Annotated in this window: 73 protein-coding genes and 2 pseudogenes; 43 read left to right on the top strand and 32 right to left on the bottom strand. The window is 63.2% G+C overall.

Features of this window, described 5'->3' with window-relative positions; all coding sequences use genetic code 11:
• Nucleotides 1–126 precede the first annotated feature (126 nt).
• The 5 genes and pseudogenes from EA472_RS17030 to EA472_RS17010 form a co-directional block, all read left to right on the top strand.
• Nucleotides 127–825, top strand: a pseudogene (locus EA472_RS17030) (IS5 family transposase); the annotation flags it as partial.
• A 195-nt stretch (nucleotides 826–1,020) separates the two neighbouring features.
• On the top strand, nucleotides 1,021–1,560 hold the full coding sequence (locus tag EA472_RS17025) for a hypothetical protein (protein WP_124192710.1): 540 nt from the start codon (nucleotides 1,021–1,023) through the stop codon (nucleotides 1,558–1,560).
• A 560-nt stretch (nucleotides 1,561–2,120) separates the two neighbouring features.
• Nucleotides 2,121–2,474 carry a 4a-hydroxytetrahydrobiopterin dehydratase gene (locus tag EA472_RS17020; RefSeq protein WP_124192709.1) on the top strand — a complete coding sequence of 118 codons (354 nt, stop codon included), beginning with the start codon at nucleotides 2,121–2,123 and terminating at the stop codon, nucleotides 2,472–2,474.
• 527 nt (nucleotides 2,475–3,001) lie between these two features.
• Nucleotides 3,002–3,811: a succinylglutamate desuccinylase/aspartoacylase domain-containing protein gene (locus tag EA472_RS17015; RefSeq protein WP_243637886.1), complete on the top strand. Its 810-nt coding sequence runs from the start codon at nucleotides 3,002–3,004 to the stop codon at nucleotides 3,809–3,811.
• Nucleotides 3,812–3,848: 37 nt separating this feature from the next.
• Nucleotides 3,849–4,922: a glutamate-cysteine ligase family protein gene (locus tag EA472_RS17010; protein ID WP_124192715.1), complete on the top strand. Its 1,074-nt coding sequence runs from the start codon at nucleotides 3,849–3,851 to the stop codon at nucleotides 4,920–4,922.
• Nucleotides 4,923–4,967: 45 nt separating this feature from the next.
• Here the strand turns inward: EA472_RS17010 and EA472_RS17005 are convergent.
• Nucleotides 4,968–6,291 (bottom strand): annotated as a pseudogene (locus EA472_RS17005) (RNA-guided endonuclease InsQ/TnpB family protein).
• A 460-nt stretch (nucleotides 6,292–6,751) separates the two neighbouring features.
• Between EA472_RS17005 and EA472_RS17000 the strand changes: the two are divergent.
• Complete coding sequence (locus EA472_RS17000; RefSeq protein WP_394341355.1) at nucleotides 6,752–7,366, top strand: ferritin-like domain-containing protein; 615 nt, start codon at nucleotides 6,752–6,754, stop codon at nucleotides 7,364–7,366.
• A gap of 309 nt (nucleotides 7,367–7,675) precedes the next feature.
• On the opposite strand, the gene EA472_RS16995 is transcribed toward EA472_RS17000, so the two are convergent.
• From EA472_RS16995 to EA472_RS16970, 6 genes are all read right to left on the bottom strand, one after another.
• Complete coding sequence (locus EA472_RS16995; RefSeq protein WP_124192706.1) at nucleotides 7,676–8,131, bottom strand: rhodanese-like domain-containing protein; 456 nt, start codon at nucleotides 8,129–8,131, stop codon at nucleotides 7,676–7,678.
• Entirely contained in the window at nucleotides 8,124–9,566 is a 1,443-nt protein-coding gene (locus tag EA472_RS16990) for an FAD-binding oxidoreductase (RefSeq protein WP_124192705.1), read from the bottom strand. The genes EA472_RS16995 and EA472_RS16990 overlap by 8 nt, the downstream gene beginning before the upstream one ends.
• 109 nt (nucleotides 9,567–9,675) lie before the next feature.
• Nucleotides 9,676–10,506: a helix-turn-helix transcriptional regulator gene (locus tag EA472_RS16985; protein WP_124192704.1), complete on the bottom strand. Its 831-nt coding sequence runs from the start codon at nucleotides 10,504–10,506 to the stop codon at nucleotides 9,676–9,678.
• A 342-nt stretch (nucleotides 10,507–10,848) separates the two neighbouring features.
• Entirely contained in the window at nucleotides 10,849–11,571 is a 723-nt protein-coding gene (locus EA472_RS16980) for a DUF7345 domain-containing protein (RefSeq protein ID WP_124192703.1), read from the bottom strand.
• Nucleotides 11,572–11,577: 6 nt separating this feature from the next.
• A complete protein-coding gene (locus EA472_RS16975) occupies nucleotides 11,578–12,297 on the bottom strand; it encodes a hypothetical protein (protein ID WP_124192702.1) in 720 nt (239 codons plus the stop codon).
• A gap of 138 nt (nucleotides 12,298–12,435) precedes the next feature.
• Nucleotides 12,436–13,476 carry a DUF7345 domain-containing protein gene (locus EA472_RS16970; protein ID WP_124192701.1) on the bottom strand — a complete coding sequence of 347 codons (1,041 nt, stop codon included), beginning with the start codon at nucleotides 13,474–13,476 and terminating at the stop codon, nucleotides 12,436–12,438.
• Nucleotides 13,477–13,991: 515 nt separating this feature from the next.
• On the opposite strand from EA472_RS16970, the gene EA472_RS16965 reads away from it, so the two are divergent.
• From EA472_RS16965 to EA472_RS16950, 4 genes are all read left to right on the top strand, one after another.
• Entirely contained in the window at nucleotides 13,992–14,384 is a 393-nt protein-coding gene (locus EA472_RS16965; protein WP_124192700.1) for a hypothetical protein, read from the top strand.
• A 53-nt stretch (nucleotides 14,385–14,437) separates the two neighbouring features.
• Entirely contained in the window at nucleotides 14,438–15,016 is a 579-nt protein-coding gene (locus tag EA472_RS16960; protein ID WP_124192699.1) for a DUF4382 domain-containing protein, read from the top strand.
• The gene (locus EA472_RS16955) at nucleotides 15,016–15,246 is read left to right on the top strand and encodes a hypothetical protein (protein ID WP_124192698.1); all 231 of its coding nucleotides are present in this window, start codon (nucleotides 15,016–15,018) and stop codon (nucleotides 15,244–15,246) included. The genes EA472_RS16960 and EA472_RS16955 overlap by 1 nt, the downstream gene beginning before the upstream one ends.
• Nucleotides 15,247–15,312: 66 nt before the next feature.
• Entirely contained in the window at nucleotides 15,313–15,972 is a 660-nt protein-coding gene (locus EA472_RS16950) for a DUF6517 family protein (RefSeq protein WP_165874933.1), read from the top strand.
• 174 nt (nucleotides 15,973–16,146) lie between these two features.
• Here the strand turns inward: EA472_RS16950 and arcS are convergent, their stop codons facing one another.
• Nucleotides 16,147–17,913: an archaeosine synthase subunit alpha gene (gene arcS / locus EA472_RS16945; protein WP_124192696.1), complete on the bottom strand. Its 1,767-nt coding sequence runs from the start codon at nucleotides 17,911–17,913 to the stop codon at nucleotides 16,147–16,149.
• A 122-nt stretch (nucleotides 17,914–18,035) separates the two neighbouring features.
• Here arcS and EA472_RS16940 point away from each other — a divergent pair, with 122 nt between their 5' ends.
• Nucleotides 18,036–18,953, top strand: coding sequence for a DMT family transporter (locus EA472_RS16940; RefSeq protein WP_124192695.1), 918 nt, complete (start codon nucleotides 18,036–18,038; stop codon nucleotides 18,951–18,953).
• A gap of 65 nt (nucleotides 18,954–19,018) precedes the next feature.
• Here the strand turns inward: EA472_RS16940 and EA472_RS16935 are convergent, their stop codons facing one another.
• Nucleotides 19,019–19,381: a TRAM domain-containing protein gene (locus tag EA472_RS16935; RefSeq protein ID WP_124192694.1), complete on the bottom strand. Its 363-nt coding sequence runs from the start codon at nucleotides 19,379–19,381 to the stop codon at nucleotides 19,019–19,021.
• A gap of 110 nt (nucleotides 19,382–19,491) precedes the next feature.
• Here EA472_RS16935 and EA472_RS16930 point away from each other — a divergent pair, with 110 nt between their 5' ends.
• Entirely contained in the window at nucleotides 19,492–19,797 is a 306-nt protein-coding gene (locus tag EA472_RS16930; RefSeq protein ID WP_207891176.1) for a HalOD1 output domain-containing protein, read from the top strand.
• Between the two features lie 127 nt (nucleotides 19,798–19,924).
• On the opposite strand, the gene tgtA is transcribed toward EA472_RS16930, so the two are convergent.
• On the bottom strand, nucleotides 19,925–21,400 hold the full coding sequence (tgtA, locus tag EA472_RS16925) for a tRNA guanosine(15) transglycosylase TgtA (RefSeq protein ID WP_124192693.1): 1,476 nt from the start codon (nucleotides 21,398–21,400) through the stop codon (nucleotides 19,925–19,927).
• Between the two features lie 252 nt (nucleotides 21,401–21,652).
• Here tgtA and EA472_RS22615 point away from each other — a divergent pair, with 252 nt between their 5' ends.
• Nucleotides 21,653–23,002, top strand: a complete 1,350-nt coding sequence (locus EA472_RS22615; RefSeq protein ID WP_165874932.1) for a hypothetical protein — start codon at nucleotides 21,653–21,655, stop codon at nucleotides 23,000–23,002.
• Between the two features lie 488 nt (nucleotides 23,003–23,490).
• The gene (locus tag EA472_RS16915) at nucleotides 23,491–24,846 is read left to right on the top strand and encodes a hypothetical protein (protein ID WP_124192692.1); all 1,356 of its coding nucleotides are present in this window, start codon (nucleotides 23,491–23,493) and stop codon (nucleotides 24,844–24,846) included.
• A gap of 265 nt (nucleotides 24,847–25,111) precedes the next feature.
• Here EA472_RS16915 and EA472_RS16910 read toward each other — a convergent pair whose 3' ends face one another.
• Entirely contained in the window at nucleotides 25,112–25,672 is a 561-nt protein-coding gene (locus tag EA472_RS16910) for an NUDIX hydrolase (RefSeq protein ID WP_124192691.1), read from the bottom strand.
• Between the two features lie 187 nt (nucleotides 25,673–25,859).
• On the opposite strand from EA472_RS16910, the gene EA472_RS16905 reads away from it, so the two are divergent.
• The gene (locus EA472_RS16905; protein WP_124192690.1) at nucleotides 25,860–26,135 is read left to right on the top strand and encodes a PadR family transcriptional regulator; all 276 of its coding nucleotides are present in this window, start codon (nucleotides 25,860–25,862) and stop codon (nucleotides 26,133–26,135) included.
• 34 nt (nucleotides 26,136–26,169) lie between these two features.
• Here the strand turns inward: EA472_RS16905 and EA472_RS23435 are convergent, their stop codons facing one another.
• The 3 genes from EA472_RS23435 to EA472_RS16890 all read right to left on the bottom strand — a co-directional run bounded on the left by EA472_RS23435 (nucleotide 26,170) and on the right by EA472_RS16890 (nucleotide 28,024).
• Nucleotides 26,170–26,397, bottom strand: coding sequence for a DUF4397 domain-containing protein (locus EA472_RS23435; protein ID WP_394341354.1), 228 nt, complete (start codon nucleotides 26,395–26,397; stop codon nucleotides 26,170–26,172).
• 452 nt (nucleotides 26,398–26,849) lie between these two features.
• Nucleotides 26,850–27,572 (bottom strand): hypothetical protein, encoded by a 723-nt coding sequence (locus tag EA472_RS16895; RefSeq protein ID WP_124192688.1) that lies wholly within the window; start codon nucleotides 27,570–27,572, stop codon nucleotides 26,850–26,852.
• 230 nt (nucleotides 27,573–27,802) lie between these two features.
• A complete protein-coding gene (locus EA472_RS16890) occupies nucleotides 27,803–28,024 on the bottom strand; it encodes a hypothetical protein (protein ID WP_124192687.1) in 222 nt (73 codons plus the stop codon).
• Between the two features lie 174 nt (nucleotides 28,025–28,198).
• Between EA472_RS16890 and EA472_RS16885 the strand changes: the two genes are divergently transcribed.
• The 7 genes from EA472_RS16885 to EA472_RS16855 all read left to right on the top strand — a co-directional run bounded on the left by EA472_RS16885 (nucleotide 28,199) and on the right by EA472_RS16855 (nucleotide 31,642).
• Nucleotides 28,199–28,549, top strand: coding sequence for a hypothetical protein (locus EA472_RS16885; RefSeq protein WP_124192686.1), 351 nt, complete (start codon nucleotides 28,199–28,201; stop codon nucleotides 28,547–28,549).
• 43 nt (nucleotides 28,550–28,592) lie between these two features.
• Nucleotides 28,593–28,871, top strand: coding sequence for a ubiquitin-like small modifier protein 1 (locus tag EA472_RS16880; protein WP_124192685.1), 279 nt, complete (start codon nucleotides 28,593–28,595; stop codon nucleotides 28,869–28,871).
• A 530-nt stretch (nucleotides 28,872–29,401) separates the two neighbouring features.
• Nucleotides 29,402–30,082 (top strand): AzlC family ABC transporter permease, encoded by a 681-nt coding sequence (locus EA472_RS16875; RefSeq protein WP_243637887.1) that lies wholly within the window; start codon nucleotides 29,402–29,404, stop codon nucleotides 30,080–30,082.
• On the top strand, nucleotides 30,075–30,395 hold the full coding sequence (locus EA472_RS16870) for an AzlD family protein (RefSeq protein ID WP_124192684.1): 321 nt from the start codon (nucleotides 30,075–30,077) through the stop codon (nucleotides 30,393–30,395). The genes EA472_RS16875 and EA472_RS16870 overlap by 8 nt, the downstream gene beginning before the upstream one ends.
• Before the next feature lie 40 nt (nucleotides 30,396–30,435).
• Nucleotides 30,436–30,702 carry a hypothetical protein gene (locus EA472_RS16865; protein WP_124192683.1) on the top strand — a complete coding sequence of 89 codons (267 nt, stop codon included), beginning with the start codon at nucleotides 30,436–30,438 and terminating at the stop codon, nucleotides 30,700–30,702.
• Entirely contained in the window at nucleotides 30,703–31,062 is a 360-nt protein-coding gene (locus EA472_RS16860; protein ID WP_124192682.1) for a hypothetical protein, read from the top strand.
• Between the two features lie 127 nt (nucleotides 31,063–31,189).
• Nucleotides 31,190–31,642 (top strand): pyridoxamine 5'-phosphate oxidase family protein, encoded by a 453-nt coding sequence (locus EA472_RS16855; RefSeq protein WP_124192681.1) that lies wholly within the window; start codon nucleotides 31,190–31,192, stop codon nucleotides 31,640–31,642.
• 56 nt (nucleotides 31,643–31,698) lie between these two features.
• Here the strand turns inward: EA472_RS16855 and EA472_RS16850 are convergent, their stop codons facing one another.
• Together EA472_RS16850 and EA472_RS16845 are read right to left on the bottom strand one after the other, a co-directional pair.
• Entirely contained in the window at nucleotides 31,699–31,848 is a 150-nt protein-coding gene (locus EA472_RS16850) for a DUF7560 family zinc ribbon protein (protein WP_124192680.1), read from the bottom strand.
• Nucleotides 31,849–31,975: 127 nt separating this feature from the next.
• Nucleotides 31,976–32,638 (bottom strand): helix-turn-helix domain-containing protein, encoded by a 663-nt coding sequence (locus EA472_RS16845; protein WP_124192679.1) that lies wholly within the window; start codon nucleotides 32,636–32,638, stop codon nucleotides 31,976–31,978.
• A 196-nt stretch (nucleotides 32,639–32,834) separates the two neighbouring features.
• On the opposite strand from EA472_RS16845, the gene EA472_RS16840 reads away from it, so the two are divergent.
• Nucleotides 32,835–33,224: a winged helix-turn-helix domain-containing protein gene (locus tag EA472_RS16840; protein ID WP_124192678.1), complete on the top strand. Its 390-nt coding sequence runs from the start codon at nucleotides 32,835–32,837 to the stop codon at nucleotides 33,222–33,224.
• 92 nt (nucleotides 33,225–33,316) lie between these two features.
• On the opposite strand, the gene EA472_RS16835 is transcribed toward EA472_RS16840, so the two are convergent.
• From EA472_RS16835 to EA472_RS16820, 4 genes are all read right to left on the bottom strand, one after another.
• Nucleotides 33,317–33,961 carry a metal-dependent hydrolase gene (locus tag EA472_RS16835; protein ID WP_243637882.1) on the bottom strand — a complete coding sequence of 215 codons (645 nt, stop codon included), beginning with the start codon at nucleotides 33,959–33,961 and terminating at the stop codon, nucleotides 33,317–33,319.
• A 349-nt stretch (nucleotides 33,962–34,310) separates the two neighbouring features.
• Complete coding sequence (locus tag EA472_RS16830) at nucleotides 34,311–36,236, bottom strand: aldehyde ferredoxin oxidoreductase family protein (protein ID WP_124192677.1); 1,926 nt, start codon at nucleotides 36,234–36,236, stop codon at nucleotides 34,311–34,313.
• Between the two features lie 327 nt (nucleotides 36,237–36,563).
• On the bottom strand, nucleotides 36,564–36,752 hold the full coding sequence (locus EA472_RS16825; RefSeq protein WP_124192676.1) for a DUF1328 family protein: 189 nt from the start codon (nucleotides 36,750–36,752) through the stop codon (nucleotides 36,564–36,566).
• A gap of 185 nt (nucleotides 36,753–36,937) precedes the next feature.
• A complete protein-coding gene (locus tag EA472_RS16820; protein ID WP_124192675.1) occupies nucleotides 36,938–38,800 on the bottom strand; it encodes a bacterio-opsin activator domain-containing protein in 1,863 nt (620 codons plus the stop codon).
• Nucleotides 38,801–39,003: 203 nt separating this feature from the next.
• Between EA472_RS16820 and EA472_RS16815 the strand changes: the two genes are divergently transcribed.
• A complete protein-coding gene (locus EA472_RS16815; RefSeq protein WP_124192674.1) occupies nucleotides 39,004–39,192 on the top strand; it encodes an HVO_0649 family zinc finger protein in 189 nt (62 codons plus the stop codon).
• Nucleotides 39,193–39,227: 35 nt separating this feature from the next.
• Here the strand turns inward: EA472_RS16815 and aroC are convergent, their stop codons facing one another.
• The 3 genes from aroC to EA472_RS16800 form a co-directional block, all read right to left on the bottom strand.
• Nucleotides 39,228–40,382, bottom strand: coding sequence for a chorismate synthase (gene aroC, locus EA472_RS16810; protein WP_124192673.1), 1,155 nt, complete (start codon nucleotides 40,380–40,382; stop codon nucleotides 39,228–39,230).
• Between the two features lie 95 nt (nucleotides 40,383–40,477).
• Nucleotides 40,478–41,176, bottom strand: a complete 699-nt coding sequence (locus EA472_RS16805) for a cytochrome c biogenesis CcdA family protein (protein WP_124192672.1) — start codon at nucleotides 41,174–41,176, stop codon at nucleotides 40,478–40,480.
• 1 nt (nucleotide 41,177) lies between these two features.
• Nucleotides 41,178–41,723: a TlpA family protein disulfide reductase gene (locus EA472_RS16800; RefSeq protein ID WP_124192671.1), complete on the bottom strand. Its 546-nt coding sequence runs from the start codon at nucleotides 41,721–41,723 to the stop codon at nucleotides 41,178–41,180.
• A 185-nt stretch (nucleotides 41,724–41,908) separates the two neighbouring features.
• Here EA472_RS16800 and EA472_RS16795 point away from each other — a divergent pair, with 185 nt between their 5' ends.
• The 4 genes from EA472_RS16795 (at nucleotide 41,909) to EA472_RS16780 (ending at nucleotide 46,161) form a co-directional block, all read left to right on the top strand.
• A complete protein-coding gene (locus tag EA472_RS16795) occupies nucleotides 41,909–42,979 on the top strand; it encodes a glucose 1-dehydrogenase (protein WP_124192670.1) in 1,071 nt (356 codons plus the stop codon).
• Between the two features lie 130 nt (nucleotides 42,980–43,109).
• Entirely contained in the window at nucleotides 43,110–44,348 is a 1,239-nt protein-coding gene (locus tag EA472_RS16790; RefSeq protein WP_124192669.1) for a mandelate racemase/muconate lactonizing enzyme family protein, read from the top strand.
• A gap of 290 nt (nucleotides 44,349–44,638) precedes the next feature.
• Nucleotides 44,639–45,292, top strand: a complete 654-nt coding sequence (locus EA472_RS16785; RefSeq protein WP_124192668.1) for a bifunctional 4-hydroxy-2-oxoglutarate aldolase/2-dehydro-3-deoxy-phosphogluconate aldolase — start codon at nucleotides 44,639–44,641, stop codon at nucleotides 45,290–45,292.
• Between the two features lie 137 nt (nucleotides 45,293–45,429).
• On the top strand, nucleotides 45,430–46,161 hold the full coding sequence (locus tag EA472_RS16780; RefSeq protein WP_124192667.1) for a GNAT family N-acetyltransferase: 732 nt from the start codon (nucleotides 45,430–45,432) through the stop codon (nucleotides 46,159–46,161).
• A 214-nt stretch (nucleotides 46,162–46,375) separates the two neighbouring features.
• Here the strand turns inward: EA472_RS16780 and EA472_RS16775 are convergent, their stop codons facing one another.
• Complete coding sequence (locus tag EA472_RS16775) at nucleotides 46,376–47,146, bottom strand: sensor domain-containing protein (RefSeq protein ID WP_124192666.1); 771 nt, start codon at nucleotides 47,144–47,146, stop codon at nucleotides 46,376–46,378.
• A 195-nt stretch (nucleotides 47,147–47,341) separates the two neighbouring features.
• On the opposite strand from EA472_RS16775, the gene EA472_RS16770 reads away from it, so the two are divergent.
• The 4 genes from EA472_RS16770 (at nucleotide 47,342) to EA472_RS16755 (ending at nucleotide 49,065) form a co-directional block, all read left to right on the top strand.
• Nucleotides 47,342–47,683 (top strand): helix-turn-helix domain-containing protein, encoded by a 342-nt coding sequence (locus EA472_RS16770; protein WP_124192665.1) that lies wholly within the window; start codon nucleotides 47,342–47,344, stop codon nucleotides 47,681–47,683.
• Nucleotides 47,680–48,051 carry a hypothetical protein gene (locus tag EA472_RS16765; RefSeq protein ID WP_243637881.1) on the top strand — a complete coding sequence of 124 codons (372 nt, stop codon included), beginning with the start codon at nucleotides 47,680–47,682 and terminating at the stop codon, nucleotides 48,049–48,051. The genes EA472_RS16770 and EA472_RS16765 overlap by 4 nt, the downstream gene beginning before the upstream one ends.
• Nucleotides 48,038–48,322 (top strand): DUF7521 family protein, encoded by a 285-nt coding sequence (locus EA472_RS16760; protein WP_124192664.1) that lies wholly within the window; start codon nucleotides 48,038–48,040, stop codon nucleotides 48,320–48,322. The genes EA472_RS16765 and EA472_RS16760 overlap by 14 nt, the downstream gene beginning before the upstream one ends.
• 80 nt (nucleotides 48,323–48,402) lie before the next feature.
• Nucleotides 48,403–49,065, top strand: coding sequence for a sensor domain-containing protein (locus tag EA472_RS16755; RefSeq protein ID WP_124192663.1), 663 nt, complete (start codon nucleotides 48,403–48,405; stop codon nucleotides 49,063–49,065).
• 192 nt (nucleotides 49,066–49,257) lie between these two features.
• Here the strand turns inward: EA472_RS16755 and EA472_RS16750 are convergent, their stop codons facing one another.
• On the bottom strand, nucleotides 49,258–50,088 hold the full coding sequence (locus EA472_RS16750) for a DUF4097 family beta strand repeat-containing protein (protein ID WP_124192662.1): 831 nt from the start codon (nucleotides 50,086–50,088) through the stop codon (nucleotides 49,258–49,260).
• 160 nt (nucleotides 50,089–50,248) lie between these two features.
• Nucleotides 50,249–51,541 (bottom strand): 3-phosphoshikimate 1-carboxyvinyltransferase, encoded by a 1,293-nt coding sequence (gene aroA / locus EA472_RS16745; RefSeq protein WP_124192661.1) that lies wholly within the window; start codon nucleotides 51,539–51,541, stop codon nucleotides 50,249–50,251.
• A 208-nt stretch (nucleotides 51,542–51,749) separates the two neighbouring features.
• On the opposite strand from aroA, the gene EA472_RS16740 reads away from it, so the two are divergent.
• On the top strand, nucleotides 51,750–52,937 hold the full coding sequence (locus EA472_RS16740; protein ID WP_124192660.1) for a M24 family metallopeptidase: 1,188 nt from the start codon (nucleotides 51,750–51,752) through the stop codon (nucleotides 52,935–52,937).
• A 151-nt stretch (nucleotides 52,938–53,088) separates the two neighbouring features.
• Here the strand turns inward: EA472_RS16740 and carB are convergent, their stop codons facing one another.
• Complete coding sequence (carB, locus tag EA472_RS16735; protein ID WP_124192659.1) at nucleotides 53,089–56,313, bottom strand: carbamoyl-phosphate synthase large subunit; 3,225 nt, start codon at nucleotides 56,311–56,313, stop codon at nucleotides 53,089–53,091.
• 216 nt (nucleotides 56,314–56,529) lie between these two features.
• On the opposite strand from carB, the gene EA472_RS16730 reads away from it, so the two are divergent.
• The 4 genes from EA472_RS16730 (at nucleotide 56,530) to EA472_RS16715 (ending at nucleotide 62,690) form a co-directional block, all read left to right on the top strand.
• Nucleotides 56,530–59,334, top strand: coding sequence for a hybrid sensor histidine kinase/response regulator (locus tag EA472_RS16730; RefSeq protein ID WP_124192658.1), 2,805 nt, complete (start codon nucleotides 56,530–56,532; stop codon nucleotides 59,332–59,334).
• Between the two features lie 127 nt (nucleotides 59,335–59,461).
• Nucleotides 59,462–60,571, top strand: coding sequence for an OBG GTPase family GTP-binding protein (locus tag EA472_RS16725; RefSeq protein WP_124192657.1), 1,110 nt, complete (start codon nucleotides 59,462–59,464; stop codon nucleotides 60,569–60,571).
• Between the two features lie 164 nt (nucleotides 60,572–60,735).
• Nucleotides 60,736–61,764: an LLM class flavin-dependent oxidoreductase gene (locus tag EA472_RS16720; RefSeq protein WP_124192656.1), complete on the top strand. Its 1,029-nt coding sequence runs from the start codon at nucleotides 60,736–60,738 to the stop codon at nucleotides 61,762–61,764.
• A 128-nt stretch (nucleotides 61,765–61,892) separates the two neighbouring features.
• A complete protein-coding gene (locus EA472_RS16715; RefSeq protein WP_124192655.1) occupies nucleotides 61,893–62,690 on the top strand; it encodes a VOC family protein in 798 nt (265 codons plus the stop codon).
• 130 nt (nucleotides 62,691–62,820) lie between these two features.
• Here the strand turns inward: EA472_RS16715 and EA472_RS16710 are convergent, their stop codons facing one another.
• The 3 genes from EA472_RS16710 to EA472_RS16700 form a co-directional block, all read right to left on the bottom strand.
• The gene (locus EA472_RS16710; RefSeq protein ID WP_124192654.1) at nucleotides 62,821–64,035 is read right to left on the bottom strand and encodes an MFS transporter; all 1,215 of its coding nucleotides are present in this window, start codon (nucleotides 64,033–64,035) and stop codon (nucleotides 62,821–62,823) included.
• Between the two features lie 130 nt (nucleotides 64,036–64,165).
• Nucleotides 64,166–66,925 carry an efflux RND transporter permease subunit gene (locus EA472_RS16705; RefSeq protein ID WP_124192653.1) on the bottom strand — a complete coding sequence of 920 codons (2,760 nt, stop codon included), beginning with the start codon at nucleotides 66,923–66,925 and terminating at the stop codon, nucleotides 64,166–64,168.
• A 9-nt stretch (nucleotides 66,926–66,934) separates the two neighbouring features.
• Nucleotides 66,935–68,536 (bottom strand): COG1361 S-layer family protein, encoded by a 1,602-nt coding sequence (locus EA472_RS16700; protein WP_124192652.1) that lies wholly within the window; start codon nucleotides 68,534–68,536, stop codon nucleotides 66,935–66,937.
• Nucleotides 68,537–68,830: 294 nt separating this feature from the next.
• Between EA472_RS16700 and EA472_RS16695 the strand changes: the two genes are divergently transcribed.
• The 5 genes from EA472_RS16695 (at nucleotide 68,831) to EA472_RS16675 (ending at nucleotide 80,205) form a co-directional block, all read left to right on the top strand.
• Entirely contained in the window at nucleotides 68,831–69,433 is a 603-nt protein-coding gene (locus EA472_RS16695; protein ID WP_124192651.1) for a TetR/AcrR family transcriptional regulator, read from the top strand.
• 458 nt (nucleotides 69,434–69,891) lie between these two features.
• Complete coding sequence (locus EA472_RS16690) at nucleotides 69,892–72,468, top strand: BGTF surface domain-containing protein (protein ID WP_124192650.1); 2,577 nt, start codon at nucleotides 69,892–69,894, stop codon at nucleotides 72,466–72,468.
• An 893-nt stretch (nucleotides 72,469–73,361) separates the two neighbouring features.
• A complete protein-coding gene (locus tag EA472_RS16685) occupies nucleotides 73,362–75,956 on the top strand; it encodes a BGTF surface domain-containing protein (protein WP_124192649.1) in 2,595 nt (864 codons plus the stop codon).
• An 842-nt stretch (nucleotides 75,957–76,798) separates the two neighbouring features.
• Nucleotides 76,799–79,390 (top strand): BGTF surface domain-containing protein, encoded by a 2,592-nt coding sequence (locus EA472_RS16680; protein WP_124192648.1) that lies wholly within the window; start codon nucleotides 76,799–76,801, stop codon nucleotides 79,388–79,390.
• A 602-nt stretch (nucleotides 79,391–79,992) separates the two neighbouring features.
• Nucleotides 79,993–80,205, top strand: coding sequence for a hypothetical protein (locus tag EA472_RS16675; protein WP_124192647.1), 213 nt, complete (start codon nucleotides 79,993–79,995; stop codon nucleotides 80,203–80,205).
• 173 nt (nucleotides 80,206–80,378) lie between these two features.
• On the opposite strand, the gene EA472_RS16670 is transcribed toward EA472_RS16675, so the two are convergent.
• Nucleotides 80,379–81,701, bottom strand: coding sequence for an FAD-dependent oxidoreductase (locus EA472_RS16670; RefSeq protein WP_124192646.1), 1,323 nt, complete (start codon nucleotides 81,699–81,701; stop codon nucleotides 80,379–80,381).
• 160 nt (nucleotides 81,702–81,861) lie between these two features.
• Between EA472_RS16670 and EA472_RS16665 the strand changes: the two genes are divergently transcribed.
• A complete protein-coding gene (locus tag EA472_RS16665) occupies nucleotides 81,862–82,149 on the top strand; it encodes a DUF357 domain-containing protein (protein ID WP_124192645.1) in 288 nt (95 codons plus the stop codon).
• A gap of 178 nt (nucleotides 82,150–82,327) precedes the next feature.
• Here EA472_RS16665 and EA472_RS16660 read toward each other — a convergent pair.
• The coding region (locus EA472_RS16660; protein ID WP_207891174.1) for a transposase at nucleotides 82,328–82,527 on the bottom strand (200 nt) is incomplete at its 5' end.

Genomic DNA, 82,527 nt, shown 5'->3' with positions numbered 1-82,527 from the left:
CCGACGCATAATCCGAGATGAGGAGGCTTCGTTGTGCACACTCGTCGCCTCCTCATTCCTCTCGAAAAGATGCCTCGATAAGCCGCCGCTGTCACGTGGTTTCTCGCTTAGCTAAAGACGGATAGTCTGCGGATTTACCTCGATACGTCCTACCGAATGACGATTGACTTACTCAAGGAGATGCCACAAATAACCGGGGAGATTGGCCTCAGCGCGGCCGATCTCCCCTCACCATCCACGTTGTGTAAGGCGTTCGACCGGATCAGTATGAGCGTGTGTCGAGTGTTGCTGCGCCAGTCGGCGCAGCTACACGATCCATCCGAACACGCTGCTATCGACGCAACATTCTACGAACGTGATCGTGCAAGCCGCCACTACTGCCACCGAACGAATTACCGGGTTCAAACGCTCAAAGTCACAAAACTCGTCGATACAGCAACGCAAGCTGTGCTCGATCTTCACTGCTCGACGACGCTAGAAGGTAGTGACGCGGATCTCTGTGAGCAGATCGCCCGCCGGAACGCGGGCGATCTGCGGTCTTTAGCCGCTGATAAGGGCTATGACAAGCAACAACTCCGCGACCGACTCCGTGACCTCGACATTCGACCACTGATCAAACACCGGATCTTCGCGCCGTACGATCACGCACACAACGCCCGCATTGACGAAGATCGGTACGCACAGCGGTCAATGACCGAAACCGTCAACTCCGCCGTCAAGCGCTCGCTCGGCTACGCCGTGCGAGCGCGTAGCTGGTATCGAGAGTTCCGTGAAATTGCTCTGATGTGTGTCGTCTACAACATCAAACGTGCCGTCAAACAATGAAATCCACCGCCTTACAGCGATTCAACAGAGCCGCGTGATCTGAACGAGACTGGTCAAATTCACGCTTATGCCGGTCCAAAACCGGAGCACACCACCGCTACTGCCAATGACCTTGACGAGAACCAGCTCGAGCAATTAATCGACTACTATGCTGATCCTCAACAAGTCCAAGCACAACAGGACGAGGCTTCGCCAATGGATGTCATCCCGGGAGTCTCAGCTGAGATCGGGGGTGACAAGATCGGCGAATCTGATGTCATCGACGCGCCAGAGCACGGTATTTATCTTGCGGTTGATTCACCGGGACTTCCATATAATCCTGGAATTGAGTTAGTTGTCGACCTCATCTGTACGCTGATAGATGAATTCCGTGGAGCAGGTTCGAGTGGGGCTGTTCAGCCGGCGGCACTTCCTGTTGCGAAAATCGCTGCTGCACTTAAAGCACTGGCGGCGGCCTACAGCTGTTCTCTTATCTTCGAACCGCTCGCCTATGCGATCCTTGATGGCGATGCTACGATGGTATTCCACGACGAGGATTGGTTCTACTGGCAAGATCGAGAGCGTGTTCCTGCAATCATGAATGCAACCGAAAACGACTATCTCACTGCTGATCCGTGGGACGAAATCGCGACCGGCTTGTTGATCGCCCCTGCTAATATGTATCGCTTGCTTGAGTATGGAGAAACGACAGTCCCTGGACCCTACTTCTGGGGCGACATCACTGAGCCAAGTTAATCTCGTACTGGCTCAGACCCGCAGCATTTATTATTCCCTGCTCCAATATTGTAATTATCTGCATATGGTAACCAACAGATCGTTCGAAGTCCCTAAGTTGAGCCTCTCGTTTGTCCTTGGCATCGTGTTACTTTCCACGATATACTTCGGATGGAAACTGCTACTATCTGTGGATTTCGGCTCTCCCAAATTCGTCTTCGCGTTCCTCACCGGGACCGGTTTGTTAGGGGTTTATATCTCTCTCTGGCGACCACACCGTGTCGGTATCGTTGTTATCCCCGCTCACCTCGGGATTTTGTTTGGGTACTTTGGCGTCGTTGAATGGGGGTACCGAACGCTGCCAGAACTGGGTGTAGTGGTGGCTTCCTGGGGGGTATTAGTTGCCCTTACCTTACTTAACGCCAATCACTTTAACCAATGTGATTACGGCCACTGAACCTCTTTGATTGGGAAATCAACGCGGTCGAAAACCCGCCGTGAGCGTTTGCCGGTTCGGTCCCCGCCGCTCGAGCGCGGATCGACCGAGAACATGTATAGGGAGCGAAGACGTAGGAGGAACGATGTCTCATTCACTCGCGGATCAGGAGTGTGAAGCGTGCACGTCCGAGGACGAGCCGCTCGCGGAAGCGGAATTCGAAACGCACCTCGAGGAACTCGAGGGCGACGTCTGGACTGTCGTGGACGAGCACCACCTCGAAGGAACGTATCCGTTCGAGGACTTCCGCGACGCGCTGGAGTTTACGTACGAAGTCGGTGAACTCGCCGAAGACGAGTGGCACCATCCGGATATCCATCTCCAGTGGGGCGAAGTAACGATCGAGATGTGGACGCACAAGATCGACGGCCTCCACAAGGCTGATTTCGTCATGGCAGCGCGAATGGACCGAATCCACGAGGAGTATGCACCCGAGTGAGGCGGTCGGAACTCGTATTCGGCACGCCCTTTCCGATGCGATCGATGCCTGACACGGTCTGTGGGACCGAGGTACCGATGCACCCGTCGGACGGTCTCACGGTTGCACCGGTAATCACGTACAGCAGCCCGTGTGATAGACGTCGCCTCGCTCGGTTTGCAGCTACACTGTCCGAGAACCGAGGAAGACCGAACGGTAATCTGCGATCGGTTTGTGCCACGGGACAATCCTCGACACCCCCGAGTACCACCTAACATCGCGTTCTGCGTACAGAGGATCTAGGTAGTACTCCCGCTCCATTTATTTTCCGACATAGAAAACGTATGGGACCCAGCGACCGTATGAAATCGTAGGGAGATACGTCTGGGCGAAAGGTGATGGAACAGTTTCGAAGAAATACACTTTTCGTCAGATATTAACTTTGGTGAATATCATTAGAGTGGCTTGAGAGACAGAACTTTAAGGATATCGGAATGTGTCCCACCAATAGAGGTAAGAACTTGAAAAGTGGAATTACCCCACCCGACGTGACCATTCGAGGGTCGAGAGAGCCCGAGGTTGTGGTCGTCGGTGGCGTCCACGGCGACGAAACGGGCGGTGTCCGTGCGATACGCCGTTTGCGGGAGGCAGACCTCGATCTACATCGGGGCGTTGCGTTCGTCATCGCCAACCCGGACGCAGTCGACGCAGGGAAACGGTATCTCGACTCGGATCTCAATCGCGTATTTCCCGGCAACCCAGCCGGGGATCGCGAAGAGCAACTCGCCGCTCAGATCTGTGAGTTGATTCAGGACCGTACGACGCTCTCACTGCACGGTACCCGCTCTCAGCCCACACCGTTTGCGCTCATCCACCGATCACAGCCCCCTCAGCTCGATCTTGCGGCGCGGATGCCCGTGCCACACGTCGTCGACCACTGGGGAGTAAACGAGGGAGCGATCACTTCCTGCGGACTCTCCGTCGAGATCGAGGTCGGCCCCCAGGGGACAGAGGAAGCGGCTGTGGCTGCCGAAAACCAAGCCTATGCGTTCCTCAAGCTAGTGGATGCGCTCCCTGGTGACGCGCCCGCTGCAGACCCGGATTTCTTCCATATGGCCGACCCTATTCGAAAGCCTCCCGGGATATCCTACGAGGTTCACGTCGAAAATTTCGAATCGGTTCCAGCGGGAACGGCCTATGCCAGCGTCGATGGGCAAGAACTGATCGCAGATGACCCGTTCCACCCGATCTTGATGTCGGCTGATGGGTACTCGGACATCTTTGGCTACGGGGGAACCAAAATAGCGGAATCACTCGAAAGCGCACAACAGACCTTGCTTAAAACGGAACGAGGATAGGAACACCATGAGTCACAGCGAGGAAGATGATAAATCAATGCAAAAGAGCATCGAAGTCGAATACTGGGTCGTCGATCAGGACGGCGCGCTCACGAACCCAGGGTCACTCACGGAGTATTCGGAGTTCGTTGAAGAGGAGTTCGTCTATCCGCTACTCGAACTGAAAACTCCACCATGTGAGACGTATTCGGCTCTCAGATCGACGTTCGTCGAGCAACTAGCCGATCTGCTCTCCAAAGCCGACGAACTCGGAAAGGTACTTGTCCCGCTCGGAACTCCAATCAACAGTGAATCAATTGAGCTACGGACCACCGACCGGAGTCGGATACAAAAGCACGTGCTCGGCGACAACTTTGCCTACGCGAAGTATTGTGCCGGAACCCACCTCCATTTCGAGAAGCGAAACGTCACAGATCAACTTAACGTACTTACCAGCCTCGATCCAGCATTGGCACTGCTAAATTCGTCGCCGTACTTTCGGGGAGACCGAGTTGCGAACGGTGCCCGTGCCTATATTTACCGGAAGAAATGCTACGAATACTTCCCTCTACACGGTCAGCTCTGGGATTACGTCAACACCGTCGGACAGTGGGAGAGACAACTCGATCGGCTCTTTGACTCGTTCAAAGAAGCGTCCATGAAAGAAGGCGTCAGCGAAAACGATATTGAGGCCAGTTTCTCCCCACAAGATATTGTTTGGACGCCAGTTCGATTACGCGGCGAGATGCCAACTGTCGAGTGGCGAGCACCCGACACATCACTTCCAAGCCAGATCCTACGCGTAGCCGAGGAGATCGGTGCCATAATGGAGCAGCTCCATCACACAGAAGTTCGTATCGAAGGCGACACCGGTAACGTGACGGATGAGAGAATCACGATCCCTGAGTTCGATACTGTCCTTACCTACGTCGAGGAAGCGATACACGACGGGACGGAGTCCGCAGAGCTGTCTGCCTACCTTGAGCGAATGGGATTCGACGTTCAGGCGTACGAGCCACTCACACAGAAAATCGACGGACGTGATTACGTCAGTCTGGATGAAGCCCGTAAAATTCGTCTTCAGTACGGGGAACGACTGAAACGAGATGTGGACGAGCTAACGCAAAGTTGACATCCTCCCCGCGCTAAAGCGCGAGGATTCCCGAGCGTTGGGATATTACGGTTCGCAACCCATCTGTTCGCTCGGTGCGAAACGCCCCGAGGTTTGATTGAACAGGTAGGCCACTGGCCGTGCCAAACGACCGTTACTCATATCCCCCGACGGGGGACTCTGAGTTATCTTTCTGCGAATGTTCACCGCGCCATTCACGTCCGCGTTCATCGTCGCCCCGCACGACTCACAGACGTACAACCCACGCTCCACACGATTCGCGTCACGCTTCCGTCCACAGCACGAACACGTCTTGCTCGTGTCCCGTTCGCTCGTGCGGTCAACGAGAATACCGTGTTCCTTCGCCTTGTATTCAAGCAATCGAGTGAAGCGGTCGAACTCCCAGCCGTGGAGTTTCTTGTTGCCATGCTTACCCCAGTTTCGAGACTCACCGTTCTCGTCCTCTCGAATCTTGCTCAAGTCGCCTATGGAGATATGTCCGACCTCGTGGTCGATGCATTGTTCAACGATGTGTTTGGCGAGTGCGTGTAAGAAGTGGTCTTTCCGCCGAGAAAACTTCTGACGAGCGCGGAGCGCACGTCGTGACGGGCCGTTTTCGCCTTCGGTGTCGTACTCGTCGCGGATGAAGTAGTGTTTGTCTTGCTTCAGCACGTTCCCCGGATACAATTCAGCCACACCGTTATCGTAGGCGATGACGAGGTAGTTCTTGATTCCGAGGTCGATACCAGCCGTTCCGTCGCCGGGTGCGTCCTCGACAGGAATTTCGACGTTGCAGACGAGGTGGAGTTCCTACTCGTCGCCGTTCCACACGGCTCGTACCTGCTGGATGTTCTCCACGATCACGTCCGGTCGCGTTTCGTACTCACAGAGGATGAAATCTGAGCGGTGGCTCTTGAGGTTAAATCCCTTGCTCAGGCGGAGTTTGTTGTGCTTGGAGTCGTGTTTGATGCCGTTCTGCTTCCACGTCACGGTGGAGCGTGGATGCTTGTCGCCTCGCTTCCGATAGCCGGGTGGATTCGCGTCGGTGTCGCCGTTCTTGCGCTTTTTGAACCAACCGTTGAACGACTCAGCAAGCTCTTCGAGAACTCGCTGTGCTCAATGAGCGAAGCTCATTGGCATCACGAGACGGCTTCGCCGTCTCGAACGAACTTGACTGAGACTGTAGGTCACTGTACCGTTCGTGGTCTTTTAGCTCACGCTTGAGGTCGGCTTCGGACGGAATTTCGCCGGTTTCGTCCCATTCTTGTTGGGTGTGGTAGCGGGCGACGTTCCACAGTTTGGATGCTGAGTACCCGCAGTTATCGAGGTCGTCACTCACTTGGGTGTGGTTGACGATTTTCGCTCGATAGGTGCGGGTCGTCTCCAGCATCGGACTGTGTTGATAAGGACTTATAGAATGTTTCGTATTAAAGATAGTTGTTGGGCGTGGTATATCCAGTAATGCAGTCGTCGGTTGAAAGCGTCATCCCGTGACGGCGCGTATCCCCACCCTGAAGGGTGAGGTTTTGCGCCTGTTCATCTCATAATTAACAACGCCAAAGGTCCTCGATTCCAACTCATTATACATGTCCTACGGCAAGGTTTTGTAAAATCTCTGAGTGTATTTTATACTACTGGACCTGGGGCATGAAGGCGTCGAGCGCCAATATGACCAACATATGGCGCTCGATGATGTATAACGGAGCAGAAATCATATGAAAGATGAAAAAATAAACGCCGATTCGGCAGTCGACCATAGTGTGCAGAGGCGGAAAGACGGAAAAGCGTCACGACGACGCGTTCTCGCGGCGTCCGCGATACTCGGCGCGGGTGCAGCCGGTGTCGCACCGATGGCCTCGGCTGGTGACGACAAAGACGACCACAAGGAAGCGCCGAAAGACGACGAACAGATGGTTGACGAACCACCCGAAGCAGTGCCCGACGAGTTCGAAAACGACATCGAGATCCTCAACTTCGCTCGAACGCTCGAGTTCCTCGAGGCCGAGTTCTACAGGGAGGGACTCGAGAACATCGACGACGCAGCCCTCCGCCAGCAGGTCGCGGAGTTGGGCGTGATGGAGGATCGCGTTCTCCAGCGACTGCGGACCGTTCGAGACCACGAAATTACGCACGCGGAAGTGCTCGGTCAAACGGTCGAGATGCTCGGCGGCGAACCGGTCCCGAGCCCGCAGTTCGACTTCGGGACGGCCGTCCAGCAACCCGACGAGTTCATCGCGACCGGTGCGATGCTCGAGGATATCGGCGTCTCCGCGTACGCCGGTGCAGCGCCCTCCATCGAGAACGTCGATCTCGTGCCGCCTGCGCTCAGTATCCACAGTGTCGAAGCGCGACACGCCTCGTTGCTGCGAGAACTCAACGGCGAGATTGGCTTTCCGGTGGCGTTCGATCAGCCGCGGTCTCGCTCGGAGGTTCTGGAACTTGCGAGCGGATTCATCGTCGAATAGAATCCAATTAAATTATTATACATATTTCAATCGCTCTTCTGTTGCACATTGTTGATGGAGTGCAGTCTTGCGATTTTCCGTGAGTACTTTGAACTGAGATGCCGTCTACGAGTAGTTCTACACGTTAGTCTCGTTCAAACGAACAAGGAACCGAACGGTATCAACAATCACCTACAGAAGAGCGTTCGAACATTTCCGCTGTACCGTCTCCATCCGAGTAGAATTCGTGAAGATCGAAGATATCGATGGAGTCGTGCGAAATCCGTTCGAGGGTGAGTCGCTCCGTCTCGATGCGTTCAGGAACATCGGCTACCACCAGCGATCGTCGATTACGTGCATCGGCCCTCCAGCGTCCTTCCACGCTGAAATCCCACAATCGAGGTGCCCGACGCGGTCGTACCCTAGTTCACGCGCCCGTTGGGCAGCGAATGCCGACTGCGCACCACTCGTACAGTAGAAGATGATCTCGGTCGCGTCGTCGAGGTCACTCACGTACCGTGGATTATCGGGAACCAGATGTGCCTCCAGCCGTCCCCTGGACGTGTGGATGGCTCCGGAGACTATCCCTTCAGGTAGCTCGACAGCGTCGCGGACATCGATGAAGACGATCCCCGTTTCGCCGGTCAGATCCATCGCTTCTGCTGGCGTATACACGCTGACGGCAGCTTCGGCCGCGCGAACTAACTCGTCGTATCTGGTCTGGATAGCGTTCTCGTGCCGGGCCGGCTGTGTCTGGGGCGACCGGTGGTTATCGGTCTCACTCATCGCCTGCTCCTCCGTCAGTCCGCGCCGATTCTGACGGCCTGACGCCGTGATTGCGGCTGAACACGTTCGTCGGGTCGTATCTGTCCTTCAATTCGACTAATCGGTCGGCCGTCTCGTCGCGTCGCGGTGACCGCTCGGGCTCGATGTCGTCCGTCTCACCCAATCCAGGGAAGTTTCGATAGCTTTCACCCGGGGAGTGGACGTCCATGTCCCGCTGGAAGGACCGCGCCCAGTCGAGGACCGCCTCGTCAGCCTCGGGGTCGTCCCACTTGCAGTCGATGGCGAGAAGGTACGGATGCTCTCGGCCGCTGAATGCCGTGGCGTGTTCCGGAACGTCGGCGATTGCCCCACCGAGGTTCCACACGTAGTAGAGTATCCGGGGGTCCGGCCGCGACGGCTCACGCTCGACGATCTTCGTGATGGTCTCGTCGTCCAGCGAATCGAGGTAGATCGACCCCTGGTAGTACCGGTGCTCTCCGGCCGGGAAGAACGGATCGAAGCCCTGCTGGAGGTCGAGGTATCGCGTCCGACCGCTGAAGTCGAGCAGCGGCGAGCCGAACTCCCGAAGCGGTCGGAGGCGGTTCTCACCCTCCTCGGGGTCGCCACAGTAGACGGCGGTGATGATAGCGACGGGGTCATCGTGATGCTCCTCCGGGAAGTGGGGGTCCTCCGGTATGCCCCAGATGATCGCTTCGCCGCTGACTTCTGGTGGCGCGGTCTCGACGAAGTCACGCCAGACTTCGAACGCTGCCGTCGCGTCCTCGATGGGGTGCCACGTCTCCACCGTGGCCAGCTCGATCCCGATCGGGTGTGCCTCGAACTCGAAGGCAGTCACGATGCCGAAGGTACCGCCGCCTCCGCGGACTGCCCAGAAGAGATCCGAATGTTCGTCTTCGCTGGCGGCCAGATAACGTCCGTCGGCGGTGATCAGATCGACCGAGACGAGGTTGTCGCAGGTCAGCCCGTACTGTCGCCGGAGGTGACCGTACCCGCCACCGAGAGTGAGGCCCGCGACACCAGTGTGGGACACGACCCCACCCGGCACTGCGAGTCCGAACGCCTGCGTCGCATGATCAACGTCTCGCCAGGTGGCACCGCCGCCGACGCGAACGCGCCGGGCGTCGGGATCGACGTCCATCCAGTTTATCGGAGAGAGATCGATGACGATCCCGTCGTCGCAGGTCCCGAGGCCTGCGGCGTTATGACCGCCGCCGCGGACGGCGACGAGCAGGTCCCGGTCGCGGGCGAACTCGACCGCACTGATGACGTCAGCGACGTCCTGGCATCGTGCGACCAGATCAGGACGTTTGTCGATCATGCCGTTCCAGACGGCGCGAGCGTCGTCGTAGCCGGAATCCTCGGGGCGGATCAGGTCTCCGAGAAATCCCGATTCGAATTCATCGATGTGGTTTTCATTTTCTGTTTCAGATTCCATACGACACGGTCCGACCGCAAAATCGTTATAGATTCCCACTGAAGGATCTTCGTCGTACAAAATCTTTCACGGCGTGAAAAACTGATCGGTCAGCCCACGGTGATTCGGCCTATTCGAGCAATCTCAGTGAACCACGTTCGTACGCGTCCCTAAGCGGCTGAGCTTCTGCACGGAACTGCCCATAGTACGACTCCGCCCACGTTCGCATGTCGCTACTGGTCGTCTCGACGAGCGCCTGCAATCCTCCCTTCTCGTGATCGTAACAACAGATGGTTACGCAATCGTCGAAGAGAGAGATTTCGTACCGATCTTCCATCGGCAGATTCTCGTGCAGCAAGACGGTGTAGCCGTCGCTGTCGGCTGCCTCCATGATTGTTTCCGTGTCTCCCCACGACAGGAGTTCATCGAACACTTCGGGTGGATAGATGTACTCACAGTGGAACTCATCATGCTGGTCGAGGAATCGATCAAATGAGGTTTCCAGCGTCCGTAACCCCAACATTGCCACGCCAACACCTCGCCATGTAGATGTCTCCGTGATCAACTCGATACGACGTTTAGTGGATTTATCGGGGTGGCCGGCATTCGGGTGAGTGACCGTTACATCCGTAAACAAATCGACGCTGAACCCATCTAATTCATGTGGCAACCACTGCCAGACGTCACGAAGTTGGTGCTCGATCGTCATCGCGTCCACAAACTCCCCTAGCCGTTCGGCAACGAACTCGCCCAGACCGGTCAGCTGGTATCTCCGGCTCTCCCGTTCGATCCAGTTGCGATTCTCGAAGTCGGTGAGAATCCGGCTCATGGTTGGCGACGAAGCCCCGGTTGTGGATCGCAATGCGTCACGGTCACTCGAACCTCTGGCCAGTGTGTTTAGCACGGCGACCCGGTGGTCCGACGTGACGAGAAATTCGAGGTCGTCGGGTGTCCCATCCATAGTCTTGGTATGTGTTGGCACACAAAAATCGTTTAGGTGGGAACCGCTACGACTAGCCCTCCTGTGCAACATGATCCCAGTATCGAACTATTCGATCGGTGCTGTTGTGAGATGTGTCCACCCGATGTATCCAAATTCTATAGACATCAGCCCTGACGACACATGAATCTAAATTGAACTAGAGACCCCGAAACATTCGCGCCTTCGATCTATCACCGAATATCTATCTTGAGTTATGAATGTCAAAGTTGTTGAACGGAATTTCGAATCTCAGAAGAGGTGCCCCAAATCCTCGCAAAGATGCCTCACTGAGCGAAAAAGACAGATCTTCGTCGATTCGATCTAATGGAGTCGCCGCGACGCTATTCCAAGGCCAGCAACTAACGCAACTAATGCAACACCGATTCCGAATCCAGGTACCCCATCGGCTGTCTCTTCTTCATCTTCGGAATCTGTTTCCGCCACAGTGTCACTCTCAGCGTCTTCCAGTGAGATCACCAATTCGAACCCATCTAGGTCTGTATCCGGATCCCAAGAGACTTGGGTACTATCCTTTTCGTCCGGGTCGTGACTGGTAGATTCGATGGTCGCATCATCCGGTCCAGTAATAACCAACTGTCTGTCCAGTTCGAAACCGCTCACAAACGGCTCAGTCAGAACGAGCATCTCACCATCACCCTCTGCTAACCCGCTCCAGGTAACCACCACCGTCACTACACCGTATCCGTCTTCACTTCGGATCTCAATCGATGCGTCATCGATCACGGCTTCTCCATCGTGACCGCTGTTTTCAGCCACGGATTCCATCCGCTCTGTGAACCGGTCACGGAGATCATCCTGTGCTTCTTCGTCTTCCGCTAACAACTCGAACGAGGTCTGTTCGTCTTCGTCACCCAGATCATAGATACTGACCAACGACACGGTCGCATCGCCATCCGAAGTCATTTCTACCTGGACCTTTGGTTCGTCTGCATCCTCGACACTAGTCGCTCCGACAACCGGCGAAACAAATACACTTCCAACAAGCACTACCGCAACTACGGCAACTAGAAATCGATTATACATTATTAATTACTGACCTTGGTCTGCACTGTTGTTTCCGGCTCCACGATCTTCATCGTCATCGTCGCTTGCGTCAGTTGCGTCATCGCCAGGGATTTCATCGGGTGCGCCTGGCTCGAAGTCACCAGCAACTCCGTTACCGACGTTCTCACCAGCGATGGACTGAGCAAGCTCAGTCGTTTCAGGTCCGCCAAGCTCGTTCGCCTGTTCTTGGAGTTCCTGGATCGCCTCTACATTGATACCGCGCTCTTCTAACACATCTTCAGGCAACTCGCCAGCAGTCTCTCCTGCCTGTTCGGCAGCTCGTTCTGTATTAGCGTTCTCGGCAGTGACCTTCGCTATCTCCGCACGATACTCACCCTCGCTAATCTCACCGTTCTCACGGGCTTTCTCTACTTCTTCAAATTCGGCTTCGTGTTCGTCCAGCCGTTCCTCGATTTCGTCAAGCCTGTCACCGACGATGTCGGCTTTGGCCTCATCTGACTGCGCGTTCGCTATTTTGATTCCGAACGTACGATCGGACACTTCACCATCGATTTCAGCGTCTTGAACGCCTACGACGCCGGTCAACTGCTCCCCTGGTTTGACCGTGTTGTTCTCGATCCCGTCTGCATTATCATTCGAATTGTCATCACTGTCGTCTGCCAGGGCTGTGGCTGCCCCGAGTGGCACCGCTGCCAGTGCGGCAACGAGCACGATCGCCATGAGGATCGTTCCAAGTCGTTTCATTGCAATCGTTCCTATGGCCTGTCCACGGATATACACTGAAGTTGTTAGCTCCGGTTCAACGATGTTTTCCCGGGTTTTACGCCGTTTTCGATCCGACGCCGTCTATCGATTTCCCTAACTACAGTTATCTTGTTGACGTTATTCGTGGTGGCTTGCTTTCTCGGCCTCTTCCTCGGGAATTCGAAGCACATTTTCCCGGCCGATCCGGAACGATTCGAGCTCGCCTTCCTCACGGAGCTTACTCACTACCTTGCTCGTCTTCGCATCAGTCCATCCAAGCTCCTCGACCACTCGCTTTTGTTTCATTCGATCACCATTCTCTTCGACTAGTTGCATCACCTGCTCCTCATTGCTCAACAGCGACTCCTCGGGTTCCGGTGCTTCTGGTTCCGCAACTGGTTGCGGATCACTCCCCGCTAGTCCGTCGTCTGCGTCTCCCGTCCGGGTACGGAACCACCACACTGCAAGCCCTGTGATCACTCCGATAGCGCCTACCGATCCTGCGATGAGCGGCCAGCTAAGACCGGTTCCAGTGGTTGAAACGACGATGCGAGGTTCTCCAGAGACGAAATCAGTTTCCCCACCGTGCCAGATAACGGCTCGGTCACGCTGATCATCGGAATCTGGGGTTACGGATGTGAGATCGTACTCTTCAGGCCAACTAATCAGTAGCCGGGTTCCGTCATCAATATAGATGCCTTCGATTGCGTCTCCGGCCTGTAATTCGCCGCCCTCACTACTGGCAAATCCGTGCCATTGGAACGAGTATCGAACGACTCCATACTCGCGGCCAAACGACTGTCGTTCCGTGCTGACACTAAAACTGTCAGCCGTCATCTCCCTGTTTGTAGCGTCACTCGCGGTCGCAACGGTGCCATCGATCCGGTCAGCGAACTCTTGAGTGTACTCGTCTGGATCTTCCTCAATATCACGTTCTAGTGACTCGAAAGCGTCTGTACTGTCGTCATCATCGAGTTGGACCCAGAATTCGATCGTCCACTCAGCAGAACCATCGTCTTCGAGCGCAATATCCATTCGCACCTCATCAGCGTCGATCTCATCCGGCTCCATCGCTGGTGCCTCTGTTCCTTGTGGCGATCCGGCAGCCACTGAGGGAACAAGCCCGATGAGGAGACCTGTAGCGAAAAGGAAAACAAGCAAGCCGAAACGGACTTTCATGCCTGTTATTATTTCAGTTGCTCGCTTAAAACATATGAACTTCAAACGTTGAGGAGTCTTATACGCTAACAGCGTTCGGAGGACACTGATAGGGATTATCGTAGCCAACCGGTGCGTTCGAAACCCGTTCCTTTGACCGTGTCTTGCTTCTTCCAGGGAGAACTATGGACTCCTCCGATACTCCCTATGAATTATAGTAACAACTGCAACGGTTTGTACACTGATCGCCGATCAGTCTGGCGATCAGGTGTACAATGATTTGCAGTGGCTACTATAGACAGTGCACTTTTTCTTGAGTCTGCTTACCCTCGCCAATCGACTGGAATGCCATCCGTTCGTCCGCGGTGATCGAATCGGTAGTGAACGTATCTGGAACTTCGACCGAGTGATCCTGGGCCAGCACCACGTCGAAGGTCTCGAGCACTCCCAAACGGCGTTAAATGGAGGAAAACGCTGGAAACCAGGAGTCAACAACTGCGGTGTATATCATCGGTCTTGTCGTATGATCGGACGCAATGAACGCGAGACAACTGATCACGATTGCGGTTGTGGCACTGCTCATGATCGGTGGGGTGGCAGCGCTCGGGGCCGCCAGCCCAACCGATCAGGCGAACGACAATGCGTCGAATACGCATCACGAAAATGAGTCCGATATCGATGGCGGAACTGCTGACGCCGCCGAGGATCGTGCTGAAAACGCCGATGGCGTCGGGCCACACGACGGCCTGCCCGCGCAGGTTCCCGACCACGTGAGTGAGCTCCACGACCGAATTGGATCGTTCCTGGATGGTTCGGTTGATTCCCTCGGCCAGACGCTAAGTGACCTGTTAGGCGGTGGTGACAGTTCGGACACGAGTGACCGCAGCGAAAACGGTGACGAGAGTGGCGATGTAGAATCAGCCACGTAAGCGCCGAATACGAACACCCGATTGTGAATGACCAACGTAGACAATAACATCTCATGAAACAGAATACTACCTTTACGGACAGACGAACGTATCCGGCAACGACTGGCGCAGCAACAACCGGGCTGATCGGGTTCGCTGGTTGTCTCGCTTCCGGCGAAACGGGAACGCTTGCGACGCAGGTGACCGACCAACCAGGCGACATCGCGGACTTCGAGTCCTGTCCCGTTACCATCGTCGGGATGTGGCTCGGTCCCGAGGGCGCACAGGCAGGTGAAGAGGAAGACGAGGAACCCGCTGACCGCGAGTACGACGAGTCCCAACAGGCTGACCTCGTCGACCTACAGGGTGATGCTACCCAACGTGTCGACGAGCGCGAACTCGATGTGGTAAGCTACGAATTCCGACAACTGGATATAGACGACATCGACGCGACGCTCGAAGATGGTCCCGACGCGAACGTTGAGGTCCCGGGCCAGGCACCACTGACGTTCAACGAGCGCTTTGAGATCCGCGAGGATACCCGGACGGTGTTCACGGCGGACTTCACGCCGGTCCAGCGCGGGCAGGCAGATGGCTACGTTCTCCAGCCAGTACCCAAAGGCATCACCGTCGAATACGAGGAGGATGCGTGATGTACGGCGTTGCGGCCTCGATACCGTTGTTCGTCGGTCCAACCGTGTTCCTACTGGGGCTGTTGATCGCGCTCGTGGTCGCGGCTGCGATCGTCGGTCTGCTATTCAGCCTGTCGTGGCGGGTCATCGCAATCGGTGCCCTCGTACTGGGTATCCTCTGGCTGGTTGGCGTAATCGAGTTTACCTCGGGAGGCCCCAGCGCATCGGGGCTGTCGACGATGGGCCTGTAACGATTGTACCGTTCAGAAAGTATCTTCCAAAGCAATACGATACGTATGCAATCGAGACGAACCTTCTTGACACTCGGTGCGAGCACAGCGATAGCAACTACAGCTGGATGTACCGCGAGTATGCCGTTTGTCGGCGACGAGCCGATGGAGTTCGAAGCGGACCCGGCATCGATTCCGCAATCCGCTCTGGACGAGACGGGGTACGACGAGCACGCAATCGAGGACGTCTGGATCGAGCGGACGTTCGAAGCAGGCGGTCAAACGCAGGACGTCGTTGTCACGAATTGGCAGGCAGAGTACGACAAGACGATCGACCTGGGAAAACTGGGAGTACCGATCGACGAACGCCTTCGCGCAGCCGTTTGCACGGCACTCACGACCCCGAAAGTGAGCGTGCTCGACCGGACGTTCAACCCCGTCGGCGAGATGACGAGCGAGGAACTCGCGGAGATGGTACAGGATCGCTACGAGGGGATGGAGAACCTGGAACGGGTTGACGAGGACGTGGTCTCTATCACCGGTGAATCGACGACTGTTGGCGAATTCGAGGCAGAGGCTGACCTCGTCGGAGAAGGAGTCTCGATCGACCTCACGCTTCACATTGCAGAAGCGGTCGAATCCGGAGACGACCTCGTCGTCGGCGTCGGTGGGTATCCCACCGAATTGCGGAGCGGTGAACGACCGAATATCGTTTCCTTATTCGAAGCTATCGAGCATAACGGATAGGCTTACTAACTGAGATCTGCTACATTTGCGCCCTGTACTCGGCACGACACTACAAACGCCACTCGAACCCGATAGAAAACTCGGGTAAATAAGCGCGTGTAGTGCATACGTCGGACGGCAACTGCTACTATCGCTCGAGTCGAGCCCGGTGCTCCACACCGGCGACTCCCCGTTTCACTTCTCTTCGACGTGGCGAATCTCGCAGGCGATCCCGCGCGTGCTCTCTTCCATCTCGCGGCCGAACATCTCGGCACGACCCACGCCGAACGCCCGCGGCCCCTCGACGACGACCTCGTCCCCGACGCGGATCTCCTCGTCGGCGTCGACGACGCCCGGCGCGAGCACGCTGCCGTGGGGGACGAAGCCGTCGATCTCGACGCGCTTCGTCGGCGCGTCGCTGTCGACCCACCGCTTTGCGCCCTCGAGCGTAAACGAGAGCGTCCCGTACTGGGGGACCATCGTCGCCAGCTGGGTGTCCGCTTCGTTGCGCACCTGGATCTTCGGGTAGCGACTCGTCGTTCGAATGTCCTCGAAGAGGTCGTCGCCCGCACCGTCGCCGAGCAGGTAGTCCGCGATCGCCCGGACGGTGTTGTGCTCTCGCTCGCGCTTCGAGTACTTCAGCTCGCCCGACAGCGCGTCCGAGAGGTTCGAAAGCGACTCGTCGTCGGTCGGATGGCCGCCCTCCGGGACGGTGTAAGTAATCTCGAGACCGTCGCCCTCCCACTCGTCCTCGACGCGCGAGACGATGTCGCGGTAGCCCTCGTCGGGAACGTGGGCGACGATTTTCGGGTACTCGTTTCGCTCGAGGTAGCGCCGCAGCACCGCCGCGACGAACTCCTTCTCGTCTTCGGACCACCGCCCCGTAACGACGGTGTCGTAGTGCTGGGCCGGGTAGGTCGTCTCGAGTTCCTGGGGAACGACGCCGATCGGGCTCGTCATCGAGACGAGGTGGGCGCGCCACTGGATCGCGTCGTGGAACTGGCCGTGGCTCTGTGACTCGCTGTACGGTTTGGTCGCCGAACAGGGGACGAGCACCAGCGGATTCGCAAACCGGTTCCGGTAGCGCGTCGTCACCCGATCGGCGTAGCGCTGGATCTCGACCCGGTGGAGGGTGTCCTCGGTCGCCGCGTCGATCCGCGCGTCGCGCAGGATCGGCGTTCGCTCCTCGAGGTAGCCCCACTGCGAATCCAGTTCGCGTAGCGCCGCGGTGAGCCACTGATCGTGACGGGCCTGTCCTTCGAGATAGTCCCGGAGGCGGCCGTCGCGGATGCGCCGGCGAACGATGCCGAGTTCGGCTCGCAACGCGTTGACGTTGTGTTCGGCGCAGTCCTCGCGAGTGAACTCCTCTCGAGGCTGTTGGCACGCCGGACACGAACACGGCAGTTCCTCGAGGTCCTCGAGGAAGTAGGCCTCGTCAGTCGTCAGGTACCGACCTTCGGTTCCGTTCACGACGGCCGCCGTCTCGTCGAAACAGTCGACGCCGGCGTAGGCGAGAAGCGCGACGTTTCGCGGCGTTGCGACGCCGGAGAGGTAGATTGCCGTATCGGTCGCCACGGCCTCGCGAACGGCGACGACGGCCTCGACGAGCGCCGAGCCGTGGCCGAGGAACGACTGGGCGTCCGAGACGACGTAGGCGTCGACGTTCTGATCGGTCGCGCTCTCGCTCGAGACGACCGCCGCGCTCGGGTAGTCGACGTCGGGGTGGTCGACGGCGAACGACTCTTGGACCTCCGGCGCGGTGCCGCCGGGAAACGCCCGGTGGGGGAGGACGGTGAGCCGTGCGTCGTCGCCGTCGGGTACCTCGCGTTCGCCGGTCCAGAGCGAGCCCGCGTCCTCGAGTACGTCGTCGACGAGCGCGGGCGTCGTCAGCGGCGACTCGAGCCGGAGTTCGCCGAGACGAGCGGCTCCATCGCGCTCGTGGATCTCGAAGTGGTCGGTCATACCAGAACTGGGACGGGGAAGGCGAAAGAGACTGTCGGTGTCCGCCGCACCGTCGAGACTGAACCCGACACCGGCCAGCGTTATTTCAGAGACGTTATCCATCAGCGATCGAAAGTGGGTGTATGGTCGTCGAATTATCTGACTCTCTACTCGGTGTGGGACTCGCGATCGTCGGCGCGATCGCGTTCTCGGGCCAGTTTTTATTCGTCCGTCTCGGGACCGACGGTGGAGACGTCAGCGACGCGGTGTTGGTCGTTCTGTTCTGTAACATCGCGCTCGTCGCCCCACCCGTGCTGGTGTTGTATCCCGCGCCGTACGGGGAACTGTTCACTCCGACTTCGATCGCAGCCTTTGCGGGGGCCGGTCTCGTGGGAATGTTCGTCGCCCGCCTCCTGATGTTCAAGAGCATTCAGGAGATCGGTGCGAGCCTGACGTCTCCGGTGATCGCCTCGAACGTGCTGTTCGCGACGGTGTTCGCCATCGCGTTCCTCGACGAGCGACTCACCGGAGTCCACCTCGTGGGCATTCTGCTGATCGTCGCCGGACTGGCGGTCGTCTCCTGGGAGACGGCGGCGACGACCAGCCCCGGACAGTCGATCCGAGAGACGGGTGCGACGCTCGTATTGCCGCTGGCCGCCGCCGTCTGCATCGGGATGGAACCGATTTTCGTCTCGATCGGGCTGGCCGAGGGAACGGCGATCCTCCCCGGACTCACGATCATGGCGATCGCGGGCACGATCGGATTCGTCGGCTACCTCGCGATCACCGGATCGCTGCGTCCGTTTCCGATCAGGACCAGGGCGACGGCGTGGTACGTCGGCGCTGGCGTCTCCACGACGGCCGGCTTCCTCGCGTACTTCGCGGCGCTCGAGGTCGCGCCCGTCGTCATCGTGATGCCGCTGCTTCAGCTTACGCCCCTGATCGTCGCCGGCCTCTCGATGGTGTTTCTCCCCCAGCGATTGGAGCGAGTCACCTGGCGCGTCGGCGCGTCTGCGCTGATCGTCGTGATCGGAGCGACGCTCGTCTCGCTGTCGGGATGAACGCGACGAAACGAACCGGCGGGACCGATCAGAGTGGCGGTATCGACGTGACGGGAGACGACAGGCTACGACCGGCCGGCGTACGTCGCGGTCGCAGACGTGTACCCTCGGTTGAACGAGAGTACCTTGAACTCGATCACGTCGGTCGCCTCGAGGTCGTCGGGAACGTCTTCGACGAAGACGACGAACCCCTCGACCTTGCAGACGGCGTGGCGCTCGCCCGTGTGGTGGTCGCTAAACTCGTAGATCGCTGCCGCGTGTACGTCCCCGACGTCGACCGGCGGCTCGCGTTTCTGTGCGTTTCTGTGGCGCTGCCGGGATTCCGCCCGGTCCGACGACCGGCTCCCGCCGCTGGTCCGACGCCTCACCCACGACGCGAACGCGACGACGACGATCACGCCCAGCACGAGCGACGCTGCCCCGAGCATACTGAAACTGGACGGCGCTCACCTCTTTGGTGTTCTGATCCGACTCGGGCTCCGGCGAACCGGTGGGAACCGACAGCACCTTTTTACGCATCCGACGACTCCACTCGATCGTGAATCACGCCGTTACTGACCTCCGCGAAGGCGCTGACGACGTTAGCCTCGCCGTCGTCGACGCGGTTGCACGCCAGCGCGACGTCGATCCCGTCTCCCTCCCGCCGCTGTACGAGTGGATCGAGCCCGACGCGCTCGACGCGCTCTTGGCCGAGGACCAACGAACCGATCGGAACGTTCGACTCGAGTTCGAGTACGCCGGACACGTCGTCCTCGTCGAGCGCACCGACGAGCTGACCGTCGTCGTCGACGGGATGGCGACGCCCGCAGCGGACTCGTCCGGAAGTGCCGATCAGGCGGCGTAACCGATCCCGGTCGATTCGGACCCGGCGCCGGCCGACGATCCAGCGGTGTGCCGAGGTGGTCGTTCGTATCGCCTTCGGCGACCGTCTCAGCCGGTAGCGTCGAGACTAGCCGTCTGTAGTACCGAGACTAGCCGTCGTTCAGATCGGTTACGCGGACCCGCTCCGGAACTCGCTCGAGCGCCGTCGCGGGCCAGCTACGGTGACCGAGCGTGAACTCCGTCTTCGGGTTCGCCTCGACGAGCCGGCTGATCCCGTCGGCGGCGGCTTCGAGCGCCGCGCGATCCGTCCGATCCGGCACCTCCGCCGTCAGCGGGTAGCTCTTCGAGAGCGCCCGCGGGAAGGGGCCAAACGGCGGCTCGACGCGCCACGATTCGTCGAACTCGTCGGTTCGGGCCGATTCGCCCTCGGTGAGAAAGAGCGAGTCCGGAACCGACAGCCGCTCGAGGCGCCGGTGGTGACGCAGTACCTCGGGACGACGCGCGCTCTCGTGGGACGTGTAGAAGAACGCACCTTTGGAGACCGGATCCGACCGCTCGAGCTGTTCGGCGTGGTCGAGCAGCGCTCGGTAGCCGTCGAGCATCGCTGGATGCGCCCGAGCGCGCTGTTCGACCAGTTCGAGCAGGTCCCCCGACCGGACGGCCTGCTTGATCCGCCGAATCTCCGCGAAAGTGACGTGGAGGTTGTGGGCCGCGAGTTCCGTCTCGCGTCTGTCGTCGGGTAACGACCGCAGGTCGTCCGGCGAGTGCTCGGCGCAGACGGGACACGGACAGGGGAGGTACTCGAGGTCCTCGAGCTGTCGGGTGCCGCTGACGGTGAGGTACCGGTCGTCGCGGGCGTAGAGTGCGTACGCCGCGGAGTCGAACAGGTCACACCCCATCGCGACGCCGAGCGCGAACATCATCGGGTGGCCGGCGCCGAAGAGGTGGACGGGCGCGTCGGCACCCAGGCCGCGTTTTGCGGCGGCGACGACGTCGACCACGTCGTCGTAACGGTAGTCGTTCATCAGCGGCACCACCGCGCCGACGGGAAAGACGTCGAGGTCGGTCGCGTCGGCGTGGCGGCCGGCCGACTCGCGCAGGTCCGGGTAGGTCGATCCCTGGACGGGTGCGTTGACGAGCATGTCTCCCGTCTCGACGTCTTGCGCGGCTTCGAGTCGGCGCTGGGTCGTCTCGAGTTCGTCTTCGGCCCGCTCGCGCGAGACGTCGGGCGGCGTGGGAATGTCGACCGGCGTTCCGATGTCGGAGCCGATCGCGCGCTGGAACTCGAGGATCTCTTCGGTCGTGACGTCGATTTCGCCGTACTCGGCCAGCTGGAAGGAGCCGGAGTCGGTCATGATCGCGCCCGGGAACTCGAGCAACTCGTGGAGTCCGACCTCGAGCGCGCGCTCCCGGACGTCGTCGGTTCCGTAGATGATGTACGAGTTCGTGATGAGGATCTCGGCCCCGAACTCCTCGGCGAGGCGGCGGGGGCTGATCGTATCTAAATTCGGATTAATCACCGGCAGGAGCGCGGGCGTTTCGACGGTTACGCCGGCGCTCGGCACGGTGAGGCTCCCGATTCGTCCGCCCACGTCGGTGTCCCGGACTTCGAAGCACTCACGCATCGACCGTGTGTTGGCGGGCGCAGCGGTAAGGATTCCGTTCTCCGACAGAGACATCCGTGGCGGCGAACGCAAGCACAACGAGGACCCGCTTTCGGACGGCCGATCGATTTCGGCGAACGACAGTCTATCGGCGTCGAGGCCGGTGAAAAGTCGATTATGCCCGTCGGCAAAACGCTCAATTTTGGTTTTCGTTCGGATAATCTCGTAACAGTCGGCTCGTTTTAGCCCCGAAAAGCCTGTAGACCGGAGCGCATGGTTTCACGACCGCAGAAACTCGGTGTCGTGTTCGTTGCGTTGATGGTCGCACTCTCCGGAGGCCCTGCCTTCGCGGGTGCGCTGTCGACCGCGGACGACGCCGGAGACATGAGCGCAACACTCGAAGACGCACAGGTAGACACGCTAGAACTCGACGACGTCACCGTCGAGAACGCGACGATCGAGGAGCTGACCGTCGAGGACCTCGACGTGGATGAAGACGAACTCGAGGACGCCCTCGACGAGGACGACGATGCCGACGCGGACGACGCGGACGATAACGGCGTCACAGATGACGACGGACTCGACGACGAGGCCGACGACAACGGCGTCGACGACGCTGACGATGCGGCCGATAACGACGTCGACGCTGACGACGATACCGAAGACGACGAAGTGACCATCTCGGACATCGAGATCGAACAGCTCGAGCTCGAGGACGTCTCGATCGAAGACCTCGAGGTCGACGAAGACGACGAACTCGATGACGACGCGAACGGTCTGGATGACGACGCGAACGATAACGGCGTCGATGACGCCGACGACGGTCTCGACGACGCTGACGACGAGAACGGCCTCGACGACGATGAGGCCGACGACAACGGCGTCGACGACGCTGATGACGGGCTCGATCTGATCGACGAGGACGCTGACGAACTCACGATCGAGGAGCTCACGATCGAGGAGATGAACGTCGAGCAGCTGTCGATCGAGGAGCTAACCGTCGAGGACGACGAGGCTGACGACCTCGGCGAGGAAGATGACGACGCCGTCGACGACGCTGACGACGAGAACGGTCTCGACGATGCCGACGACGAGAACGGCCTCGACGATGCCGACGACGAGAACGGCGTCGATGAGGAGGATGACGACGTCGACGCCGCCGAGGAGATCGACGAACTCACCATCGAACAGTTCGACGTCGACGACGTCACCGTCGAATCGATGACCATCGAATCGCTCGAGGAAGATGACGACGCCGTCGACGACGCTGACGACGAGAACGGCCTCGACGATGCCGACGACGAGAACGGCCTCGACGACGATGAGGCCGACGACGAGAACGGCCTCGACGATGCCGACGACGAGAACGGTCTCGACGACGATGAGGCCGACGACGCTGACGATGACGTCGACGCAGACGACGGCGAAACCGTCTCCGAGGTCTCCGCCTCCTCGATCACGATCGGTGACGCGACGGCGGACTCCGTGACCCTCGGCGACGCCGACGACCTCGAGGACGTCGACGATGACGACGCGGACGAGGACGACGACTTCGACGACGACGCTGACGACGGCCTCGATGACACCGAAGACGATCAGCCATCGATTTCGGTCCTGGGCTGATCGACGCGAGGGCGAACGGTACTGACCGCGTTCCGAACGATCGCGGGCGATCTTTTTTCGACGCCGAACGAGTAGCCGTTGCACTCGCGGTGACGAACGGCGCTTTCGATCGACCGTCGTCGGAGCGCGACCGGCGCTCGTTGGATTCGGACCCACCGAGACGTCGGCCCGTCGAACTTCCCCACCCCTCGAGTTTGGACGGTCTTCCGTGGCAGATGGTCGTCGTTCGGAGACAGTCGTTTCCGCCGACGGGTTCGTCGGTAACGTTCCGTTCTCCGACATTCACAATAACGCGGTAGCGCGTGCAAGCCAAACCGAATTTCCCGTCGAATATCGTCCCGAGCTAGCCGATCGAGACACCCGTCGAAGCCAACGGAATGAACGACGGATTAGCGGTCGGCGAGCGAACACCAACTTCCGTTTTCGTCGAGATAATTTCGTAACAGTCGGTTCGTTTTAGCCCGCAAAGCGCCGTAGGGCGGAGCGCAATGGTTTCACGACCGCAGAAACTCGGTGTCGTGTTCGTTGCCCTGCTGGTCGCGATGTCGGGGGGTCCTGCCCTCGCCGGTGCGACGTCGGGCGCGGACGACGCCGGAGACGTGAGCGCAACACTCGAGAACGTACAGGTGGGCGAACTCGAACTCGACGACGTCACCGTCGAAAACGCGACGATCGAGGAGTTGAGCGTCGATTCGCTCGAGGCTGAGGAAGACGAACTCGAGGAGGAGCTCGAGGATGACGACGAGGCCGACGAAAATGACGACGTCGAAGCGCAAGAGGAAGACACTGGCGTCGCTGACAACGAGGAAGTCGAAGCCGATGACGATCCGAACGCGGAGGATGACGGCGCCGCTGCCCAGGACGACGAGAACGCACAGGATGACGAGGACGACCTCGCTCAGGCCGAGGACGTGACGATCTCGGACATCGAGATCGAACAGCTCGAACTCGAGGACGTCTCGATCGAGGACCTCGAGATCGACGAGGACGACGGCGACGAGATGGACGAGGAAGATGACGCCCTCGACGAGGAGATGGAAGATGATGACGAGATGGAAGATAACGGCGTCGACGACGATGAGGCCGACGAGAACGGTCTCGAAGACGATGAGGCCGACGAGAACGACGTTGGCGACGAGCAGGATCTGATCGACGAGGACGCTGACGAGCTCACGATCGAGGAGCTCACGATCGAGGAGATGAACGTCGAGCAGATGACCATCACCGAACTGACCGTCGAGGACGACGGCCTGATCGACCAGATCGGTGACTGGTTCGAGGGACTGTTCAACGATGACGACGAGGACGAGGCCGACGGCGAAGACGAGAACGACGCTGTCGACGACGACGGCATCGTCAACGATGAGAACGACGAGAACGACGAAGTGACCACCCAGGAGTTCGACGAACTCACCATCGAACAGTTCGACGTCGAGTCGGTCTCCATCGATTCGATGAGCATCGAGTCGCTCGAGGAGGCTGACGAGGAAGACGACGAAATGGACGACGACGAAAACGACGTGGCCGACGACGAGGACGAGGCTGACGACGGCATCGCCAACGACGAAGACGGCGAGGACGAGGCTGACGACGACGACGGCATCGTCAACGGAGAGGACGACGACGCTGACGACGAGAACGACGTCGCCGAGACCGAAACCGTCTCACAGGCATCCGCCACGTCGATGTCCATCGACAACGTGAACGCCGAAACCGTGACGATCGGCGACGCACAGGACCTCGAAGCACTCGACGAGGAGGACGACGAAAATGAGGTCGACGACGATGAGGCCGACGAGGACGCTGACGCCGACGAGCAGCCCTCGATCGCCGTCGCGAACTGATCGTCACCCACTCGCCACGGCTTCCGAGCCGTACCCGCAATCGGCAGTTCGACGTTCCTTTTTCACACGCCGGGCTCACGACTCCGATAGCGCCTCGACTCCTCGGTTCCGCTCGAGTCGGCGCTCGTGCGAACCGACACTCGAGGGATCCACTGCGAACCATCTCTTCGAGCGGCCGCGCGCTCACACGAATTGCTGTACCGGCGTACCGCTGCGACCGGGGACGGTTCGCTGTCCCGCCGTCGACGACGGACGACAGACCGTATCAGGGCGCGTCGCCGTCCGCGAACAGTCGGTAGTACGAGATCGCGAGCACCGTCCGTCCGTCGCGGATTTCGCCCGAACCGATCTGGTCGATCAGCGTCTCGAACTCCGTCGTGGTCACGCGAATGCTCTCGTCGTGATCGAGTTCCTGTTCGGCCGTCGGGCGACAGTCGTATGCCGCGAAGACGTGCAACACCGCGTCCGCGACGCCGTTCGCCGGTTCGACGGTCACCAGCGGCTCGAGCCGGTCGGCTTCGTGGCCGGTCTCTTCCCCGAGTTCGCGCCGGGCGGCTGCCTCGAGGTCGGCGTCGTGCGGTTCGGTGCCGCCGACCGGCAGTCCCCGGTTGATTCGGTCGACGGCCTGTCGCCACTCCTCGATGCAGACGACGTCGCCGCTGGGGGTAAACGGGAGGATGCAGACGCTCGCCGGCTCGGAGAGGTAATCGAATTCGGTTTCGGCTCCGTCGGGGAGCCGAACGGACTCGTTAACGACGTCGAAGCCGGGACAGGAGTACGCTACCCGCCGGTCGAGGGTTTCCCAGGCGAGCGGATCTGCGGTCATACGGCCCGGTACGGCTACGGTATCAAAAAGCCTCCCGTCATCGACGACTGTGCGACCGCCCCTCGTGAGAACTGCGGGAAGGCGGCGGTGTACGTTTCTACGTCGACCGTTATCGGATAGTTCGGACACGTACCTGCACTATAACAAAGCCACGAATCAATGAACGTCGGGACTCAGAGGATGATCCATGGATCAACTCACTGGGTTTCAGCGTGACTTGCTGTACGTCATCGCAGGAAAAGATCGTCCGTCCGGCCAGGAGATCCTCGACGACATCAATCGATACATCGATCAACCGGTCACTCACGGCCGGCTGTATCCGAACCTCGATACGCTCGTCGACAGGGAACTCGTGGAAAAAGGACAGCTCGACCGACGGACGAACTACTACGCCCTGACCCCGAAGGGCCAACGCGTTTTACAGCGCCGTCAGGAGTGGGTCGACCAGTACGTCGACGTCTAGCTCCTGACATCGCTCGAGGACCGACAGGCTGTTTCTATCCGGCACGTTCCGCCCGCAGGACTGACGAGGCCGGGGCCGCGCCGCGCTCGCCGATCGAGGTGACCGTGTACGCCGCCGACTCGACGGCGAGTTCCTCCTCGATGGCGGCGGTCTCCGGATCACCGGCGGCCGTCACCGTCACGGTGTGCGTTCCGGGTGCGAGTTCGAGATACGGCGAAACGTCTCCGAACGCGACGTCCTCGAGAACCGGCTGGCCATCCACGTAGACGTCGACAGCCGGTGCGTCCGGCGACGCGTGTGCGACCCGGACAGCTCTGCCGTCTCGTCGTCGACCGTAGCCTTCTCGCTTCGTTTGTCGTCGCGCTCGCGCCGGCGAGCACCGTTCCGGAGAACGAAGCGCTCGCACCGACGATACCGATCGCTTTGAGCGACTCGCGCCGCGTTGGTGTCATACTCCGTCAATTTTTGGGCCGCCGATCGAGGACAACCGATAGTCCGTTCCCAGTATCGTCCTCGCGGTTACGCGAAGCGGTCGTTCGTAACCGGTGCGTACCGCCTGGAAGGCACTGCGTACACGTCCGTTCACACCGCCTGAACCGCGTCGTCACACTTCGGTGGGACGAGTCGAAGTCTGGCAGTTTCGTACGGACTGCCGTCCGTCGTTGCCGATGTAATCGCGACCGTCCGGCGGTCCCACCGGTACGACAGACCGTCTCAGTCGAACGAAACCGTCGAGAGGTCGGCCTCGAGCTCCTCGACGTGGTCGTTGAACGCGTCGACGAAGGCGTCGACGTCGTCGACGAGCCGACGAACTTCGTCCGCGGCGGGCGGGCCGTACTGCGAGACGAGGTAGGTTCCGTCCGAGCCGCCGACCCGGAGGTACGAGGCGACGTCGCCGTCCCACTTCAGCTCCCAGCGCGTTCCGGAGATGGTCGCCGCGTACGTCCCGTACTCGCCGTCGTAGCGATAGAGTTCGCTCGCCATCGCGTTCGCGACCTCGCGAATCCGATCGACGATGCGATCGCGCTCGGCGACGAGTTCGGCCGTCGACGAGACCGGGGGAAACTCCGTCGATACGTCCGCGAACATCCCTTCGAAGGACGCGACGTACTCGTTGTACGCCGCGACGAACGCTCCGTAGTCGGCCATCGCCGACTCGAGCGCCGCCGGTTCGGGCGGCTGTTTGCTCGAGACGACGTAGGTCTCCGCGCCGGATCTCGGATCGAACCGGAGGTACTGGACGTCGCCCGCCTCGTACTTGAGCGTCCAGCGTCCAGCGTCCGTTTCGAACGTCTCCTGACCGTAATCCCCGCCCTGCAAGAGTGCGAGCTCCCGCGCGATTTCGCCCGCGTGCGTTCGAACGCGTCTCGCAACCTCGTCGCGCTGCTGTGCGATCTCCCCCAGCCCGTCGACCGGATCCTCGAGTTCGTCCGTCATCGTTCTCACTCGAGGGAGGAGGCGAAACCGAGTAACGGTTGCGTTCGCGGAGCGGTATCCGCGACTCGAGGGATGCCGACGACACGGCCGGCGGGTTCACCGGCTGAGATGGCTCCGCGTCGGATTCGCCGGACCGAGTGATCGCGGCGTCTGCGGCGAGCGTCGGCCGAAGGGCGAACGTACCCGTCGCTGGTTGGACGGATCACGCCACAATCCGTGGAGAACCAGGACTACGGCTCTTCTTCGTCGTTCATCTCCTGTCCGTTCCCCGTCCCCTCCTCGGCGTCGGGGTCGTCTTCGGGATCGTCGGGTTCTTCGACCGGGTCCTCTTCGGGGTCGGCACCGTTGTCATCTTCGCCGGGGCCGCCACAGCCGGCGACGAGCATCGTCGAGACGGTCGCTCCTGCCATTCCGAGCATTCGACGGCGCGTCTTGCGAGTGTTCCGATCCATACCCACGGTCCACCCTCGAGATGTATAAACCGAAAGCCGACATCTGCGTGGTAGCGGCCCGTGAAATCGACCGATTTCGGACGGTTCGACCGGACGAACGGTCACGTCGGAGCGACAGATCCGTCGCCACGTGCCACCAGAGGGTTCATATCGTCCCGGTCGATACGGGATCGTATGACGTTTACCGTGTCGCGCGACGGCCAAACGCTCGTGACGCTCCACGAGGGGACGGATACGACCGCTCGAGACGAGGCGACGGCCGAACTCGCGACCGTCCTCGAGTCGCTCGTCTCGGAAGGCGAGATTTCGGACTGGGCGATCGACGACGCCGACGTGTACGAACATCCGACGGCTCCGTTCGAGCCGTACACGATCGAAGTCGGATTCGCGGTGTCGGTCGTCGTCGACGTCGACGACGCCGACCGGGCGGCGGCGGTCGGAACGGACGCCATCGACGACGCACTCGCGAACGCCGGTGTCGACGGCGTAACGTACACCTCGCAACCGGCGACGTCGGCCGCCTGAGCGGGTCGCCCGGACTTATGGCGCTCCGCGACGATGCCGAGGTATGGAACTCGAGCTTCGGTTCTTCGCGACCTTTCGGGACGCAGTCGGGCAGAAAGAACGGACGCACGTCGTCGACGACGAAACGACTGTCGGCGACGTGCTCGCGACCCTCGAGCGCGAGTACGAGGGTCTCGACGGGCAGTTACTCGAGGACGGGGAACTTCGCGACCAGTTGAGCGTGTTGAAAAACGGTCGCGACGTGGTCCACGCGGACGGTGCCGAGACGATCCTCGACGACGGCGACGTGCTCTCGGTGTTTCCCCCCGTCGCCGGCGGCTGATACGGACCGTCGTCCATCGGTCCCGATGGATCCACACCCGTATCACGTTTGCACCGGTACGTCGGTACGATCGGATGAGTCGCCTCCGACAGTAGCCACCGAACGCCAGTACGCATTCGCCGCGCGACACCGGTGCGATCGGTGTGCAAACGGTTTCGGTTGATACTCTATTTGGCGGCGAGTGAGCGCTCGAAACCATCCTCGAGCGACGGTTTCCGGAAACGGCGACGATCGGAAACCGTCGCTCGAGACGTGCTCTTTTCGGGTACCGCTGCGGAGATCCGCCGTGTCGATCGGTCGCGTGCTACCGTTCGTCACTACGGCGCAACTTCGAGACCGATTTAGCCTTCGTCCGTCTGAAGGCCGCTGTGGTCGACGGAACCGAACGCGACGGCGAGCCCGACGCACGCGCCCGAACGATCGAGGATAGAGAGCCCGACGCTCGAGCGAGAGGCCGGAACCGAGACGCTCGCACTGCCGACGCGGATCGAAAGCGGCGCGTCGAGTCCGCCGGGACCGACCGCGAAGCGATCACGTTCGGTCGCGAGGGAATTCGCGTGGGGTTTCTCACGACCGTCCCGGTCGCGATCGGCGTCGGCGGCTACGGCGTCGCGTTCGGCGTCCTCGCAAATCGGGCCGGATTGAGCGTCGCGGAGGCCGCGCTGATGAGCGCCACCGTTCTCGCCGGCGCGTCGCAGATCGTCGCCGTCGAGCTGTGGACCGATCCGATTCCGGTCGCCGCGATCCTCGTCACGGTCTTCGCGATCAACCTCCGGTACTCGCTGATGGGGGCGGCGTTACAGCCCTGGTTCCGGCGGCTCACGCCGAAGCAGATCTACGGGAGCCTCTTTTTCATGGCCGACGAGAACTGGGCGCTGACGATGCGGGAGCTCACCTCCGGCAGCGGCCGGGGTGCGTTCCTGCTGGGGAGCGGCATCGCGATGTGGCTCTTCTGGGTAGGGTCGACGATCGTCGGCGCGATCGCCGGCGGCGTCGTCGGCGACCCGGCCCGCTACGGGTTCGACTTCGTCTTCGCGGCCGTCTTCGTCGCGCTCGCGGTCGAACTCTGGGAGGGACGGTCGTCGCTCGTCCCCTGGCTCGTGGCGCTGGCGGTCGCCGTCGTCGCGGCGGAACTGGTGGCGGGCCGGTGGTACATCCTGCTCGGCGGCGTCGCCGCCGCCGTCGTCGAGGTGATCCGATACGATGCGTGAACCGCTGTCGCTCGATCCGTTCGTCGTTGCCGTGATTCTGGCAATGGCCGCCGTGACGGTGGTCACGAAAGTCGGCGGCATCTGGCTCGTCCGTCACGTCGAGTTGAGCGAGCGCCTCGAGGCCGGCTTCTCGGTGCTACCGGGTGCGATCGTGATCGCCGTGCTGGGGCCCGAACTCGCGGCGGGCGGTCCGGCCGAGTGGGGTGCCGGCGCGGTCGTGCTGGTCGTGATGTGGCGAACCGAGAGCATCCTGCTGGCGTTGTGTGCCGGGGTGGCGGGCGTCGTACTCCTTCGGTCCATTCTGTCCGTCTGACCGGGCGCGCTTTTATCGGTCCAGCGCGCCAATCGGACGTATGGCAGCGACGGTACGAATCGAACGCTCCTTTCGGGGCATCTCCGAACGACTCGCGGTGCGGTACCTGACGAACCTGGGCGGCGAACGAACCGCCGAAGACGTCGTCGAGGGTGACGGCTGGTCGGCGAGCGTCGACTCCGAGCAGGTCGGCGTGGGCCCCACCCTCTCGCTGACCGAAGTGACCGTCGTCTTCGAGGGCGGCGAGGATCGCCTCGAGTCGCTCGTCGAGCAGTTCGCGCGAAAGGCGATGCGAGCGGGTGGCTAGATGGCCGACGATCCGATCGACGGACAGATACTCTTGCTCACCGCGGCGAAAGCGAGCGTGCCGCCCATCCGGCTGCCGGACCTCCTCGAGCGAGTGCAGGCGACGGCCGAATCCAACCGCGACCGATACCGTCAGGCGTACGAGCGAATTCACGACGACGAGGACCTCGAGGCGTTCCTGGTCGCGGACGACCAGTGGGACGAACTCGCAGCGGACGTGGGACTGTCCGATCGCGAACTGTCCGCGGTGCGTCGCGCCCACGAGGCGCAATTTCGCCGGATCGGACGTCGAACCGATCGGGAAACCGAGTTCGAACGCACCCTCGAGATTCGGAGCCCGCTGCTCGTCGGCCGCGACTGAGCCGGGCCGGTCGTCCAGACGACCGCCCGGTGGGAGAGGTCCGTCCGAAGCGGGCGGTAGCCGTCGGCGGCCGCGGGCGATGACAACTATAAAGAGACTGTTTCCCCTTCTCTGATCCACTGAGACGATGGCTATCAATCAGGAAGTCGAAATGACCGACGCGGAGATCGACGATTTCCTCGCTCGGCACGAGACGGGGGTGTTGTCGCTCGCGCGGGCGGACGTGCCGTACGCGATACCGATCTCGTACGGGTACGACGACGGCGAGCGGGAGATGTATCTGCGACTCGTCTCGACGGCCGAAAGCGAGAAACGCGATTTTCTCGACTCCCGACCGGACGCCCGTCTCGTCGTCTACGACGAAGCCGACTCCGTTTACCGAAGCGTGATCGCGACGGGGGCGCTCGAGAACATTCCGCCGTCGAAGCTCTCGCCCGACGAAATCGCACAGTACGGGCGAGCGAAGCGACCGCTGTTCGAAATCTGGGCGCAAGGGAAGGACGAACTCGACATCGAGCTGTACCGGCTCACGCCGGAGTCGATCGACGGTCGACGCACCGAAGTCGACCGGAGCGAGTGACGCGATTCTCACGGAAGAGTCCGCCGACCGACACCAACCTCTGTCGCTACGTCGACTCAGTTCGTCGACTGCTCCGGTGCGAACGCCGCCGACGTAACCGATGCACCACAGACCGGACAGCCGTGTGAAAGCATCGCTTCGCGCATCGTGTCGTTGATCTCGATCTCCTGCCCACACTCGGGGCACGTGAATTGGAATCTACTCATGTCGGTGGATCGCTCTCGTCTCGCGTGACGGGTTCCTGGATACTAGCTGTACGTCCACTATATATAGGGTTGCTGTTCGATTCCGGTTCGCAGTAGGTACCGAAGGGTTCTTGCGTTCGCATTCGTCTCACCCCTCGTCGTCCAGGATCGCGTCGAGCAGTTTCGACTGGGCCGCGGCGAGGTGCTCGGTGAAAGTCGTTCCCGTAATTCCCAGTTCGCTCGCGACCTCGCCGGCGTTGGCCTGCTTCGGATGCTCGAAGTACCCCATCCGGTGGGCCGTCTCGAGGACCTCCCGCTGGCGATCGGTCAGCGTACTTCGGTCGACGAAGACGAGATTTCCGTCCGTGTGTTCCTGCTCGGACTGGAGCAGGCGTTTGACGTCGAGGTTCGCGTACGCGTCCCTGAGTTCGCCGATGATCGCCTGGAGCCCCTCCATATCCGCAGCGTGAAACGTCAGGTACAGCGAGGTTCCCTGTGCGCGTACGTCGACGACGGGGCTATCGAACCGTTCGATCGTCTCGCAGGGGCAGCCGCGGCCGAGTTCGCGACTAAATCGATAGACCGAGCCGGACCCGTACGAGAAGACGGGTGAGAGGTCCACGTCGAGGTCGAACTCGTCGGGGTACTCGTCCGCCTCGAGGACGAACTCCTCGGTGACGCGTTCGCATTCGGTCGGATTGGTGCTCTTCGAGAGCGAGTGGATTCGACCGCCCGCCTCCTCGGCGACCCGGGTCACTACGCAGTCTGGCGGGTCGTCGATCTTGATCTCCGCACGGATCCCCGAAGGCATCGCCTAGACGATGGCGGCTACGGGCAGGTAAACCCTCCGTCCATCGTGCTCTGTCAGAACCCGAATCGCCCCGGTGCGTCGCGCTCGCGGTGGACAACGCGTCGACCGAGTCTCCAAACGCGACACCCCATATAAAGCACCCTGTATTTATTGGGACTCATTTGGAGGGCAACCGGGCGGTACTAGAGAGTGAACGATGTCCATTTCGAACCCCTCCGCGACGCGAGGATGGCCGGCCGAAGACCAACAGATCGATCCACAGGCGGTGCTCGGTGCGCTCGACGACGACGCCTGCCGCGCCATCCTCGAGGCGACGAGCGACGAGTCGCTGACGGCGACCGAACTCTCCGAACGGTGTGACATCCCGACCTCGACCGCCTACCGAAAAGTCGAGAAGCTGGCCGACGCGGACCTCGTCGACGAGCGGATACGCATCAACACGACGGGAAAGCACGCCACGGAGTACCGGAAGTGCTTCGACGACGTCGTCGTCTCCGTCGCGGACGAGGGCCGAATCGAGATCGAGATGACGAAACCCGATTCGACGTCTTCTGCGTCGTCTCACTCGGCTGTCGCGGACGACTGATACGGTTTGGCGGCCGTCAGTTTCGGTACCATCGCGACGGGACGCGAGTACGCCGGCACACGGTGACAGCGATCCGTACGATGGCGCGAGCGTTACCGTCCGCCGCCGCTGCGTTGCTCGCGGTCGTCGCTCGCGTCCGAAGTGCGGCCGGCCGGTGGCCGGCCGCCGACGAACTTCGCGCCGCCTTCGGCGATCCGTTCGAGGACCGTTGCGACCGGCTTTCGAAGCGTCGCGTACCCGATCGAGACGACGAGCAGCGCGACGACGACCGTGCGGATCGCGCCGTCGAAGACGAACAGGACGGGGACCGAGAGCACCGCCGCGAGCGCGAGATCGCCCGGCGATCCGTCGTAACCGATCAGCGGACGAGGCTCGAGCCAGCGGCCGTGGTAGTGGCTGTAGACCGCCCGGTTCGACTCGCCCTGCCAGGGCTTCAACTCGAGGCCGCCCCCGAACCAGTCGGCGACGGCGTGGAGCGCGGCGGTACAGACGAAGACGGCGAGGCCGACGGTCGCGACCGACGGTGCGACGAGCGCGAACAGCGTCGCCGGAACGGCAAGCGCCGAGTAGTAGACGGGAAAGTGAAGCGTCTTCCGGTGGGACGCGATCACGTCGAGATCCGGAACGAGGCCGCCGCCGATCGCGGCGACCGCTGCGACGCCCGCGAACGCCGGTTCGACGGTCGCCACGGCGGCCGCGAGTACGAGTCCCGAGAGAACGTGGGTCGTGGCCATCACGGTAGCGAAACGACGAACGGCGACCGCATATGTCCGTCGAAACCGCCCCCGATACGGTTTACTGTCCGTCAGTTCCGGCCCACCCGCGACACGGGCGGCGGGTGCACCGGGACATCGGGACAGTAATCCGTGCGAGGCCGACCGGACGCGCTCTTCGATCGCTGGTGATCGGTACGTCGCTCGAGCGAAACGCGGTGGACGGTTCTCGAGTTGATATTCCCACGCCCTAAGTGGGGTTTTGCGCTTGTTCGCCCCACAACGGCGGGGCTCGTCGACTCGCACGGAACGCTGTTACCGTGTCCCGACGGGATCGTAAACCGTTCGCGATCGAATCGGCGACGACTGAGTATCAGTCGTCTCCCGGGGCCGCCGCGCCGCCGTCGCTGCTGATGCCGGTACCGGGGCCGACCTCGATCTCGAGTTCCTCGAGTTTCTCCTCGGGGACGACGCCGTCGACCCAGCCGCGGTGGTCGTAGTACTCCTCTTTCATCTCCTCGAGTTCGCAGTACTCGCCCTCACTGGCTCCCTGGCCGGGGATGCCGTCTTCGAGGAAGCGCTCGGGCAGCGAGTCGTCGTCGCCGTCGAAGCCGGCGAGGTTGTTGTAGTACCGCTCTAAGTTGTAGATGCGCTCGCCCGCCTCGAGCAGGTCGTCTTCGGTCACGTCCAGGCCGGTCATGCCGTTGTACTGCAGGACGTACTCCTCGATCCCCTCGGCGAAGGCGTTGAACTTGCAGATGTCGAAGCTGTCGGAGATGGCGTGGAGGTCCTGGAAGGCCGCGGTCAGTTCGCCCTTGCCCTCCCACTCGTAGGGGTCGACCTTCTCGGGAATGCCGAGAATTTCGGCGGCCGGCGTGTATCCGCGCAGGTGGCACGCGCCGCGGTTCGAGGTGGCGTAGCCGATGCCCATCCCCTTCATACAGCGCGGATCGTACGCGGGGATCGTCTGGCCTTTCACCGCCAGCGAGTTCTCCTCGGCGTCCCGGCGCTCGGCGACGCGGCGTGCGCCCTCGGCCAGCAGGTCCGCGAGGTCGTCCTCGCGGCGGGCGATGCGTTCGATCATCTCGACCATCGTCTCCGAGTCGCCCCAGTCGAGTTCCCCGACGCCCTCGAGTTTGCCCTCCTCGGTCATCTCCATCGCCATCGCCATCATGTTGCCGACCTCGATGGTGTCGACGCCCATGTCGTTACAGCGGTCGATCATGAGCGCGACGTCGTCGCGGTCGGTGTGGCCGGAGTTCGGTCCGAGTGCGAACGCCGACTCGTACTCGTAGGACTCCGTCCGAACGTTCATCTCCTCGCCCTTGTGCATCGTCTGGACCTCGACTTCCTTCTTGCAGGCGACCGGACAGGAGTGACAGGTCGGCTCGTCGACGAGGATGTTCTCGCGGACGTTCTCACCGGAGACGCGCTCGGAGTCGACGTCCGCGCCCTCCGCCTCGCGCATGCTCCGGGTCGAGGTGTACTTCGCGTTGCGCGTCGGCAACCCGTCCATCTCCTCGGTGATGTTCATCAGGACGTTGGTGCCGAACTGCGAGAGCCCGCCCTCGTTGGGTGCGGTGACGTCGGACTCCTGAATCGCTCGCATCGCCTGCTGGTGACCTTCTTTGAACGTCTCCTGGTCCGCAGGCTGTGGCATCTTCGTGTTCGATTTGACGACGATGGCCTTGAGGTTCTTCGACCCCATGACACAGCCCGTACCGCCACGACCCGAGGCGCGGTCGTCCTCGTTGACGATGCAGGCGTACTTGACCCCGTTCTCGCCGCCGGGACCGATCGCCATCAGCGAGAGGTTCTTGCCGTAGGAACCGTCTACCTCCTGTTCGAGCCGATCGCGAGTCTCGTGGACGCCCGAACCCCACAGATGCGAGGCGTCGCGGAGTTCGACCTCGCCGTCCTCGACGTAGGCGTAGACCGGCTCGTCGGCTTCCCCCTCGAACAGCAGTCCGTCGAAGCCGGCCCACTTCAGGCGGGCGCCCGACCAGCCGCCGTGGTGACTGTCGGTGACGGTTCCGGTCAGCGGCGATTTAGTACAGACCGCGATCCGCCCGCTCATGGTGACTTGCGTGCCCGACAGCGGCCCGTTCACGAACGCGAGCAGGTTGTCCGGGCCCAGCGGATCGACGTCTGCACCCTGTTCGAACACGTACTTTACCCCGAGGCCGCGCGCACCGATGTACTTGCGGGCGTCCTCGTCGTCGATCGGCTCGAAGGCGACCGACTCCTCGGAGAGGTCGATGCGAGCGACCCTGTCTTGAAATCCGCCGAGTTCTGTCATGGTAATCCGCTACCGTTGGATTGTACGTCCATCGTGTTAGGCGTTCCCAATCAGACGTAACCGGATGTGGTTCCGTCACGCTCGGCAGTCTCGAGCGCTCGTCGAATCGTCGTCTCTCGATCGCGGCCGGGCGATGTCGATTGTGGGTCGGTGAAAATTACCGTCGAGGACTCAGTTGTTCGTTCGACGCGGTGGGACGAACCGCCGACGTTACGGTCGCGAACGGCGATCGACCTCGAGCTGCAAGTCCAGCTACCGGGCGACGACCGGAGCCGCCACCGATCGCGTCCGGTCGGCAGCGTCGATTTGCGGACGACGGGGCGGCCGCTACAGTAACAACGCCACGATCGCGAGAACGATGAAGATCAACACGAAGATCCGCGCGATCTCCATCGAAATCCCGGCGACGCCGCGTGCGCCGACGGCGGCGGCGATGATCGCGAGCACGAAAAAGACGATCGCCCAGTACAGGAATCCGCCGCCGCCGATCTGGATCGGAGTCGTGAACTCGAACATACCGGCGGCTACCACGACGGATCACATAAACGCCTGCGACCGTCGTACGCAGTTCGTGGCCATAATCACGGGCTACGTGTCACTCGGCTTTCCTCTCGCGGGCGACGCAGACGGACCGCCGGACGCAGGTACCGGTGAACCGCGACCGTCCCACGATTGCCGGTACGTCGCCACGACGGATCGTCTCACTCGTCGTCGAAGAACGCCCGGCACAGCTTCGCCTCCGCGGCTCGCAGGTGTTCGTGAAAGGTCGGACGCGAGACGTCGAGCGACTGGGCGAGTTCCTCGCCCGTGGCTGGACGGGGCCACTTGAAGTAGCCGCCGAGGTAGGCTCGCTGTAAGACGGCGAACTGGCGGTCGGTGAGTTCCGCCTCGAGTCGGGCTGCGAACTCCTGTTGCGTTCGCTCGTTCCGGTCGTGCTGGCGAAACGAGATGACGTCGGTGCGGTCGTATCGATTCTCGAGCGCTTCGACGATCGATCGAACGTTCGCCGATCGCGGGATTTCGAGCGTTATCCGGGCCGTTCCGCGGTCGCTTTCGACGGTTCGAACGCGAACGCCGCGGTCGGCGAACCAGGAGACGGGGTCCTCGTCGCCGAGCAGTTCGATCAGACAGGACTCCTCGCGTTCGACGACGACGCGACAGTCGACGCCGTCCAGTCGGTCGGCCGCCGCTTCGAGGGACTCGGCGTCCGTCCCGACGACGCTGTACAGCGACGCCGTTTCGTCGCCGGTCCGGTGGACGGAGCGGCGGTATTCGAGTCGACAGTCCGCCTCGAACGAGAGCGCGACGGGCGCGACCGTCCGATCGGAGAGTTCGATCTCGACGGCGACGACGGCGTCGGTCTCGAGCACTTTGCTCGTCTCGCGGGCGTTGATCCCGCTCGCGACTGCGCGCGCGAGCGACGAGAGGATGACCTCTTCGCGGTCGTCGACCGACCGATCGTCGTCGAGTTCGACCGTCATCACGCCGTACTCCACCCCGTTGAACGAGAGCGGAAACGCCGCGTTGGTTCGACCGTCGACGGGTTCGACGACGACCGAACCGTTCGCGAGCGCCTCGGTCGCCGGGTGGCCGTCCGCCGAGATGGGGGCCGAATCGGTGGCGACCGCGCTACCCGCGGCGGTCCGAACCGCGACCTGCCCCGTGGCGGGGTTGCGTTCGCCGATCCAGACGGCCTCGTACGTCGGTTCCTCGACGACGCGCTCACAGACCGCGTCTTCGAGTTCGCCTCGGCTGGTCGATCCGGTGACGGCCGTCGTGACGTCCTGGACGAGCCCTTCGACCCGCTCGAGGATGTACTCCAGTTCGTCGGTTCGACGCTCGAGCGCCAGTTCGGCCTCCTTTCGGGCCGTCACGTCGTTCTGAAAGCCGACGTAGTTCGTGACCTCGCCGCGTTCGTTTCGAACCGGCGCGATCGTCACCTCGTTCCAGAACGGGGTCCCGTCCTTGCGGTAGTTCGTCACCTCGACGGTGACGGGCCGTTCCTCGTCGACGGCGGCCCTCATCTCGGCGATCGCGTCCTCGTTCGACTCTTCACCCTGCAGGAACCGACAGTTCCGGCCGACGACGTCGTCGTACTCGTATCCCGTGACCCGTCGGAAAGCGTCGTTGACGTAGACGAGCGGGTTGTCCTCGCGATCCGGATCCGTGATCGCGATCCCGACCGGTGCCTCGTTGATCGCGCGCTCTTTTACCGCGCGGTCGTCGACCGACGGCGACTCGTGCGCTCGCGCTTCGAACGTGATCGTCGCCCCGTCGGGACCGCGGTGAACTCGCGCACTCCACTCGTCGCCCAGGTCGACCCGTCTCGCCGTCCCCACCGTCGTCTCGTCGACCGCAGGCTCGAGTCGCTCCCAGCCCTCGATCGGTTCCGTCTCCCACGGACGCTCTCCCGCGAGATCGAAGGCGTCCCTCGCCGCCTCGTTGGCGTACGTGACCGTCCCGTCGTCGACGCCGACGACCGGGTCGACGACGTTCTCGAGTGTCGCCGCTGCGGATCCGCCACCGTTCGGGTAGCCGTGTCCGCTTTCTCCGACGTCGTTCATATCCGTTCGTTCGTCGGGACGGTCAAAGAACCATTGCGTCCCGACGACGGCTCGTCCGGGCTGCTGTCAGACGGTCTGGCGCAACGAATTACCGTGTAATCGCGAACCGTCTGCGGCCCCTCCGGAACTGACGGACGGGATCCGTATCAGCCGACCGGCACGTACCCCTGAACGTTATTAACTGCCACGATCTATAATGATATATGTCGCCGCACAGCTCACCGTTCGAGCAGCTCCGAGAGAAGTTCGACAGCTCCGAACTCGAGTGTCGCCGGTGCGGATTCCGAGATTCCGACAGCGGCTGGCGCGTCACGACGTCGGGGAGTCGGGTTCGCTACCAGTTCGTCTGTTCGTCCTGTCACGCCGTCGAGACCAGGGAACTGCGTCTGTGACGATCGGCGTGCGCGAACGGCGAGTTCGTCGACGGCTACTCGTTTCTGGGGTTACTCGGGTGGTATTCGGTATCGTAGCGTCCCGGCTCGCCGTCGACCCGATCCGGGTTGATCCGACCCGAAAGAAGCATGAAGTCGACGAGCGTCAGCGCGAGCATCGCCTCGACGACGGGAACGCCACGCGGCGGCAACACCGGGTCGTGACGGCCGATTACCTGCGCGTCGTCGACGACCTCGCCGGTCTCCCAGTCGACGGTCTGCTGTTCTTTGGGGATCGACGTCGGCGCGTGTAGGGTCACTTCGCCGTAGATCGGCTCGCCGCTCGAGATGCCGCCCTGGATGCCGCCGTGGTCGTTCTCGACCGGCGTCGGGTCGTCGTCCTCGCCGAACTCCCAGTCGTCGTTTCGATCCTTGCCGGTCCACTCGCGGGCCTCGCGGCCGAGCCCGAACTCGAAGGCCGTCGCGGCCGGAATCGCCATCATCGCCTGGCCGAGTCGCGCCGACAGCGAGTCGAACCGCGGCGCGCCGAGTCCGGCCGGTACGCCCCGCGCCTGGAAGTAGACGCTGCCGCCGATCGAGTCCCCCTCGTCCTGGTAGCGTTCGATCAACTCCTGCATCTCGGCCGCGGTCTCGGGGTGGGCACAGCGGACGTCGTTCTCCTCGGAGTGCTCGAGCATCTCCTCGAAGCTCACGTCGGGGGCCGACACGTCGCCGATCTGGTTGACGTGGGCTTTGAGCTCGATTCCCTCGAGCGCGAGCAGCTTCTTCGCGATCGCGCCCGCGGCGACCCAGTTGACGGTTTCCCGGGCCGACGACCGGCCGCCGCCGCCCCAGTTTCGCGTCCCGAACTTCGCGGAGTACGTGAAGTCGCCGTGACTGGGACGCGGCGCGGTGATGAACGGCTCGTACTTGCCGGACCGGGCGTCTTTGTTCTGGATGACCATCCCGATCGGCGTCCCGGTCGTGTAGCCGTCCTGGACGCCGGAGTTGATCGTCACGTCGTCGGGTTCGCCGCGGCTGGTCGTGATCATCGACTGGCCCGGTTTTCGCCGGTCCAGGTCCTTCTGTACGTCCGATTCCGAGAGCTCGAGGCCGGCCGGACAGCCGGAGACGGTACAACCCATCGCCTTCCCGTGACTCTCGCCGAACGTGGTCACCTGGAACAGGCGACCGAACCGATTCCCGTTCATTATCCCTCCATCTGGGACGTGGACACTTAGCCCTGCAGGTTCGTCGCCGATCGACTCGTTCGCCCGGTGGACGCCGCGACGACTCGACGCATGGATCAGCCGATCCCGAGCTGTCCGAGTCCGCCGTACGGGAACAGAAAGAGGTACAGTTGGGCGACCCCGGCGACGACCAGCAACGCGCCGGCTGCGCGCTGGAGCAGCGGTCCGCGGGGCACGACGCGCCGGAGGATCGAGTCGCGGCCGACGGCCGTCACGAGCGTCACGACGACGAGCATCGCAGCCATCCCGCCGGCGTAGGTGGCCACCGTTACCAGCGCCGCCGCGGCTCCGACCGTCAGACTCGAGAGCACGACGGCGACGAACAGCGGGGCGGTACAGCCGGTGGAGGCAACGGCGTAAGCGACGCCGAAGCCGAAGTAGCCGCGGTAGCTCCGCTCGCGCTCCGGCAGCGCGATCGTGAACGTCCGCCCCTTCGCGACGCCGCCGAACGTGGCGATGCCGAGGACGATCAGGGCGAGACCGACGCCGGCACCCAGCAACACCAGCCGCTCGAGGTAGTGCGCGCCGACGCTGACCGCGATGCCGACCAGTCCGAGGTACACCGCGAACATTCCGAGGCTGGCGACGAGGCTCACGGTCGCCGCCTGTCCGAGCGTTCCGCGTCTGGTCGCACCGACGTCGTCTCCCAGGTAGTAGGCGACGTAGCCGGGCAGCATCGGGTACGCACAGGGGGCGAAGAACGTCATCGCTCCGGCGGTGAACGCGAACCAGAGGCGTAGTTCCGGAAGCACCATCTCACTCCGATTCGAGTTCCTCGTCGACGCGTGCGGTGATCTCGTCGGCGTCGGCGACGCCGCTCGTATCCCAGCGGACGTTCCCATCGGGGTCGACGAGCACGAGCGAGGGGTAGACGCTGACTCCGAACTCGGCGTGGACGTCGGCGTCGGGATCGATCGCGGCGGGCCAGTCGACCTCGTTGTCGTCCCAGTAGTCGGCGACGAGCTCCTCGTCGTCTTCCGGCGACACCGCCCGCATCGCCAGCGTCTCACGGTCGTACTCCTCGCGAACCTCGTGGAGGTACTCGAGCTGGGGCTCGCACGGACCACACCAGGTCGCAAAGAAGTACACCAGCGTCAGGTCGGCGTCGGCCACGAAGTCGATCGTTTCGCTTCCGTCGGCGACGCCGAGGCCCGGGTGTGCCAAATCGGCGGGGACGCTCGAGGGGACGTTGTTCCCCATCGAGCCGAGCGCGTTGGTCGCGATGCCGAGACAGCCTGACAGCGAGGTCGCCGCGGCGAGGGCGAGGACGCCGCGGCGCGTTACGTCGCGTTCGGGGACCATACGATTAGGTTATTGACATTAGTATTTGATACTTTCTTTCGCGTTCCTAGACGATCGTCGTCACGGCGCACCCGTCTCGCCGGACCGGCCGTTCGGAACGTCGGGTGGTACGCCGGTGAGCGAGAAGTTCAGTTATTTACTACAAATATGGTAAATCTTTAGTACGCCGCGCCGCTAGTCGGCGTATGAAAGCGATCGTCGTCGAACCGGGGACCGGAGAACCGGCTCTCGTGGACGTCCCCCGACCGGAGCCAACGCCGGGCGAAGCGCTCGTTCGCACGCTGCGCGTCGGCGTCGACGGAACGGACCACGAAGTCATCGCGGGCGCACACGGCGACGTACCGCCCGGCGACGACCGGCTCGTGCTCGGTCACGAGGCCGTCGGCGTCGTCGAGGACGCGAACGACACCGATCTGGTGGAGGGCCAGTACGTGGTTCCGACGGTGCGACGACCGCCGAACGGGACGTCGAACGAGTTCTTCGATCGCGCGGAACCCGACATGGCTCCGGCGGGCGAGTACGTCGAACGGGGAATCGCCGGCGCACACGGCTTCATGGCGGAGTACGTCACCAGTCCGGCGGAGTATCTGGTTCCCGTCCCCGACGCGCTCGCGCCGCTTGGCTTTCTCGTCGAACCGATCAGCGTCACCGAGAAGGCCGTCGAACACGCCGTCGCAGCCCGATCGGCGTTCGACTGGCGTCTCGAGTCGGCCCTCGTCCTCGGAAACGGCTCGCTGGGCCTGCTCACGCTCGCGATGTTCGCGGACGTCTACGACGTCGACCGGACGTACTGTCTCGGCCGTCGCGACCGTCCCGATCCCACGATCGATCTCATCGACGGACTCGGCGCGACGTACGTCGACTCCCGGGAGACTCCCGTCTCCGAGTTCGCCGACGTCCACGAACCGGTCGACCTGGTCTACGAGGCTACCGGCTACCCGAAACACGCCTTCGAGACGATCGACGCCCTCGCACCCAACGGCGTCGGCGTCCTGCTCGGCGTCCCCGAGCCCTGGGAGTTCGAGATCGACGGCGGCCGGCTCCACCGGGAGCTGGTGCTTCACAACAAGGCGCTCGTCGGCTCCGTCAACTCCCACCGCGGTCACTTCGAGTCCGCCGTCGACACGCTCGCCCAGCTCCCCGAGGAGTTCCTGGACGACCTCGTCACCGGCGTCTACGACCTCGAGAACTTCGAGGCGGCGTTCGAGACCGGCGACGACGTCGTGAAGACGGCCGTCGCGTTCGACAAAATCTGAGAGGTGCGTTGTACCGATGTACCGATGCAGCCACGATGCGCCCGTGGATGGTCCGGTGCCGATTCACGACACCCCCCGCGACGGGAGCGGGATGGCAACTATTACTAGCGTCGGTGTCTCCACCTAGGCCATGGGCGTCGATTACTCCACACTGCACGATCCAAACGCCGAGTACACGATGCGGGATCTCTCGGCGGAGACGATGAACGTCACGCGAGAGCGCGGCGGCGGACGGGACGTCGAGATCACCGACGTCCAGACGACGATGGTCGACGGCAACTTCCCGTGGACGCTCGTCCGCGTCTACACCGACGCCGGAATCGTCGGCACCGGCGAGGCCTACTGGGGCGCGGGCGCGCCCGAGCTCATCGAGCGGATGGGTCCCTTCCTCCGGGGCGAAAACCCGCTCGACATCGACCGGCTGACCGAGCACCTCACCCAGAAGATGTCCGGGGAGGGCTCCATCGGCGGCGTCACCGTCACGGCGATCTCCGGCATCGAGGTCGCGCTCCACGACCTCGCGGGCAAGATCCTCGACCTCCCCGCCTACCAGCTGCTCGGGGGCAAGTACCGCGACGAGGTGCGCGTCTACTGCGACTGTCACACCGAGGAGGAAGCCAACCCGATCGCCTGCGCCGAGGAGGCCGAACGCGTCGTCGAGGAGCTCGGCTACGACGCCCTCAAGTTCGACCTCGACGTCCCCTCGGGTCACGAGAAGGATCGCGCGAACCGCCACCTCCGCGAGCCGGAGATCGCCCACAAGGTAAGCATCGTCGAAGCCGTCACGGAGGCGGTCGGCTCCCGCGCGGACGTCGCCTTCGACTGTCACTGGACGTTCTCCGGCGGCAGCGCGAAACGCCTCGCCGCGGCGCTCGAGGAGTACGACGTCTGGTGGCTCGAGGACCCGGTCCCGCCGGAGAACCACGACGTGCAGCGGGCCGTCACCCAGTCGTCGAGTACGCCGATCGCGGCCGGCGAGAACGTCTATCGCAAGCACGGCCAGCGCCGACTCATCGAAGAGCAGGCCGTCGACATCATCGCACCCGACATGCCGAAGGTCGGCGGCATGCGCGAGACGGCGAAGATCGCGGACAAAGCCGACATGTACTACATGCCGGTGGCGATGCACAACGTCTCCTCTCCGGTGGCGACGATGGCGAGCGCCCACGTCGGTGCCGCGATCCCGAACTCGCTTGCCGTCGAGTACCACTCCTACGAACTCGGCTGGTGGGGGGACCTCGTCGAGGAGGACGTCATCGAGGACGGCTACATCGAAGTCCCCGAAGAACCGGGACTCGGCGTCACCCTCGACATGGACGCCGTCGCCGAACACATGATCGACGGCGAGGAGCTGTTCGACGAGGCGTAAACGTCGTCGAGCCAGCGAATCTTCGATTTGCGTCGTCGAGCTCGAAACCCCCCGATGTTCGTCGTTCGATCTGTGCGGCGCGACGTCGAACACGCCGAATTCGAATTGCGCGCTCGAGTTGGCTGCGGGTCATTTTTCGATAATGAGTAAATTTCTTGCGTGGGCGCGGCGAACGGACCGGTGATGACGCGTGCACACGCCACATCGCGACGGCCGGCCGCGGGCCGCCCGCTCGCGGTTCGACGGGATCGCCGGAACACGACGGAGACGGAAACGGAAGGGGGCGTCCGATGACCGACAGACGGGCGGTCGAGGACCGGATCGTCGAAAGCGGCGTCCTCGCTGTCCTGCGCGGAATCGACGAGGACTCGATCGTCCCCGTCGCGCGAGCGATGCACGAGGGCGGCGTCGGCGCGCTCGAGGTGACGGCCGACGACGTTCGCGCGGCGGAGAAGATCGCGGCCGTCGACCGCGAACTCGCGGGGACGGGGACGGTCGTCGGCGCTGGGACCGTCCTCGACGCCGCGTCCGCCGAGTCCGTGATCGACGCCGGCGCGTCGTTCGTCGTCTCGCCGCACGTCGACGTGGACGTGATCCGGACCTGCAACCGCCACGGCGTCTTCGTCGCGCCGGGCGTCGTGACCCCGACCGAGGCGGTCACCGCCATGGAAGCCGGCGCGGACGTCCTCAAGATGTTCCCCGCGAAGACCGTCGGCCCGTCGCACATCGGGGCACTTCGGGGCCCCCTCGGCGACGTCGACGTCATCCCGACCGGCGGCGTCTCGCGCGACAACGTCGCGGATTACTTCGACGCCGGGGCGCTCGCCGTCGGCGCGGGTAGCGCGCTCGTCGATTACGAGGCGATCGCCGACGGCGACATGGACCGGGTGCGAGAGAGCGCGGCGTCGTTCGTCGAGGCCGTCGAGGACGCCCGGTCCGACTAGCCCGGAGAACGGTCCGATTTTCCAGTTACCCGTTCGGTGACTCCTCGAGCTACCCGTTCGACGACGGCGACCGAACCGTGTCTGTTGGTAGCTAGCGACAAGACCTATTGCCCTCGTCCCGGTTTCTCAGGACGGACATGCGCGCTCCCGAGCGACCGACGTTCGACAGCGAGGTGAACAAGGAGATCTATCAGTACATCGAGCGCCACGGTACGGCCGCTCGCCACCGGGTTCGAGACGCCGCGTCGGTCTCCCCGGCGGAGTTCGAAGAGACGCTCGAGGAGCTGAAGACGAAGGGGTATCTCGAGGAAGACGGCGGGACGCTCCGGATCGCACTCGACGTCGGCTCGATCGAGGAGTACGCGACCGACGAGGGGACGGTCACGATCCGACCCGCCCGACATGCGGACTTCGAGGGGCTCGTCGAGACGATCCGGGACGTGACGTCGACGGAATCGTACGTCGTCGCCGAAACCGTCGCCGAGCAGTTGCTGTACGACGATTCGGTCTCGCGTCACAACACCGTCGAGTCGCGCGTCTTCTTCGTCGCGACGGTCGACGGCTCCGTGATCGGCTGGACGCACCTCGATCTCCCTCACGTCGAGAAACTGCAGGATACCGCACAGCTGACCGTCGGCGTCCGTCCCGACTACCGGGGACGGGGTATCGGGGGCACCCTGTTGACCAGGGGACTCGAGTGGGCGGAGGCCAACGGCTACCGGAAGGTGTACAACAGCGTTCCGGCGATCAACGACGTGGCGCTGTCGTTTCTCGAGGCGCACGGCTGGAACACCGAAGGAATTCGCAAGAATCACTACACGATCGACGGCGACCACGTCGACGAGGTGCTGATGGCGTACCGAATCTGACCGCGCCGACGGACCGACGTCGACGCGCGGGGATTGCTTCCAGACGGACCGGTGCAATCGCGGACGGGTCGCGGGTGCACCGACCCTGACGGACGCCGGACCGTCTCGGGCTCCGTCGAGAACATTTCGCACCCGCTCGAGATCGTCGGAGACGCGACTCGGACTCGCCGCACTTGCCCCTCCCGGTTAGGGGAAATTCGGGGGAGATCGCGGTTCAGGACGTCTCGATCAGCGCGGTGACGTCGTACCCGCCGTCGAGCGTCGCGCGGGCCCACCGGGCGAAGAGGGCGGCGATCCCGTTGAGCACGTGCAGCGTCGCGAGCGCGAGCACGACGCCGCCGAGGGCGACGACGAGGGCCTGAGACAGCGTGGTGATCTCCCAGTAGCCGATCGTGAGCACGGCCTCGAAGCCGACGAGCAGCTGGTTCCACGCGAGGTAGATCGTCTGGTGGAACTCGGGCGCGCGCTCGGAGACGACGCCGACGTACAGCCCCGGCCGATCGTAGTAAAAGGGAACCGTGAGCATCGCGAACGCGGTCGACAGCGCCGTCGTCGCGACGACGAACGAGAACACGCCGACGAGAAAGACCGACGGCAGGTAGAGAACCGCCGTCCAGGTCGAACGATCGAGGAGCAGATCCGTCGCCCGTTCGCGGCGACTCTCGCCCTCGAGTTCGCGTCGCGCCTCGAGCTCGACGGGCAGGAGCTGCGACGTCAGCCACCGTTCGAACTGCGCGCCGAGCTGTGCGAGCAAGAACGCGAGGAGCAGGATCGGTATCCCGATCAGGACGATGGTGAGACCGATCCCGACCGAGAGAGCGACGGTTAGCCCGACGAAGTAGACCATCCCGAGCGGGAACGCGAGCAACAGATACGCGAGATTCAGGTAGGTTCGACGCCGGAGCGCCACGCCCGCGAACCACCGGAGACCGTCGCCGACCCGGTGGGCAAGCGCGGTGACTGACTCGCTCGAGGTGCCGCCCATCGTGTGAGAGAGTGCCGGACGGAAGGGGATAAACGTTCGGCTCGGGTTGGCGATCCGACAGCTCGAATTGACGGCCACTTCGCTCGAAGAGCCGGTTTTCCTCGTCTTTCCGTATCCAGATCGACGCTCTGTCATCGATGGGTACCGATTCGCAAGGGGATCACACTTTTACCGATTCGCCGACATCACGAACCAATGGCCGACGGGGACGACGTCGACGTGGTCGACATCCTCGGCGACGACTACGCCAAGACGATCCTCGTACACGCACGCGAGGAACCGAAGTCGGTTCAGGCGCTGAGCGACGCCTGCGAGGCGGACCCGTCGACGATCTACCGACGCGTCGAGCGGCTCACCGAAGCCGATCTCCTGACGGACCACCAGCATCTCGACCCGGACGGCCACCACCACAAGGTCTACGCCACGCAGCTCCAGGAGGTGCGGATCCGGCTGGGCGACGACGGGTACGTCGTCGAGATCGATCGCAGCGAACCCGCCGCCGACCGCTTTACCCGGCTCTACGAGGGATTCAAATGAGCGGAGAACCAGCCACGATCGGTGTGGAGGTCGCAGCCGCGGTACAGTCCGGACCGATCGGCCGGTTCACCAGCACGGTCGGCGGCGCTCCGGAACTCGTCGCGCTGGTCTTTGCCTCGCTCGTCCTCGCGACCGTCCTCTCGATCTACCTGGCGGTTCGACTGTATCGAGGATACCGTACGGGCGGCGGTCGAGGCATGCTTTTGCTCGGGATCGGACTGGTCCTGTTGACGACCGTCCCGATGGTGCTTCGGCTCGTTCTGTCGAACGTTCCGGCGATCGAGACGGCGTGGCAGGAGACGATCGTCGCCGCGAGTCAGCTGCTCGGGCTCTTGCTCATCCTGGGGGTGATCCATGGTCGCCGTTGACCCCGCCGTTGCACTGTTCGTGACGGCCCTCCTGACGGCGGTGGCGGGCGTCGTCGTCGCCGGGTACGCCTACCGTGGCTACCAGCGCAACGACAGCGCCGTCATGTTCTACCTCTCGATCGGAATCGCGCTGATCGCGGTCGGCCCCGTCGTCGTCAGCTACGGGCTCGCACCGCTGTTTTCGTGGTCCGACGCGGTCAGCCTGCTCGGCGTGCTGTGGGTCACCATCGCCGGGCTCGTATCGATCCTCTACTCGCTCGAAGGAACCTGACTAATAACTGTTTCGCACGGTGGCCGAGCCGCCAGTTCGCGATCGCGTTTTACCGGGTTCGGGGTCGACGGATACCACGTATGACGACGAACCCATCCACTGGCACCGTCACGGACGGTACGCGAGCCGACGGCGGAAGCGATCGATCGGTGCTCGCCGCACCCGTCGATCCCTGGACGTATCGTTCGCTGGCGTACGTGTTACTCGCGTTCCCGCTGGGGATCGCCTACCTGGTCGCGGTTACGACCGGCGTGTCGCTCACCCTGGGACTGAGCCTGACGCTTCTCGGTCCGGTCGCGCTGGTCGTCACGCTGTTGACGATCGTCGCCTTCGCGTGGCTGGACGGGACCGTCACCCGTGCGATCCTCGACGTCGACGTGAAGCCGTCCCTCCCGGAGACGGGCGACGGTCTCGTCCCGTTCCTGAAAGAACTCGCGCTGGGTCGGCGGACGTGGCTCGGGGGCGTCTACGTCCTGTGGAAGATCCTGCTGGGAATCGTCGGCTTCGTCGTCCTCGTGGTCGCCGTCTCGGTTACGACGAGCCTGCTCGCGACGCCGTTCGTCTACGGGAGCGATCTCGTGATTTTCACCGGGATCTCCGAGCCGTACGCGATCGATACGCTTCCGCGAGCGCTCGGAGCGGCCGGCGTCGGCGTGATCGTCGCCCTCGCGACGCTGTACCTTTCGAACCTGCTGGGTCGCGCGTCGGCCGCCGTTGCAGTGGCGTTGCTCGACGAGGCTTGATCGAGACGGCCCGCAACGAATCCTCTTTTTCGAGACGGCTTCCGACGAAACCTGCCGCCGCGTCGTCTCTTCGCTGGAGTTCGACGAGTCGCGGTCGGGCCGTTCGTCCCCGTACCGACTGCCCTCCGTATCGCCGGTCTACAAAATGAATCGATCGATCGTGATCGGTTCCCCTACACCTCACGCCAGGTGCTACAGCGTCGAGAGCGCGATGCTGCCCGTGCTCGTCTCGACCCTGAGTCGCGGGCCGCCATCCCCGAGCGTCGCCCGCAGGAAGTCGCCGTCCCGGTGGGCGTCGTCCAGCTCGAGGTCGCCGACGTCGATCGACCCGGTGGAGGTCGAGACCTCGAGCTCCGCGTCGAGATCCGGGGAGAGCGCGGCGTCGACGCCGCCGGTGCTCGTTCGCACGTCGGTATCCCCGTCGATGGCCGGAATCTCCGCGTCGATGCTGCCCGTGCTCGCGAACGCCGAACCGACGGCCGCGACGTCGCGGATCTCGATGGAGCCGGTGCTCGTCTCCGCGGCGACGGTTCCGTCGACGCTCTCGATCCGGACGGTGCCGGTGCTCGATTCGGCGGCGAGGTCGCCCCGAACGTTCCGGGCCGTGATTCGACCCGTGCTGGTTCGTAGCCGGTCTACGGCCAGCTCCTCGGGCACGGCCACGTCCAGGTTCATCGCCGGCTCGCTCTCGAACCAGCCCGTCTCCGATCGGTACTCCGATCTGAACTCGAGGACGTCGTCCACCCGCTCTCGCGTGAGTTCGAGCGCCTCGAGATCGGTTCGAACCGAACTGGCCTGCTTGACCACGTCCATCGCCACGGTGTCGCGATCGTCGCCCGCGACCGAGACGTCGCCGGTGGATTCGACGATCGCGATGGTCTCGGCTCCGTCCGGATCGAACTCTTTCGAGTCTTCGATGCGACGCCCGACGAAGGGCGTCGAGCCGGTACAGCCAGCAAGCGTTGCCACGCCGGCGGCCGAGAGGCCGCCGAGGAGTCGTCGTCTGGTCAAGTCCTGTGGCATGGTTGGATGAACGGCCCCTTCCACCCTGTACCCGCACGATGGACTGGCGGGCCGACAATACGGCCCCCACAGTTAAATAGGAGCTTGCTCGCTTCGGGCGGGTCGCGTCCCGGACCCGCGTCTCCCTCGGTCTTCGCGCCTGCAGCCGGGTGACCGCCGCCTACTCGTGGCGCTCGAGCGTCGCGCCCAGTTCCTCGAGCGCGTCGAAGAAGCCCGGAAATGAGACGTCGACGTGTTCGGCCCCGGCGATCGTCGTCTCGCCGTCGGCGACCAGGCCCGCGAGCGCGAGGGCCATGACGATCCGGTGGTCGCCACGACCGTCGACGTTCGCACCCACGAGGTCGGATTCGCGTCCGTGAACCGTCAGCGAGTCGTGTTCTTCGGTCGTCTCGACACCGAGTTTCCCGAGTTCGTCGGCCATCGCGCTCACGCGATCGGTCTCCTTGTAGCGGACGTGCTCGGCGTCGACGATCCGGGTGTCGCCGTCGGCGACGGCACCCAGGGAGGCGATCGTCGGCAACAGGTCCGGCGTATCCTCGACGGAGACCTCGACGCCCTCGAGCGAGTCGGCGGAGACGTCGATCGTTCCCGCTTTGCGGTCCCAGTCGACGTTCGCACCCATCCGGTCGACGATCTCGACGATCGCGCTGTCGCCCTGTGCGCTCGGGTGGGCACCTTCGATTCGGACGCCCTCCTCACCCGCGATCGCGCCGGCCGCGAGGGGATAGGAGATCGACGAGAAGTCACCGGGAACGGCGTACTCGCCGCCCTCAGGGTCGTACCGCTGGCCGCCGTCGACGGCGAACCCGTCCTCGGTTCGGCGGACGTCGACGCCGAACGCCGACAGCAGTTCGATCGTGATCTCGACGTACGGTGCAGACTTGAGCTCCGTCTCGAGGCTGATCTCGATTCCGTCGTCGGTGACAGCACCCGCCATCAGCAGGGCCGTCACGTACTGCGAGGAGACGTCGCCGGGGATCGACACCGCAGTTCCGGAGAGGGGGCCGGTGACGACCAGCGGTGCCCGGCCGTTTCCGCGGGTGCTCTCGGCGCTCGCGCCGAGATCGGTGATCGCCTCGAGAAGCGGACCCTGGGGACGCGATCGAAGCGACTCGTCGCCGGTGAGCACCGAGGTCCCGTCGGCGAGGGCGGCCGTCGCCGTGACGAGTCGCATCGTCGTCCCGCTGTTCTCACAGTCGATGACGTCCGCCGGAACGTCCGGCGCGCCGTCGAAGCCCTCGATCTCGAGCGTGCCGTCGTCGCGTCGACTCACCGCGCCGCCGAATAGTCCCACGGCGCGGGCAGTCGCCCGCGTGTCAGCACTCCACAGCCCGTCCTCGACGGTCGCCCGCTCGGCGTAGCCGGCGGCGAGGATCGCTCGGTGGGTGTAGCTCTTCGACGGCGGTGCCCGAACCGTCCCCTCGACGCTCGAGGGAAAGATCGTGACGTTCATGGTCGGTCTGTGGCGTGGCCGCCCTATACCGATACCGATCCGGTCGGTATCCCGACCGGGTCGGGTCGAGTCGGTCCGTCGTCATCGCGTCCGGATTCCGTTCGTTCGTCGCCATCGCGTCCGGATCGCGTTACTCGGTAGTATCGCGTCCGAATCGTACCGTTTCGTCTCCGCAGTTGCTATGTAGCCGCCGGCCCCAAACCGGGGTATGAACGTGGAAGCCGATCTCTCGCCGCTTCGGGCGTTCCTCGAGTCGGAGGGGATCGACGGCTACTGCATCGACGCCGACGGGTCGGACTCCGACCAGCGGTACGTCTCCGGGTTCACCGCGCCCGATCCGTACCAGACGCTCGTCACGGACGAGGGCGTCCACCTGCTCGTCTCGGGGCTCGAGTACGGCCGGGCGAGCGCCGACGCGAACGCGGATTCGGTCTCCCGCCGGGCCGCCTACGACTACCAGGCGCTGGTCGCCGAACACGGTCGCCACGAGGGGAAGGTCCGCGCGCTCGAGGCGTTTCTCACCGACCACGGGGTCGAGTCGGTCGCGGTTCCGCGGAACTTTCCGACGGGAACCGCCGACGGGCTCCGCGATCGTGGGGTCTCCGTGACGGTCGAACCGGAGGGGATCGTCGAGGGGATTCGCGCGACCAAAACCGAGTGGGAGATCGACCGGATCGCGGCGAGCCAGCGGGCGAACGAGGCCGCGATGGCGACCGCGGAGGAACTGATCGCGAGCGCCGACATCGACGACGGCGTGCTCGTCCACGGCGGCGAACCCCTCACGAGCGAGCGCGTCAAAGAGGAGATCGAGGTCACACTCCTCCGGCACGGCTGCGGGCTCGACGAGACTATCGTCGTCTGCGGTGCCGACGGTGCCGACCCCCACGACCGGGGGAGCGGCCCGCTTCGTGCGAACGAACTGATCGTGATCGACATCTTTCCGCGGGACAAGGAATCCGGCTACTTCGGCGACCTCACGCGGACGTTCGCCCGCGGCGATCCCGGCGAGGAGGCCCGCCGACGGTACGAGGTGACCGAACGGGCCTACCGGGCGGCCCTCGAGGCGGTCGAACCCGGCGTCACGGGCGCTGCGGTCCACGACGTGGCCTGCGACGTGATCGAGGACGCGGGCTACGAGACGCTCCGTAGCGACCCGAGTACGGAGACCGGCTTCATCCACAGCACGGGCCACGGCGTCGGCTTGGACATCCACGAGGAGCCGAGCGTCTCGCCCGCGGGCGGCGAACTCGAGCCCGGTCACGTGCTGACGATCGAACCGGGAATCTACGAGCCGACGGTCGGCGGCGTCCGAATCGAGGATCTGGTGGTCGTCACCGAGGACGGCTACGAGAACCTGACCGAGTACCCGGTGTCGCTCGAGCCCGTCGCGCGGTGAGCGACCGCGCTCCGATCACCCGGACGTGGCGTCGAGCTCCGAAAGATCGCGTCTACGAGGAAACGTCCCTCTATCCGGAAATCTGTATACGCCAAGTCGAAAACGGCCCGGGAGTTGGACGCCGACCGCGCTCTCGGTCTCGGTCGCGGGACTACTCCGGCGCGCCCCACGTCGCCGCGCGCTTCGGTCGGTCGGTCACCGACGCGACCTCGAGGTCGCCGTCGGCGGCCTCGAGCGCCTCGACGTACGCTTCGGCGCTGGCTTCCGTCGAGAGGTAGGGAATCTCCTCTTCGACGGCCATCTCGAGGGTGTCGCGGTCGCGGCTGACGACGAAATCGACCGTGCCCTCGCGGATGGCCGCCGGCACGTCGTCGAACTCCCGCACGTCGAAGTGGTTCTCGAAGCCGTCCACGTCGAGGTCGATCACGGCGGTTCCCTCGCTGACCGCATTCGAGGCGGCCTGCTGGGCCTTCCAGTAGGCCATGCCGAACTCGCTGGCCGTCCCCATCACCTCGCCGGTCGACTTCATCTCCGGACCCAGGCGCGGGTCCGACCCCGGCAGGCGGTCGAACGGGAGGACGACCTCTTTGATCGAGGTGTGTTCCGGAATCTGCTCTTCGGCCTCGAGGCTGGCGAGCGTCTCGCCGGCCATCACCTTCGCGGCGAGCTTTGCGATCGGCACGCCGGTCGCCTTCGAGATGAACGGCACGGTGCGAGAAGAGCGCGGGTTGGCCTCGAGGACGTAGACCTCGCTCGCGGTTTCACCGCTCGCGTTCTCCGAGGCGCCTTGCGCCTCGCTCTCACCGTCGCGAACGGCGAGTTGTACGTTCAACAGCCCCTTGGTCTTCAGCGCCGCCGCGATGTCCTCGGTGACCTCGCGGACGCGCTCCAGGGTGTCCTCGTCGAGCGAGCGCGGCGGGATCATGCAGGCGGAGTCGCCGGAGTGGACGCCCGCGGTCTCGACGTGTTCCATGATGCCGCCGATCAGCACCGAGCGGCCGTCGGAGACGGCGTCGACGTCGAGTTCGATCGCGTCCTCGAGGAAGTCGTCCACGAGGATCGGCTTATCCGGGGAGACGCGGACGGCCTCCTCGATGTACGTCTCGAGTTCGTCGTCGTCGTAGACGACGTCCATCGCGCGACCGCCGAGGACGTAGGAGGGGCGGACGAGGACGGGGTAACCGATCTCGTGGGCGAGTTCGAGCGCCTCCTCTTTCGAGTACGCCGTTCCGCCCTCGGGTTGGGCGATCTCGAGTTCGTCCATGAGCGCGTTGAACCGGTCGCGGTCCTCCGCTAAGTCCATCGCTTCGACGGAGGTGCCCATCACCTCGCAGTCGAGGCCGCGGCGGTCGATCTCCTCGGCGAGCGGTTCGGCGATGTTGACGGAAGTCTGGCCGCCGAACTGGACCATCACGCCGTCGGCGTCGGCCGCCTCGGCGACGTCCGCGACCTCCTCGGCCGTGATCGGCTCGAAGAACAGCCCGTCGGAGGTGTCGTAGTCCGTCGAGACCGTTTCGGGGTTGTTGTTGACGACGTGAGCGTCGATGCCGAGTTCGCGAAGCGCCTGGATCGCGTGGACCGAGCAGTAGTCGAACTCGACGCCCTGCCCGATGCGGATCGGACCGCCGCCGACCACGACGACGCTCTCGACGTCTCGGGAGACCTCGAGTTCGCCGGCAGCGGCGTCGCCAATCAGCGGACCGGACTCGAACTCCGTCTTGCGCGCGGAGTAGTAGTACGGCGTCTCGGCCTCGAACTCGCCGGCGCAGGTGTCGACCTGTTTGTAGGTGCGTCCGGGGACGTCCTGTTCGACCGCGTCGACGTCGGTTCCGGCGGCCGCGGCGATCGTGGCGTTCGTGTGGCCGGCGATCGCGGCCTCGGTGAAATCGCCCTCGGCGGCGGCGCGCACGGAGTTCGCGATGCGCGCGTAGCGTTCGACGTACCACTCGAAGATGCCCGTGAGGTCGACGACCTCCTCGACCGTGTAGCCGCGATCGAACGCCTCGAACATCGCGTACGGTCGGTCCGGCGACGGACGCGCGAGGTAGCGTTCCTCGAGTTCCTCGTCGCTCACGTCGTCCCAGTCGACGTCGGGGTCGTACTCCGAGGAGCGAAGCGCCTTCAGCAGGCTCTCCTCGAAGGTGCGTCCGATCGCCATCGCCTCGCCGGTCGACTTCATCGCGGTGGTGAGCTCGAAGTCGACGTCGTCGAACTTGTCCTTGGGCCACCGCGGCACCTTGGTCACGACGTAGTCGATCGCGGGCTCGAACGCCGCGGTCGTCTCGCCGGTGATCTCGTTTTCGATCTCGTGGAGGCGCTTGCCCAGCGCGACCTTCGCGGTGACGCGGGCGATCGGGTAGCCGGTCGCCTTCGAGGCCAGCGCGGAGGAGCGAGAGACGCGGGGGTTCACCTCGACGACGCGGTACTCGCCGCCGGGCGTGCCGTCGTCGCGCCAGGCGAACTGGATGTTACAGCCGCCCTGAATGCCGAGTTCGCGGATGACGTCGAGCGCCGCGGTGCGCATCTCCTGGTGGCCCTCGTCGGGAACGATCTGGGAGGGCGTGACGACCGTCGACTCCCCGGTGTGGATTCCCATCGGATCGATGTTTTCCATGTTGCAGATGATGATACAGGAGTCGTCGGCGTCGCGCATCACCTCGTACTCGTACTCGACCCAGCCCGCGATGGATTCGGTGATGAGCACCTCGCTGTTGCGCGAGAGGCGAAGCCCCTTGCGGACGCGGGCGAGGAGTTCGTCGAACTCGTGGACGACACCCGAGCCGGACCCGCCCAACGTGTAGGTCGTACGCGCGATTACCGGGAGTCCGCCGACCTCGTCGACGGCGGCCTGAACGCGTTCTTCGAGATCCGCTTCGGTAAGCTCCGAAACCTCCTCGTCCTCATCGAGTGCGATGGTAGTCGACCTGGGAACCGGCTGGCCGATCTTCTCCATGCGCTGGCGAAAGAGGTCTCGGTCCTCCGTCGCGTAGATCGTATCCAGCGGCGTTCCCATGATCTCGACGTCGTACTCCTCCAGGACGCCTGCTTCGGCGAGTTCGGCGGTGACGTTGAGTCCGGTCTGGCCGCCCAGCCCGGCGATGACGCCGTCGGGATTTTCCTTGCGAATGATCTCGGCGATCGCCTCGGTCGTGATCGGCTCGATGTAGACCTGATCCGCCATCTCCGGATCGGTCATGATCGTCGCGGGATTCGAGTTGACGAGGACGACGCGCGCTCCCTCCTCCTGGAGGGCGCGACACGCCTGTGCGCCCGAGTAATCGAACTCGGCGGCCTGTCCGATCTGGATCGGGCCGCTCCCGATGAGCAAGATCGTGCGTCCGTCCCCGGTCGAGCTCCCGTCGTGGTCCGTGCTCATTGGTCTTGTTCGTCCGGAGTTCGTACATCGTAATAAGCCCCACGAAACGATACGATTCTCGAAACCACTTTTCGAATTTCGAACTCCGGCGAGTGAACGCGCTCGGCCGACGACGATCCGGTCTCCGGCACGCCGTTCGATGCCCGAGCGCGCTCGTCGCAGCTCCGGCGTGGCCAAACGGCTTATACCGATCCGTCGCATCGTTCCGACGACGAAATGGCGGAACCGGGAGCCGGGAACCGTTCGATCTCCGTTCTCTACGCCGATCGAGACGAGGAGAGCCGGAGACGAATCGTCCGCGAGCTCGAGGGCCACGCCGCGATCGACGACGTCGACACCGTGTCGACCGGCGACGACCTTCGATCGACGCTCGCGGAGGCGAACGGTCGGTACGATTGTCTGATCACAGAGTGCGACCTCGAGTCCGACGGAAATCCTCTCGACGGTACCGACGGACCTGCCGAGGGCAACGACCGTTCTGTACTCGAGGCGCTGCCGACCGATCGCGTCCCGACGGTCGTCTACACCGACGGCGACGAGACGATCGCGAGCGACGTTCTCGCCGCCGGCGCGTCCGGGTACGTCCCGAAAACGGGCCCGGATCCGGTCGATCGACTGCTCGAGCAAGTGCTGACGGTGACGTCCGATTCCGACGGGCGGGGCCGCGACGACGACCTCCACGAGGTCGCGCTGGCGTTCGACTCCTGCGAGACGATCGCGGAGACGTATCAGCTCGCGGTCGATACGACGGATCGGCTGCTCGACGCCGGATCGACGGCCCTGCTGGTGGACCTTCACGCGGATCGCGGAGAATCGTCAGCCGAACTGGTAGCAGTCACGACGTCCAGTCGCCGTGCCGAGACGGCCTTCGACCGGCCTGACGTTCACGAATTCGCCGAGAGAGTGTTCCGAAGCGACGAGCCGGATCGACTCGACGAACCGCCAGGCGAGTCGGTGACAACCGAGGGCGGTGACGGGGCCCGGATCGACGAGGATGCGTCCGCGATCAGATCCGTCGCAGCCGTTCCCGTCGGGGACGAAGGCGTCGTTCTGGCCACCTCGACCGAGGTCGCCGCGTTCGCCGATTCGGATCTCTACCTGCTCGAGTTCGTCGCGACGCACGTCGCGTCGGCGATCGACCGGATCAGAACGGAGCGGGCGCTTCGTAGCGAGCGCGATCGGTTCGTCGCGCTGTTCGAGAGCGTCCCCGACGCGATCGTGCTCACCGAAGCCGAGGAGCCGAACCGAATCCTCGACGTCAATCCGGCATTCGAGGACCTGTTCGGCTTCGATCGCACCGACGTCGTCGGCACCCCGGTGGCCGAGCAAATCGTTCCGGACGGGAGGGAGCCGATCGGCGTCCGCGAGGGGACGGTCGTCTCGGACGACGTCGAACGGCTCACCGCGGACGGCCCGCGGGAGTTTCTCGCCCGAGGATTCGCCGTCGACGCGGGAACCGACGTCCACGAGTACGCGATCTACACGGACATCACCGAGCGCAAGCGCCGCGAACGCGACCTCGAGCGGTATCGGACGCTCGTCGAGACGGTCGGCGACCCGATGTACGTCCTCGATCCGGACGGCTGGATCCAGATGATAAACGAGGCGATGGCTCGAACGCTCGGCGAAGAGCGCGAGACGATCGTCGGCCGCCACGCGACCGACTACATGCCACGCGAGGACGTCGAGCGTGGAACTGACCTCATCGCCGAACTGCTCGCGGACGACGAGCGACAGTGGGGTGCCTTCGAGATGACCGTCGAGCCCGCGTCGGACGACCCCTACGTCGCGGAGAACAATCTCGCACCGCTGCTCGACGAGGACGGCTCGTTCGTCGGCAGCGCCGGGGTCATCCGGGACGTCAGCGACCGAAAGGAGCGCGAGCGACGCATCCACGACCTCCACGACGGAACGCGGCGGCTGATGGCCGCCGAGGGAGCCGGCGACGTCGCAACCGTCGCGACGGAGATCGCACGCGACGCGCTCGGACTCGAACTCAACTCGGTTCACCTCTACGACGAGGACGCCGGCGGCCTCGCGCCGGCGGCCACCACCGCGGAGACCCGGGAGCTGCTCGGCTCGATTCCGACGATCGAACCCGACGGCGGAATCGCCTGGGACGCTTACGAATCGACCGAACTGATCGCCCACGGCGACGTTCGACGCGATCCCAGCGTCCGAAACCCCGATACGCCGATCCGAAGCGAGATCTTCATCCCGCTCGACGACCACGGCGTCTTCATCGTCGCCTCGACGGAACCGAACGACTTCGACGCCGAGGTTCTCACGTTCGCGAAGATCCTCGCATCCAACGTCGAAGCCGCCCTCGAGCGCGCCCAGCGCGAGGCACAACTCGCCCGCCGAAGTCGCGAGCTCGAGCGCCAGAACGAGCGTCTCGAGCAGTTCGCGGGAACCGTGTCCCACGATCTCCGGAACCCGCTGACCCTCGCGAGCGGCCACCTCGAGGCCGTCGACGCGATCGTCTCGGATCACGGCCGGGAGATCGACGCGCCGATCGACACCCACCTCGAGGAGGTCGAGTGGGCGCTGGATCGCATGGACGACCTCGTCGAGAACGTTCTGACCCTCGCCCGAAGCGGCAAGCGCCTCTCCGGAAGGGAACCGGTCGCCCTCGAGTCGGTCGTCGACCGCGCCCGGCGAACGGTCGACCCCGACCTCGAGGTCGTTCGGGACGACTCGTTACCGACCGTCGAGGCGGACGCGGACCGGCTCGTCGTACTCTTCGAAAACGTGTTCCGGAACGCACGCGAGCACGCAGGTGAAGACGCGACCGTCACCGTGACCGCGACCGACGACGGGTTCGCGGTCGACGACGACGGACCCGGAATCGATCCCGACAAGCGCGAGGCGATCTTCGAGTCGGGATACAGCTCCGCGACCGACGGAACCGGCTTCGGGCTGGCGATCGTCCGCGAGGTCGTCGACGCTCACGGCTGGGACGTTGCCGCCGGCGAGAGCGGGGACGGTGGCCTTCGCCTCGAGATTGCGACCGACCCGTGAACCCGAACCCGTCGCCGGACCGCCGAATCGGATCCGCCTCGACGAGGGTTCGATCGCCACCACACACGGGCCGCCCGCGACGTCGCATGGAAAGTGTTTTTCCGCCCCGACGGCTGGATACAGTCAAATGGGGCTCGAGGAGGAGATCGAGGCAATCGAGGAAGAAATCGCCAACACGCCCTACAACAAGTCGACCGAGGCCCACATCGGCCGGCTGAAATCCAAGCTCGCGGAGAAAAAGGAGAAACTCGAGAATCAGAGCTCGGCCGGCGGCGGAACGGGCTACTCCGTCGAGAAACACGGCGACGCGACCGTCGCGCTGGTCGGCTTTCCGAGCGTCGGCAAGTCGTCGCTGTTGAACTCGCTGACGAACGCCGAGAGCGAAATCGGCTCCTACGAGTTCACGACGCTCGACGTCAATCCGGGCATGCTCCAGCACCGCGGTGCGAACATCCAGATGCTCGACGTTCCCGGTCTCATCGAGGGGGCCGCTACGGGGCGGGGCGACGGCCAGCAGGTGCTCGCGGTCGTGCGCAACGCCGATCTGATCGTCTTCGTCCTCTCGGTGTTCGAGATCGACCAGTACGATCGCCTGCAGGAAGAGCTGTACGACATCAACATCCGCGTCGACCGCGAGCCGCCGGGCGTCACCGTCCGCCCGAAGATCAAAGACGGGATCAAGATCACCTCGAGCACAGACCAGGATTTAGACGAGGAGACGATCACGGACGTCCTACGCGACCAGGGGTACGTCAACGCCGACCTCAACCTGCAGGAGAACGTCACCATCGACCGGCTGATCGACGGCCTGATGGACAACCGCGAGTACATCCCCTCGATCACCTGCGTCAACAAGGTCGACCTGATCGATCCCGACTACAAGGAGACGGTCGACGAGCAGCTGCGAGCGCGCGACCTCGACCCCGAGGAGGTCACCTTCATCAGCGCCGAACAGGAGCGCGGACTCGAGGCGCTCAAAGACCGAATCTGGGACAATCTCGGGCTCATCCGGGTCTACATGAACAAACCGGGCCGGGGGATCGACTGGGAGGAGCCGCTGGTCATCGAGAAGGGATCGACCGTCGGCGAGGCGATCGAGAAGCTCGGCGGCGAGATGGAAGAGCGGTTCAGATTCGCCCGCATCACCGGCCCCAGCGCAACCCACGACGAACAGCAGGTCGGCACCGACCACGTGCTCGAGGACGAGGACGTGCTGAAGCTGATTCTCCGTCGCTAATCACCGGCGGGTGGCTTCGCTGAACGCTCACGAGTCCCGGTCGATCGTCTGGTCCATCCGCCGTGGCCACCGACACGCCAGTTCGGTGTTCCTGACAGCCGACCACGACGGTACCCCGGACGGCAGAGCCGAACTATTATCGTTTGCAATCTTCATTATCGGGCATGAAGCTCTCTGCTGTCGACCTTTCGCCGGTTCCAGACGACGGTACCGGAGCCGATGCCTACGCGAACACCGTCGAGACCGCACAACAGGCCGAACGCCTCGGCTACTCCCGATTCTGGGTGGCCGAGCACCACGGCACGGCGGACATCAACGCCGGAACGACGCCCGAGGTACTGCTCGGACACCTCGCCGCCGAAACCGACTCGATCCGACTCGGCTCGGGGGCCGTCCTGCTCAATCACTACAGTCCGTTCAAGGTCGCAGAGGTGTTCGGCGCGCTGGACGCACTCGCACCCGGTCGAATCGACGCAGGACTCGGCCGGGCAAACGGATCGCCGGCCGCCGATCGAGCCCTCCAGACGGATCGTCACGCTCAGAACCCCGACGAGGACCACGCCGAGAAAATCACGGCGGTCGTGAATCACCTCTTCGACGATTACCCCGACGACCACGACTACAGCGACCTGGAGATTCCGTGCTCGGGCGAGTCCGTGCCGGTCCCGTGGGTGCTCGGATCGGGACCGTCGAGCGCCGCGATCGCAGGCAAGCTCGGCTTGCGGTACTGTTTTGCGGCGTTTATCCGGCCGCAGCTCGCCACGCAAGCCTTCGAGGAATACCGTGATCAGTTCCAGCGGACGGAGCTGGGGGGCAGCGTCGACGAACCCCGCGGAATGATCGCGGTTGACGCGATCTGTGCGGAGACCGACGAGGAGGCCGCGCGGCGACGGGCGGTTTCCGAGGTGTTCTACAGGCGGTTGGGACGCGGCGTTCTCGAGGCCATTCCGTCCGTCGAGGAGGCCGTCGCCGAACTCGGTGGCGTTCCCGAGCCGACGCCCGCTACCCTCGACTCCGATGAATGGCCCCAGACGATCTCCGGAGACCCGGACACGCTCGCGGGGCTGTTAGCGCAACTCGCCGACCGCGTCGGCGTCGACGAGGTAATGATCAAGCACGTCGTTGGAGATCACGACCACGCGCTTCGGTCGCACGAACTTCTGGCCGAGGGCGTCGGACTCGAGCCGCGCTGACGGACTCGAGTGCCGCCTCGATACCGTAGAAGCCGTCGCCGTCGAGCGACTCGAGTTGGACGGATCCGGTTCAGGTTGAGATACCCGGCTCCGCCACGCTTTTGATTCGAGTTCCCGTGGACACGCCCATGGACGGAACGCTCGACCACGTGATGCTTCGTGTCTCGAACCTCGAGGAATCACTCGAGTGGTACGAGAGTCATCTCGAGTACGAGGAAAAAGATCGCTACGAGGGCGACGGCTTCTCCATCGTCTACCTCGGTCCCGAGGACGTCCACGAGGAGGGCGCGATGCTCGAGCTGACCCACAACGAGGGCACCGACGACCTCGAGGTCGGCGACGCCTGGGGGCATATCGCGGTCCGAGTTCCCGAGGGCGAACTCGAAGAGTACTACGAGCAGCTGATGGACGAGGGCGTCGAGGACTACCGCGACCCGGAGTCCTGCGGCGGTCGGTACGCGTTCGTCGAGGATCCCGACGGCCACGAGATCGAGATCGTCCAGCGCGACCCCGACGAGGGCGCGCTGTGGTCGATCGACCACACCATGATCCGCGTCGAGGACGCCGACGAGGCGCTTGGCTTCTGGACGCGCAAGTTCGAGTACGACGAGGTCGGCCGCTGGGAGGCAGACACCTTCGCCAACTACTTCGTCGAACCACGGAACGCGGCCGACGAGGCGATGGCCGTCGAACTCACCTACAACTACGACGGTCGCAGCTACGAGATGGGCGACGCCTGGGGGCACCTCTGCGTCCGCGTCGACGAGCTCGGAGCGGACTGGGAGCAACTGATGGAGCGGGAAGCGACGGACTACCGCGACCCCGAGAGCAACGACGACATGTACGCGTTCACGAAAGATCAGGACGGCCACGAGATCGAACTACTGGAGCGCGACCCCGAGGCCGATTCGTTGTTCCCGTTCTGATACGGACTGCCGTCCGTCGGTGCCGGCGCATCTGCGACCGCCCGACGGTTACATTGGCGCACCCGCGACCGTCCGACGGTTACACCGGCAATCGTCACAGCAGACCGTACGAGTCGCGTCGATCTGCGTTTCAGGTTTGGATCGCCGACGTCGTCGGCATTCTGAGCGTCAGGAGGATGACGACCGCCATGATCGCCGCCAGCGCCCAGTAGCCCTCGTCGAAGTAGCCGTAATCGCCGATCACGCCGAAGGCGACGGGACCGGCGGCACCCACCGTCGCCGTCAGCGTTCGAATCACGCCGAGTCCCGTCCCACGAAGCTCCTCGGTGAACGACTCCGCCAGGTACGACTGGGTGATCGCACCCGAGCCGAGCATCGTACTCACGAACGCGGTGAGGACGGCGAGCCCCCACAGGCTATCGACGAACGGGAGCAGGACGAAGCCGGCGACCGGTGCAGCGAGAACGCCGACGAGCGAGCCGCGGATGCCGACGCGATCGTACGCGCCACCCGCGATCGGCTTGACGACGACGCCGACGGCGAAAAAGAACCCGAACAGCACGCTCGCGGTGGCCGCCGGAAGCTCCTTGACGGTGATCAGGTACGTCGGATAGAACGCGGTGAACGACTGCCAGATGAAGATGTAGAGAAAGAGGATCAGCGTGATGAATCCCATCGACGGCGCGCGAAGCTCGGCCGCGACCGTCCGCACGCCCTCGAGCGACTGTCCGGCTCCCCCGCCGCCGGACGACGTTTTCGGCACGATCGCCAGGATGAACAGCCCCAGTACGACGAGAAGCGGAATCACGAAGCCGAGCCCGGCCTGCCAGGCGATCGCGACCGTGAGCACGGCTCCGATGGGCGGGAGGACGGTCTGTCCGACGTCGCCAGTCGCCATCGTCACGCCGAGGGCGCTCCCGAGACGGTCGGCGTAGAGGTTCGAAAGCAGCGTGATGCGTGCGATCGGGTACAGCGAGTGGCCCAGTCCCCACACCGCCGTCGCGGCGAACAGGACGGCCGCCGACGGAGCGACGACGACCACCACCAGCGCGGCCGCGACGACGAACGTGCTCGTCGCCATGAGCGCCCGTTCGTCGTATCTGTCCGCCAGCATGCCGCCCGGAAGCTGGCCGATCGCGCCGCCGAGCCACAGCACCGTCACGAGGAGACCGGCGACCGTCAGGCTCAGGTCGAACGACTCCTGGAGCGACGGGAGGACGATCGGGTAGATCATTCGCGTCCCGACCAGCAGTCCCCACGCGACCGCGACGGCCAGCAGCGACAGCCCGGTTCCACCGCCCCACAGCGCTCGTACTTCCCGCTTGAGTGCCCCTCCGGCGTCCATTCAAAAGTCGTTGCACTCGTTGCGTCCGCCCGGTAATAACGGTTCGTTTCGCCGCCGTCGTTTTCCTCGAGTGATCGATTCGGCTTCGTTCGGTCCGCCGTTACACGGCGGTCTGTGGAGCACCTCGAGATCACGCCCTGGAGAGGCGGTGGCTGACGTCGGCGCGGTTTTCGAGGCGGTCCCAGACGACGATCGCCGACGGGAGCACTACGATCGACGTGAACCAGGCGTAGAAGACGCCGAGCGCGAGCAACAGACCGAACTCCATGATCAGCGGGATCAGCGCGAGATACAGCACGCCGAGTCCGCACACCGTCGTCATCATGCTGCCGGTCAGCGCTCCGCCGGTTCCGCGGACGGTGACGAGCAGGGCGTCGTGAACCTCCTTTCCGGACTCGTACTCGTCGACGAAGCGGTGCATGAAATGTACCGTGTAGTCGACGCCGAGGCCGATCGACACGGAGAGGATCGGCGCGTTGATCGGGCTGAGCGGCACGCCGAAGTACCGCATCGAGCCCGCAAGAAGCGCCACCGAGAGCAGGACGGGCACGAGGTTGAGCACGCCGTAGATTGCCCGCCCCTCGAGCCACCAGTACGAGAGCACGAGGAAGATCGCCGTGAGCACGAACGCGGCGAACAGACTCGAAAGCGCCGACTCGCTGATTTCCTCGACGACGGACTCGAAGATGACGAGCTGGCCGGTCGCCGTCGCGTCGAGGCGCATCGAATCCGCCAGCGCCCTGGCGGCGGCGACCGCTTCGTCCTGGTCGGCGTCGACGTCGACCTGCACGTCGATCCGCGTCGCACTTCGGTCGGTCGTCAGTCGGCCCTCGGCCTCGTCGCTCGCCTCGGAATCGAACAGTTCGTCGTAGACGACGTCGACGTTGCGATCAGGGATTCCGTCGCCGCTCGAGTCGTACCTGTCGACGGTGCCGGCGAACTGCGGATCGGCCGCTTTCTGGGACTCGATCACGTCCAGAATGGAGTCCGCATCCGCCCGCCGTCCGTCCGACTCGAACGCGTCGTCGGGATTTTTCAGCGACCGATCGATCTCCCGAAGCGCGCCGTCGGACCGGAGGTTCGGATCGTCGACGTAGATCGTCACCGTCCCCTCCATCCCCTGTTCGAAGTCCTCTTCCATGTAGTCGAGCACCTGCATGAAGGTGTACTCGCCCGGCGCGAGCGGGCCCGGGAGAGACTCGTACTGGTCGATCCGATCCTGGTCTGGGAAGAACGCCTCGTCGTCGAACTCGGTGTCGACGCCCGTGCCGTAGGCGGCGACGCTCGCACCGCCGACGAGCACGGCGACGAGGAAGATCACGGGCGCGACGCGCGCGATCTCGACGCCGATCGGGAGAACGCGACCGAGGACCGACTCCTCCTTGCCGAGCGGACTGGTTCCGAACTGGGGGAACCGCGTTCCCTCGCGGAGGCGATCGAATCCGACCTTGCCCGCCGGCAGGAAGACGCCGAAGATGAGGAACGTGAAGATAATGCCGAAGGCGGCCACGATGCCGAAGTCGCGAGTTATCTCGCTGACGACGTTCGCGGCGAAGCTGAAGACGGTCGTGATGGTGACGATCAGCAGGGCCGTCGTGAGCTGTCCGGTGGTGATCTCCATCGCGTCGCCGATCGCCGCACCCGTCGTCCGCTCTTCGCGGTAGCGATTGATGATGTGGATTCCGAAGTCGATGCCGACCGCGAGCAACAGCGGAAACACCGTGAGCAGCGAGTCCGAAAACGGAATGTTTGCGAATCCCATGAAACCGAACGTCCAGATCAAGGTCATCACGAGTGCCACGAGCCCGAGTCCGAGGTCGATCGGATCCCGGTAGGCAATCGTCAGGAAGATCATGATCAGGACGATCGCGGCGGGAAAGACGACGATCGCGGTGTCGCCCAGCAACTGCAGCACCTCCTCGTCTAAGATCGCGTCGCCGAAGATGACGACGTTCTCGTCCGTATCGAAGCCGTCGATCTCGTTGGCGACTTCCTGCGTTCGAAACTGGAGGCGAGCGTTGTCGCTCGAATCGGCCCTCGGCGGCGTGTCGTACGTGATCGCGATCTGGGCGACGTTCGCCGACGCCGATTCACGGGTGAAATCGGTGCTCACCGGCAGTCCCGCCTCTTCGTCGGCGTCCGCGATCGCCCGGTCGATCTCCCGCTGGTTCGCGCGGTCGACGACCCGGTACTGCTCTTCGGCGGTCTCCGCGCTGGGGTCGAGCTGCTGGGCGATCAGCGACGCCGGGCTCGTCGACGACTCGACCCGCAATCCGTTCTCGGTTTCGATCCGATCCTGGAACTCGAGCATCCGCAGGAGGTTCGGTTTCGAGAGAACGTTCCGATCGTCCTCGACGAACAGCTGCGCGGTCGTGCCGCCGCTTTCGCGACCGTTGTCGCCGAAGTTCTCCTGCATGTCGTCGAACGCCTGCTGTGCTTCGGTCTCCTCGGTGAACTGGTCGGAACCCGCTTCCTGGCCGCCGCCGCCGAACATCGCTCCGCCGAGGAAGACGCCCGTCAGCAGGAGAAACACGACGACGACGGTCCAGGGTCGATTCGTGATCAGCGGGTTGACCCGCCGGGTGAACGGATCGTCGCCCTGATCGGAGCCCCCGCTCGAGCGACCGAGGCGATCAGAGAGGCTGAACCGTCGCCCGGTCTCGTCGCGTTCGGCTGGCGGGGAGTGGCTCGACGCCGAGGAACCGTTCCGGTCGCTCGAGGCTGACGAGCCGTCGCCGCTGCTCCAGGGCAGCGGTCCGGTCCCGTCGTTCGACGGAGCGGCGTCGTCGCCGCTCGGGCTCTGCGGATCGGTACCGTCGCTCGAGGCCGGCGAACTCACGTCCGGGTCGCCGGTATCGTCCTCGTCACCGCTGCGGTCGAAGTCGGTCATCGGTTCGGATTACCGCTGTCGCCACCAGAGGCCGATGCCGAGTCCGGCGACGGTGAGCACCACCATGGCGCGGACGACGATCGTTCCCAGACTGGTTCCGCCGTCGTCGTCGACCGCCTGAACGTCGACCGGGTGGACGTACGTATCGGAGACGACCGAGTCGCCGCGCTCGGTGTCGTACTCGAAGTCGAGTTCGACCGGATGCGTCTCGGGCGAGGCGTCGCCCTCGGCGGAGACGTCGAACGCGATCTGGGCCGATTCGCCCGGTTCGAGTTCCGGAACGAACGCCTCGTCGTTGTTCGAGTCCAGCGGGCTGTCGGTGTAGAGCCTCGCGTCGACGTTCGAGAGCGTTTCAGGGCGCTCGTTCGTGATCTCGAGGACGAGGTCCGCGGTCTCTCCCTGACCGACCGTCGTCGCGACGCTCTCGATCGAGAACTCGTCTCGCTTCGGATCGACGACGACGCGCTCGGAGATCGGTCCGTCGGTCGCCGTCGTGCGATCGCCGCTCGAGTACTCGACCGTAAACCGCAGCTGACGCGGTCCGTCGTCCGCCTGGCCGCTCACGTCCGTCGGATAGCGAAACTCGGTGGACTCACCGGGTTCGAGTTCCGGCAGCGCGTACCTCGTGTCCTCGACGTACAGCGAGTCGCTCATCGGCTCGACGATCAAGACCGCGTCGTCGACCGTTCGCGGTCCGTCGTTCGCGAGCTGGCCGGTGACGACGCCGTCGTAGCCCACCGAGAGCGTATCCTCGACGTTCGAGATCGAGAACGACTGCTCGGCGGCGGGAACGAGGCTCGCCGTTTCGGGACCCGACTGACGCTCGATGTCCGACTCGTCCCGGTAGGTGAACTCGAACTCGACGGGCTTTTCGCCGGCGCTTACGGTCTCTTCGATCGCGACGTCCGCGGTCACGTCCGTCGACGTTCCCGGATCGAGCTCGCCGAGCAGCTCTTCGGCCGGCGCTTCTGCCGTGGCCCCGTCGATCGAGACGCCGGTGCCGCCGGTCATGGCCGCCCTGAGGTTGCTCGCCGTTTCGGTCCCGGTGTTACGAACGGTGAACGTCGCGTCGCCGCTTCCGCCCGGCTCGACGTCGGTTTTCACGTCCGTGATCTCGAAGCGCGGCTCGTCCGGAACGACGACGTCGATCCGGTGGGTTTTGCTCGCGGTCAGCCGCTGTGGGTCGCCGCCGGAGACGCGGTTGGTGTAGGCGTACCGAACCTGTACGGTGACGGTGTGCTCGCCGGGCTCGACGTCTCGCGGAACGTCGATCTGCAGCGGAGCCGAGGCGACCTGTCCGTCCTGGATCGGGCCGATCGGCGTCTCTCCGCTTTTCGCCTCGAACGGTCCGGCGTCTCTGAGTTCGACGCTCACGCCGCGTGCGGTCGAAACCTGCTCGCCTCCGCCCGATCGAACGGTCGCGTCGTTCCCGACGCTCACCTCGATCGTTTCGGTCGTCCCCGTCTCTACCTCGTTGTCCGGCAGGTAGACCTCGAGGTTCGGTTCACCCCGCTCGACGCCCTGGGCTGCGATGGGGGCCGCCGCGGCCACGGCCAGTCCGACCGCCACGAGCGCGACGATCAGAAGCGAGGCGATCGGCCGACGGCTCATCCGTCGCCCTCCGTCGACCGCGAGCTCCCGTTTGCGTCGTAATCGACTAGTACGGACGATCCATCTCGAGCACGGGATGCGTGGAGGGCGTAAGCGCTCATTACGGGACGATTCGTCAACGAGCATATAGCTTTTGTGATTGAACGTTCATTCACACCATTTATCTTCACCCGTCGCAACGTTCGGGTCGATGACCGACCGCGCCCGTAACGCTCGATTGACTCGAGGCGCACTCGAGACCGACGGCTGCGTTCGTTTCGAGTCGTGCGTTCCGTCACGACGGGTGATTGGCTCGTGACCGACGATCCGTTCGCGAACCCCGCCGGCACACGGGAGGAAATTCTCGCGGCCACGTATCGCGCGCTGCGAACGCACGGGTACGCGGACCTCACGATCAGTGCGATCGGCGACGAGTTCGAAAAGAGCCCGTCGCTGGTCTATCGCCACTACGACGGCAAAGACGAGCTCGTGCTCGATTGCCTCTCGTTTATGCTCGAGCGCTTCGAGGCGCGGATGACCGACGACGACATCTCCGACCCCCGCCGCCGGCTCGAGGCGTTCGTCGAGTGGGGACTCGACGAGGAGATGCCGCCCGCTCGACGGCGAATGGTGTCGACGTTGATCGAGCTCCGATCTCGAGCGATCCACGACGGCGAGTACGCCGATCACTTCACGAAAAGCGACGAGGTGTTCGAGGCTCACGTCGCGGACATCGTCCGCTCGGGGATCGACCAGGGAGTGTTCCGCGAGTGCGACCCCGACCGCGTGGCGGCGACGCTCGTCACGATGCTCACGGGCGTCCTCTTTCGATGGTCGACCCACGACACCGAGGCCTGGCTCGAGGACGTTCGTATCGAAATCGAGACCTACCTAGAAGCGACGCTTTACCGCGACTGAGTCGCCGGAAACGACGTTTTACCGCCGTCGAGCTCTGGCCATCATCGGTTCTCGAGTTCAGCTCGCGTAGCGAGTTCAGTCCCGTAACCGCCTCCCTGCCGATTTACGTCCTTCCCCGGCTCTCGGAACTGATTGTCGATTCGAACAGTACTATCATTCAGAATATGTGACCAGTCATCTAAACTTGACATTTGTCTCGAAATTAGATTCGAGATTAGTGACTAATTTCGACAGTCGATAACTGAAGCTCCTGAAATCTGAATCAGTAATACGCCACTACCACACATAATCAGAGTGTAACGTTGATCAGAAAGCTTATGCCAGGACGGTCGGTAGCCAGCAGTACCCCTACCCGAAAGATCGGTGTCGGTTACCACCGAGTCACGTAGCAGGTAAGCCGTCATTGCCTCCGCTGTATCGCACGCAAACCAACCCAACACAGATAACACAGACAATACATGACAAGCGAAACTTCGCTTCGCGAGAAGGGACGTGCAGTGTTCCTTGCCGCGCTTATGGTCCTATCAGTAGTCGCCATGTCCGCCGCGTTTGCAGGCGCGGGGGCGGCGACCGACGAAGATCTCAGTTCGGGATCGACTTACTGGCAGGGACAGGAACTGAATATTACAAACACTGACGGAACTGTTGATCACGACGCAGACTTGCAGATCCGTGAGTACGACGGCGATGGCGACATCGGTAGTCTCGTCAACGAGTTCTCGCTCGAGAACGACCAGGCCGTTGTCGAAACTGACGGACTGGAGTCCGGCGACTACGTCATCACCGAAGCGGATAACCGCAGCCAGGCCATCGAGTTCGACAGCAATGGTGTGGCGTCGCAAGCGTCCAGTCCGAGCGACGCGGTCTTCGAGATCACCACGCAGAACCTCGACGTCGAGTTCGACGACGACCAGGTCAACGACGGTGACAGCAGCACCACCGACCTCGACATCGACTCGAACCGAGGCACTTACTCGGTGATCGTCAGCGCTGACGGCGACCTCAGCGACGAAGAGCTGTTCAACATCTTCGTCGACGATCCTAACGCCCAGGACATCTACGACGACATTCGAGACGACCCGAACACCGGCAACACCTCCGTTGATGAAGACCTGAACCCAACTTCGGGCACGATCGCTGACGCGACGTTCGGCGAGTTCAACGCCGCTGTGTTCGCTGATGGCGAGGACGACTCCGACGAACAGATCGTCCTCATCGGCATCAACGACCGAGAAGAGGAAGTCGACTTCCACGGCATCGACGCCGGCGAGTACGAACTCGAATTCGACGTCGTCGACTCGACGGCCGAAGACACGGCGACGATCGAAGTCGTCGAAGAGGACGTTGACGGCGCCTTCGACCAGAGCGTCTACACGCAGACCGCCGGTGACATCGTCGAGTTCACGGTCGAACTCGAGGACACCGACGAGACGTGGATCCAGATCGGTGACGAGGACGCTGGCTTCATCGACATCGTTCACGTCGAAGACGACGACGACACCGGTGAAGTGAGCTTCAAGGTCAACACCCGTACGCTCGGTGCCCACGACGCTGACGCCGAGGACGTCTACGACGCTGGTGACGACGAACTCACGAGCGAAGTCCACGACGGAATCGGTTCGACCGGTGCCGACTTCCACGACGAGGAAGTCGGTGACCAGCTGGGCACTACCGGTGACTTCGCCGACTACCTCGACGAACTCGGCTTGGTCAGCAGCGCATCTGACTACCGCAGCGGCGAGGAATTCCAGCTGACCCGACCGCTGCAGGCGACCGACTACGACGTCGCCGCCAACGGTAACGGCGACTTCATCGTCGATAGCGACGGCGAGTCCGAACTCGACGACGAACTCGACCTCGCCACGCTCGACCTGACGACGCCCGGCGTCGACTCCATCAGCACGTGGGTTGCTCCGAGCGACTCCGCTGATGAAGACGGCCTCGACGAACTCAACGACATTGTCACCGAGCGAACCGACATCGCCGAGGACGACCGACTGATCATCAAGGCCGAAGCGACCGGTCTCTACGGCGCGCTCGTCGACTTCGACAGCGACGGCTGGGACTCGCTCGAGGATGGCTTCGAAGCCAGCACCCTCGAGAGCCTGGTCGATGACGACTACGAAGGAATCAACTTCGAAGTCGAAGCTGACGACGCCACGGGTAACCAGGACCCGACCGCGCTGAACCTCGGCGCTGACGAAGACGCCGTCTTCGTCCTCGCCGACAACGACGCCGGCGAACTCTACGTCGTCGTCGACACGAGCGACAGCGACGCGTTCGACCGCTCCATCGAGGACGGTATGGACTTCACCGCTGAACTCGAGTACGAAACCGATAGCGACGAACGATACGCGTACGATACTAGCAACCTGCCAGGTTCGCCTGCAGGTGCCTTCGGCGACGGTACCACCGAAGACGCGTACCCGTACTTCAGCGCTGACTCGACGCAGTCCGTGAGCACCGAGTTCACGATCGTCGAACCCGAAGTCGCGTTCGACAACCTCGACGAGGACGACAACGTCCAGCTCGAGACCTCCGACGAGTTCACCATCAGCGGCGAGACGAACATCGCGCCCGGCTCGGACGCCACGGTCCGCATCCGCAACGCGGGCGACACGCCGAGCTTCCTCCACACGCTCGAGGACACCGAGATCGCCTCGGACGGAACCTTCGAGAGCGAATCCGTCGACCTGAGCGACCGCAGCGAAGGCGACGAGGGCGAGCTCCAGTTCCGCATCAGCGGAAGCACGATCGGCACCGCCGACGCGATCTTCGTCGACGAGCTCGCAACTGACGACGACGAGCCGATCGACGACGACGCTGACGACGAAGAGCCCGTCGACGACGGCGCTGACGACGACGAGCCGGCCGACGACGACGCTGACGACGAGCCCGTCGACACGGACGACTCGACCGACGACTCGTCCGACGACACGACTGACGACTCCGACGACGTGCCCGGCTTCGGCGTCGCAGTCGCACTCGTCGCGCTGCTCGCCGCCGCGATGCTGGCACTCCGCCGTCAGCACTAAGTCCGATCAGTAACGAACCACCGGCTCACGCCGGCCCAACGACACTTCCTTCATTTTTCGCGACCCGACGCCGGATAGCGACGGTACCGCGTCCGTTCGGATCGATCGACGATTCTACGACTGCTCGGTCGTACATCGGTGCGATCCGTGTCCATCGGCTACGCGGCGACCGACGACGCTTCTCGAACGGACACCAACGGGCGGAGAAATCGATTCCTTTCTCGTCCGAGGCGATTTTCACCCCGTGCGGACGTTGCAGTCCGACGCTCGACACTGGAACAACTCGTTACTGTTCATTCCCCACCCGAAAGGCGGCCGCTCTCGGATCGATCGAGGTGGCGCGCGAAGATACCTGCCGGGGAGAATACTTTGGCCCTACCCGAAAGTACGTCCCGACAGGTGCATGACAAGCGTCCGTCGCGAGTGGACGCACGTGTGGGGACAACCCACATCTCATCCAATTGACCTCCCGAAGATGAGTGTTTCGGTACACTGTTTTTATTTCGTGAGCGTGCTCGAAAATCATTTGCGTCGCGAAGCCACGCGACGGAGAAAGCGGTGTCACTACTTCAAGGGGGTCGCGAACGAGTCGGTCGTGATCCGTGACTGTGCCCGCTACGTTCTCGAACGTGTATAGCCAGAAAACTATTATATGTGGAACTAAGCCTCCAATATCGTGTATTTTGACGTCTAACTCAGTTGTTCCTAGATTATAATCTAGAAATTCAGTATTACACAAGACTTATGCCAACAGTGAATTGATCGGTAAATACCCCTATCCGGGTGGCCACGTCGGATCGCGACGAGTCGTCGACGGACAGCGGTCGATGGTCGCCTCCGCGAATCGCACGCAAACGAACGAACACAGACGAAATCCATAATCAACACAACACATGAGCGAAATTTCATATCGCGAAAAGGGACGCGCAGTGTTCCTGGCAGCGATCATGGTCCTCTCGGTAGTTGCCATGTCCACCGCATTCATCGGTGGCGCAGCGGCTGCTGACGCCGAGCTCAATTCGGGCTCGACCTACTGGCAAGGACAGGAACTAGAAATCACCGGTAACGCCTCGGACGTCGACGCGGACGAGGAGTTACAGATCCGCGAATACGACGGTGACGGTGACATCGGCGGCCTCCAGGACGAGTTCTCGCTGGAGGGCGGCGAAGCAATCATCGAAACCGACGGCCTCGACGACGCCGACTACGTCGTCACGCTTGCGGACGACCGCAACCAGGCCATCGAGTTCACGTCCAGCGGCGAAGCAACGCTCGCGTCGGACGCTGACAGCGCTTACTTCGAGATCACGTCACAGAGCCTCGACGTCGACATCGCCGACGGCGAGGTCAACAACGGTGCCAACAGCGTCACCGAAGTCGACGTCGACTCGAACCGCGGCTCCTACTCGCTGATCGTCGAAGAAGCCGACGGCGACCTCAGCTCGCAGGACCTGTTCAACATCTTCGTCGACAACGATAGCGTCAGTAACGAACTGAGCGCCACGGGAGCGAGCGACGTCGACGAACTCTACGAGGAGATCCGCGACGGTCACTCGGATACCTCGCTCGTCTACGACAACCTGAGCGCGATCGACTCGGGCGCTTCCTACCACACGTTCGGTGAATTCGAGGTCTCGCTCGTCGAGGGCGAAGACGAATACATCGTCTTCAACGACATCAACGACCGCGAGCACGACGTCGACTTCGAAGGTATCGCCGCCGACGAGTACGAACTCGAGTTCAGCGGCCACGACTCGACGGCCGAAGACAGCGTGACCATCGAAGTCGCCGACGAGGACGTCGACGTCAACTTCGACCAGACCGTCTACACGCAGACCGCCGGTGACGTCGTCGAGTTCACGGTCGAACTCGAGGACACCGACAGCGCGTACATCCAGTTCGGTGACGAGGACGCCGGCTTCGTCGACATCCTCTACGTCGAGGACGACGAAGACGACGGCGAAGTGACCGTTCAGGTCAACACGCGCGCGGTCGGCGTCGACAGCAGTGCCGACTCCGAAGACGTCTACGACGCCGGCGACGACGTCGTCAAGAGCATGATCATCGACGAGGGCGGCGACACCACCAACGAGTTCGAGGAGGTCGTCTTCCTCGACGAAGACGGTGACGACCTCACCGCGACCGGACACCACCTCGACGACTTCGTCGACGAACTCGGCATCAGCGACGACGCCGAAGAGCAGCTCGTCCGACCGCTGCAGGCGACGGGCTACGACCTCACGGTCGGTAACTTCGAGTTCGTCGTCACCGACGACGGCGAATCCGAACTCGGCAACGAGTACGACCTGGCGACGCTCGACCTGGAGCCGCCGGGCATCGACTCGATCGACACCTACGTCGCACCGTCCAACAGTGCCGACGACGAGGACGACCTCGAGGAAGTTCTCGACACCGTCACGCAGCGAACCGACATCGCCGAGGACGACCAGTTGATCATCAAAGCCGAAGCCTCCGGTATCTTCGGCGCGCTGGTCTACGAAGAAGGTGACTGGGGCGCACTCGACAGCGGGTTCTCCGCAGACACGCTCGACGCGGTCGCCGGCGACGGTGACTGGGAAGGCGAAGGAATCAACTTCGACGTGTCGGCCGACGACGCGACGGGCAACCAGGACGCGACCGAGCTCGACCTGGCCGGCGCTGACGACGACGACGTCTTCGTCCTCGCCGACAACGACGCCGGCGAACTCTACGTCATCGTCGACACCAGCTCGAGCAGCGCGTTCGACCGCTCCATCGAGGACGGCATGGACTTCACCGCCGAACTCGAGTACGAGACCGACGACGACGAACGCTACCAGTTCACCGCCGACTCCGTGAGCGATCCGTGGGACGGCGGAGCTGATGGCACGCAGAGCGATGCCGCCTACCCGTACTTCAGCGCTGACTCGACGCAGTCCGTGAGCGCCTCGTTCACGATCGTCGAGCCCGCCGTGACGTTCGACAACCTCGACGAGGACGACAACGTCATGCTCGAGACCTCCGACGAGTTCGAAGTCACCGGCGAGACGAACATCGCGCCGGGCTCCGAAGCGAGCGTCCGCATCCGCAACGCGGGCGACACGCCGAGCTTCCTCCACACGCTCGAGGACACCGAGATCGACTCGGACGGAACCTTCGAGACGGAAGCCGTCGACCTGAGCGACCGCAGCGACGGCGACGAGGGCGAGCTCGAGTTCCGCATCAGCGGAAGCACGATCGACAACGTCGATGCGATCTTCGTCGACGAGATCCCGAGCGACGAGAATGACGAGCACGTCGACGAAGGAGAAGACGACAACGGTGACGACGCAGACGAGCGGACCGACGAGGAAGACGACAACGGTGACGACGCAGACGAGCACGTCGATGCGGACGACTCGACCGACGACTCGACCGACGAGTCCGACGACGTGCCCGGCTTCGGCGTCGCGGTCGCTCTCGTCGCACTGCTCGCCGCCGCGATGCTGGCACTCCGCCGTCAGCACTAAACGCTAACCACCGGCTCACGCCGGCCCGACGACACACCTTCATTTTTCGGGACCTGCACTCGAGAGCGGCTGCACTGGTATCGAGTGTGCGCCCGCGAGCGCCGGCTCCCGTTCGGATCGGTCGGTCGTCTCCCGTCGGAACTCGAGTCGGTCACGGTGGTGATCGGGGCCTGACCCGAGGTGTGGAGTGTGACGGTTCCCGTGGTCTCCTCGAGCCCGATGCTGTGTGTAACATCGTTGGGTGTCTGATTGCGTTCGCCCGGCGGGCGGCCGACGGAGTCGATCAGAAGGGACGTTCCAGCACGACGGGATCAGTTTTTGGCGTTCCGAGGTCCAGGGTGGCGCTCTGGTGCTCGAGTGTAGCGAGTACGTTCGGCGGTCGCTGTCTGATCGCTCCGTCGACCTCACTAACTTCACGTGAATTAGGATTAAATGAAATTCAAAATAGTTACTCTTCATTACTGTGGTCGCGCGACGTTCTATTTCGTCTAGAGATGCTCTCAATACACTAATATCGGATTTCAGGAGAAATATTTTGGCCTGCATCCGATTATAATTTACCTATTGTAATCTGATTCAGGTATACACACATGTCATATAATGCCTTGTGAACGATTCAATTATGGCTTACACGTCCGATTAAGGCCGCCTATCGGTAATTTACGACATATCTATGAAAATCCATAATAACACAAGACTTATACCGCAGCTTGAAAGACACCTCGAGTACCCCTATCCGGGTGGCCACGTTGGAACGAGACGAGTTGTCGACGGAAGGCTGATGGTCGCCTCCACGATCGCACGCAAACTAACACGAAACACAAACCATAACAAGATAATACATGAGCGAAAATTCATATCGCGAAAAGGGACGCGCAGTGTTCCTGGCCGCGATCATGGTCCTTTCAGTAGTTGCCATGTCCGCCGCATTTGCCGGCGGCGCAGCGGCGACTGACGACGATCTCGATTCGGGATCGACTTACTGGCAAGGACAGGAACTGAACATTACTGACGCAGACAACCCGCCAGCTGACGATGAGGAACTCCAGATCCGTTCGTACGACGCTGGTGACGACGACATCGGCGGCCTCCAGGACGAGTTCTCGCTTGATGGCGGTCACGCTGTCGTCGAAACCGACGATCTGGAAGCGGGTGACTACGTTGTCACGCTCGCCGACGACCGTAACCAGGCCATTGAATTCGACGATGGTACGGCTGAACTCGGTAACGCGAGCGACGCCTACTTCGAGATCACCTCGCAGGATCTCGACGTTGAATTCGACGACGACCAGGTCAACGACGGTGACAGCAGCACCACCGACCTCGACATCGACTCGAACCGGGGCTCCTACTCGGTGATCGTCGGTGCCGACGGTGACCTCGACGACGAGGAGCTGTTCAACATCTTCGTCGACAACGACAGCGTCGACCAGAGCACGCTGGACGACATCGACCACGTCGATCACGCTGACGATCTCTACGACGAAATTCGCAACCAGAGTAATACTGACGCATCCACCATCGACGAGGATCACGAGCCAACCCATTCGGGATACGAACACTATGGCTTCGGTGCGTTCAACGCGTCGCTGTATGACGACAGCGAGGACGACTACGACGAGCTGATCGTCCTCAGCAACATCAACGACCGAGAAGAGGAAGTCGACTTCCACGGCGTTGACGCTGACGAGTACGAATTCGACTTCGACGTCGTCGACACGACGGCTGAAGACTCTGCATCGATCGAGGTCGTCGAGGAGGACGTCGACGGTGAATTCGACCAGAGCGTCTACACGCAGACCGCCGGTGACATCGTCGAGTTCACGGTCGAACTCGAGGACACCGACGAGACGTGGATCCAGATCGGTGACGAAGACGCTGGCTTCGTCGACGTCGTGCACGTCGAAGACGACGACGACGAAGGCGAAGTGAGCTTCAAGGTCAACACCCGTACGCTCGGTGCCCACGACGCTGACACCGAGGACGTCTACTACGACGGGGACGACGAACTCACGAGCGAAGTCCACGACGGTGTTGGTTCGACCGGTGCCGTCTTCCACGACGAGGAAGTCGGTGACCAGCTCGGCGACCAGAGTGACTTCGCCGACTACCTCGACGAACTCGGTCTGATCTCCGAAGACGCATCCGACTACCGAGCAGGTACCGATTACCAGCTGACTCGACCGCTGCAGGCGACCGACTACGACGTCGCCGCCAACGGTAACGGCGACTTCATCGTTGACGGCGACGGCGAGTCCGAACTCGACGAGGAACTTGATCTCGCCACGCTCGACCTGACGACGCCAGGTGTTGACTCCATCAGCACGTGGGTCGCACCAGGTGACGACGCAGACGAGGACGACGAACTCGACGAAGTCGCTGACATCGTCACGGAACGAACCGACGTCGCTGAAGAAGACCGACTCGTTATCAAGGCCGAAGCGACCGGTCTCTACGGCGCACTGGCCTACCACGACAGCGACGGATGGGACTCCCTCGATGATGGCTTCGAAGCCGGCACCCTCGACGACCTGATCACCGACAACCACGAAGGTATCAACTTCGAGGTCGAGGCTGACGACGCCACGGGTAACCAGGACCCAACCTCGCTGAACCTCGGCGCTGACGAAGACGATGTCTTCATCCTCGTCGACAACGACGCTGGTGAACTCTACGTCATCGTCGACACGAGCTCCAGCGACGCGTTCGATCGCTCCATCGAGGATGGTATGGACTTCACCGCTGAGCTCGAGTACGAGACCCACGACGACGAACGCTACGAGTACCAGACTGGTGGCGGACCGTTCGACGGTGTCTACCACGATGCGTACCCGTACTTCCAGGCTGACTCGGACCAGTCCGTGAGCACCGAGTTCACGATCGTCGACCCCGCCGTGACGTTCGACAACCTCGACGAGGACGACAACGTCCAGCTCGAGGCCGATGACGAATTCGTCGTCACCGGTGAGACGAACGTCGCACCCGGCTCGGACGCCAGCGTCCGCATCACGAACGCGGGCGACACGCCGAGCTTCCTGCACACGCTCGACGACACCGAGATCGACTCGGACGGAACCTTCGAGAGCGAATCCGTCGACCTGAGCGACCGTAGCGAAGGCGACGAGGGCGAACTCGACTTCCGCATCAGTGGAAGCACGATCGACTCCGCCGACGCGCTCTTCGTCGACGAGCTCGAAACCGACGACGAGCCCGAGGAGACTGACGACGAGCCTGAGGAGACCGACGACGAGCCTGAGGAGACCGACGACGAGCCTGAGGAGACCGACGACGAGCCAGCAGAGCCGACCGACGACACGACCGACGACACGACTGACGACACCGCAGAGGGCGACGACGTGCCCGGCTTCGGCGTCGCAGTCGCACTCGTCGCGCTGCTCGCCGCCGCGATGCTCGCGCTCCGCCGTCAGAACTAACTACTAACCACCGGCTCACGCCGGCTTCGCGACATTTCCTTCATTTTTCGGACGCTACACCGGACAGCGACAGCGCTTCGCTCGTCCGACGGGCGTCGGTTCGCTCAAGAGAGCGATTCGGAGTACTCCTCAAGCGATTACCGACCGCCGATCGGTTCGCGTTCGTTCTCGAGCAATTGTTGCTGCGACCGTGTATCCTCGAGCGATCGGTGATCGTAACCCGGAAAGCCAAACTGCCGGCTGACGTGGTCTGCGTTCGCTTTCGTCCGAATCGAACCCGTAAACCGACGGTCGTTTCACGAGTTTTCCAATAGATATAAGTCACTAAACGTCTACAATCAGAGTGGAAGTCGCCCTCCAGTGGGGCTACGCAGAAAGCCCCGGGTGCTAGGACCACCCGAGACGCGGCTTCCAACCCGAGAGGGTTAGGAGCATGATTACGTATATTCTGGCGGGATATAAACGTCCCGCACGACCGCCGAATCGCCCGCAGCGACCAGCGACCGCCTCGAGCGGGCCACCGGAACTCGAGGCGCGCGTCCGGGTACCACGCGTATTGATCGACCGGAAGACTCGAGCGAGCGACCTCGCGGGAGGCGACAGTGCCTAACGCGGATCGCACCGCGTCGCTGGCGAGCGACGAGCGCCGCGAACCGACGCTGCCGCCGTGTCCGTCCTGCGGCGAGGGCGTGACGATCGTCTCCGTGCTCGGTCCGCTCGAGGCGACGGCGATGCCCTGTGGCTGTCGCGTCTCGCCGGCCGTCCTGGGGAAACCGCCGGCCGGATTCACGTCGAGGATCGGTCGCGACGGCTGAGACGGGCCGTTGTACCGATTTTCCGGTGCAACCGCAGATGTCTCGCGATTGTACCGGCACTGACGTACAGCAGTATCAATCCATCCGCGAGCTTTCTCGCGCGCTGACCGAAGAACAGTTCTCGAGCGCCGAGCCAAAAACGGACCTCGAGCGGTCCACAAATCGGCCGAAACTCAGTCGTCGGCCGCGGCGACTTCGGTCTCGCCGCTCGAGTCGGCGCGCTCGAGGTCGTCCAGGTACTCGTCGGCGTCGAGCGCGGCTTTCGAGCCCATGCCGGCGGCGGTCACCGCCTGCTGGTAGTGGTAGTCGACGACGTCGCCCGCGCCGAAGATGCCGGGAACGTCGGTCTCGGTCTGGCCGCCGCCGTCGCCGCCCCGGGTTCGGAGGTAGCCCTCGTCGTCCATCTCGACGCCGGTGCCCTCGAGGTACGCGGTATTGGGGGTGTGGCCGATGGCGAAGAAGACCGCGCCGACGTCGAAGTCGAACTCCTCGGTTTCGGGGTCCTCGAGTCGGTCGGTGGGGTGGCCCTGCTCGTTGTGGACGAGCGTGACGCGGTCGATGCCGTCCGCCTGGGAGCCGTGGATCTCGATCAGCTCGGTGTTTTTCATGATCTCGATCTCGCCGTCCTCGACTTTCTCGTGGACGCGGTCGACCCAGTAGTCCTCGGCGCGGAACTCCTCGCGGCGGTGGGCGATGTAGACGGTGTCGGCGAACTTCGTGAGAAACGTCGCCTCCTCCATCGCGGCGTCGCCGCCGCCGACGACGAGCATGTCCTCGTCGCGGAAGAACGCGCCGTCGCAGGTCGCACACGTCGACAGCCCGTAGCCCATGAGTTCGTCCTCGCCGGGGACGCCGAGCGTGCGGGCGCTGGCTCCCGACGCCGCGATGATCGCGTCGGCGGTGTAGACGTCGCCGTTGGTGAGTTCGACGCGAAACGGCCGGCTCGAGGCGTCGACCGAGTCGACGATGCCGTTGATCAGGTCGGCACCGAAGCGGCGCGCCTGCTCTTTCATGTCGTTGACGAGCTCCGGACCGCCGATCCCCTCGGGGAAGCCGGGGTAGTTCGCCACGTCGGTCGTCAGCGTCAGCTGGCCGCCGGGTTCGTCTCCCTCGATGACCAGCGGTTCGTTGTTCGCTCGGCCGGCGTAGATCGCCGCGGTCAGACCGGCGATGCCGGTGCCGGCGATGAGGAGTTTCCGATGCTCGACCGTGTCGGCGGAGTCATCGTTCGCGATGCCGAGCTTCTCGTCGAGTTCGCCCGTCTCCTCGAGCGCGCTGGTGTCGTCCCAGCCGCCGATCAGTTCGTCGTCGATGAACACCTCGGGTGCGGTCTTGCGTCCGCCGGCGCGCTCGACCATCTCCTCGAACAGTTCGTCGTCGTCGGTGACGTTGTAGGTCTCGTACTCGACGCCCTTGCCGTCGAAGAGATCCTTCGCCTTCTCGCAGTAGGGACACTCCGCTTTGGTGTAGATTTCGACTCGAGGCTGGTCGCTCATTTGTCTGTACGTCTGTAGGGAAACGCGGCCTAAACCGCTTGCGTTCTCCGCGGAATCCCGCCGGAACCGACGACGCGACCGGATCCACTCGGCCGCTCGCGTCCACGCGGAACCGGGACGCGGTCGACGCGTTTACGGCCGCGACCGTCGTTGCAGGCGTATGGTTGCGGATCTCGAGGAGAAGACGGATCGCTACGGCGAGTTACTCGCGGACGCGCTCGAGGAGGCGACGGTCGCGCCGCCCGACGGAACCCCGATGGCCGCCGCCGCCGCCGACTGTTACGAGATGGCGTCGTCGTACCTCGAGGACGGGAGACACTTCCGCGAGAGCGACGACCCGGTCAACGCGCTGGCGGCGTTTTCCTACGGCCACGCCTGGCTCGACGCTGGCGCGCGAGTCGGTCTTTTCGACGTACCCACGGAGGGGCACCTGTTCACCGTGGAGTGACGGTCGCCGTCGCGATCGAGAGCCGACGACGCGACGACGAGGGACGGGCCGATCTCGATCGCACGGACGTGGCGGACGTCGACGGACGGCCGGGGCGGCCGTCTCTCATACGGATTACTGGACCGATGTACCGGTGCACCCGCCGCCCGGGTCGCGGGTGCGCCGGAACTGATAGGGATCAGCAGAGATACTCATAGATCCTCGGTGAGTGCAGCGTTGGGAGTTTACTCGTGAGATACGCTTTCAGTTCGGAGAGTGTTCGATAGAGTTTGTTGGCACGTCCCTCGTTCACTTGACGCCAGCACTGTTCGAGTGGGTTCATTTCCGGTGCGTACGAGGGGAGGTATTCAAGAAGCAGGCCAGCTTTCGCGGCCTGCT

This window comes from Natrarchaeobius oligotrophus (assembly GCF_003841465.1).
Lineage (GTDB): Archaea > Halobacteriota > Halobacteria > Halobacteriales > Natrialbaceae > Natrarchaeobius > Natrarchaeobius oligotrophus.
Note: the sequence above shows the minus strand (reverse complement) of the source record. Positions and strands in the feature narration are given on the sequence as shown.

What these genes read in the sequence shown, in the direction of transcription:
- EA472_RS16790 (WP_124192669.1), top strand. Translation starts at nt 43,110, where the DNA reads ATGGGCGTCGATTACTCCACACTGCACGATCCAAACGCCGAGTACACG.
- EA472_RS16965 (WP_124192700.1), top strand. Translation starts at nt 13,992, where the DNA reads ATGAACGCGAGACAACTGATCACGATTGCGGTTGTGGCACTGCTCATG.
- EA472_RS16730 (WP_124192658.1), top strand. Translation starts at nt 56,530, where the DNA reads ATGGCGGAACCGGGAGCCGGGAACCGTTCGATCTCCGTTCTCTACGCC.
- EA472_RS16720 (WP_124192656.1), top strand. Translation starts at nt 60,736, where the DNA reads ATGAAGCTCTCTGCTGTCGACCTTTCGCCGGTTCCAGACGACGGTACC.
- EA472_RS16705 (WP_124192653.1), bottom strand. Translation starts at nt 66,925, where the DNA reads ATGACCGACTTCGACCGCAGCGGTGACGAGGACGATACCGGCGACCCG.
- EA472_RS16975 (WP_124192702.1), bottom strand. Translation starts at nt 12,297, where the DNA reads ATGAAACGACTTGGAACGATCCTCATGGCGATCGTGCTCGTTGCCGCA.
- EA472_RS22615 (WP_165874932.1), top strand. Translation starts at nt 21,653, where the DNA reads ATGGTTTCACGACCGCAGAAACTCGGTGTCGTGTTCGTTGCGTTGATG.
- aroC (WP_124192673.1), bottom strand. Translation starts at nt 40,382, where the DNA reads ATGAACGGGAATCGGTTCGGTCGCCTGTTCCAGGTGACCACGTTCGGC.
- EA472_RS16680 (WP_124192648.1), top strand. Translation starts at nt 76,799, where the DNA reads ATGAGCGAAAATTCATATCGCGAAAAGGGACGCGCAGTGTTCCTGGCC.
- EA472_RS16760 (WP_124192664.1), top strand. Translation starts at nt 48,038, where the DNA reads ATGGTCGCCGTTGACCCCGCCGTTGCACTGTTCGTGACGGCCCTCCTG.
- EA472_RS17000 (WP_394341355.1), top strand. Translation starts at nt 6,752, where the DNA reads ATGGCCTCGGCTGGTGACGACAAAGACGACCACAAGGAAGCGCCGAAA.
- EA472_RS16710 (WP_124192654.1), bottom strand. Translation starts at nt 64,035, where the DNA reads ATGGACGCCGGAGGGGCACTCAAGCGGGAAGTACGAGCGCTGTGGGGC.
- EA472_RS16935 (WP_124192694.1), bottom strand. Translation starts at nt 19,381, where the DNA reads ATGCTCGGGGCAGCGTCGCTCGTGCTGGGCGTGATCGTCGTCGTCGCG.
- EA472_RS16815 (WP_124192674.1), top strand. Translation starts at nt 39,004, where the DNA reads ATGTCGCCGCACAGCTCACCGTTCGAGCAGCTCCGAGAGAAGTTCGAC.
- EA472_RS16670 (WP_124192646.1), bottom strand. Translation starts at nt 81,701, where the DNA reads ATGAGCGACCAGCCTCGAGTCGAAATCTACACCAAAGCGGAGTGTCCC.
- arcS (WP_124192696.1), bottom strand. Translation starts at nt 17,913, where the DNA reads ATGACCGACCACTTCGAGATCCACGAGCGCGATGGAGCCGCTCGTCTC.
- EA472_RS16775 (WP_124192666.1), bottom strand. Translation starts at nt 47,146, where the DNA reads ATGGGCGGCACCTCGAGCGAGTCAGTCACCGCGCTTGCCCACCGGGTC.
- EA472_RS17025 (WP_124192710.1), top strand. Translation starts at nt 1,021, where the DNA reads ATGGATGTCATCCCGGGAGTCTCAGCTGAGATCGGGGGTGACAAGATC.
- EA472_RS17020 (WP_124192709.1), top strand. Translation starts at nt 2,121, where the DNA reads ATGTCTCATTCACTCGCGGATCAGGAGTGTGAAGCGTGCACGTCCGAG.
- EA472_RS16770 (WP_124192665.1), top strand. Translation starts at nt 47,342, where the DNA reads ATGGCCGACGGGGACGACGTCGACGTGGTCGACATCCTCGGCGACGAC.
- EA472_RS16785 (WP_124192668.1), top strand. Translation starts at nt 44,639, where the DNA reads ATGACCGACAGACGGGCGGTCGAGGACCGGATCGTCGAAAGCGGCGTC.
- EA472_RS16805 (WP_124192672.1), bottom strand. Translation starts at nt 41,176, where the DNA reads ATGGTGCTTCCGGAACTACGCCTCTGGTTCGCGTTCACCGCCGGAGCG.
- EA472_RS16690 (WP_124192650.1), top strand. Translation starts at nt 69,892, where the DNA reads ATGACAAGCGAAACTTCGCTTCGCGAGAAGGGACGTGCAGTGTTCCTT.
- EA472_RS16855 (WP_124192681.1), top strand. Translation starts at nt 31,190, where the DNA reads ATGGCTATCAATCAGGAAGTCGAAATGACCGACGCGGAGATCGACGAT.
- EA472_RS16850 (WP_124192680.1), bottom strand. Translation starts at nt 31,848, where the DNA reads ATGAGTAGATTCCAATTCACGTGCCCCGAGTGTGGGCAGGAGATCGAG.
- EA472_RS16960 (WP_124192699.1), top strand. Translation starts at nt 14,438, where the DNA reads ATGAAACAGAATACTACCTTTACGGACAGACGAACGTATCCGGCAACG.
- EA472_RS16795 (WP_124192670.1), top strand. Translation starts at nt 41,909, where the DNA reads ATGAAAGCGATCGTCGTCGAACCGGGGACCGGAGAACCGGCTCTCGTG.
- EA472_RS16985 (WP_124192704.1), bottom strand. Translation starts at nt 10,506, where the DNA reads ATGGATGGGACACCCGACGACCTCGAATTTCTCGTCACGTCGGACCAC.
- EA472_RS16915 (WP_124192692.1), top strand. Translation starts at nt 23,491, where the DNA reads ATGGTTTCACGACCGCAGAAACTCGGTGTCGTGTTCGTTGCCCTGCTG.
- EA472_RS16820 (WP_124192675.1), bottom strand. Translation starts at nt 38,800, where the DNA reads ATGAACGACGTCGGAGAAAGCGGACACGGCTACCCGAACGGTGGCGGA.
- EA472_RS16980 (WP_124192703.1), bottom strand. Translation starts at nt 11,571, where the DNA reads ATGTATAATCGATTTCTAGTTGCCGTAGTTGCGGTAGTGCTTGTTGGA.
- EA472_RS16860 (WP_124192682.1), top strand. Translation starts at nt 30,703, where the DNA reads ATGGCCGACGATCCGATCGACGGACAGATACTCTTGCTCACCGCGGCG.
- tgtA (WP_124192693.1), bottom strand. Translation starts at nt 21,400, where the DNA reads ATGCGTGAGTGCTTCGAAGTCCGGGACACCGACGTGGGCGGACGAATC.
- EA472_RS16840 (WP_124192678.1), top strand. Translation starts at nt 32,835, where the DNA reads ATGTCCATTTCGAACCCCTCCGCGACGCGAGGATGGCCGGCCGAAGAC.
- EA472_RS16870 (WP_124192684.1), top strand. Translation starts at nt 30,075, where the DNA reads ATGCGTGAACCGCTGTCGCTCGATCCGTTCGTCGTTGCCGTGATTCTG.
- EA472_RS16890 (WP_124192687.1), bottom strand. Translation starts at nt 28,024, where the DNA reads ATGGATCGGAACACTCGCAAGACGCGCCGTCGAATGCTCGGAATGGCA.
- EA472_RS17010 (WP_124192715.1), top strand. Translation starts at nt 3,849, where the DNA reads ATGCAAAAGAGCATCGAAGTCGAATACTGGGTCGTCGATCAGGACGGC.
- aroA (WP_124192661.1), bottom strand. Translation starts at nt 51,541, where the DNA reads ATGAACGTCACGATCTTTCCCTCGAGCGTCGAGGGGACGGTTCGGGCA.
- EA472_RS16845 (WP_124192679.1), bottom strand. Translation starts at nt 32,638, where the DNA reads ATGCCTTCGGGGATCCGTGCGGAGATCAAGATCGACGACCCGCCAGAC.
- EA472_RS16755 (WP_124192663.1), top strand. Translation starts at nt 48,403, where the DNA reads ATGACGACGAACCCATCCACTGGCACCGTCACGGACGGTACGCGAGCC.
- EA472_RS16700 (WP_124192652.1), bottom strand. Translation starts at nt 68,536, where the DNA reads ATGAGCCGTCGGCCGATCGCCTCGCTTCTGATCGTCGCGCTCGTGGCG.
- EA472_RS16990 (WP_124192705.1), bottom strand. Translation starts at nt 9,566, where the DNA reads ATGGAATCTGAAACAGAAAATGAAAACCACATCGATGAATTCGAATCG.
- EA472_RS16880 (WP_124192685.1), top strand. Translation starts at nt 28,593, where the DNA reads ATGGAACTCGAGCTTCGGTTCTTCGCGACCTTTCGGGACGCAGTCGGG.
- EA472_RS16740 (WP_124192660.1), top strand. Translation starts at nt 51,750, where the DNA reads ATGAACGTGGAAGCCGATCTCTCGCCGCTTCGGGCGTTCCTCGAGTCG.
- EA472_RS16955 (WP_124192698.1), top strand. Translation starts at nt 15,016, where the DNA reads ATGTACGGCGTTGCGGCCTCGATACCGTTGTTCGTCGGTCCAACCGTG.
- carB (WP_124192659.1), bottom strand. Translation starts at nt 56,313, where the DNA reads ATGAGCACGGACCACGACGGGAGCTCGACCGGGGACGGACGCACGATC.
- EA472_RS16765 (WP_243637881.1), top strand. Translation starts at nt 47,680, where the DNA reads ATGAGCGGAGAACCAGCCACGATCGGTGTGGAGGTCGCAGCCGCGGTA.
- EA472_RS16940 (WP_124192695.1), top strand. Translation starts at nt 18,036, where the DNA reads ATGGTCGTCGAATTATCTGACTCTCTACTCGGTGTGGGACTCGCGATC.
- EA472_RS16905 (WP_124192690.1), top strand. Translation starts at nt 25,860, where the DNA reads ATGGATCAACTCACTGGGTTTCAGCGTGACTTGCTGTACGTCATCGCA.
- EA472_RS16865 (WP_124192683.1), top strand. Translation starts at nt 30,436, where the DNA reads ATGGCAGCGACGGTACGAATCGAACGCTCCTTTCGGGGCATCTCCGAA.
- EA472_RS16665 (WP_124192645.1), top strand. Translation starts at nt 81,862, where the DNA reads ATGGTTGCGGATCTCGAGGAGAAGACGGATCGCTACGGCGAGTTACTC.
- EA472_RS16780 (WP_124192667.1), top strand. Translation starts at nt 45,430, where the DNA reads ATGCGCGCTCCCGAGCGACCGACGTTCGACAGCGAGGTGAACAAGGAG.
- EA472_RS16910 (WP_124192691.1), bottom strand. Translation starts at nt 25,672, where the DNA reads ATGACCGCAGATCCGCTCGCCTGGGAAACCCTCGACCGGCGGGTAGCG.
- EA472_RS16715 (WP_124192655.1), top strand. Translation starts at nt 61,893, where the DNA reads ATGGACGGAACGCTCGACCACGTGATGCTTCGTGTCTCGAACCTCGAG.
- EA472_RS16830 (WP_124192677.1), bottom strand. Translation starts at nt 36,236, where the DNA reads ATGACAGAACTCGGCGGATTTCAAGACAGGGTCGCTCGCATCGACCTC.
- EA472_RS16895 (WP_124192688.1), bottom strand. Translation starts at nt 27,572, where the DNA reads ATGACGGACGAACTCGAGGATCCGGTCGACGGGCTGGGGGAGATCGCA.
- EA472_RS16885 (WP_124192686.1), top strand. Translation starts at nt 28,199, where the DNA reads ATGACGTTTACCGTGTCGCGCGACGGCCAAACGCTCGTGACGCTCCAC.
- EA472_RS16725 (WP_124192657.1), top strand. Translation starts at nt 59,462, where the DNA reads ATGGGGCTCGAGGAGGAGATCGAGGCAATCGAGGAAGAAATCGCCAAC.
- EA472_RS16825 (WP_124192676.1), bottom strand. Translation starts at nt 36,752, where the DNA reads ATGTTCGAGTTCACGACTCCGATCCAGATCGGCGGCGGCGGATTCCTG.
- EA472_RS16800 (WP_124192671.1), bottom strand. Translation starts at nt 41,723, where the DNA reads ATGGTCCCCGAACGCGACGTAACGCGCCGCGGCGTCCTCGCCCTCGCC.
- EA472_RS16685 (WP_124192649.1), top strand. Translation starts at nt 73,362, where the DNA reads ATGAGCGAAATTTCATATCGCGAAAAGGGACGCGCAGTGTTCCTGGCA.
- EA472_RS16750 (WP_124192662.1), bottom strand. Translation starts at nt 50,088, where the DNA reads ATGCCACAGGACTTGACCAGACGACGACTCCTCGGCGGCCTCTCGGCC.
- EA472_RS16970 (WP_124192701.1), bottom strand. Translation starts at nt 13,476, where the DNA reads ATGAAAGTCCGTTTCGGCTTGCTTGTTTTCCTTTTCGCTACAGGTCTC.
- EA472_RS16995 (WP_124192706.1), bottom strand. Translation starts at nt 8,131, where the DNA reads ATGAGTGAGACCGATAACCACCGGTCGCCCCAGACACAGCCGGCCCGG.